Annotated in this window: 119 protein-coding genes and 2 other annotated features (2 of these 121 cut by a window edge); of the genes, 95 read left to right on the top strand and 24 right to left on the bottom strand. The window is 44.8% G+C overall.

All coding sequences use genetic code 11. The annotated features are described in order from the left end of the window. The 5 genes in view from NFU07_RS03520 to NFU07_RS03500 are tightly spaced (at most 17 nt apart) and all read right to left on the bottom strand, a layout consistent with a single transcriptional unit that may run on beyond the window. Positions 1-898: the 5' portion of an ABC transporter substrate-binding protein gene (locus NFU07_RS03520; RefSeq protein WP_251474754.1), read on the bottom strand. Its footprint begins 179 nt before the window's first position; 898 of the gene's 1,077 nt are visible here — the first part of the coding sequence; its start codon is at positions 896-898; its stop codon lies off the left edge, out of view. Position 899: 1 nt separating this feature from the next. After that, the gene (locus NFU07_RS03515; protein WP_235196684.1) at positions 900-1,700 is read right to left on the bottom strand and encodes an ABC transporter permease; all 801 of its coding nucleotides are present in this window, start codon (positions 1,698-1,700) and stop codon (positions 900-902) included. Continuing rightward, the gene (locus tag NFU07_RS03510) at positions 1,684-2,508 is read right to left on the bottom strand and encodes an ABC transporter permease (protein WP_235196683.1); all 825 of its coding nucleotides are present in this window, start codon (positions 2,506-2,508) and stop codon (positions 1,684-1,686) included. The genes NFU07_RS03515 and NFU07_RS03510 overlap by 17 nt, the downstream gene beginning before the upstream one ends. Further along, on the bottom strand, positions 2,501-3,601 hold the full coding sequence (locus NFU07_RS03505) for an ABC transporter ATP-binding protein (protein WP_251474736.1): 1,101 nt from the start codon (positions 3,599-3,601) through the stop codon (positions 2,501-2,503). The genes NFU07_RS03510 and NFU07_RS03505 overlap by 8 nt, the downstream gene beginning before the upstream one ends. Positions 3,602-3,618: 17 nt before the next feature. Then, a complete protein-coding gene (locus NFU07_RS03500; RefSeq protein WP_251474713.1) occupies positions 3,619-4,161 on the bottom strand; it encodes a helix-turn-helix domain-containing protein in 543 nt (180 codons plus the stop codon). A 287-nt stretch (positions 4,162-4,448) separates the two neighbouring features. Between NFU07_RS03500 and NFU07_RS03495 the strand changes: the two genes are divergently transcribed. Both NFU07_RS03495 and NFU07_RS03490 read left to right on the top strand, forming a co-directional pair. After that, positions 4,449-4,751 (top strand): hypothetical protein, encoded by a 303-nt coding sequence (locus NFU07_RS03495; RefSeq protein ID WP_251474700.1) that lies wholly within the window; start codon positions 4,449-4,451, stop codon positions 4,749-4,751. An 89-nt stretch (positions 4,752-4,840) separates the two neighbouring features. Continuing rightward, entirely contained in the window at positions 4,841-5,500 is a 660-nt protein-coding gene (locus tag NFU07_RS03490) for a potassium channel family protein (protein ID WP_235196678.1), read from the top strand. Positions 5,501-5,709: 209 nt separating this feature from the next. Here NFU07_RS03490 and rnjA read toward each other — a convergent pair whose 3' ends face one another. Both rnjA and NFU07_RS03480 read right to left on the bottom strand, forming a co-directional pair. Next, on the bottom strand, positions 5,710-7,377 hold the full coding sequence (gene rnjA, locus NFU07_RS03485; RefSeq protein WP_251474697.1) for a ribonuclease J1: 1,668 nt from the start codon (positions 7,375-7,377) through the stop codon (positions 5,710-5,712). Positions 7,378-7,379: 2 nt separating this feature from the next. Then, on the bottom strand, positions 7,380-7,592 hold the full coding sequence (locus NFU07_RS03480) for a DNA-dependent RNA polymerase subunit epsilon (RefSeq protein WP_235196677.1): 213 nt from the start codon (positions 7,590-7,592) through the stop codon (positions 7,380-7,382). Between the two features lie 284 nt (positions 7,593-7,876). Between NFU07_RS03480 and NFU07_RS03475 the strand changes: the two genes are divergently transcribed. Next, the gene (locus tag NFU07_RS03475; protein ID WP_251474694.1) at positions 7,877-8,647 is read left to right on the top strand and encodes a Cof-type HAD-IIB family hydrolase; all 771 of its coding nucleotides are present in this window, start codon (positions 7,877-7,879) and stop codon (positions 8,645-8,647) included. Between the two features lie 33 nt (positions 8,648-8,680). Here NFU07_RS03475 and def (NFU07_RS03470) read toward each other — a convergent pair whose 3' ends face one another. Continuing rightward, the gene (def, locus tag NFU07_RS03470) at positions 8,681-9,247 is read right to left on the bottom strand and encodes a peptide deformylase (protein ID WP_251474692.1); all 567 of its coding nucleotides are present in this window, start codon (positions 9,245-9,247) and stop codon (positions 8,681-8,683) included. Positions 9,248-9,527: 280 nt separating this feature from the next. Between def (NFU07_RS03470) and NFU07_RS03465 the strand changes: the two genes are divergently transcribed. The 6 genes from NFU07_RS03465 to NFU07_RS03440 all read left to right on the top strand — a co-directional run bounded on the left by NFU07_RS03465 (position 9,528) and on the right by NFU07_RS03440 (position 16,293). Further along, positions 9,528-10,172 (top strand): YkyA family protein, encoded by a 645-nt coding sequence (locus NFU07_RS03465; RefSeq protein ID WP_251474691.1) that lies wholly within the window; start codon positions 9,528-9,530, stop codon positions 10,170-10,172. A gap of 302 nt (positions 10,173-10,474) precedes the next feature. Beyond that, positions 10,475-11,587: a pyruvate dehydrogenase (acetyl-transferring) E1 component subunit alpha gene (pdhA, locus tag NFU07_RS03460; protein ID WP_251474690.1), complete on the top strand. Its 1,113-nt coding sequence runs from the start codon at positions 10,475-10,477 to the stop codon at positions 11,585-11,587. Positions 11,588-11,590: 3 nt separating this feature from the next. Next, positions 11,591-12,568, top strand: a complete 978-nt coding sequence (locus NFU07_RS03455; RefSeq protein WP_251474688.1) for an alpha-ketoacid dehydrogenase subunit beta — start codon at positions 11,591-11,593, stop codon at positions 12,566-12,568. Between the two features lie 28 nt (positions 12,569-12,596). Beyond that, entirely contained in the window at positions 12,597-13,967 is a 1,371-nt protein-coding gene (locus tag NFU07_RS03450) for a dihydrolipoamide acetyltransferase family protein (RefSeq protein ID WP_251474687.1), read from the top strand. A gap of 5 nt (positions 13,968-13,972) precedes the next feature. Then, complete coding sequence (lpdA, locus tag NFU07_RS03445; RefSeq protein WP_251474685.1) at positions 13,973-15,382, top strand: dihydrolipoyl dehydrogenase; 1,410 nt, start codon at positions 13,973-13,975, stop codon at positions 15,380-15,382. A gap of 86 nt (positions 15,383-15,468) precedes the next feature. Then, entirely contained in the window at positions 15,469-16,293 is an 825-nt protein-coding gene (locus NFU07_RS03440) for a polysaccharide deacetylase family protein (protein ID WP_251474683.1), read from the top strand. A 79-nt stretch (positions 16,294-16,372) separates the two neighbouring features. On the opposite strand, the gene NFU07_RS03435 is transcribed toward NFU07_RS03440, so the two are convergent. Beyond that, on the bottom strand, positions 16,373-17,842 hold the full coding sequence (locus NFU07_RS03435) for an aminotransferase class I/II-fold pyridoxal phosphate-dependent enzyme (protein WP_251474681.1): 1,470 nt from the start codon (positions 17,840-17,842) through the stop codon (positions 16,373-16,375). Between the two features lie 132 nt (positions 17,843-17,974). Here NFU07_RS03435 and NFU07_RS03430 point away from each other — a divergent pair, with 132 nt between their 5' ends. Then, positions 17,975-18,940 (top strand): NAD(P)H-dependent flavin oxidoreductase, encoded by a 966-nt coding sequence (locus NFU07_RS03430; RefSeq protein ID WP_251474679.1) that lies wholly within the window; start codon positions 17,975-17,977, stop codon positions 18,938-18,940. Between the two features lie 20 nt (positions 18,941-18,960). After that, on the top strand, positions 18,961-19,236 hold the full coding sequence (locus tag NFU07_RS03425) for a UPF0223 family protein (RefSeq protein ID WP_251474676.1): 276 nt from the start codon (positions 18,961-18,963) through the stop codon (positions 19,234-19,236). 15 nt (positions 19,237-19,251) lie between these two features. On the opposite strand, the gene NFU07_RS03420 is transcribed toward NFU07_RS03425, so the two are convergent. Then, entirely contained in the window at positions 19,252-19,890 is a 639-nt protein-coding gene (locus NFU07_RS03420) for a YktB family protein (RefSeq protein ID WP_251474674.1), read from the bottom strand. A gap of 160 nt (positions 19,891-20,050) precedes the next feature. Here NFU07_RS03420 and NFU07_RS03415 point away from each other — a divergent pair, with 160 nt between their 5' ends. Both NFU07_RS03415 and NFU07_RS03410 read left to right on the top strand, forming a co-directional pair. Next, complete coding sequence (locus NFU07_RS03415) at positions 20,051-20,245, top strand: hypothetical protein (protein ID WP_235196665.1); 195 nt, start codon at positions 20,051-20,053, stop codon at positions 20,243-20,245. Between the two features lie 85 nt (positions 20,246-20,330). Further along, positions 20,331-21,122, top strand: coding sequence for an inositol monophosphatase family protein (locus NFU07_RS03410; protein WP_285835931.1), 792 nt, complete (start codon positions 20,331-20,333; stop codon positions 21,120-21,122). Positions 21,123-21,240: 118 nt separating this feature from the next. On the opposite strand, the gene NFU07_RS03405 is transcribed toward NFU07_RS03410, so the two are convergent. Next, on the bottom strand, positions 21,241-21,426 hold the full coding sequence (locus NFU07_RS03405; protein WP_251474672.1) for a YlaF family protein: 186 nt from the start codon (positions 21,424-21,426) through the stop codon (positions 21,241-21,243). A gap of 110 nt (positions 21,427-21,536) precedes the next feature. On the opposite strand from NFU07_RS03405, the gene typA reads away from it, so the two are divergent. Next, positions 21,537-23,384: a translational GTPase TypA gene (typA, locus tag NFU07_RS03400; RefSeq protein WP_251474669.1), complete on the top strand. Its 1,848-nt coding sequence runs from the start codon at positions 21,537-21,539 to the stop codon at positions 23,382-23,384. Between the two features lie 27 nt (positions 23,385-23,411). Further along, complete coding sequence (locus NFU07_RS03395) at positions 23,412-23,741, top strand: YlaH-like family protein (RefSeq protein ID WP_251474666.1); 330 nt, start codon at positions 23,412-23,414, stop codon at positions 23,739-23,741. On the opposite strand, the gene NFU07_RS03390 is transcribed toward NFU07_RS03395, so the two are convergent. From NFU07_RS03390 to NFU07_RS03380, 3 genes are read right to left on the bottom strand one after another with little or no spacing between them, the layout of a single operon-like run. Then, complete coding sequence (locus NFU07_RS03390) at positions 23,735-24,184, bottom strand: hypothetical protein (protein ID WP_251474663.1); 450 nt, start codon at positions 24,182-24,184, stop codon at positions 23,735-23,737. The two genes, NFU07_RS03395 and NFU07_RS03390, sit on opposite strands and share 7 nt — an antisense overlap. Continuing rightward, the gene (locus NFU07_RS03385) at positions 24,184-24,387 is read right to left on the bottom strand and encodes a YlaI family protein (RefSeq protein WP_251474662.1); all 204 of its coding nucleotides are present in this window, start codon (positions 24,385-24,387) and stop codon (positions 24,184-24,186) included. Before NFU07_RS03385 ends, NFU07_RS03390 begins: the two co-directional genes overlap by 1 nt. A gap of 11 nt (positions 24,388-24,398) precedes the next feature. Beyond that, positions 24,399-24,905 carry a peptidyl-prolyl cis-trans isomerase gene (locus NFU07_RS03380; protein ID WP_251474660.1) on the bottom strand — a complete coding sequence of 169 codons (507 nt, stop codon included), beginning with the start codon at positions 24,903-24,905 and terminating at the stop codon, positions 24,399-24,401. A gap of 166 nt (positions 24,906-25,071) precedes the next feature. Here NFU07_RS03380 and NFU07_RS03375 point away from each other — a divergent pair, with 166 nt between their 5' ends. The 3 genes from NFU07_RS03375 (at position 25,072) to pyc (ending at position 30,042) form a co-directional block, all read left to right on the top strand. Beyond that, positions 25,072-25,353, top strand: coding sequence for an Fpa/YlaN family protein (locus NFU07_RS03375; RefSeq protein ID WP_235196659.1), 282 nt, complete (start codon positions 25,072-25,074; stop codon positions 25,351-25,353). 65 nt (positions 25,354-25,418) lie between these two features. Next, entirely contained in the window at positions 25,419-26,585 is a 1,167-nt protein-coding gene (locus tag NFU07_RS03370; protein WP_251474658.1) for an FtsW/RodA/SpoVE family cell cycle protein, read from the top strand. Positions 26,586-26,601: 16 nt separating this feature from the next. Beyond that, positions 26,602-30,042, top strand: a complete 3,441-nt coding sequence (gene pyc, locus NFU07_RS03365; protein WP_251474656.1) for a pyruvate carboxylase — start codon at positions 26,602-26,604, stop codon at positions 30,040-30,042. 41 nt (positions 30,043-30,083) lie between these two features. Here the strand turns inward: pyc and NFU07_RS03360 are convergent, their stop codons facing one another. After that, positions 30,084-30,944 (bottom strand): COX15/CtaA family protein, encoded by an 861-nt coding sequence (locus tag NFU07_RS03360; RefSeq protein WP_251477076.1) that lies wholly within the window; start codon positions 30,942-30,944, stop codon positions 30,084-30,086. Between the two features lie 396 nt (positions 30,945-31,340). On the opposite strand from NFU07_RS03360, the gene cyoE reads away from it, so the two are divergent. The 7 genes from cyoE to NFU07_RS03325 all read left to right on the top strand — a co-directional run bounded on the left by cyoE (position 31,341) and on the right by NFU07_RS03325 (position 37,935). Then, on the top strand, positions 31,341-32,258 hold the full coding sequence (gene cyoE, locus NFU07_RS03355) for a heme o synthase (RefSeq protein WP_251474654.1): 918 nt from the start codon (positions 31,341-31,343) through the stop codon (positions 32,256-32,258). 54 nt (positions 32,259-32,312) lie between these two features. After that, positions 32,313-33,407 carry a cytochrome c oxidase subunit II gene (gene coxB, locus NFU07_RS03350; protein ID WP_251474646.1) on the top strand — a complete coding sequence of 365 codons (1,095 nt, stop codon included), beginning with the start codon at positions 32,313-32,315 and terminating at the stop codon, positions 33,405-33,407. A 34-nt stretch (positions 33,408-33,441) separates the two neighbouring features. Then, the gene (locus NFU07_RS03345; protein ID WP_251474643.1) at positions 33,442-35,328 is read left to right on the top strand and encodes a cytochrome c oxidase subunit I; all 1,887 of its coding nucleotides are present in this window, start codon (positions 33,442-33,444) and stop codon (positions 35,326-35,328) included. Beyond that, positions 35,315-35,941, top strand: a complete 627-nt coding sequence (locus NFU07_RS03340) for a cytochrome (ubi)quinol oxidase subunit III (RefSeq protein ID WP_251474640.1) — start codon at positions 35,315-35,317, stop codon at positions 35,939-35,941. Before NFU07_RS03345 ends, NFU07_RS03340 begins: the two co-directional genes overlap by 14 nt. A 1-nt stretch (position 35,942) precedes the next feature. After that, on the top strand, positions 35,943-36,275 hold the full coding sequence (ctaF, locus tag NFU07_RS03335) for a cytochrome c oxidase subunit IVB (RefSeq protein ID WP_052651070.1): 333 nt from the start codon (positions 35,943-35,945) through the stop codon (positions 36,273-36,275). Positions 36,276-36,524: 249 nt separating this feature from the next. Beyond that, positions 36,525-37,448 (top strand): cytochrome c oxidase assembly factor CtaG, encoded by a 924-nt coding sequence (gene ctaG / locus NFU07_RS03330; RefSeq protein WP_235196654.1) that lies wholly within the window; start codon positions 36,525-36,527, stop codon positions 37,446-37,448. Positions 37,449-37,473: 25 nt separating this feature from the next. Next, the gene (locus NFU07_RS03325; RefSeq protein WP_251474637.1) at positions 37,474-37,935 is read left to right on the top strand and encodes a DUF420 domain-containing protein; all 462 of its coding nucleotides are present in this window, start codon (positions 37,474-37,476) and stop codon (positions 37,933-37,935) included. A 110-nt stretch (positions 37,936-38,045) separates the two neighbouring features. Here the strand turns inward: NFU07_RS03325 and ytvI are convergent, their stop codons facing one another. Both ytvI and NFU07_RS03315 read right to left on the bottom strand, forming a co-directional pair. Then, positions 38,046-39,104, bottom strand: a complete 1,059-nt coding sequence (gene ytvI, locus NFU07_RS03320; protein WP_251474634.1) for a sporulation integral membrane protein YtvI — start codon at positions 39,102-39,104, stop codon at positions 38,046-38,048. A gap of 104 nt (positions 39,105-39,208) precedes the next feature. Then, the gene (locus NFU07_RS03315) at positions 39,209-39,574 is read right to left on the bottom strand and encodes a YugN family protein (protein WP_251474630.1); all 366 of its coding nucleotides are present in this window, start codon (positions 39,572-39,574) and stop codon (positions 39,209-39,211) included. Positions 39,575-39,716: 142 nt separating this feature from the next. On the opposite strand from NFU07_RS03315, the gene NFU07_RS03310 reads away from it, so the two are divergent. Beyond that, on the top strand, positions 39,717-40,781 hold the full coding sequence (locus tag NFU07_RS03310) for a CAP domain-containing protein (protein WP_251474628.1): 1,065 nt from the start codon (positions 39,717-39,719) through the stop codon (positions 40,779-40,781). Positions 40,782-40,880: 99 nt separating this feature from the next. Further along, complete coding sequence (locus tag NFU07_RS03305; protein WP_251474625.1) at positions 40,881-41,327, top strand: YlbF/YmcA family competence regulator; 447 nt, start codon at positions 40,881-40,883, stop codon at positions 41,325-41,327. A gap of 61 nt (positions 41,328-41,388) precedes the next feature. Here NFU07_RS03305 and NFU07_RS03300 read toward each other — a convergent pair whose 3' ends face one another. Further along, positions 41,389-42,303 (bottom strand): glycerophosphodiester phosphodiesterase family protein, encoded by a 915-nt coding sequence (locus NFU07_RS03300; RefSeq protein WP_251474622.1) that lies wholly within the window; start codon positions 42,301-42,303, stop codon positions 41,389-41,391. 372 nt (positions 42,304-42,675) lie between these two features. Between NFU07_RS03300 and NFU07_RS03295 the strand changes: the two genes are divergently transcribed. Further along, positions 42,676-42,948, top strand: a complete 273-nt coding sequence (locus tag NFU07_RS03295) for a YlbG family protein (protein ID WP_251474619.1) — start codon at positions 42,676-42,678, stop codon at positions 42,946-42,948. Here the strand turns inward: NFU07_RS03295 and NFU07_RS03290 are convergent, their stop codons facing one another. Continuing rightward, positions 42,949-43,329, bottom strand: a complete 381-nt coding sequence (locus NFU07_RS03290; RefSeq protein ID WP_251474617.1) for a DUF7147 family protein — start codon at positions 43,327-43,329, stop codon at positions 42,949-42,951. Positions 43,330-43,411: 82 nt separating this feature from the next. Here NFU07_RS03290 and rsmD point away from each other — a divergent pair, with 82 nt between their 5' ends. Genes rsmD through NFU07_RS03275 form a run of 3 tightly spaced genes read left to right on the top strand, consistent with a single transcriptional unit; the run spans position 43,412 to position 45,539 of the window. Beyond that, on the top strand, positions 43,412-43,987 hold the full coding sequence (gene rsmD / locus NFU07_RS03285; protein WP_251474614.1) for a 16S rRNA (guanine(966)-N(2))-methyltransferase RsmD: 576 nt from the start codon (positions 43,412-43,414) through the stop codon (positions 43,985-43,987). Further along, positions 43,980-44,459 (top strand): pantetheine-phosphate adenylyltransferase, encoded by a 480-nt coding sequence (gene coaD / locus NFU07_RS03280; RefSeq protein WP_235196644.1) that lies wholly within the window; start codon positions 43,980-43,982, stop codon positions 44,457-44,459. The genes rsmD and coaD overlap by 8 nt, the downstream gene beginning before the upstream one ends. Positions 44,460-44,513: 54 nt before the next feature. Continuing rightward, positions 44,514-45,539 (top strand): SepM family pheromone-processing serine protease, encoded by a 1,026-nt coding sequence (locus NFU07_RS03275; RefSeq protein ID WP_251474611.1) that lies wholly within the window; start codon positions 44,514-44,516, stop codon positions 45,537-45,539. On the opposite strand, the gene NFU07_RS03270 is transcribed toward NFU07_RS03275, so the two are convergent. Then, positions 45,512-46,726, bottom strand: coding sequence for a nucleotidyltransferase (locus tag NFU07_RS03270; RefSeq protein WP_251474608.1), 1,215 nt, complete (start codon positions 46,724-46,726; stop codon positions 45,512-45,514). The two genes, NFU07_RS03275 and NFU07_RS03270, sit on opposite strands and share 28 nt — an antisense overlap. Before the next feature lie 127 nt (positions 46,727-46,853). Between NFU07_RS03270 and NFU07_RS03265 the strand changes: the two genes are divergently transcribed. The 44 genes from NFU07_RS03265 (at position 46,854) to NFU07_RS03050 (ending at position 92,021) form a co-directional block, all read left to right on the top strand. Next, positions 46,854-47,387 (top strand): YceD family protein, encoded by a 534-nt coding sequence (locus NFU07_RS03265; RefSeq protein ID WP_251474601.1) that lies wholly within the window; start codon positions 46,854-46,856, stop codon positions 47,385-47,387. 24 nt (positions 47,388-47,411) lie between these two features. Further along, positions 47,412-47,588 carry a 50S ribosomal protein L32 gene (gene rpmF / locus NFU07_RS03260; protein ID WP_033541041.1) on the top strand — a complete coding sequence of 59 codons (177 nt, stop codon included), beginning with the start codon at positions 47,412-47,414 and terminating at the stop codon, positions 47,586-47,588. Between the two features lie 87 nt (positions 47,589-47,675). Then, a complete protein-coding gene (locus NFU07_RS03255) occupies positions 47,676-48,425 on the top strand; it encodes an enoyl-CoA hydratase/isomerase family protein (RefSeq protein WP_251474599.1) in 750 nt (249 codons plus the stop codon). Positions 48,426-48,583: 158 nt separating this feature from the next. Further along, positions 48,584-50,158, top strand: coding sequence for an S-layer homology domain-containing protein (locus tag NFU07_RS03250; protein ID WP_251474597.1), 1,575 nt, complete (start codon positions 48,584-48,586; stop codon positions 50,156-50,158). Positions 50,159-50,349: 191 nt separating this feature from the next. Then, a complete protein-coding gene (locus tag NFU07_RS03245; RefSeq protein WP_251474595.1) occupies positions 50,350-51,699 on the top strand; it encodes an acetyl-CoA carboxylase biotin carboxylase subunit in 1,350 nt (449 codons plus the stop codon). After that, entirely contained in the window at positions 51,696-51,911 is a 216-nt protein-coding gene (locus tag NFU07_RS03240; protein WP_235196636.1) for an acyl-CoA carboxylase biotin carboxyl carrier protein subunit, read from the top strand. Before NFU07_RS03245 ends, NFU07_RS03240 begins: the two co-directional genes overlap by 4 nt. A 31-nt stretch (positions 51,912-51,942) precedes the next feature. Continuing rightward, a complete protein-coding gene (locus NFU07_RS03235) occupies positions 51,943-53,493 on the top strand; it encodes an acyl-CoA carboxylase subunit beta (RefSeq protein ID WP_251474592.1) in 1,551 nt (516 codons plus the stop codon). A gap of 82 nt (positions 53,494-53,575) precedes the next feature. Next, positions 53,576-54,433 carry a ketopantoate reductase family protein gene (locus NFU07_RS03230; RefSeq protein WP_251474590.1) on the top strand — a complete coding sequence of 286 codons (858 nt, stop codon included), beginning with the start codon at positions 53,576-53,578 and terminating at the stop codon, positions 54,431-54,433. 3 nt (positions 54,434-54,436) lie between these two features. After that, complete coding sequence (locus NFU07_RS03225; protein WP_251474588.1) at positions 54,437-54,820, top strand: DUF3397 family protein; 384 nt, start codon at positions 54,437-54,439, stop codon at positions 54,818-54,820. Between the two features lie 75 nt (positions 54,821-54,895). Next, positions 54,896-56,515, top strand: coding sequence for a bacillithiol biosynthesis cysteine-adding enzyme BshC (gene bshC, locus NFU07_RS03220; RefSeq protein WP_251474586.1), 1,620 nt, complete (start codon positions 54,896-54,898; stop codon positions 56,513-56,515). A 147-nt stretch (positions 56,516-56,662) separates the two neighbouring features. Beyond that, complete coding sequence (mraZ, locus tag NFU07_RS03215) at positions 56,663-57,094, top strand: division/cell wall cluster transcriptional repressor MraZ (RefSeq protein ID WP_052651091.1); 432 nt, start codon at positions 56,663-56,665, stop codon at positions 57,092-57,094. A gap of 22 nt (positions 57,095-57,116) precedes the next feature. Then, complete coding sequence (gene rsmH, locus NFU07_RS03210) at positions 57,117-58,055, top strand: 16S rRNA (cytosine(1402)-N(4))-methyltransferase RsmH (RefSeq protein WP_251474583.1); 939 nt, start codon at positions 57,117-57,119, stop codon at positions 58,053-58,055. A 12-nt stretch (positions 58,056-58,067) separates the two neighbouring features. Beyond that, positions 58,068-58,427, top strand: coding sequence for a cell division protein FtsL (gene ftsL, locus NFU07_RS03205; RefSeq protein WP_251474581.1), 360 nt, complete (start codon positions 58,068-58,070; stop codon positions 58,425-58,427). Further along, positions 58,424-60,787 carry a penicillin-binding protein gene (locus NFU07_RS03200; protein WP_251474578.1) on the top strand — a complete coding sequence of 788 codons (2,364 nt, stop codon included), beginning with the start codon at positions 58,424-58,426 and terminating at the stop codon, positions 60,785-60,787. The genes ftsL and NFU07_RS03200 overlap by 4 nt, the downstream gene beginning before the upstream one ends. Positions 60,788-60,811: 24 nt before the next feature. Next, on the top strand, positions 60,812-61,780 hold the full coding sequence (mraY, locus tag NFU07_RS03195) for a phospho-N-acetylmuramoyl-pentapeptide-transferase (RefSeq protein ID WP_251474575.1): 969 nt from the start codon (positions 60,812-60,814) through the stop codon (positions 61,778-61,780). Then, positions 61,781-63,145, top strand: coding sequence for a UDP-N-acetylmuramoyl-L-alanine--D-glutamate ligase (gene murD, locus NFU07_RS03190; RefSeq protein ID WP_251474571.1), 1,365 nt, complete (start codon positions 61,781-61,783; stop codon positions 63,143-63,145). Between the two features lie 19 nt (positions 63,146-63,164). Then, entirely contained in the window at positions 63,165-63,974 is an 810-nt protein-coding gene (locus NFU07_RS03185) for a cell division protein FtsQ/DivIB (protein WP_251474569.1), read from the top strand. Next, the gene (locus NFU07_RS03180; protein WP_251474566.1) at positions 63,928-64,677 is read left to right on the top strand and encodes a DUF881 domain-containing protein; all 750 of its coding nucleotides are present in this window, start codon (positions 63,928-63,930) and stop codon (positions 64,675-64,677) included. The genes NFU07_RS03185 and NFU07_RS03180 overlap by 47 nt, the downstream gene beginning before the upstream one ends. 16 nt (positions 64,678-64,693) lie before the next feature. Beyond that, positions 64,694-65,410: a DUF881 domain-containing protein gene (locus NFU07_RS03175; RefSeq protein WP_251474564.1), complete on the top strand. Its 717-nt coding sequence runs from the start codon at positions 64,694-64,696 to the stop codon at positions 65,408-65,410. Between the two features lie 2 nt (positions 65,411-65,412). Next, entirely contained in the window at positions 65,413-65,778 is a 366-nt protein-coding gene (locus NFU07_RS03170; RefSeq protein WP_251474561.1) for a small basic family protein, read from the top strand. Between the two features lie 101 nt (positions 65,779-65,879). Next, positions 65,880-67,160, top strand: a complete 1,281-nt coding sequence (gene ftsA / locus NFU07_RS03165) for a cell division protein FtsA (RefSeq protein WP_235196622.1) — start codon at positions 65,880-65,882, stop codon at positions 67,158-67,160. A 57-nt stretch (positions 67,161-67,217) separates the two neighbouring features. Next, entirely contained in the window at positions 67,218-68,402 is a 1,185-nt protein-coding gene (ftsZ, locus tag NFU07_RS03160) for a cell division protein FtsZ (protein ID WP_235196621.1), read from the top strand. 118 nt (positions 68,403-68,520) lie between these two features. Next, a complete protein-coding gene (locus tag NFU07_RS03155) occupies positions 68,521-69,192 on the top strand; it encodes a YggS family pyridoxal phosphate-dependent enzyme (RefSeq protein WP_251474558.1) in 672 nt (223 codons plus the stop codon). After that, a complete protein-coding gene (locus NFU07_RS03150; protein ID WP_251474555.1) occupies positions 69,189-69,674 on the top strand; it encodes a cell division protein SepF in 486 nt (161 codons plus the stop codon). Before NFU07_RS03155 ends, NFU07_RS03150 begins: the two co-directional genes overlap by 4 nt. 20 nt (positions 69,675-69,694) lie before the next feature. Further along, entirely contained in the window at positions 69,695-69,958 is a 264-nt protein-coding gene (locus NFU07_RS03145) for a YggT family protein (protein WP_052651118.1), read from the top strand. Between the two features lie 63 nt (positions 69,959-70,021). Then, on the top strand, positions 70,022-70,807 hold the full coding sequence (locus NFU07_RS03140) for a YlmH family RNA-binding protein (RefSeq protein ID WP_251477073.1): 786 nt from the start codon (positions 70,022-70,024) through the stop codon (positions 70,805-70,807). Between the two features lie 93 nt (positions 70,808-70,900). Further along, a complete protein-coding gene (locus tag NFU07_RS03135; protein ID WP_052651120.1) occupies positions 70,901-71,416 on the top strand; it encodes a DivIVA domain-containing protein in 516 nt (171 codons plus the stop codon). 61 nt (positions 71,417-71,477) lie between these two features. Next, positions 71,478-71,695 (top strand) — a binding site (T-box leader). 43 nt (positions 71,696-71,738) lie between these two features. After that, on the top strand, positions 71,739-74,495 hold the full coding sequence (gene ileS / locus NFU07_RS03130) for an isoleucine--tRNA ligase (protein ID WP_251474552.1): 2,757 nt from the start codon (positions 71,739-71,741) through the stop codon (positions 74,493-74,495). A gap of 230 nt (positions 74,496-74,725) precedes the next feature. Further along, positions 74,726-75,202 carry a signal peptidase II gene (gene lspA, locus NFU07_RS03125; protein ID WP_235196618.1) on the top strand — a complete coding sequence of 159 codons (477 nt, stop codon included), beginning with the start codon at positions 74,726-74,728 and terminating at the stop codon, positions 75,200-75,202. Next, positions 75,202-76,113: an RluA family pseudouridine synthase gene (locus NFU07_RS03120; RefSeq protein WP_235196617.1), complete on the top strand. Its 912-nt coding sequence runs from the start codon at positions 75,202-75,204 to the stop codon at positions 76,111-76,113. Before lspA ends, NFU07_RS03120 begins: the two co-directional genes overlap by 1 nt. A gap of 260 nt (positions 76,114-76,373) precedes the next feature. After that, positions 76,374-76,913, top strand: coding sequence for a bifunctional pyr operon transcriptional regulator/uracil phosphoribosyltransferase PyrR (gene pyrR, locus NFU07_RS03115; protein WP_235196616.1), 540 nt, complete (start codon positions 76,374-76,376; stop codon positions 76,911-76,913). A gap of 19 nt (positions 76,914-76,932) precedes the next feature. Next, complete coding sequence (locus NFU07_RS03110; protein WP_251474550.1) at positions 76,933-78,219, top strand: solute carrier family 23 protein; 1,287 nt, start codon at positions 76,933-76,935, stop codon at positions 78,217-78,219. 134 nt (positions 78,220-78,353) lie between these two features. Then, positions 78,354-79,223 carry an aspartate carbamoyltransferase catalytic subunit gene (locus NFU07_RS03105; RefSeq protein ID WP_251474548.1) on the top strand — a complete coding sequence of 290 codons (870 nt, stop codon included), beginning with the start codon at positions 78,354-78,356 and terminating at the stop codon, positions 79,221-79,223. A gap of 2 nt (positions 79,224-79,225) precedes the next feature. After that, complete coding sequence (locus tag NFU07_RS03100) at positions 79,226-80,503, top strand: dihydroorotase (RefSeq protein WP_251474545.1); 1,278 nt, start codon at positions 79,226-79,228, stop codon at positions 80,501-80,503. Then, positions 80,500-81,597: a carbamoyl phosphate synthase small subunit gene (locus NFU07_RS03095; RefSeq protein ID WP_251477070.1), complete on the top strand. Its 1,098-nt coding sequence runs from the start codon at positions 80,500-80,502 to the stop codon at positions 81,595-81,597. The genes NFU07_RS03100 and NFU07_RS03095 overlap by 4 nt, the downstream gene beginning before the upstream one ends. Then, positions 81,590-84,778: a carbamoyl-phosphate synthase large subunit gene (gene carB, locus NFU07_RS03090; RefSeq protein ID WP_251474544.1), complete on the top strand. Its 3,189-nt coding sequence runs from the start codon at positions 81,590-81,592 to the stop codon at positions 84,776-84,778. The genes NFU07_RS03095 and carB overlap by 8 nt, the downstream gene beginning before the upstream one ends. Next, positions 84,775-85,542, top strand: coding sequence for a dihydroorotate dehydrogenase electron transfer subunit (locus tag NFU07_RS03085; RefSeq protein ID WP_251474542.1), 768 nt, complete (start codon positions 84,775-84,777; stop codon positions 85,540-85,542). The genes carB and NFU07_RS03085 overlap by 4 nt, the downstream gene beginning before the upstream one ends. Next, positions 85,539-86,453, top strand: coding sequence for a dihydroorotate dehydrogenase (locus NFU07_RS03080; RefSeq protein WP_251474540.1), 915 nt, complete (start codon positions 85,539-85,541; stop codon positions 86,451-86,453). The genes NFU07_RS03085 and NFU07_RS03080 overlap by 4 nt, the downstream gene beginning before the upstream one ends. Further along, a complete protein-coding gene (gene pyrF / locus NFU07_RS03075) occupies positions 86,450-87,136 on the top strand; it encodes an orotidine-5'-phosphate decarboxylase (RefSeq protein ID WP_251474538.1) in 687 nt (228 codons plus the stop codon). The genes NFU07_RS03080 and pyrF overlap by 4 nt, the downstream gene beginning before the upstream one ends. Beyond that, positions 87,136-87,762, top strand: coding sequence for an orotate phosphoribosyltransferase (gene pyrE / locus NFU07_RS03070; RefSeq protein WP_251474536.1), 627 nt, complete (start codon positions 87,136-87,138; stop codon positions 87,760-87,762). Before pyrF ends, pyrE begins: the two co-directional genes overlap by 1 nt. A gap of 147 nt (positions 87,763-87,909) precedes the next feature. Beyond that, entirely contained in the window at positions 87,910-89,232 is a 1,323-nt protein-coding gene (locus NFU07_RS03065) for a D-serine ammonia-lyase (RefSeq protein ID WP_251474534.1), read from the top strand. Positions 89,233-89,265: 33 nt separating this feature from the next. Continuing rightward, entirely contained in the window at positions 89,266-89,544 is a 279-nt protein-coding gene (locus tag NFU07_RS03060; protein WP_251474533.1) for a hypothetical protein, read from the top strand. 64 nt (positions 89,545-89,608) lie between these two features. After that, positions 89,609-89,814: a binding site (T-box leader), on the top strand. A 49-nt stretch (positions 89,815-89,863) separates the two neighbouring features. Next, a complete protein-coding gene (gene argS / locus NFU07_RS03055) occupies positions 89,864-91,549 on the top strand; it encodes an arginine--tRNA ligase (protein ID WP_251474530.1) in 1,686 nt (561 codons plus the stop codon). 70 nt (positions 91,550-91,619) lie between these two features. Continuing rightward, positions 91,620-92,021, top strand: coding sequence for a VOC family protein (locus NFU07_RS03050; RefSeq protein WP_251477066.1), 402 nt, complete (start codon positions 91,620-91,622; stop codon positions 92,019-92,021). Positions 92,022-92,093: 72 nt separating this feature from the next. Here NFU07_RS03050 and NFU07_RS03045 read toward each other — a convergent pair whose 3' ends face one another. The 3 genes from NFU07_RS03045 to NFU07_RS03035 form a co-directional block, all read right to left on the bottom strand. Then, entirely contained in the window at positions 92,094-92,771 is a 678-nt protein-coding gene (locus NFU07_RS03045; RefSeq protein WP_251474528.1) for an amino acid ABC transporter permease, read from the bottom strand. Positions 92,772-92,791: 20 nt separating this feature from the next. Beyond that, positions 92,792-93,640 carry a transporter substrate-binding domain-containing protein gene (locus tag NFU07_RS03040; protein WP_251474525.1) on the bottom strand — a complete coding sequence of 283 codons (849 nt, stop codon included), beginning with the start codon at positions 93,638-93,640 and terminating at the stop codon, positions 92,792-92,794. Positions 93,641-93,789: 149 nt separating this feature from the next. After that, positions 93,790-95,454, bottom strand: a complete 1,665-nt coding sequence (locus tag NFU07_RS03035; protein ID WP_251474521.1) for an Rqc2 family fibronectin-binding protein — start codon at positions 95,452-95,454, stop codon at positions 93,790-93,792. A gap of 130 nt (positions 95,455-95,584) precedes the next feature. On the opposite strand from NFU07_RS03035, the gene NFU07_RS03030 reads away from it, so the two are divergent. The 13 genes from NFU07_RS03030 (at position 95,585) to NFU07_RS02970 (ending at position 108,223) form a co-directional block, all read left to right on the top strand. Beyond that, entirely contained in the window at positions 95,585-95,845 is a 261-nt protein-coding gene (locus tag NFU07_RS03030) for an extracellular matrix/biofilm biosynthesis regulator RemA family protein (RefSeq protein WP_251477063.1), read from the top strand. Position 95,846: 1 nt separating this feature from the next. Continuing rightward, positions 95,847-96,467: a guanylate kinase gene (gmk, locus tag NFU07_RS03025; RefSeq protein ID WP_251474518.1), complete on the top strand. Its 621-nt coding sequence runs from the start codon at positions 95,847-95,849 to the stop codon at positions 96,465-96,467. Continuing rightward, a complete protein-coding gene (gene rpoZ / locus NFU07_RS03020) occupies positions 96,467-96,691 on the top strand; it encodes a DNA-directed RNA polymerase subunit omega (protein WP_235196604.1) in 225 nt (74 codons plus the stop codon). Before gmk ends, rpoZ begins: the two co-directional genes overlap by 1 nt. 74 nt (positions 96,692-96,765) lie before the next feature. Continuing rightward, the gene (coaBC, locus tag NFU07_RS03015; RefSeq protein WP_251474515.1) at positions 96,766-97,971 is read left to right on the top strand and encodes a bifunctional phosphopantothenoylcysteine decarboxylase/phosphopantothenate--cysteine ligase CoaBC; all 1,206 of its coding nucleotides are present in this window, start codon (positions 96,766-96,768) and stop codon (positions 97,969-97,971) included. After that, a complete protein-coding gene (priA, locus tag NFU07_RS03010; protein WP_251474512.1) occupies positions 97,961-100,357 on the top strand; it encodes a primosomal protein N' in 2,397 nt (798 codons plus the stop codon). Before coaBC ends, priA begins: the two co-directional genes overlap by 11 nt. An 18-nt stretch (positions 100,358-100,375) precedes the next feature. Beyond that, complete coding sequence (def, locus tag NFU07_RS03005) at positions 100,376-100,888, top strand: peptide deformylase (RefSeq protein ID WP_251474509.1); 513 nt, start codon at positions 100,376-100,378, stop codon at positions 100,886-100,888. Then, on the top strand, positions 100,885-101,817 hold the full coding sequence (fmt, locus tag NFU07_RS03000; RefSeq protein WP_251474506.1) for a methionyl-tRNA formyltransferase: 933 nt from the start codon (positions 100,885-100,887) through the stop codon (positions 101,815-101,817). Before def (NFU07_RS03005) ends, fmt begins: the two co-directional genes overlap by 4 nt. Continuing rightward, the gene (gene rsmB, locus NFU07_RS02995; protein ID WP_251474503.1) at positions 101,814-103,157 is read left to right on the top strand and encodes a 16S rRNA (cytosine(967)-C(5))-methyltransferase RsmB; all 1,344 of its coding nucleotides are present in this window, start codon (positions 101,814-101,816) and stop codon (positions 103,155-103,157) included. The genes fmt and rsmB overlap by 4 nt, the downstream gene beginning before the upstream one ends. Before the next feature lie 47 nt (positions 103,158-103,204). Then, entirely contained in the window at positions 103,205-103,954 is a 750-nt protein-coding gene (locus tag NFU07_RS02990; protein ID WP_251474500.1) for a Stp1/IreP family PP2C-type Ser/Thr phosphatase, read from the top strand. Between the two features lie 2 nt (positions 103,955-103,956). Further along, positions 103,957-105,936: a Stk1 family PASTA domain-containing Ser/Thr kinase gene (gene pknB / locus NFU07_RS02985; protein WP_251474497.1), complete on the top strand. Its 1,980-nt coding sequence runs from the start codon at positions 103,957-103,959 to the stop codon at positions 105,934-105,936. 70 nt (positions 105,937-106,006) lie between these two features. Beyond that, positions 106,007-106,903 carry a ribosome small subunit-dependent GTPase A gene (rsgA, locus tag NFU07_RS02980; RefSeq protein ID WP_251474494.1) on the top strand — a complete coding sequence of 299 codons (897 nt, stop codon included), beginning with the start codon at positions 106,007-106,009 and terminating at the stop codon, positions 106,901-106,903. Next, on the top strand, positions 106,896-107,561 hold the full coding sequence (rpe, locus tag NFU07_RS02975) for a ribulose-phosphate 3-epimerase (protein ID WP_251474491.1): 666 nt from the start codon (positions 106,896-106,898) through the stop codon (positions 107,559-107,561). The genes rsgA and rpe overlap by 8 nt, the downstream gene beginning before the upstream one ends. Beyond that, positions 107,558-108,223 carry a thiamine diphosphokinase gene (locus tag NFU07_RS02970; protein WP_251474482.1) on the top strand — a complete coding sequence of 222 codons (666 nt, stop codon included), beginning with the start codon at positions 107,558-107,560 and terminating at the stop codon, positions 108,221-108,223. The genes rpe and NFU07_RS02970 overlap by 4 nt, the downstream gene beginning before the upstream one ends. Positions 108,224-108,282: 59 nt before the next feature. On the opposite strand, the gene rpmB is transcribed toward NFU07_RS02970, so the two are convergent. Continuing rightward, complete coding sequence (gene rpmB, locus NFU07_RS02965; RefSeq protein ID WP_235196596.1) at positions 108,283-108,471, bottom strand: 50S ribosomal protein L28; 189 nt, start codon at positions 108,469-108,471, stop codon at positions 108,283-108,285. Between the two features lie 219 nt (positions 108,472-108,690). Between rpmB and NFU07_RS02960 the strand changes: the two genes are divergently transcribed. The 7 genes from NFU07_RS02960 to plsX all read left to right on the top strand — a co-directional run. Then, positions 108,691-109,053, top strand: coding sequence for an Asp23/Gls24 family envelope stress response protein (locus NFU07_RS02960; RefSeq protein ID WP_235196595.1), 363 nt, complete (start codon positions 108,691-108,693; stop codon positions 109,051-109,053). Between the two features lie 18 nt (positions 109,054-109,071). Beyond that, a complete protein-coding gene (locus NFU07_RS02955) occupies positions 109,072-110,724 on the top strand; it encodes a DAK2 domain-containing protein (RefSeq protein WP_251474479.1) in 1,653 nt (550 codons plus the stop codon). A gap of 224 nt (positions 110,725-110,948) precedes the next feature. Further along, entirely contained in the window at positions 110,949-111,611 is a 663-nt protein-coding gene (gene sdaAB, locus NFU07_RS02950; RefSeq protein WP_251474477.1) for an L-serine ammonia-lyase, iron-sulfur-dependent subunit beta, read from the top strand. A 16-nt stretch (positions 111,612-111,627) separates the two neighbouring features. After that, entirely contained in the window at positions 111,628-112,527 is a 900-nt protein-coding gene (sdaAA, locus tag NFU07_RS02945) for an L-serine ammonia-lyase, iron-sulfur-dependent, subunit alpha (RefSeq protein WP_251474454.1), read from the top strand. Continuing rightward, the gene (recG, locus tag NFU07_RS02940) at positions 112,517-114,559 is read left to right on the top strand and encodes an ATP-dependent DNA helicase RecG (RefSeq protein WP_251474422.1); all 2,043 of its coding nucleotides are present in this window, start codon (positions 112,517-112,519) and stop codon (positions 114,557-114,559) included. Before sdaAA ends, recG begins: the two co-directional genes overlap by 11 nt. Positions 114,560-114,649: 90 nt before the next feature. After that, positions 114,650-115,234, top strand: coding sequence for a transcription factor FapR (gene fapR, locus NFU07_RS02935; protein WP_251474419.1), 585 nt, complete (start codon positions 114,650-114,652; stop codon positions 115,232-115,234). Further along, positions 115,231-115,343, top strand: the 5' portion of a protein-coding gene (gene plsX / locus NFU07_RS02930) for a phosphate acyltransferase PlsX (RefSeq protein WP_251474416.1). It continues 883 nt past the right edge of the window; 113 of the gene's 996 nt are visible here — the first part of the coding sequence; its start codon is at positions 115,231-115,233; its stop codon lies beyond the right edge, outside the window. The genes fapR and plsX overlap by 4 nt, the downstream gene beginning before the upstream one ends.

Here is a 115,343-nt window from a genome sequence, read left to right as displayed (position 1 = left end):
AACCGACATAATCTGCATTTTGCGCAGCAACTTCTGCATCAAGCATAAAGTTGATAAACGCATGTGCACCTTCTACATTGCTCGATGTTTTTGGAATGATCATATTGTCAAACCATAAGTTCGAACCTTCCTCAGGCACCGAATAATCGATGTTTTCATTGATCCACATCATATCTGCAGCTTGACCGGACCAAGTCAAAGCAACAGCCGCTTCTTCGCGGCGCATCATTTCGACGATTTCATCCCCGATAATGGCTTTAGTATTCGGGCCAAGCGTCTTCAATTTGTCCGTAGCTTCCCGGAGCTCTGATATATCTGTAGAGTTCAATGAATAGCCGAGGCTGTTTAATCCCATTCCGATGACTTCACGTGCGCTGTCCACCAAAATGACTTCCTGTTTTAATGTGGGATCCCATAAGTCGTCCCAACTTTCAAACGTTTGCCCTTCCAGCAGCGTAGGGTTGAAAGCGATCCCCACTGTTCCCCAGAAGTAAGGGATGGAATATTCATTGCCCGGATCGAAAGGGAGGTCTAAGAAGTAAGGATCGATATTAGTAAGGTTCGGAATTTTTTCCAAATCGATCGGGATCAATAAATCGTTTTCCTTCATTTTTTCGATGGCGTATTCTGAAGGCATCGCAACATCATAAGACGTACCGCCTTGTTCGATTTTCGTCATCATCGCTTCGTTTGAATCGAAGGTTTCATATATAACATTGATATTGGTTTCGTCTTCAAATTGCTGGACCAATTCCGGGTCGATGTATTCGCCCCAGTTGTAGACGGTGATCGATCCACCGCCAGTGGTCGCAGAACTTTTTTCGAGGACGGATACGCCGTAAAGAAGCAAGGCAGAAGCGACCAGAATCGCGACAGTTGCTTGAATAATGCTTTTCATCTTAATGGCCTCCTGTTCCGATGCTATTCCGTGCCCGTTGGTTAAAGAAATAATAGCCGACGACAAGGCCGAGCGTGACGATGAATATTAAAGCGGAAAGTGCATTGATCGTCAAGGTAATTCCGGCACGCGCCATCGAGTAGATTTCAACGGAAAGCGTTGAGAATCCGTTACCTGTGACAAAGAAGGTAACCGCAAAGTCATCCAATGAATAAGTTAACGCTAAAAAGAAGCCTGCGAAAATCCCCGGTTTGATGTAAGGGATGATTACCCGCGTCAAAATATCGCGTTTAGATGCACCCAGATCCGCGGCAGCGTCAATTAACGTGCTGCTCATTTCCTGCAGTTTAGGCAAGACCATGATGACGACGATTGGAATACTGAATGCGATATGGGAAATCAGTACGGAAGCGAAACCGAGCTTAACTCCGATCATCGTAAATAAGATCAAAAACGAGGCGCCGATAATGACATCCGGGCTGACAATTAAAATATTGTTCAGTGAAAGCACCGCATTGCGCATTTTCCGGTTTCGCAAAAAAACGATCCCAATTGCGCCAAGAACACCGATTGCTGTTGAAATAAGAGACGACAGCAAGGCGACAATGACTGTATTCATCAAAATGATGAGCAGCCGCGTATCATTGAATACTGCTGCATAATGTTCCAGCGTAAACCCGTCAAAGCTCGACATCGTGCCGCCGCTATTGAATGAGTAAAATATCAAGTAAAAAATTGGTGCATATAAGATAAAGAAGACAACTGCCAAATAGACTTTTGCTTTTTTACTTAGTTTTCCCATTTGCAGAGCCTCCTTTTTCCCGCTGTCCGGTCAGCATCATAATGATGATCATGAAGAGTATCAAGAACACAGCGATCGTTGAACCCATGCCCCAGTTCTGCGTTACGAGGAATTGCTGTTCAATGGCTGTACCGAGTGTAATGACTTTATTTCCGGCGATTAAACGCGTAATGACGAATAGCGACAGGGCAGGGATGAAGACGGCTTGGACACCGGATTTAACCCCATTGATCGTCAATGGGAAAATCACTTTTCTGAACGTCATCCATGAAGATGCACCGAGGTCGCGCGAAGCATCCATCAAAGCCGGATTCAATTTATCCAAGGAATTGAAAATCGGCAAAATCATGAACGGAATAAAAATATAAACCGATACGAAAATAAAACTGAAATCCGTGAAGAGGATCTGCTGTTCCCCTAGGCCGATGGCAGCCAAAAATTTATTGGCTGGACCGTATAAGCCGAATATCCCGATAAAGGCATAAGTTTTCAACAGCAAATTGATCCAAGAAGGGATGATGATCAACAATAGCCACAATTGCTTATGCTTCGTTTTCGTTAGCCAATAGGCTGTCGGGTAAGCGATCAGGATTGAAAAGAAGGTGACCAGGAAGGCATACCAGAACGAACTCAGCGTCAAACGCAAGTACACAGATGAAAAGAAGTTTTGATAGTTCTCGAGCGTCAAATTCCCTTGCAGGTCAAAGAAGGAATAATAGACGACTAATGCAATCGGCGCAATAACAAACAGCGCAATCCAAATATAATACGGGATTAGATAAAAACTGCGTGCTCCTTTACTATTCATCGGCTTCAACTCCGTACGATTCGAGACGTGCATCAAAAGCTTCTTCGGACTCGTTCAAACGCATAACGTGGATTGCTTCTGGATCAAAATCCAGGCCGATCAGTGAACCGACTTCCGCTTTTTTCGTGGAATGAACGAGCCATTCGTTGCCGACTTCATCAATTGTGGAGATTTCGAAGTGGACGCCACGGAATAATTGGGTATCGACGGTAACAGCCATTTTTCCGTTTTCTACAGATGTGATTTCAAGATCTTCCGGACGGATGACAATTTCTACTTGTTCGTTCGGATTCAAGCCCTGGTCGACGCATTCGAATTCTTTATTGGCAAAGCGAACTCGGTAATCTTCGATCATTTCACCGGCTACAATATTGGATTCACCGATAAAGTCTGCAACAAAGCGGTTGATGGGCTCGTCGTAAATATCCATCGGCGTGCCGCTTTGCTGAATTTCGCCTGCTTTCATAACGAAAATTTCATCGGACATAGCCAGTGCTTCTTCTTGGTCATGAGTGACAAAAATAAACGTTTTGCCAAGGCGCTGTTGAAGTTCGCGCAGTTCATACTGCATTTCAGTACGTAATTTCAAATCGAGTGCAGATAGCGGTTCATCCAGCAAGATTACTTCGGGGTCATTGACAATCGCTCGCGCAATTGCGACGCGTTGGCGCTGCCCGCCAGACATTTCACTGATTTCCCGGTTCTCATATCCTTTTAAGTTTACGAATTCCAAGGCTTCTTTCACACGGCGTTCAACTTCTGCTTTTTTTAGTTTCTTAATGCGCAGCCCAAAAGCCACATTCTCAAATACATTGAGGTGAGGGAAGAGGGCATAGTCTTGGAAAACCGTATTCACTTGGCGTTCGTTGGCAGGAATATTATTAACTTTCTTTCCTTCAATATACACATCGCCTTTAGTCGGTGTAATGAATCCTGCGATTAAACGCAGAATTGTCGTTTTTCCGCAGCCGGAAGGGCCGAGAAGTGTGTAGAATTTCCCTTTTTCGAGTTCAAAGCTGACATCGTTCAAAACGGGGCCGGCCCCGTCATATATTTGCGAAACATTTTCAAAACGAATAATTGATGTATCCAATAGATATCCCTCCAAATTTACAAGTATGATTGTGTGGCAACAATGATCATTTCTGATTTTCCAGAATGAGCGTTAATAAGCTGATGATGGTCAGAAGCTTCATAATAAAGGGAATCTCCAGCGCTTGCAAGATACTCATTGTCTCCAAGGACCAGGCGTACACGCCCTTCAAGCACGTAGATGAACGTCTCGGCCAAAGATGGTTCAAAATGTTTGAATTCACCTTTTTCTTCAAGTGTAAGATAGACAGGTTCCATTTCTTTTTCATTCGAAGTGGTGATGAGCCAATCGATCTCATAGCCTGCTTCCGTGTCTGTGTGGATCGTATGGTCACTTGGCGTAAACACGACTTTCACTTCTTTATCGGAGTCATCAAAAAATTCCTTCGGTGTCGTGCCGAGAACTTCTAATAGCGAAAATAAGGTTTCAATAGAAGGTGAATTCATATCACGTTCCAATTGAGAGATAAATCCTTTGCTCAAATCTGTCCGTTCACCGAGTTCTTCCTGCGTCAATCCATTTTTAAGCCGCAGCCGTTTTATCTTCATTCCGATTTGCACGCAGCTTCACCTCGTTTTATATAGTAATAGTAAACTTTGAATAAATTATGTTTAGTAAAAATATACTTTAAGTTTACTAACAGCAATTATCATTATACAAAAACCAGTTCGTTTTTCAAGTATAATAAATACTTTAAAGAAATTTTTCTTAAACATTGCTTTTTACCGCAAAACTTTATTATCATTAAGGAATGGAGTAAAACTTGAAAACCTAAAAAACACTTTTAACTCTGAAAAATGATGATATGATAGTTAAAAGATAACCATGTTTAACCTATCTTTCGGGAGTGATCAATTTGAACGGCAAAATGAATTTTTTCTTGGACCCTAAAAACCGCATTGTCCAAAAATCTTCAATCATGAATTATAAACAGGACCAGCAAGGTCTTTACTTAGTAGCCAATAAACAATTTATCAATTGGATGGATGTCCATACGTATTGCCATACGTGTTTGTCTGCTTTAACTTTCGATGATGAATTTGATGCAAGCTATTGCTCAAGCTGCAACGAATGGCGTGAAGAAAAATGCAGCGATGTCCACTGTGAATACTGTGAAAAACGGCCAAAACGGCCATTAGATCCCCGCTGATAAGGCGGGGTTTTTTTATTTTTTTTATACGCTATTTTTATGTGGGAATATGCTAAACTAATGGCTATAAAAGAATTTGGGGGATGTATATGAAGAAGGAATTTGTAGTCATCGGCCTTGGACGATTCGGTGGAAGCATCGTACGTGAGCTGATTGAACAAGATGCAGACGTAATGGCAATTGATAAAGATACTGAACGTGTCGATGAATTTGCGACTATCGCTACACAAGCGGTCGTCGCAGATACAACAGATGAAGCGGTTTTGAAATCCCTGGGCATCCGCAATTTTGAACATGTCATTGTGGCCATTGGTGAGAATATTCAAGCGAGTATCCTGACGACTTTGATGCTAAAAGAGATCGGGGTCAAAAAAATCACTGTTAAAGCCCAAAATGATTATCACGCTAAAGTATTGAGCAAAATTGGGGCGGACCATGTCGTTCACCCGGAACGGGATATGGGGATTCGAATAGCCCATAATATGTTATCCAATAATGTGTTGGATTACTTAGAGTTATCGGATGAGCATTCCATTGCCGAAATCCAAGCCAATGAAAAGCTGGCAGGGCGGACATTAATCGGTTTGGACATACGCGCAAAATACGGCATTAATATCGTAGCCATTAAAAGAGAAGGCCAGATCTTAGTATCGCCGCAGGCAGATATGGAAATCGAATTGGCTGACGTATTGATCATCATCGGATCTGATGCGGATATTAACCGGTTCGAGAAAAAAGTCTTAAACTAAAAAACTAAAGATAGTGAAAAAAACCGTTCGTGTCAGAAATTCCTGATACGAACGGTTTTTTAGTTGATGATAGTTGAATTTTTTTCTGATGTCCAGTCTGCATCAACCTAGCCCCTCGAGACGCTTCGGTCTTGCCGGTAATGGCAAAGAACGCCATTACCTTCAAAACCTCCAGCGCTTGTCTGGGCTGAACAGGTGCTTCCGCTTTTCTAGACTTCCATGATGATCGGCAAGATCATTGGACGGCGTTTTGTTTTTTCGTATAGGTATGGCCCTAACACGTCAGAGATATCGCTTTTCAGTTCAGCCCATTCTGTGTTCTTGCCATGGATCTTTTTGTTCAAATGTCGGTTCAGCATTTGCTGAGCCTCATAAATCATCGTACCGGATTCACGCATGTAGACAAATCCACGTGAAATGATGTCCGGACCGGAAACCATTTTGTTTTTCTTCATATCAACGCTGACTACGACGATGACCAATCCTTCTTCAGACAGCACACGGCGGTCACGAAGAACGATATTGCCGATGTCGCCAATGCCGCTGCCGTCGATGTAGACATCTCCAGATGGGATGCGTCCTGCAACAGAAGCCTCGTTTTGGCTAAGCGCTAAGACATCGCCATTTTCCATAATAAACGTGTTTTCTTCCGGTACATCGCAATCCACTGCTAATTGGGCATGGATTTTCTGCATCCGGTATTCACCGTGGATCGGCATAAAGAATTTCGGCTTGATCAAACGAAGCATCAATTTGTTTTCTGGTTGAGAACCATGTCCAGAAGTGTGGACGTTATTCAATGAACCGTGGATAACATCTGCTCCAGCACGGAACAGTAAATTGATTGTACGGTTTACACTGCTCGTATTGCCCGGAATCGGGGAAGACGAGAAGACGACCGTATCATTCGGTTGGATTTGAATCTGGCGGTGTGTGCCGTTTGCAATTCTCGAAAGAGCTGCCATGGGCTCGCCTTGAGATCCTGTACAAAGAATAAGGACTTCATTGGCAGGCAGGCGGTTCAATGTTTGAGTATCTACGAAAGCGTCCTCAGGGGCATTGATATAGCCAAGTTCCCGGCCAATCGTCATTGCATTGTCCATACTGCGTCCAAATACTGCGATTTTACGGCCTTGGGCCACAGCTTCATCCGTCACTTGCTGAAGACGGTAAATATTAGATGCGAATGTTGCGAAAATTAGGCGGCCATCCACTTTTCTCATAATGTCCTTGATGGATTCGCCGACTTTGCGCTCTGACATCGTAAAGTCAGGGACTTCAGCATTCGTACTATCAGAAAGCAGGCAAAGAACGCCTTCGCTTCCGATTTGAGCCATTTTCAATAAGTTGGCGGGTTCGCCTACTGGAGTAAAGTCGAATTTGAAATCCCCAGTATGGACGATGTTGCCGGGAGGTGTTTTGACCACTACTCCGAAAGCATCTGGTATACTGTGGGTCGTACGGAAGAAACTTACCGAAGTTTTACGGAATTTGATGACATCTTCCTCTTCGATTTCAATCATTTTAGTTTGGCGAAGCAAACCGTGTTCTTCTAACTTCTTGCGCAGCAAGCCTAAAGCAAGTTTGCCGCCGTAGACGGGAATGTTAATCTTTTTCAAGAGGTAAGGGATTCCGCCGATATGGTCTTCGTGTCCGTGAGTTACGAACAAGCCTTTGATTTTATCTGCGTTTTTAACGAGATAAGTATAATCCGGAATTACATAATCGATTCCGAGCAAATCGTCTTCCGGAAATTTGATGCCTGCGTCGATCAGGATGATTTCATCCTGGAACTGGACACCATACGTATTTTTGCCGATTTCGCCTAGTCCGCCGAGTGCGAATACAGCTGTTTGATCATTCTTAACAAATTTCATAATTAGTCCAAACTCTCAACTTCGAAATTTTCGCCGGCTTGTTCGTATTCCAAATGGCTTCCTTCAAGCAGCTGAATATATTCAATGTTATAGTTGCGGTCTTTCAGGTGGAATCTTACTTCTCGCTCGGATGATGCTTCTACATAGAGGCTCTTAGTGTTTTCGCGAACTGGTACCTCTGCACGGTTTTCTTGATATAATACTTTAAAAATCATAATTTGCTCTCCTTTTGCACGTTCAATTAAATTCACTTTCTTTATATTATCATGACCGTGTTTTAAAATAAAGAATAGCCCTCCTTATTTATTAAGAAGGGCTAAACCGATTATGCAATTTTCTTTTTGTTCATAATGCCGTTTAGCTGTCTGAGAAGTCTTCTTTTCATACGTTTCAGTTTCAGCATGGCTATCTCACTCCTTAGGTGCATTATACTGTATTTTCAGACAAATGTAAAGAATGAGAGCTGTTTTACGATAAAAATTTGATAGGAGAATGATGTATGGGTAAATTATTATTATTAGATATCGATGGGACCTTGATGAATTCGAAAAAAGAAATTCCGGAAAGTGCAAAAGCAGCGCTTCTTCAGGCGAAGGAAAATGGCCATGATCTAGCCATCGCTACCGGACGCGCACCTTTTATGATTAAAAAAGTTTTACAGGAAACAGGGATTCGTACATATATTACTTTCAACGGGCAATACATCGTCCATGAAGATGAGTGCATCCACCGCGAGGCATTGGACACAGACATTTTGTCTTCGATTGTCGAATTTGCAGAAAAGCGGGCGCATCCGATTGTTTTCATGAATGAAAAGAAAATGGTTTCATCGATTGATTACCATCCGGATATCGATGAAAGCATCAAAACCTTAAAATTTCCTCATCCTGAAATGGTGGAAGATTTTCATAAAGACAATGAAATTTATCAGGCATTGGTGTTTTGCGAGCAAGATGAAGAGCAGCAATACCATGATTCATTCAAAGAAATGCAATTTGTCCGTTGGCACCGGGTTTCCTGCGACATTTTGCCAAAAGGCGGAACAAAAGCGAGCGGCATTGAACATTTAATCCGCGCAACCGGCCATACGATTGAAGACACGATTGCTTTTGGCGATGGATTGAATGATTTGCAGATGATGGAGAAGGCTGGTGTCAGCGTGGCGATGGCTAATGGCCATGAAGAAACAAAAAAACGCGCGACTTATGTAACGGACCATGTGGATGAAGACGGCCTTGCCAATGCATTTAAACATTTGAAGCTGATTTAAATAGAATAGCGGCAAAATAAAAAGAGGCTCGGATTATTCATCCGAGTCTCTTCCTATTGGCATGGCATTTTCAATTTCGGCAAATGGATTTTTAGGATTGATGTGGTCAAAGAACATAACGCCGTTTAAATGATCAAGCTCATGCTGGAATGCGATGGCCGGCAAACCTTTTAAACGCATTTTGTATTCTTCGCCTTCTACATTAAAAGCTTTGATGGTTATGCGTGCATAGCGAGGAACGTATCCAGGAATGGCGCGATCTACCGATAAACAACCTTCACCAGCAGTTAAATAGGCTTTTTCCACAGAATGGCTGACGATTTTCGGATTGATGGCAATCAAACTCAGGTTTTCGCCGCTTGTTTCGTCAAAGTGAAGCGCGAAAATCCGTTTAGCTTTATTGACTTGAGGAGCCGCAATTCCGACACCGGGGCGCAAATCGTATTTTTCGATCATTTCATCATCTTGGCTGTTAATTACATATTGCAAAAGGTCCTCAGCAAGTTTGCGGTCCTCTTCTGTAAGAGGGAAGCTTACTTCCTCTGAACGTTGGCGGAGTGTAGGATGCCCTTCGCGAATTATATCTTTCATGAGTATCAAGTGTATTCATCCTTTCGTACTGACACATTACACTTTAGTATAACGCACGATAGGGAACACCGGAAAGAAAAATGCAATTCTAACAGTTCGATTAATTGCAAGGCTTTATAAAATGGGAAGCGAATTTTTAAAAAAGAGCATTCGCATGTGCTTCCTTCGTGAAGATTCTTTTGCAGGCATTCAACAGCTCCGATTAATTTGTGTTTAGAGGAGCAGGTGGGCGCTTGCGCTTTTGTGCGGTGAATATTATAGTTAATTTATGTAATAAGGAGGTTTTTTTGTGAAAAAAGTTTTTATGGCTACGATTTTCTCGAGTGCTTTATTGCTAAGTGCTTGTTCAGGGCAAAATGCCAGTGAAGAATTGGATAATGTCTTACAGGAAACATTTTCTGCTGAAAAAGAGTACCGGGATACTCAAAGTGAAATGGAAAAACTGGAAAAAAACGAACAGCAATTATTTGAGTCCATTATGGGCTTGACTCAAGAACAGCAAGAAGAAGTGAGTGGCCAAGCTGAAGAGGCAATGGAATCGGCTGACCAGCGCTTAGAACTTTTGAAAACAGAAAACGAATCAATCAAAAATGCCCAAGAAGAATTTAAAGCGATCGATGCTGTGATTGAAGAAACAGATGAAGAATCACTGAAGACCGATTTAACTGAACTGAAAACGAAGATGCAGGAACGTTTTGAAGCGCACTCGGATTTTGCCGGAGCGTATGAAGAACTGACCGGCCTTCAAAAGGAATTGTACGATATGCTCCTAAACGAAGAAACGGAACTTCAATCGCTGCAGGAAAAAGCGATGGAAGTGAATGAAAAAAATACAGATGTCCAGGACACGGTTAAGGTTTTCAACGAGCGGACAGAACAGTTTAATGAGATGAAAGACAAAGTCATTGAAGAACTGGAAAAAGAAGAACAATAAAGCAAAGTCTTTATCCAAACAAAAAAGAAGTATGAAAAAGGGCAGCCCGATAGACTGGGGCAGCCCTTTTTCTGTGCTATAAAAGAGGGGTATATCTCTTTCTGTAATATAATACAGTTCTTTGGGAAACAGTAGTACAGTTTTTGGCGAAGATTCGTTTGCTACTATAAAATAGGCTTGATAACTAACGGTTCTCAATGATTGACCATGCAAATCAAGTAACGTATACTGAAGAGGAATGTGCAATTGTATTACTATATCAATAAAGAAATCTTAATACAGATAAAAGGAGAGTTGCTTTTATGGCTGCGAAAAAATCACAGCAATTTGATCCAGTGGAAACACTGCACGCAATCGAAGAAAAGTTTGAAATGGTCCAGGTTCTGAACGAAGAAGGCGAAATCGTCAATGAAGAGGCAGACCCGAAATTATCCGATGAAGAATTACAGGAATTAATGAGCCGTATGGTTTATACGCGTATTTTGGATCAGCGTTCAATTTCATTGAACCGCCAAGGACGTTTAGGTTTCTATGCGCCGACTGCTGGACAGGAAGCGTCTCAATTAGCGTCTCATTTTGCGCTTAAAAAAGAAGACTTCATTTTGCCGGGCTATCGTGATGTTCCGCAACTAATCTGGCATGGCTGGCCGCTGCACCAAGCATTCTTGTTCTCGCGTGGACACTTCATGGGGAACCAAATGCCTGAGGGCTTGAACATCTTGCCGCCGCAAATCATTATCGGCGCACAATATATCCAAGCAGCAGGTGTGGCACTAGGTATGCAAAAACGCAAAAAAGAAGCAGTTGCTGTTACTTACACAGGCGACGGCGGTTCTTCACAAGGTGACTTCTATGAAGGCATTAACTTTGCCGGTTCATTCCGTGCACCTGCTATTTTCTTTGTACAGAATAACCAATACGCGATTTCTACACCGCGTGAATTGCAGACTTCTGCGAAGACAATTGCACAAAAAGCTGTAGCTGCCGGAATCCCAGGAGTTTTAGTTGACGGCATGGATCCATTAGCGGTTTATTCAGTAACGCGCGATGCACGTGAACGCGCAATTCGTGGCGAAGGCCCGACATTGATCGAAACACTTTGCTACCGTTATGGCCCGCATACAATGGCTGGCGATGACCCGACTCGCTACCGTACTTCTGACACAGACAGCGAGTGGGAAAAGAAAGATCCGCTTATCCGCTTCCGTAAATATCTAGAAGCGAAAGGCATTTGGAACGAAGAAAAAGAAAACGAAGTAATTGAAAAAGCTAAAGAAGAAATTAAAGCGGCTGTCAAAAAAGCCGATAGTGCTCCGAAACAAACGGTTACTAACCTATTGGAAATCATGTACGAAGAGGTTCCATTCAACGTTCAAGAGCAACTTGATATCTACAAAGCAAAGGAGTCGAAGTAAGCGATGGCACAAATGACTATGGTTCAAGCAATTACCGACGCTCTGAAAACAGAGATGCAAAACGATGAAAATGTACTAGTTTTCGGGGAAGACGTAGGAAATAACGGCGGTGTTTTCCGTGCGACAGAAGGATTGCAAAAAGAATTCGGTGAAGACCGTGTATTCGATACGCCTTTGGCTGAGTCAGGAATCGGCGGCCTTGCAATCGGCCTTGCGCTGCAAGGGTTCCGTCCAGTTCCGGAAATCCAGTTTTTCGGATTTGTTTATGAAGTAATGGATTCAATCAGCGGTCAAATGGCTCGCATGCGTTTCCGCAGCGGCGGCAGCTTAAATGCACCAATCACACTGCGCTCACCTTTCGGCGGCGGTGTTCATACACCTGAAATGCACGCAGACTCCCTAGAGTTGTTGATGACTTCACAACCAGGTTTAAAAGTGGTTGTACCATCAACTCCTTATGATGCAAAAGGTTTGTTGATTTCTTCAATCCGCGACAATGACCCGGTTATTTTCCTTGAGCATTTGAAATTATACCGCTCAGGCCGTCAGGAAGTTCCGGAAGAAGCTTACACAATTCCATTAGGGAAAGCGGATATCAAACGCGAAGGCAAGGATTTGACGATTATTGCTTACGGCGCGATGGTGCAAGAAAGTTTGAAAGCGGCCGAAGAACTTGAAAAAGAAGGCTACTCTGCAGAAGTGATCGACCTTCGTACAATCCAACCTTTGGATATCGAAGCGATTGTCGCTTCAGTAGAAAAAACTGGACGCGCAATGGTTGTCCAAGAAGCACAAAAACAAGCGGGTATTGCTGCAAACGTTGTAGCTGAAATCATGGATCGTGCAATTTTGAGTCTAGAAGCTCCTGTATTGCGTGTAACGGCTCCAGATTCTATTTTCCCATTCTCACAAGCTGAACAAGTTTGGCTTCCAAATTCGAAGGATATACTAGAAACAGCTAAGAAAGTGTTAACGTTCTAATTCGTTTAGAAAAGAAAGGGTGAAACTAATGGCTTTTGAATTTCGTTTACCGGATATCGGAGAAGGTATCCACGAAGGTGAAATCGTAAAATGGTTCGTAAAAGCAGGAGATCGAATCGAAGAAGATGACATCATGTTTGAAGTGCAGAACGACAAAGCAGTTGTTGAAATGCCTTCACCAGTATCAGGAACAGTCAAAGAGATCATCGTTGAAGAAGGAACGGTAGCAGTTGTTGGTGACGTGCTGGTCCGGATCGAAAGCGACGATGCTTCAGATAACGAAGGAAGCGGAGATGCAGCCCCTTCTGAAAGCAAAGAAGAAACAGAAGAGCAAGTTCAAGCTGGAACAGCTGAATCTGCTCAGAATGTTGAAAAAGAACCCGTAAAAGAAGAAGTACCTAAAAATGCGGAAACGGGAGCCGGCGAACAGCCTCAAGCTAAAGCGCCAGCTGACCCGAATGCACGCGTAATCGCGATGCCTTCAGTCCGCAAGTTTGCAAGAGAAAAAGACGTTGATATCACACAAGTTTCAGGTTCAGGCAATAACGGCCGTATCTTGAAAGAAGATATCGAAGCGTTCTTGAGCGGCGGACAAGAGCAAGCAGTTGTTGAAAGTGCTCCTGAAACGGAAGCGGTTGAAAAAGAATCTGCTAAAGAACCAGCAGCTCCAAAAGCGCCAGCTGTTCCTGAAGGCGATTTCCCGGAAACACGCGAGAAGATGTCAGGCATCCGCAAAGCGATTGCGAAAGCGATGGTGCATTCAAAACATACAGCTCCTCACGTTACGTTAATGGACGAAGTGGACGTTACAGAACTCGTCGCACACCGCAAAAAATTCAAAGATATTGCAGCTGAAAAAGAAATCAAGCTGACTTACTTGCCATACGTAGTAAAAGCTTTGGTAAGCACATTGCGTGAATTCCCAGCATTGAATACGTCTTTCGATGATGAAACAAGCGAAATCATCCAAAAACACTATTTCAATATCGGAATTGCAGCAGATACTGAGAAAGGCCTTATGGTTCCTGTTATTAAAAATGCAGACCGTAAATCCGTGTTCTCGATTTCTGATGAAATTAATGGACTTGCAACAAAAGCGCGTGAAGGTAAATTGACTGCTGCTGAGATGAAAGGCGCTTCGTGCTCAATCACGAATATCGGTTCTGCCGGCGGCCAATGGTTCACTCCAGTCATCAACCACCCTGAAGTAGCAATTCTTGGAATTGGCCGCATCGCTGAGAAGCCAGTAATTAAAAATGGTGAAATTGTTGCTGCACCTGTGTTAGCATTATCATTGAGCTTTGATCATCGCATGATTGACGGAGCAACAGCGCAACACGCATTAAATCACATCAAACGCTTATTAAGCGAACCTGAATTATTATTAATGGAGGCGTAAAAATTATGGTAGTAGGAGATTTTCCAATCGAAACAGATACGCTCGTCATCGGCTCAGGCCCTGGCGGATATGTAGCAGCAATCCGTGCAGCGCAAACTGGCCAAAAAGTAACAATCGTTGAGAAAGAATATATCGGAGGCGTATGCTTGAACGTCGGCTGTATCCCTTCGAAAGCACTTATCTCAGTAGGCCACCGTTTTGAAGAAGCTCAACATTCAGATGATATGGGTATTGTCGCTAAAGAAGTATCCATTAACTTTGAAAAAGCGCAAGCATTCAAAAACGGCGTTGTGAAAAAATTGACTGGCGGTGTTGAATCGCTTCTAAAAGGAAATAAAGTTGAAATCGTTCGCGGTGAAGCTTATTTCGTAGATGAAAATTCAGTACGCGTTATGGACGAAAAATCGTCGCAAACTTATACATTCAAAAATGTAATCATTGCGACAGGATCTCGCCCGGTGGAAATTCCAACTTTCAAATTCTCTAAACGCGTCATCAATTCTACAGGTGCTTTAGCACTTCAAGAAGTCCCTAAAAAACTTGTCGTTATCGGCGGCGGTTATATCGGAACTGAACTTGGAACTGCTTATGCAAATCTTGGATCAGAAGTTACTATCCTTGAAGGTGCACCTGATATTCTTGCTGGATTCGAAAAGCAAATGACGGCTATCGTCAAAAAAGGCTTGAAGAAAAAAGGCGTTGAAGTCATCACTAAAGCATCTGCTAAAGGTGTAGAAGAAACTGAAAACGGCGTTACTGTAAAATATGAAGTGGGCGGGGAAGAAAAAACCGTTGAAGCGGATTATGTATTGGTAACAGTTGGACGTCGTCCAAATACGGATGAAATGGGACTTGAAGAAGTCGGTGTAAAAATGTCTGAACGCGGTTTGATCGAAGTTGACAAACAATGCCGTACGAACATTCCTAACTTCTATGCAATCGGGGATGTAGTACCTGGACTTCAACTTGCTCACAAGGCATCTTACGAAGGTAAAGTTGCTGCAGAAGCAATTGCTGGAGAAAAATCAGAAGTGGATTACTTGGCAATCCCTGCTGTCTGCTTCACAGATCCTGAACTTGCAAGCGTCGGTTTAACTGAAGAGCAAGCAAAAGAACAAGGATTTGAAGCGGCTGCTGCTAAATTCCCATTCGGAGCTAACGGCCGTGCACTTGCATTGAACGCATCTGAAGGTTTCGTGAAACTTGTTTCACGCAAATCAGATGGTTTGTTGCTTGGTGCTCACATCGTTGGTGCTGGTGCGTCTGATATGATCGCTGAGTTAGGCCTTGCTATTGAAGCGGGTATGACGGTTGAAGATATCGCAATGACGATCCACGCTCACCCAACATTGGCTGAAATCACAATGGAAGCTGCAGAAGTGGCGCTTGGAACTCCAATCCATATCATTAAATAATGAAAGAAGAAATCCGCATTTTCATGCGGGTTTCTTTTTTTATGCCTTTATTCATGATAGAATGGCACCGAAAGGGTGATAGTGACATGGTACATATGAAATGGTTAATATTGGCAGTTGGAATTTCGTTGCTTGCAGCTTGCGGCGATGAACAGGCTGAAACTGCTGATCAAAAAGAAACGGCACCTACGGAAGAGAAGGCAAAAGAAACGCCTGCAGAAACTGAGAATGCAAATGAAGCAGATAGCGCACAAGCCGAAGAAGTGGCAGAAGCGGAACCTCAATATCGCTTGAATCCGGCTACTTGGGGAGTAGAGCCGATTGCAGATGCTCCGGCAGAAGCAGTATTGCTGACCATTGATGATGCCCCAGACAAGCATGCAGTGGAAATGGCGACTACATTGAAAGAGTTAGATGTCCCGGCCATTTTCTTTGTCAATGGCCATTTTTTGGATAGCGACGAAGAAAAAGAGAACTTAAGAAAAATTCATGACTTGGGCTTTGCAATCGGCAACCACACGCAAACCCATCCGAATTTAACGACGATTTCTGATGAGCAGCAAAAAGAAGAGATTTTAGCTGTGAATGAGACAGTTGAACAAGTGATCGGCGAAAAGCCGAAATTCTTCCGGGCGCCACACGGAGCCAATACGGACTTCAGCCGTGCCCTGGTGCAACAAGAAGGCATGTTGCTGATGAATTGGTCCTATGGCTACGATTGGGAAAAACAGTATATGGATCCAGCGGCTTTAACGGATATCATGGTCAATACTGAGTTTTTGCGCAATGGGTCAAACTTATTAATGCATGACCGGGAATGGACGGCAGCGGCTCTTCCAGGGATCGTAGAGGGCCTCCAAGCAAAAGGCTATACGTTCGTCGATCCGCAAGAGATTGAACTTGAACAGTAAATGAAAAAAAGTCCGGGAAGCGAAAGCTCCGGACTTTTTTTATTAAGTGAATCAGATTCGATGAAAAGCAGAATATTTTTTAACGAATCGCCTGCTGTTCTTTAATGACACGCAGCATTTGCAGCGTATCGTCTTCTGGCCCTTGTACCGGCAAACCAGCTTTGATGTTCATATCGATGTATTCGATATTCTCCTGGGTGATGATTTCCCCAGGAATGAAAATCGGGATGCCTGGAGGATAGACCATGATAAACTCTGCTGAAATTCTTCCGACAGCTTCCTCGATCGAGATGACTTCAGTTGTTGCGTAAAAAGCGTCTCTCGGCGTCATCGCAAGGCGTGGGATATCTGGCAAGAGAACAACCGGTTCGATGATTGCGGCGTCGCTCTCGAAAGCCTCGCTCATCCGCTGAAGGGCATTTACTAACAGATTCAGCTCCTTGCGGCTGTCGCCGATGGTTACTAAGCAAAGGATATTGTAAAGGTCGGATAATTCGATTTCAATATTGGCGTTTTCCCGCAGCCATTCTTCAGCCTGATGGCCAGTGATGCCAAGATTTTTTACGCTGATCAATAATTTGGTCGGATCCATATCATAGGTAGCAGAGCTATTTAAAATCTCTTTTCCTACACAATGCAGATGGGCGATTTTATTGATTCGCTTGCGTGCATCTTGTGCTAAACGGATAGCATGATCGATCAAATCATAGCCGTGGATCGCCAGCTGTCTGCGTGCCGTGTCCAATGACGCAAGAATCGGATAGGACGTTGAAGTCGTTGTCAGCATGGAAAGTGTTGATTGAACGCGCTTAGCAGAAACCAAGCCCTCGCGGACATTCAGTACCGAACTTTGCGTCATAGAACCGCCAAGTTTATGGACGGATGTAGCCGCCATATCTGCACCTGCTTCCATCGCGGAAATCGGCAAAGATTTATGGAAGTGGATGTGGACACCGTGTGCTTCGTCTACTAAAACCGGAACTTGGCGGTCATGGGCAATGTCGACAATCCGTTTCAAGTCAGCTGCGACGCCAAAATAGGTCGGATTGATGACAAGAACCGCTTTTGCATCAGGGTATTCGATCAATGCTTTTTCAACCGCTTCTGCAGAAATGCCATGGGAGATCCCGAGTTCTGGATCCACTTCAGGATGGATGAAAATTGGAATGGCGCCAGCGAATACGATAGCGGACATAATGGATTTATGGACATTGCGCGGAACTAGGATTTTATCGTTCGGACCTACGACGCTTAAAATCATGGTCATAATTGCACCGCTCGTACCTTGGACAGAGAAGAACGTATAATCTGCGCCAAATGCTTTGGCGGCTAATTCCTGCGCTTCTTTAATCGCACCTTTTGGTGAATGCAAATCATCTAAAGGAGCGATATTGATCAAGTCTATCGATAAAATATTATCGCCGACAAATTCCCGGAAAGCCGGGTCGACGCCTTGGCCTTTTTTATGGCCAGGAATATGAAATTGAATGGGGTGCCGGTTTCGATGTTTCAGGAGTGCATCGAATAACGGAGTTTCTAATTGAGACATTTAGGGCCACCTCGCTTTATAAAAATGAAAACAAAAAGAATTATAGCATGTTGATTAACGCTATACTATAAAAATAAAAGGAAATTGTTTTTGCCTGCCGAATAAAATAAAGACAGAGGAGGGAATGATTTCATGCAGTTTCAGACAAGAATAACAGATCTTCTAGGTATACGCTTGCCTATCATCCAAGGAGGGCTTGCTTATCTTGCTTATGCTGAGCTTGCTGCAGCCGTATCAAATGCCGGAGGCCTAGGGCAAATCACCGCTATGAGCCTTTCTACACCGGAGCAATTAAGGGGAGAAATCCGCAAAGTCCGTGAATTGACAGATCAGCCATTTGGCGTTAATTTTGCAATCGGTGACCATGGACGCGAATTTTCACATATGCTTCAAGTAGCGATTGACGAAAACGTTCCGGTCATTTCGATGACTGGCGGAAATCCGACGCCGATCTTCAAACAGCTGGAAGGAACGCCGATTAAAAAGCTCGTGTTGGTAGCGGCCAGAAGACAAGCAGTAAAGGCGGAGGAACTCGGAGCCGATGCCGTGATGGTGGTAGGGCATGAAGGCGGCGGGCATTTAGGAAGAGATGATATTGGAACGATGGTGCTTATTCCGCAAGTGGTGGATGCGGTCACAATCCCTGTTATTGCATCAGGAGGCATTGGGGATGGCCGTGGTTGGATGGCAGCCCACGCACTTGGGGCAGAAGGCATTGAAATGGGAACGCGCTTTATCGCGACAAAAGAATGCGTCCATGCTTCAGAGGCTTACAAGAATGCTTTAATTGCCAGTTCAGAACAAGACACCGTCATCATCAAAAAAAGCATTGGCAGCCCAGCAAGAACGCTTAGGAACGGTTGGACCGATAAGATTCTGGAAATTGAAGCGGAACATCCAAGCTATGAAGCGATAAAAGATTATGTCAGTGGAGAAGCCAACAAAAAGTATATATATGAAGGAAAGCAGGAAGAAGGGTTCGGCTGGGCCGGACAGGTCACCGGTCTGATTAAAGATGTTCCATCAGTGCAGGAATTGATCGAACGGATGGAAGTGCAAGCTGAAGAAATTCGGCGGAAATGGTCAATAACATCATGATGCGAAAGTGAGGAAATAAAATGGATTATTCATACCCTTTTTCAATTGACTGGACAACGGAGGAAATTGTTGACGTGGTCACCTTTTTTGAAGCAATCGAACTTGCTTACGAAAAAGGAGTGAAACGGCAAAGTTTGATGGCGAAATATCGTCGATTCAAAGAAATTGTGCCGTCTATGGCAGAAGAAAAAACTTATTTCCGGGAATTCGAAGAAGAAAGCGGCTATGCCAGTTTTCCGGTCATAAGAGAAATGAAATCGCGAAGCGATGAAGAAATCATCAAAATGAAAAAATAAAAAAAATTCCGCAGCTCAGCGCTGCGGAATTTTTACTTTTTGGAGCATGGTGTCATAGACCGGCAATAATTCAGTGAACGTTCTTTCGGCAAAGGCATGAAAATCTTCTGGAGACATAGCGGAGGCTTCATCTCTTGAGATATGTCGGCCGATAACCAATTCGCCTTTTTTAACATCACGAAGCCTAGTCACTAACTTTTCAATGCCTGCCTCTTCCAAATCTGCAAGCGATTCAGCTTCCGGTTTCATGTGGTCGCCAGAAAGCATGAAGTCTTTTGGAAGCGAAGCGAGAATATCGGATTTCAATAATTCTTCTGCCATCACCTTTTTATTGGGTGCTTCATAAATCACGGCAAGGATGACGAAGATGTGGCTTTCCCATAAGCCGATTTGAAAATGAGGCACGGCCTTGTAGCCTCTTTTATGCGGAGCGAACGCCACCCAGCTATCATTGGGCGGATTCACTGTACGGCGCATATGCTTTGCGACATGCGGGAAAAATTCCTCGCCGGATTTTCCGGAAAAGAAAGCTGAATAAGTAGTGCCGAGCTGTTCGAATTTCGGGCGAACTCTATTGATCAGCAACTCCATCCGCTGTTCCAAGCCTGGAGTTTCAAATACTTCAAAGTCTTGTTGGGTCCAAAAAGTTTCCAATTATTTTTCCTCCTTAAATAACAATCATAGGTTTCATTTTAACGAACTTTGGGAAGAAATAATATAAATAAGTTTTCCTAAGCTGCTAAAGGGGTATTGGTCTAATAATCTTATTATTAAACTGAATTATCGAAAAGTGGAGAGAAAGGGGTGCTTAATTATGAAACAGATGATTCAAATCATTCGCAAAGCCGAGGTAGAGAAAGAATACATCCATGTTTTAAAATTAGAACTTGATTACGAACTTGCTTCTTTGTTTGATGCTATGAAGCAAAAAGATGAACATCAAAAAGATAAAAGCAAAAAGCGTCTTCATGAAATACATGTAGAGTTGGAGGCACTTCATGCGCTTTGATAAACTGATCATATAAAGGCATTTACTGAGATAAGACAGTAAGTGCCTTTTTCGTTATAATGAAGGAAAAAGAGGGGGCAACCACTTGGATTTACATAGTATGGACACTTATATAAAATCGCTTATTAAAGAAGCGGGGCATCGCATCAGAAATTCATTTTTAGTAGACATCACCATTGAAACGAAATCAGACGCAAATGACCTCGTAACAAACATTGATAAAGAAATCGAGCAATTTTTCATCAGTCGGATTCGGCGTGATTTTCCCGGCCACCGCATTTTGGGAGAAGAAGGGTTTGGAGACACGTTCGAAGATCTAGACGGCGTTGTTTGGATGCTCGACCCGATTGATGGCACAATGAATTTCGTCCATCAAAAAAGAAATTTCGCCATTTCATTAGGGATTTATGAAAATGGAATCGGTAAATTGGGATACATATACGATGTGGTAAATGATGATTTATACCATGGGATTCAAGGAGGCGGTGCTTATTACAACGATGAACGGCTGCGGCCATTGTTCGACACTTCCATCGAAGAATCGATTGTCGGCATCAACGCCACATGGATAACGCCTAACCGCTATATCGACCATGAAGCCACAATCCGTTTAGTCCAGCAGGTCAGAGGAACAAGATCTTACGGTTCAGCAGCTCTTGAACTTGCTTACGTGGCGAGCGGGCGCATGGATGCTTATATTTCGATGCGCTTATCGCCTTGGGATATAGCAGGCGGAAAAGTGATTGCCGAAGAAGTCGGAGCCATCACTTCCAATTTCACAGGCGACCCGGCCAATTTAATGAAGCAAGATACATTTATCGTAGCTAACCCTTCGATCCATCATCGTATATTGTCGGAATATATCCGCCTCAAGTAAAGTTATGCGGAATTCCGGATAGACGCCACCTAGCCTAAGGAAATAAAAATAGGAGTTGCTTTGGATTTTCTCCAGAGCCAACTCCTTTATTGCGCAATGATGTTCAATGGGAGGGGATTTATAGCAATCCGGTTTCCCGCATCTCTTTTTTCTTTTTAAAGCCCATTCCCATGACTGCACAAAGCAATATGATAGCAAAAAGGATTCCGGGAATGCTGCGGAAGCCCACGGCGACACCGATTGAAGCCATGCATACGAGTGCTGCAAACGAATAGAATACGAAAATCCATTTTATGTTTTTCAAACTTTTTTCCTCCTGCCGCATATAGTTGAAATAAAATCTTAGGGTTTTTTCCCTACATGTGCTATACTAACACAGTTATAGACATGAAAAAAGAATATTGGAGTGAAAGTATGACTAACTTACGTAACGATTTAAGAAACATTGCTATTATTGCCCACGTTGACCATGGTAAAACGACATTAGTGGATCAGCTGCTGCAACAATCCGGAACTTTCCGTTCAAACGAGCACGTCGATGAACGCGCTATGGACTCAAACGATATCGAGAGAGAACGCGGAATTACGATTCTTGCGAAGAACACGGCGATTCAATATAAAGATGCAAAAATCAATATCCTAGATACACCGGGACATGCTGACTTCGGCGGCGAAGTTGAGCGTATCATGAAAATGGTTGATGGTGTTTTACTAGTAGTAGACGCATATGAAGGCTGTATGCCACAAACACGTTTTGTTTTGAAGAAAGCTCTTGAGCAGAACTTGAAACCAATCGTCGTTGTTAACAAAATTGACCGCGATTTCGCTCGTCCGGAAGAAGTGGTTGACGAAGTCATCGAATTGTTCATCGAACTTGAAGCTAATGACGAACAATTGGAATTCCCAGTAGTTTTCGCCTCAGGTATGAACGGTACTGCAAGTCTTTCATCAGATCCTGCAGATCAGGAAGAAAACATGCAGGTTATTTACGATGCAATCTTGGACCATGTACCAGCGCCAATCGATAACAGAGATGAGCCACTTCAATTCCAGGTAGCGCTTCTTGACTACAACGACTACGTTGGGCGTATCGGAATTGGCCGCGTTTTCCGCGGAACAATCGAAGTTGGACAATCTGTTGCTTTGATGAAACTTGATGGTTCAGTTAAAAACTTCCGAGTAACAAAAATCCATGGTTTCATGGGTCTGAAACGAGTTGAAATCGAAAAAGCGGAAGCTGGCGATTTGATTGCCATTTCTGGTATGGAAGATATCAACGTCGGTGAGACGGTTTGTCCGGCTGACCACCAGGAAGCATTGCCGGTCCTTCGCATTGACGAACCGACTTTGCAAATGACTTTCCTAGTAAACAACAGTCCGTTTGCCGGTAAAGAAGGCAAATGGATCACTTCAAGAAAAATTCAAGAGCGCTTGGATGCACAACTGCAGACAGACGTATCTCTACGTGTAGACCCGACAGATTCACCGGATGCATGGGTTGTTTCAGGACGCGGCGAGCTTCATTTGTCTATCCTGATTGAAAACATGCGCCGTGAAGGTTTTGAGCTTCAAGTATCAAAACCTGAAGTTATCGTGAAAATGGTAGACGGTGTTCGCTGTGAGCCAGTTGAGCGAGTTCAAGTTGACGTACCGGAAGAATATACTGGAGCAATCATCGAATCACTTGGTGAACGCAAAGGTGAAATGCTTGATATGGTCAACAACGGAAGCGGCCAAGTCCGTTTGGTATTCAACGTACCAGCACGCGGCTTGATCGGCTACACAACTGAATTCTTGACTCAAACTCGCGGATACGGAATCATTAACCATACTTTCGACAGCTATCAGCCAGTGGCTTCAGGCCGCGTCGGCGGACGCCGTCAAGGTGTATTGGTTTCCATGGAACGCGGAAAAGTTTCAACATACGGCCTAACAGGAATTGAAGACCGCGGAACTGCTTTTGTTGAAGTCGGTGCTGAAATCTACGAGGGCATGATTGTCGGCGAACATAACCGCGACAGCGATTTGACAGTGAACATTGTCAAAATTAAAGCTGCAACTAACATTCGTTCAGCAAACAAAGACCAGACAACTACTTTGAAAAAAGCACGTTTGATGAGTCTTGAAGAAGCACTTGAATATTTGGCAGATGATGAGTATTGCGAAATTACTCCACAAAACATCCGTCTGCGCAAAAAAATTCTTGATAAAAACGAACGTGAGCGCATGGCTAAGAAAAAGAAAGTTGCAATCGAAGAATAATTGATCAATAGGAAGGATGTATAATCTGTGGACGAGCAAGCTTTTGTCTATGACAGAATGTATCCCGTAGCCCGAGTTTTATATGAAAATATGCCGAATTTTACAGTTGCGGGATATGCACTTTTTGCAGTCATCTTCTTGCTGTCGGCTTTCGTTTATAAGCTAGGATTTGCGAAAAAACTATCTATCGGAAAAAATGTGGTCATTGGTATATTTCTTCTTCTTGGGGGATTAGGCTTAACGTTCTTAGCCTTTTTCCTTCCAGTAGTAGAAGGATTAGTCATTGCGGCATTGATTCTGATTCTCTACAAAATCCGCCTATGGCGCGAAAAACGCGAAAACGCTGCATCTCATTGAGATGCAGCGTTTTTGCGTTCAAATGTTTTATAGAGAATCGGCAGCGCAAGTGCATAAGTTAAATGCGCCAGTATCCAGTAAAGGTAGGCACCCACATCTGTCAGCGCTGGCACATCGGTTCGAATGGCCAAGGACGATAAAGGGAAAAAGAGGATAAATGTCGGTATGCACAAGAGCAGGCTAAGCAAGGTCAATTGACCGAAAGAGTAGCTGCGGCGTTTTGCCAAATAGACGTAGGCAATGGAAATCAATAGTGAAATGGCGAGGTGGAAAGCGAATTCCACCGGTTCAGACCAATCGATCTTTCCGATCACTGGAATAAAATCCACATTCAATAATAAAGTGTATACTTGTTCGCCTGTTACCCTTTGAATCCACTTTAGGAGCAGCCCAAGCAACAGGCCGCTCCAAAAGCCGATCCATATGCCTTTTAATACCTTCATCAGAAGTCATCCTCAATTTGTCGAGAACTCCGATAAAAATGGAATGTCCCTGTTGCGAGGCGTTCTTTCGTTCTCTCGGATATCCGGTCATGGCATTCTTTGCACATATGGGTATGGATCGGCCGGTTGCGCAGGCGTTTTGCCTCGAGCGTATCATCGACCAATTTTTCAATTTTATCGCAGATTACACATTGGACACGCATATCCCATCCTCCTATTCAACCCGGATCGCTAACACATCCGTAATCGGATTCTCTTGGTTCGAGCCATCAGGCAGCAAAATGTGGACTGGCCCATTTTCTGTCAGCGGTTTTCCTTTTTCACTAAACTTGAAAATCAGTTCTTTGGAACTTTCAAGATCAAAACTGTATTCGCCGGAAGCTGTTTCAAAGATGACTTTAGAAGCGTCTTTTTCAGGTTCTGTCGTTTCAAGGAATGGCTTAAAGACCATGCCGAATGTTCCTGTCATCATTTCCTGCTTTTCCTGTCTCTTGTATTTCTTCTCGGAATTTAAAGTAGGGGGCACAGTCGCGCCTTCCATAATTTCACGCGACCAATGTTCACCCATTCCGCGCTTGTATTCTTCCAGTTCATCTTTTATGATTCGCTCTTCACTGAAATACGTAGTGAGGTCAAGTTTCCGGTCATCAAAAATCCAGACAGTTGGATCCAATGTAATCTTAAATTTCACTTTACCTTTAAACGGTACGATAGTTTCCATTATAAAACCCTCCATCAAATAATCGATCTCCATTAAGTATACCTTTTCCTGTCAAAATCCTAAAGGGATTAATTCTATGCCCGATAGACGCTTGCATTTTCACCTATTAAAAGATACACTTTAAACAGGTTATTAGGCATAAATATCATTTAATGGGGGAGTCCTCATGGAACATACAGAAGAACAAACATATCAGGCAAAGGCTTTGGAACTCCTCAAAGCGGATGCGGAAAAAATCGAGCAATTGATCAAAGTCCAAATGGACCATTTGACTTTGCCTTCATGCCCCTTATACGAAGAAGTGCTCGACACTCAGATGTTCGGCCTCTCGCGCGAAATCGACTTTGCAGTAAAGCTTGGTCTTATTGAACGTGAAACCGGCAAAAATCTAATGGATACGCTGGAGAAGAAACTATCAATCCTCCATGATGCGTACACAAATAAATGACTTAAAACTCAAACGAATCCTGTTTGAGTTTTTTTACTAATCCAACAAATCGAGGTATAGAAATTATGAAACAATACATCAAGAGATATGCGAAGAACTTTGATTATCCATTATTTTTTGTCTACATAGCTTTAACCCTTTTCGGTCTCGTCATGATTTACAGTTCGAGCATGGCTTGGTCGGTGAATCGTTACGGCAGCGCACCAGATCGTTTTTACATACAGCAAATCCAGAACTTAGCAGTCGCTTTTCCAGTCTTCGCAATAGCCGCGTTTTTTCCTTATAAGCATTTCAACAAAAAATGGATGATGATGACGGTGCTAGGAGTTGTCTTTCTCGGCTTGATCCTCGTTCATTTCATTGGTTCGGCAGCTGGTGGGGCGGTAAGTTGGATCAACTTAGGCTTCGGGAATATCCAGCCTTCGGAAGTGGCAAAAGTCGGCATCATCTTCTATTTGGCAGGCGTATTTTCGAATAAATACAAGAACGGCACCATAAATGAATTGGGCAATTCCATTATTCCGCCCGTCAGCATTTTGACCTTTGTATTGATCTTAGTGTTTTTCGAGCCGGATTTAGGTTCCATGATGATCATTGGTGCAGTGGGATTATCGGTAATGGCTGCAAGCGGAATCCGTTTTAAATCGTTTGCAAAGCTAGCATCTATCGTAATTGGAGCAGCGGCCATCTTTATCGTTCCGATCATGATTTTTGCATCAGATGCGATTTTTACCGAAAAGCGCCTCGGGCGTCTTGATGCTTTCTTTAATCCGTTTACAGATGAGCTGGGCTTTGGCCTGCAGATCGTCAATGGCTACTTAGCCATCGGTTCTGGTGGATTACAAGGGCTTGGACTTGGACAATCGATCCAGAAACTCGGTTATGTCCCGGAGCCACATACCGATTTCATCATGTCGATCATTGCAGAAGAACTCGGCATATTCGGCGTATTATTTGTTTTAGGCGGCTTGGCTTTTATTATCCTGCGGGGGCTTTCCATTGCGATGACGACGAAAGATCCGTTGGCGCGTATGCTTGCTGCCGGCATTGCAAGCATGATCGGCATCCAGTCATTTGTTAACTTGGGCGGCTTGACGGGCCTTATTCCACTAACTGGTGTTACGCTTCCTTTTATCAGCTATGGCGGAACTTCCGTAATTTTGTTATCTTTAGCTATGGGAGTATTAATGAATGTTTCCATGTTCCACAAAGTTGAAAAATCGAAAAAATAAAAGGGGTTGCTGCGGTGTGAGAGAAATCAACAAAATCTTGGTAGCAAACCGCGGAGAAATCGCTATACGGGTTTTCCGCGCTTGTACAGAACTGAAAATTCCAACAGTTGCGATTTATTCGCAAGAAGATAGTGGTTCTTATCACCGCTATAAGGCTGACGAATCCTATTTGGTCGGCAAAGGGAAAAAACCGATTGACGCTTATCTGGACATTGAAGACATCATTCGTATTGCCAAAGATTCAGGAGCAGATGCGGTCCATCCAGGCTATGGCTTCTTATCCGAGAATGTCCACTTTGCGCGTCGCTGTGAAGAAGAAGGGATTGTCTTTATTGGCCCTACTTCTCGGCACCTTGATATGTTCGGGGATAAAGTAAAAGCGCGCGAACAAGCGATTCAAGCTGGCATTCCGGTTATTCCAGGAACAGACGGGCCTGTGGAATCGTTGGATGAAGTGATTGAATTCAGTAAAACGGCAGGATTCCCGTTGATGATCAAAGCTTCACTCGGTGGAGGCGGACGCGGCATGCGCATCGTCAAAACGGAGGAAGAATTGGCATCTGCATACGAACGGGCAAAATCAGAAGCAAAAGCGGCTTTTGGATCCGACGAAATGTATGTAGAAAAATTTGTCGACAAACCAAAGCACATCGAAGTTCAAATTTTGGGCGACACAGCCGGTAACATCGTCCACTTATATGAGCGGGATTGTTCGATTCAACGCCGCCACCAAAAAGTTGTTGAAATTGCTCCTTCCAATTCATTAAGCGATGAATTGCGCAACCTAATTTGCGATGCGGCAGTAAAACTTATGAAAAATATCGATTACATAAATGCGGGGACCGTTGAATTCTTGGTAGCGAACGATGAATTTTATTTCATTGAAGTAAACCCAAGAATTCAAGTGGAACATACGATTACTGAAATGGTGACAGGCATTGATATCGTCCATGCTCAAATCAATATCGCCCGTGGACACGAATTGCACAGCGAAGTGATTGGCATACCGAAGCAGCAAGATATCCCGCTTTTCGGTTTTGCAATTCAATCCCGCGTGACAACAGAAGATCCATTGAACGATTTCATGCCGGACGCTGGCAAGCTGATGGTTTATCGTTCCGGTGGCGGTTTCGGTGTTCGTTTAGATGCAGGGAATGGTTTCCAAGGAGCCGTCATTTCGCCTTATTATGATTCTCTCTTGGTTAAATTGTCTACATGGGCAGTGACGTTCAAAGAAGCAGCAGCGAAAATGGACCGTAATCTCCAGGAATTCCGAATTCGCGGGATCAAAACGAACATTCCGTTCCTTGAAAATGTGGTAAAACACGAAAACTTCATTAAAGGGGAGTTTGATACGAGTTTCATCGATTCCACGCCTGAACTGTTCCTATTCCCAGTTCGCTTAGACCGTGGAACGAAATTATTGAGTTATATCGGCAATGTGACGATAAACGGATTCCCGGGAATCGAGAAAAAAGCGAAACCGATCCATACGGCTCCTAGAAAGCCACAGATCATTTTATCGGATGCACCGCCATCAGGCACAAAACAGATTTTGGATGAACAAGGTGCAGAAGGACTGACAAAGTGGATTCATGAGCAAAAAGATGTGCTCTTAACCGATACGACATTCCGTGATGCACATCAATCGTTATTGGCTACACGCTTGCGTTCTCACGATATGTTCAATATCGCTAACGAAACAGCGCGCTTGCAGCACGATTTGTTCTCAATGGAGATGTGGGGAGGCGCCACTTTTGACGTTTCTTACCGATTCTTGAAAGAAGATCCATGGCTGCGTCTCGAGAAGCTTCGGAAACAGGTTCCAAACGTCCTGTTCCAAATGCTCTTCCGAGGTGCCAATGCAGTTGGCTACAAAAACTATCCCGATAATGTCATCCGTGAATTTGCCCGCAGTTCAGCAGAAGCCGGCATTGATGTCTTCCGGATTTTCGACAGCTTAAACTGGATTAAAGGCATGGAAGTGGCAATCGATGAAGTCCGTTTATCCGGCAAAGTGGCAGAAGCTGCTATTTGCTACACGGGGGATATATTGGATCCGAGCAGAGACAAGTATACAGTCGATTATTACAAGAAAATGGCAAAAGAATTAGAAGCGGCAGGAGCTCATATCCTGGCTATCAAAGATATGGCAGGCCTCTTAAAGCCTGAAGCCGCTTACCGACTAATTTCGGAACTGAAAGACACCATTTCGTTGCCGATCCATCTTCATACACATGATACGAGCGGAAACGGCATTTACATGTACGCGAAAGCGATTGAAGCTGGAGTGGATATTGTCGATACTGCGCTTGGGACAATGGCCGGCTTGACTTCACAGCCGAGTGCGAATTCCTTGTATTATGCAATGAAAGGCACTGGGCGGGAAGTGAAAACGGAAATTGAATCAATCGAAAAATTGTCTCATTATTGGGAAGATGTCCGCAAATACTACAGCGATTTCGAAAGCGGCATGAACAGTCCGCATTCTGAAATCTATGTGCACGAAATGCCAGGCGGCCAGTACAGCAATCTGCAGCAGCAAGCAAAAGCTGTTGGACTGGGCATGCGCTGGGAAGAAGTGAAGTCGATGTACTCCAGAGTCAATATGTTATTTGGCGACGTCGTGAAAGTAACGCCTTCATCTAAAGTCGTTGGAGATATGGCGCTATTCATGGTCCAAAATGATTTGGATGAACAAACGGTCTTATCGCGAGGCGAGACCATCGATTTCCCAGAGTCCGTGATTGAATTCTTCGAAGGGTATATCGGCCAGCCTCACGGCGGATTCCCGAAAGAATTGCAGAAAGTCGTCTTGAAAGAACGCAAGCCGATCACAGTCCGTCCAGGGGAATTGCTGGAACCTGCAGATTTTGATGAAATCAAAAAAGTTCTTTTCGAAAAACTGGAGCGTCCAGTGACAAAGCAGGAAGTATTGGCTTATGCATTGTATCCAAAAGTGATCGAAGAATACTTGGCAACGAACAAACAATTCGGCAATGTTTCGGTCCTTGATACGCTTACTTTCCTATACGGCATGCGATTGGGCGAAGAAATCGAAGTGGAGATCGAAAAAGGGAAGACCTTGATGATCAAATTGGTTTCAATCGGTGAGCCTCAAAAAGATGGCCACCGGACAATCTACTTTGAATTGAACGGCCAGCCGCGGGAAGTGAATATCCAAGATATTTCCGTAGAAACCGATAGCAAAGCCAAACCTAAAGCGGATATGACCAACGAATCCCATTTAGCGGCTACAATGCCAGGAACCGTATTGAAAGTCGTGGCTGAAACTGGAGCTAAAGTAAACCGTGGAGATCATTTGCTGGTTACTGAAGCGATGAAAATGGAGACGACGGTCCAAGCGCCTTATGATGGCACGATTAAAGCCATTCATGTAGTTGCAGGAGACGGAATCTCGACAGGCGATCTGCTAATTGAAATGGAAAGAAAATAAGAAAAAGGCAGTCCGCGCATTTTGCGCGGGCTGCCTTTTTCTTATTTTTTGAGTCTGCTTCTTGATACCAGCAAAATCATATAGCAAAGCAATCCGAATAATAAAGAAATCAATAATGAATGAAGCAAAGCTACCGCTAAATTCAATTTAGTCAAAACAACGAGCATGCCGGTTGTCGCTTGCAAAAGAACAATGATGAAAGCGATGATCCAACCCCAGTAGATAACGCGCTGCTGCTTGTAATTCTTAATCGCGTGCCAAGCGATATAACCGAGCCAAATGATGATCAAGCCTGCTGCAAAGCGATGGCCCATCTGAACCCATTCGTACATATTATTCGGCATAGAGAAATCGCCGTTACGGCACATCGGCCAATCTGCACAGATGAGACTCGATTCGGTGTGGCGGACTAGCGCTCCGGTATACACCACAATATACGAATACAAAGTCACGCCGATCGTATGGATTTTTAATTTCTTGCCGATGACTAAACGGTCTGCATCAAATTTCCGGTCGACTTCAAAAACCAGGAGAGTCAGTAAAAGAACCGATGCGAAGGATAGAAGGGAGATCCCGAAATGAAGCGCTAAGATAAAATCACCTTGGCCCCATAAAACTTGGGCAGCTCCGATCAATGCTTGAAGAACTAAAAAGAAGACAGCCATCACAGCTAGGAATTTAGTTTCGCGGATATGGCCGTATTTTCTCCAAGCCCATACAGAAAGAATGACAATTAGAATGCCGACTGTACCTGTGACGAGGCGGTGAGAAAATTCGATCAGAACTTCAGCTGTGATCTCATCTGGAATCAATTTTCCGTTGCAATCTGGCCAATTGCGGCCACAGCCCATTCCACTGTCAGTTTTTGTGACGAGTGCACCACCGAGAAGGATCAAGAGCATCCCGATAGTGGCTGCTACTGCAAACCATTTTATATATTTGCCTTGTTGCAATTATGCCACCTACTTTTTTTGGATAAAACTTTTATACGTCCGTTACATACATACTCGATAATAGCGAAAGTTCTAGGAAAACACAATGGAAAATGGGACTGTAAGGAAACTTTCAAGATTTGGACATATTAAGCCATGCTTCACAAACTGTTCAAAAACAATTATTATTCTATCTTAAAATAATTAAGAGACTCATGTATGATAGGAAGAGCGTATTTCTGAGTCGAATTACATGAAAACCATGCTTTTATCAGGAAATTTCAGTTAGATGTAGAAAAAGAACTGGAATTTAGATATAGTTATGGTTAGCGGAATATGCTTACAACTTTGAAAGGAGGGGGTAATATGTCAAACGGCCGGTCTTTGTCTGCGGAAACGCATCAGGCGCCGGAAACGACCACATTCGCCCAGGATTTTCTGGCGCTGATAAAAATCGGAATTGTGAATTCGAATTTGATCACTGTGTTTACAGGTTTGTGGTTGGCTTTCCAATTTTCCGACAGGCACTTCCTGCAAGAGTTGGACATCCTCGTCTACACCTTGGTCGGATCAGCATTGATCATAGCAGGTTCTGCAGCAATGAATAACTATATCGATACAGATATCGATCCGTTAATGGCCAGTAAAAAGTCGCGTCCAACTGTAACAGGAAGATTTAAGCCGTCCGCTGTACTGGCACTTGCTTTGTCTTTCATCGTTATAGGCGAAATATTTTTATTTTCTGCTTCAGTTTCTGCTGGTATTTTCGGAATTGCGGGTATACTAGCGTATGTCGTCCTCTATTCGATGTGGTCTAAAAGAAGACATGTCAGCAATACTATAGTAGGAAGCATATCTGGAGCGATTCCGCCGCTAATCGGTTGGGCTGCAGTAGAACCAGCGCTTGGAATGGGCGCTTGGGCATTGTTCTTGATCATGTTCGTCTGGCAGCCTCCACACTTTTACGCATTGGCAATGAAGCGCACGGAAGAATACCGGGCTGCTGGAATTCCGATGCTGCCTGTAGTGAAAGGCTTCCACCGTACGAAAAAGTCGATGCTCGCTTGGGTCTTGCTGCTGTTTCCTCTGCCATTCCTGTTAATGGATCTCGGAATAGGCTTCATCATCTTAGCCACACTTTTGAACGTGGGGTGGCTGGCATTAGCCATTAAAGGCTTCAAAGTGGAAGATGATTTGAAATGGGCGAAGACAATGTTCATCTATTCGTTGAATTATATGACCATCTTATTTGTTTCGATGATCATTTTTGCCGTCTTCGTCTAGTTCCAGCATTTCAGTAAAATTTTAACCAAATGAGAGAGAGGGGTATGAAAAGCTATGATTAAAGGGCTTAAGAAATGGCGCCTTTTCGCATTGATGACTGCATTGCTGGTCTTTCTTGCGGGATGTGGACGAGAAGAAATCTCCACATTATTGCCGGCAGGTGAAGTTGCGCAAGATCAATTCAACTTATTGATTTTGTCTTCATTAGTTATGGCATTCGTAATTATTGTCGTAACGATTATTTATGTTTTGGCAATCGTGAAATTCCGCCGTTCAAAAATCGGGGAAGATGTAATCCCGGAACAAGTGGAAGGAAGCGCGAAGCTTGAGTTCTTATGGACAGCGATTCCGATTGTCCTGATTTTGATCCTTGCTGTACCAACAGTTTATTCCACTTTTGATTTAGCTGACGTCTCTACAATGGATGTTCAAGCGGAAGACAGTGATTCAATGACCAACTTAACAGTTAACGTTACGGCGAAACTGTACTGGTGGGAATTCGAATATCCTGAACAAGGCATCGTAACTGCTCAAGAATTGGTTGTACCAACTAATGAACGAGTTTACTTCAATTTAATTTCTGCTGATGTTAAGCACTCATTCTGGATTCCATCAATTGGTGGTAAGTTGGATGCGAACCCTGAAAACGTAAACACTTTCTACTTAACGTTCGACCAAGAGTCTGCTGAATTGGAAGACGGCGTTTTCTACGGAAAATGTGCTGAGCTTTGCGGACCTTCACATGCATTGATGGATTTTAAAGTGAAATCAATGGATCGTGAAAGCTTCGACCAATGGGTAGCTGCAATGCAAGAAGAAGCAACTCCTGCTGAAGGTGCACTAGCACAAGAAGGGGAACAGATTTTCGGAGCTGACGGAGCTGGCTGTATCGCTTGCCACGCTGTTTCTGGATCTGGAGCGTCTGGCGGCGTTGGACCGAACGTAGCAACATTTGGCGACCGCAACCGTGTAGCGGGTTACTTAGAACATAACGAAGAAAATATTAAAAAATGGATTGCTGATCCACAAGAATACAAACCAGGCAACTTGATGCCGGATCCAGAATCTTTGAACGACGGAGAACCATTCACTGAGCAAGAGCTTGATGCGCTTGCTGCTTACTTGATGTCTTTATCCGTTGAAGAGTAGAAGAATCGGAGCTTAAAAAAGGGAGGTTTACATTGTGAGTTCTATTGCTCAGAAAAAGGGCTTCGGTGCTGCCATGTGGGACTACTTGACAACAGTAGACCATAAGAAAATCGCACATCTATATCTTGCTTCCGGAGGAATTTTCTTCCTAATCGGCGGGATAGAAGCGATGTTAATCCGAATCCAGTTAATGAAAGCCGGAAACGATTTCCTTAGTGCTGGAACGTATAACGAAGTATTGACAATGCACGGAACGACCATGATTTTCTTGGCAGCCATGCCAATATTGCTAGCGTTTATGAATGCGATCATGCCTTTGCAGATCGGCGCACGTGACGTAGCATTCCCATTCCTGAACTCTTTAGGATTTTGGCTATTCTTCTTTGGTGGAGTTTTCCTAAACCTTTCATGGTTTTTAGGCGGCGCACCGGATGCCGGATGGACGAACTACGCATCACTCGCCATTGCATCTGAAGGGCACGGGATTGATTTCTATGCACTTGGATTAACGATTTCCGGTTTCGGTACGTTGATTTCGGGTATCAACTTCTTAGTTACAATCATTAATATGAGAGCGCCAGGGATGACGTACATGAGAATGCCGTTGTTCACTTGGACGACTTTCGTAGCTTCTGCTTTAATCTTATTAGCGTTCCCTCCACTTACTGTTGGAGTATTCTTTATGGTATTCGACCGTATGTTCGGAGCTAATTTCTTCGATGTAACAATGGGAGGAAATACGATTATCTGGGAGCATTTGTTCTGGATCTTCGGTCACCCGGAAGTTTACATCTTGATCTTGCCGGCATTCGGTATCTTCTCTGAAATCTTTGCGATTTTCTCTCGCAAGCGTTTGTTCGGATACACTGCTTTAGTATTCGCAACAATTCTGATTGGTTTCTACGGATTCATGGTTTGGGCTCACCACATGTTTACAGTAGGTTTAGGGCCAACTGCTAACGCGGTCTTCGCATTAGCGACAATGATCATCGCAGTTCCAACTGGTGTTAAAATCTTCAACTGGCTATTAACCATTTGGGGAGGAAGCATTTCGTTCACCACTCCTATGATGTATGCGATTGGATTTATTCCTTCATTCGTTGCAGGTGGGGTAACAGGTGTTATGCAAGCCATCGCACCACTAGATTACCAGCTTCACGATTCTTACTTTATCGTTGCCCATTTCCACTACGTAATTGTTGGTGGGGTAGTGCTCGCGATTTTAGCTGCTACTCATTTATATTGGCCGAAAATGTTCGGTACAATGCTTAGCGAAAAATTAGGGAAATGGACTTTCTGGTTGTTCTTTATCGGATTCCATTTAACATTCTTTATCCAGCATTTCCTTGGTCTTATGGGAATGCCGCGCCGCGTTTATACGTTTGGCGCAGACCAGGGCTGGGACTTGTTCAACGCAATCAGTTCTTTAGGTGCCTTGTTCATGGCACTTGGAGTAATCATTCTATTGGTTAACATTGTTATGACAAGCATCAAAAACGAACGTGTCGGCAATGACCCATGGGGCGATGGCCGTACACTTGAATGGGCAATTGCTTCACCGCCGCCATTCTATAACTTTGCTCAAACTCCATTAGTTCGCGGTCTTGATACATTCTGGATCGAGAAGATGGAAGGCAACAAAGAAGGAATGGTGTACGCTGAACCATTAGAAGAAATTCATATGCCTAACGGTTCATTTGTTCCTGTCGTAATGTCATTTGGTTTATTTGTTGCTTCATTTGGTGCTCTTTACAATATGGACGGAGACAAAGGATGGACGATCCCAGTCATTATTATTGGACTAGCGATCACTTTCGGTTCGATGTTGTTCCGTTCACTTAAAGATGACCTAGGATTCCATATCTCAAAAGAAGAATTGATGAGAGATGTTAAAGGGGGTAAATCGGATGGACTTAAATAAAAAATATACCCCTCAATCGTGGCCGGATCATCCTGAAACGGCAACTATGGAAGGTAAAAATAAATTCGTCGGTTTCTGGCTGCTTCTAGCGGCAGAAACTGTAACTTTTGCTTCTTTGTTTGCAACTTACCTTGCATTGAAAGACAAAGGCCCAAGCGGCATGGAATTTGCAGCTTCTAATTTGTTTGAACTTCCGCTCGTATTTGCAATGACAATGATTCTTTTGACTTCATCATTAACAAGTGTTTATGCGATGTACCATATGAAAAACCATAATTTCAAAGCGATGCAAGCATGGCTTGGAATTACCGTATTGCTTGGTGCAACTTTCCTTGGATTGGAAATCTATGAGTTCAACCATTATGTCCATTTAGGATTCGGTTATACGCATAGTGCGTTCAGTGCCGCTTTCTATACACTAGTTGGTACTCACGGAGCCCACGTATTATTCGGTTTATGTTGGTTTATCGCCTTGATGGTCCGCAACTCAAAACGTGGATTGAATATGTATAATGCGCCTAAATTCTATTTAGTTTCACTATACTGGCATTTTATCGACGTAGTTTGGGTATTTATCTTTACAGTAGTATATTTGATGGGAGTGATCGGTTAATATGGCACACGAAACCCATACACACGTAAGATCACAAACTGAATATGAATATATCCGCCGTCAAAGATCAAAAGAAATGCGCGGTCAGCTAACTTCTTTTGCAATCATGATTTTCTTGACATTGATTGCTTTTACAGCGGTAGCTGCTGACTTTTCTCCATACTTGATTACGCCAATCATTCTGTTATTGGCTGCAGTTCAAGTCGTGCTTCAACTTTATGGTTTCATGCATATGAGCAATAAAGGGCATGGCATGGTTGCATTCTTTATGTTCAGCGGAATGTTCGTAGCATTTATCACGATTCTTGCGCTAGTTACAATTGTTTGGTGGTAAGAAAGAGAAAGCCCTCTGTCGACTGACAGAGGGCTTTTTTTGGCTTTGTTTAATCGTGGAGTGTAAATATCTTCTAAAAGAGCAGCGGACGCGACAGATGCTTTAAAAGCACGAATCGTCCATGAACCCATAAGGACGAAAAGAACTTTCAAGAGGGTTTCCTTTCATGAATTGTCATAGTTCGTTCATTGATATAGTTCACACCACACTATATAATGAGGGTACTTATGATAAAGGAGGTATGCAAGCATGCCGATTAGTATTTTCGGATTTCCTGCGTTATGGAGTCCGTATTACTTAGCAGTTCTCGTTCTTATTACAATTTTGTATTTTATGCTTACGATAAAATGGAAAGACAAATTTAAAGATAGCGAGCCTCTAAAAACGAAAGAAGCGATTCTTTTCGTTTCAGGTATGGTGTTGCTTTATATCATTAAAGGGTCTCCGACCGATCTTCTTGGCCATATCATCTTCTCGATGCACATGGTTCAGATGGCATTTCTATTGCTTTTGGTTCCGCCGCTTCTTATTATGGGGGTTCCTTCGTGGGTATGGAGAAAGTTTATCAACTTCCCAGTAGTTAAACCGCTCTTTCATTTCTTCACAAAGCCGATGCTAGCGTTGATCTTATTCGGCCTGGTATTTTCTTTTTACCACATTCCGCTCGTTTTTGATTTTGTTAAAACGAGTACATCCATCCATGCAGCGGTAAACGGCATCTTGTTTATCTCAGCAATTTTTTATTGGTGGCCGGTTGTGAATAATTTGGAAGGCTCTTACAAGTTCCACGGTTTGAAAAAGCTGGGTTATTTATTTGGCTTGAGTGTCTTGATGACACCAGCTTGTGCGCTGATTATTTTCAGCAGCAGCCCATTCTATGCCACTTATTCAGATGGAGAAGCGTGGCTTCAAGCGATGGCTCTATGCGTACCTGCTGGAACATTGTCGCAGCTGAACTTATCTGGTCCGGAATTATTTACAAACATGTCTACTGTGGAAGACCAACGAACTGGCGGCATAGTCATGAAAGTCTTGCAGGAATTAGTGTTTACTGTTTTCCTATGGTTGGTATTCTATGAATGGTTGAGAAATGAGAATGATAATGCTGATGAAATTACGGCAAAATCTATTCAAGATAGAAAAAATATGGCTTATCACAGGCACAATGCTTAATGAGTTAAAAAGGGGATAAATCTAGATGAATTTGCCGGTATTACCGACCATCAGTACATTTTTTATTGTATTAAGCGCAATTTTGGTAGCGATTGGCTGGTATTTAGTCGTCAACCGCAAAATTGAAGCGCATAAAAAAGTCATGTGGGCGGCTGGAGCCTCCGCATTGACGTTCTTTATCATATACATGTCCCGCACGATTTTCATCGGCAATACAGCCTTTGGAGGACCTGATGAATACAAATTGATCTATACGATCTTTTTGATTTTCCATATCACTTTGGCAACGACAGGTGGAGTTATGGGGCTGATCACGATTTGGCTTGGCTGGAAAAACCGCTTGGACAAACACCGGAAATTGGGTCCTATCACAAGCATAATTTGGTTCTTTACAGCAATTACAGGAGTCGTCGTATACTTACTGCTTTATGTTATCTATGAAGGCGGACATACGACTTCAGTCTTTAAAGCGATATTAGGCGGATAAAAAAGGAGTCGTCCCGAGAAGTCATGCGGGACGACTTTTTTGCTGTGTATCGATCATGAAAAGGAAGAGGCTTTGGGCTAAGTGAAATACTACTTAGCCCAAAGCCTTTTTTATACTTTAAAATCAATTTTGATCATTCCTGCTTCACGTGCAGAAGTGAATAGGATGACGATGAGGGGTCCGATAAAGAAACCAAGCACCCCGAAAAGCTGGAGGCCGATATACATGGCAATCAGCGTTGCAAGAGGAGAGAGTCCGATTTGTGTCCCCATCACTTTTGGTTCGACGGTTCTGCGGATGATCAACAGAACCAAAGCCAATATCGCGAGCTGGGTTCCTTGATAAACGTCTCCAATGATGAATTGGTAGATAAACCAAGGCGTCAGGACGATGATAGATCCGAGAATCGGGATGAAATCGATGATCCAAATTACTAAGGACATCAAAAGTGCATATTCTGGCGCGATGAATAATAAAGCAATCAAAGACACGATGAAAATAATGACGGACACTAAAAATTGCGCTTTTAGAAATCCGAAAATGACATTGTTCAAGCGGGAAGCCATAAAGCGTACTTTTTCAGCAGTGGATTCTTTCAAACGCTTGAAAAGCATTTCTCTTAAATTCAGCAGTTCGAGCATGAACAGGAACAATGCAATCAAAAAGACGATAAAGCTGACTAAAAATGAAGGAATGCCTGTCAGTAAATTGGTGACCGTGTCGTAATTGACGATGGTGAGCACCCATTCCCGGATGCCGTCTAAAAATTGGGCGAGCTCCGTCTCAAATGAGGAAATCACTTCTACTGGCATTTCTTCCGTAGAACGTAAAAAGAACGATTGAATTTCTTCCCACATGTCGGATAATGAATTGATGTAATCTGGAACCATTTTTGAGAACTGGATGATCCTTCCGATCAATTGGGTGACTGTCCAGTAAAGTATGGCTGAAACGATGAGAAGAAATAAGACAAAAACCGTTAATACGGCATTTTTTCGTCGCCATTTAAAGCGTTTTTGGACAAATCCGACAAACGGTTCCAAAAAAATAGCGGTCAATAGGCCGATAATCAAAGGGATTGAAATCGGCAATATGTATATCGATATCAAAATTAACGCCAGGAGCACAAGCGCTATTGTAAGCACTCTTTTATTTAGCCATTTCCGCACGATGAACCTCCTAATAATTGATTAATAATAGTATACCAATAACTAGATAAAACGAACGCTGAAAAATAAAAAAAACCGCAGTTCAATGAACTGCGGCCTTTTTATTATGCTTTGATTTTGAACGATTCAACATCAGCTTGAATCGATTTCAATACTTCTGTGCATGATTTGATCAAGTGTTCCGGGAAGTGTTCATCTTCGCCGTATTCAACGCCGTGCGGGTAGTAGTGTTTGCCTAGAACTGGCTTTAACACGTGGACTACTGCGTCTCCAGCATCTATGTCTCCATCAATTGCGTATGCAAATACGCGCAGATAAAAAGTGCCTTCGTGAACTTTGAATTTGCGGTCGAAGGTTACGCGTTCGTAATCCCATTGACCTTCTTTAGTTAAACCGTGTTTTCTCATAATGTCATCAAGCAATGTGAAATCTACTCGAATGCCTTCAAGTCCTGTATTCTCAAAATACATAGGATCTCCTCCTCTAAATCAAAACTGACTAAATGCTTCTTTAATAATAGATCATATTCGAACTTGTTGCAATGGCTAGATTGTGTCAGAATACAGACGACTGTTATAATTATGAAACTAGTGGAGTTAAGGAGCTGATCGATTGAAAGACTTATTGAAGATCATGATTTTTCTCTCGATTATTCTAATCGTGTTCTTTTATTTTGATTCACCGACAGAAGAAAATGAGGTTTTGGAAGCACCGCCAACAATGGATCCATTGCCAGCGAAAGATATTGTTGAAAAAAATATGGATGTGGAACGCCCGACAGAAGGGATCTCCACTTATATTGGCCAGGATACAGATGAATGGCTGAGCGACTACGGCATGCCAGACCGCATAGAGCCTTCCGCTTTCGGCTACGAATGGTGGATTTACAATAGCTCTTTCTCTAACTATATGATGGTGGGCGTAAAGAATAGTAAGACCGTTCAAGTATATACAGCAGGAACCGCTACAAATGCAGCGCCTTATGAAATTGGCCAAACACTTGATGAACTGTACCGTTTTACTATTGTTGAAAATGAAATAACCGTAAAATATGGAACTAATATCTACACCTTCAATTTAGGTGCAGAAGATATAAACAGACGATTGTTAGTGAGTTTTGATGAAGTTTACGCACAGCTCTATATTGATGTAGAAGACGATAAGTTGGAAGCTGTACGTTTTATGGATGCTGAAACGCTTATCAGGCATCAACCATACGATATGATGTTTGTCGGGGATCTGCTGCCGCCGATTACGCCTTCATCCAGTTTGCAGCAATCCATTGATGATGCGAATGCAAAACAGATTGTTGATTTGACAAATGTATATCGTTTGCATCATCAACGCAATCCTTTATACGAAAATCCTTCCATTAATTTATTGGCAAGGGAACATAGCGAAAATACAGCGAAAAAAGATTTTTCTTCCCAAGAAATCGAGTTGGAAAATTTAAATGACCGATTAACCGCAGCGAATATTCTTTTTAATGAGGCTGGAGAGAACACGGCGACGCAATATTTTGATGCAGCTGAAGCCGTCCATGGCTGGATTAATTCATCTGATCACCGGGAAACTTTGCTTTCCGATAAATTTAATCAAATTGGTGTAGGGGTGTTTGGGAAATACTACACGCAAGACTTTATTTACCAAGAGCCAACCAGTGCAGAAAAACAGTAAGAAGCGTTCATGTTGTATTAAACTTCCAATCAGGTGTTTCTGAATATAGGAAAATGCCCGATTTTCTGCTATGATGATAGCGTAGAGGAGGAGATCACTATGTTTATGACCTATGAATGGGTTGAAATAACTGACTCTGCAGAAGAGTTGAGCGAAATGATATTGCAGTCGGAACAAGCAGAGATTTACCGGGATGCTTATAATTCCGTCTATAACGATAAAGATCTTGCAGCGGAGATCCAAGCTTTTGCAAGATTGAAAGAGCAGTATGAAGAAGTACAGCGGTTTGGCAAATACCACCCCGATTATCAGCGGGTGATGAAGCAAATCCGTGTCGATAAACGCCGGCTGGATCTGAATGAGCAGATAGCGGCATTACGGCTTGCGGAAAACGATCTTCAGGACTTGATGGACCAAGTGAGCTTCATCATCGGAAGATCCGTTTCAGAAGCGGTTAAGATCCCTTCAAGCAATCCCTTTTTCTCATCCGGGTCTTCTTGCGGTGGAAGCTGCGGGACTGGCGGCGGCTGTTCTTGCTCCGCTTAATCAGCGGCAAGGAAATAAGTCCATAAAAAAACTGTGCAACGATTTCGTTGCACAGTTTTTTTTATTGTTTGTTTTGAAGTTCCTCAATTAAAGGGACTGCGATGTCTGGGCGGCGGGTTATAATGCCTTGCGCTCCAGCAGCGATCAAAGTCTTCATTTCTTGAGCGTCATCGATTGTCCAATAATGCACCGGAATGTTCAAGTTTCTTAAGAACGAGATAAACCGGGGTGAATCGAGCCTGAACATGGAAGAGCGCACCGGAATTTGGAACACATCAGCTCTTGGTTGATAAAGATGGCCAAACTGGCTATTGAAGGCCGTATAAGCTTTACGCACTTCGTTTTCACCGGCACCGATCGCTACGCGGTTTTGTGCGTATAGATTAAACCGGTCAATCTGTTCGTCAAAGAAACTGGTGACGACAACGCGGTCCTGGACATCCAATGATTCGATCAAACGCCATAATTTAGAAGGAATTAAGCTGCCTTCATATGTTTCTGGCGAATCTTTAATATCAATATTGATGAGCATATGCGGGAATTTCTCGAACAATTCTTTCAGCAATACTACTTTCTCGCCTTTTCCTCGATAGGAATGTCTTCCGTCTATATCGATAAAGTGATAGCCTAGATCGAATTCGCGCAGCTCTTGTAAAGACATATCCGCGATGCGGCCGGCTCCATCCGAGGTGCGGTCTACGTATTCGTCATGGAAAACAAGGATTTCTTCATCTTTGGTCAACCGTATATCAATTTCAAATCCTTGTACGCCTAATTCCGCAGATTTACTAAATGCGGCCATTGAATTCTCAGGGGCAATTCCACAGCCGCCGCGATGAGCTAATACGATAGGCTGTTGATAATCCAAAGCTTCCTTATGCGGCCGCTTTTGTGGATTAGCTATTGCTTTAGTCCCTGCCCATGCCGCTGCTCCAACCGCTACTGCAGCAAGGCTGATTTTCGTTTTCTTCCCCATCTTATGTAATACCCCCTCAAAAATATAACTATAGATATTATAGCGAACTATCCGATTTAGTGTTAGTTTAATCCGATAGTGTTTTGTTCACTATACCCCAAAAATCCCGTTTCATTCGCCTCACGAAAAAAAGATCGGATAAGCCCCCGGATTTCCCGTAGGAAATGAGAACTGGCGTGCCCGAATTGTTGTGGTTGCGGCATTTTTCTTACCTATGGTATTCTAAACTAAATACATTGAACCTACACACGAGCAAATTCATCTTCGCTTAAGTAAGAACTGAAGAGCCTAGGATTTAGGATCAATAGGCGCCCAGGCTTTAAGGCATTCGGGATTGATATGCCGTTGAATCGGTAGAAAAGAGGGGAATTTATGCGAGATCGTCAAGGCCTCATTGTCTACGTACATCATTTGAAGCAAGCTAAATCATTGCGCAAATTCGGACATGTTCACTTTATCTCGAGAAAGCTGAAGTATGTCGTACTCTATATGGACCAAGAAGCAATTGAAAACACGAAAGCAAAATTATCGAAGCTTCCTTATGTCAAACAAGTGCTTGAATCTTACCGGCCATTCGTTAAAACCGAGTATGAAAATGCAAAACCGGATAAAGCGAAAGAATACGACTATAAGATCGGCCTCTGATTATTGCATTGGCGGAATATAGTGGTTTAGCCGCAATATCGCAATCAAGTGGCTGAAGTACATGGTTTTTTCCACATAGACAGAAGAATGCTTAACTTCCATTTTTATTGGCGTATGCCCTTGTTCTGTTACAGCCTGCTCGAAAATAGCCAAGCGCTTGGAGTCCTCTGGAATCCCTTCGCGGCAAAGGTAGATAGGCATAAAATTACCTTCTTCTGCAGGTTTAAAAGCAGCTGCAATCGATAGAACAGGTTTACCGTCCTTATCCTTGGAAGCAAATACGAATCCATGAAGAAAACGGTGTGAATTTGTGGCGATCAGTTCCCGGAGCTCGTATATATCTCCGTAACCTTCTCCAAGTTCGATAAAACGTTGGATCATGATAGCACGTCCTTTCCAAAATCCATTTTACCATTACCAAACAACTTATCCAGAAGAAATTTAGCAAATAAGAGGCGATAGTATGCGTGTTGTAGCAGGAACAGCAAAAGGGCTGCCGTTAAAAGCGGTGCCTGGGACTTCCACAAGGCCCACTACAGATAAAGTGAAAGAATCCATCTTCAATATGATCGGCCCGTTTTTTGACGGCGGCACCGCTGTTGATTTATTTGCAGGAAGCGGCGGGCTTGGCATTGAAGCATTGAGCCGCGGGATTGATCGAGTTATTTTTACGGATAAAGACCGGAAATCGATTGAGACAATCCGAGCGAATCTTGAAAAGACAAAGTTGCAAGAGCGGGCGGAAGTCTATAAAGTGGAAGCGGAACGGGCCATCAAAGCAATGAAAAAAAACGGGGTCCGAGCAAGATTGATGTTTTTGGATCCGCCGTATCATTTGGAAAAATCCTATGAATTAATGGACAAAGCTGCAGAGATCGGGATTATGACAGAAGATTCCATTGTGATCTGCGAACACGCCAAAGAAGTGGAACTCGGTGCAGAGACAAAGTATTTTGAGCGGTTCAAGCATGAGCCTTACGGCAGCACCATCATTTCAATTTACCGTTTTAAAGGGGAAGAGGGAGAAGAGATTGAGTAAAATTGCAGTTGTGCCAGGAAGTTTCGATCCGATTACAATGGGGCATTTAGACATTATCAAACGAGCTTCTACCATATTTGATGAAGTCAAAGTAGTGGTTATGAACAATTCATCGAAGAACCCGCTTTTTAATGTCGATGAAAGAATGGACTTGATTGCGGAAGTCACCCGTTCGATTCCGAATGTTCAAGTCGATTCATTTGCGGGGCTGTTAATCGATTATTCCATTGAAGTGAAAGCGAATGCTATCGTCCGAGGGCTGCGCGCCGTATCGGATTTCGAATACGAAATGCAAATCACTTCCATGAACCGTTTCTTAAATGAAAACATTGAAACTTTGTTTATGATTTCGAACAATCAATATTCATTCCTAAGTTCGAGCATTGTTAAAGAAGTAGCGAAATACGGCGGCAATATCAGCGGGTTAGTGCCAGCAGCAGTAGAAGATGCATTAAAGCAGAAATTCATTTAAGTCACGTTTTGCGTGGCTTTTTGTAATTGAGCTGCAAAAAGAAAGGAGCAGCGTATGAAGAACAAAAAACTGATTATCGTGGTACTTGTAGCCGCATTGGCTATTTTCGTTTCGACGTACCGCTTAGACCTTTATATTACCCGACCAGGCGGCGCTTACGAATTGAGCCCTCTAGTGAAAGTTGAAGGGGGAGATGAAGACGACGAAGGGACATTGAGCCTTATGACTGTTTCGATGTTGAATGCGACGCCTTCCCTTTACCTATATGCCAAAGTGAAAGACGGCTACAAGGTTTTAAAGCCGGAACAAGTCCGAAGTCCGCATGAAAGCGATGAAGAATACAACGTCCGCCAACTAAAGCTGATGTCGGATTCCCAGATCAACGCTTTGCAGGTGGCTTTCGAACAAGCAGAATTGCCTTATGAAGTGACCAATAACGGAGTGTTCGTTTTAAATGTGCTAGAAGGCGGCGCGGCAGATGGAACGCTGCAGGCAGGGGATCAGGTGCTGTCACTGGATGGCAATGAATTTTCTGCCCAACAGGAATTTGTCGATTACATTTCGAGCAAAAAAGAAGGGGAATCAGTAGAAGTTGTCTATGAACGCGACGATCGGGAAATCACCAATGAGATCGAACTGGCTCCATTGCCAAGTGAAAGGGAGCGTATCGGCCTCGGAATATCGTTTGTAGAAAATAAGGATATTATGACAACTCCAAAAGTGGAGATTGATTCCGATTCGATTGGCGGACCTTCTGCAGGCTTGATGTTCACGCTGGAAATCATCAATCAGTTGCTGGATGAAGATATTACAAAAGGCTATAATGTAGCAGGCACTGGCACAATGGCCAGTGATGGAAGTGTAGGAAGAATTGGCGGCATCGACCAGAAAATCATCGCTGCCGACAATGAAGGAATCGAAATTTTCTTTGCTCCAGATGATGAAGCCGAAGGCGTAGATGAAACCAATTACGACGTTGCGGTGGAAACGGCTGAAAAAATCAATTCAGACATGGAAATTGTTCCGGTTCAAAATGTCACAGATGCACTTGATTATTTAGCGGATTTAGAAGCCAAATAATAGGGCGGTGTGGAATATTCCTTTTGAAGATTGGCAATGCCCATACCGGATAAATACATGTAGCTTGCATGAATATCGAGTCCTCCCATCCCGTCGCTGAGGTCAGCGGCGCGGCTGATAAGGGGGAGTTCGATATTCTTTTTTTGTGTATTGAGGTATTGCCGGCCGGCTTCTGTCATTCCTAGCAAACGTAGATAGGAAGGCTTTTCAAAAGAACGCAATTGTTCCCATGTGAATCCGGTATAAATATGGGTGAGCATGCGCTGGACTCGGGTTCTTGTAAAACGTTTGGATTTGATTCGCGCAATGAATTCTTCAAAATAGGGTTCTTTTTTTGCCGCTTCGTAGATGAGGTTTTCGATTCCTTCTGTCACTTCAGCAAATCGTTTTAGATTTTCTGGCCGCTCTCGCAAGATAATGGTACGAAGTACTGGGTAAAATAATTCCCAGCTGCCAAACACACCGTGAACGTCGTGAAATGAAACAAGGGAATCGATAGAAGCGGCAGGCATAAAACGTGAAAGCTCTTCAAGCGATCCTTCTTCAAAAAAAGCTTTGCGAATGCCTGTTGCGCTGGCAATCGTCAAATCTTTATTGACCGGATCGTGGTAATTGGCGGCAATTCGCTGTATGGTCAAAGGCTGAATAGCAAACCGGGAATTTTTTGCCGCTTCTATGTAATGGTAGCCAAGGATGTTATTGGGTTGGGATAAATCTGCGAACCCCGCATCCGAGCCTGTAAGCGCTTTGTAAGCATTGTTTAAGGCTTTTGGATAGCTAATGCCGGTTTGGATAGCTTCATGGATCAAACGGTCGTATTCAGCGCGGTGAGCGGATAATAAGGCATAGGAATTTAAAAATGGCTCGATAGCACCTTGCTCGCTGCCAAAACAGAAAGATTCGCTGCCGATGGCTTCTAAAAGATGTATGGCGCCTTTTGCAAAATCGGAAGCCTGTCCTGTGGCGTAGACATAAGGAAGTTCGATTACAAGGTCGACGCCGTTCTGAAGGGCCATTTCGCAACGCGTCCATTTATCGACAAAAGCCGGTTCGCCGCGCTGAAGAAATTGCCCGCTCATGACAGCAATGACGACATCCGCACCGGATTTCTTTTTTGCTTGCTCGGCATGGTAAAGATGTCCGTTATGAAATGGATTGTATTCAACAATAATACCTGTAGCTTTCATTTGGCTCTCCCCTTTGGTAAACTTAATCTACAGTATACCGATGTTTAGAAACCCCTGACAAGATTTTATCTTGACATCTTTTTCTGTGCATTATATAATCAACTTTGTTGTCTTAGAGGTGATACTTATGAAAATGGCGATTCAACAGCTTCAAAAGTTTCGCAAAGACGGAATGCCAATCGACGAAACGATCCGGTTAGATGCAGTGAAAGATCGCAATAGTGATATTCGTGATGTTTCTCCTATGCATGTCACCGGACATTGTACAGTTGGTTCGCAACAAATAACGTGCCAGCTCCATCTCGAAGGCAAGTTGATCTTGCCTTGTGCACGAACTTGGGAAGACGTTGAATTCCCGATTGACGTAGAATCGGTTGAAATTTTTTCTTGGTCTGAAAAAGACCGGGAAAGCAGGGAAGATAATGTTCATTTTGTAGATGCTGAAACAATTGATCTTCAGCCGATACTGGAAGAACTTGTTTTGCTTGAGATACCGATACAAGTCTTTAAGGAAGACGCCGACGAAGCCGTTATAACAGGCGGCAACGATTGGTCGTATTCAACGGATGAGCAAGTGGAAGCCGAGAAAGCAGAAGCACCACCAAAACCGGATCCAAGACTTGCTGATTTAGCAAAGTATTTTGATCAGTCAGATGAATAGAATCATTGTAAGGAGGTGTCACCAATGGCTGTACCGTTCAGAAGAACGTCCAAAACCGTTAAAAGAAAACGCCGTACTCATTTCAAATTGTCAGTGCCGGGCATGGTAACTTGCCCTAGCTGTGGCGAATCGAAATTGGCTCACCACGTCTGCAAAGCATGTGGATCATACAAAGGGAAAGAAGTTGTAGCAAGCAAATAAACCAGTATTTGCTGCTAAAAGGCTATTGAGAGGCCATGGCTCTCGATAGCCTTTTTCTCTATCTAAATTTAAGCAAGGAGTGGTTTGATGTCTTATAAAATAGATTTGTCCGATGGCATATTGACTTTTACAATCGATCGTCCCCATATCCGAAACGCAATCAATGATGAAGTGATCCAAGGCCTTGAAGAATTAGTAGTACAAGTACATAGCGATAAGCCGCAATTTGTCATCATCACGGCTTCAGGGGAACAAGCTTTTTGTTCTGGAGGCGATTTGTCGGTTTATCAGAATTTACGAACGCGGAATGAAGCTTATCCGATGTTGAAAAAAATGGGCGATGTCCTTTACCAAGTGAAAACGTTGCCGGTCCCGGTGGTCGCGCTGATCAATGGCATGGCTGTCGGCGGCGGCTGTGAAATCGCGACTGCCTGCGATTACCGGTTAGTCCGCAGCCATGCAAAATGCGGCTTTATCCAAGGGACGCTCGCCATTACAAGCGGCTGGGGCGGGGGAACGTACGCAATGGAGACCTTGCCGCATGCCGAGGCGCTTAAAATGCTGAGCGAAGCTAAAGTCTATACAGCCAATGAATTGCTTGAAAACGGTTGGGCCACTAAAGTAGTGGATTCGGATACCGACGTGGACGAATTTTTCCATTCCATGAAAAAAATACTTCCGGAAGTCCACCGTGCCTATAAAGAGATTGCCATACGCAAATGGCAAAGTTCAAACTTAAAAGACCGGGTAAATGAAGAAATCCGAATTTGTGCAGAACTGTGGGAAGCGGATGCCCATCACGAGGCGGTTGAAAGATTCCTGAATAAGAAGAAATAAAGAAATGAAACAGCTTTTTTTTAAGGCTGTTTTTTTATTTTATTGCCATTTAATAGAAGTTCTAGAAATACAAGATAAAATGAATACATTTGACTAGAGTAGCCACCAGGACCTTCGAATATAATAAATAAGCACGAAATAGAGAAAGGGAGTTAGATGTGTTTAAGATTATTGCAAAAGGGTTCATGGTCTTCTTACTATTAGGCTTTATTTTACCGTCACATTCATTGGCAGCAACACCGTCTTTTAAAGACGTATCCAGTTTCAAAGCGGAAATCGAGTATTTGACCGGCAAAGAAATCATCTTTGGTTTCCAAGATGGGACATTCCGTCCAAACGAGCCGATACTGCGTATCCAAGCAGTCCAAATGTTAATGAGAGAAATTCAACCAGAGATGGAAGCTATTCCAAACCCTGGATTCAAAGATATAAAACCTGGAGAAAGAGGATATGAAGATGTAGCGAAAGCAGTTGCGCTCGGCATCATTTCCGGAAAAGGCAACCAAACTTTTGATCCTCGAGGAAAATTGACGCGAGCTGAGATGGCTATCATTCTTTCAAGAGCATATGAACTTGGCGGCATCTATCCGAAAGGATTCAAAGACGTATCCCAGTCCTCTAAAGCATATTGGCATATTTCGGCAATGGCAGCGAATAATATCACTGTGGGCTATCCAGACGGTACGTTCCGTCCGTCCCAGACAATTGACCGTGCCCAATTTGCAGCGTTCATGACACGCGTAATTGAGCCTTCATTCCAACCGGATAATCCATCTGTTGCGGACACGCTATTAGAAGCGTTGGTGGAAATTACCGTTCTTGATTATGTCGCAGATCCTGTAGAACCGATCCTCTATTTGCTCGATGGGAATACAAATGAAGTGGTTTCGTTCAATTACGATACGTATGAAATGGATTCTGTAAAATTATCGCTTCCGATTGAACGTTTAGCTATGGCAGGCGGCAAACTGTATTTGACGCAGTCGAAGGGCAAGCACAGCCCGTATTGGTTTGAAAAAGAGCAGCAAGGTGCTTATGCTATAGTCGATGCAGATTCTATGGTTTTAGAAAAGACGATCAATATTGATATTGATCCGTATGATATTGAAGCCGATAGCAACGGATTCGTTTACATTACACCTGGGTCTGGCCAATTTGCACCGATGGTCGGGTATAATGGAGCGACAGGTGAAGTCATCAGTTTACAACAGGTTCGGGCTGCTTCTTTTATGGATATGCATCCAGCTGAAAACAAAATTTATACCATTACAACTGACACTTCCCCGCGGAATATTTCGGCATTCGCTATTGCGGATGGTGAGATAAAAGGTGAGGTCTATTCTCCTTACCATGGTACTTATCCGATGGAAAAAGATATCCTCCTTTCACCGGATGGAAAATTCATTTTCAACAGTACGGGACATGTATTCCGTTCTTCTGCAACCGACAGTGCAGATATGGTATACCATGGGAAATTGGACCGCCCTTACAATTCGATTGCTTTTGATATGGAATTTGGAGAGGTCTATACGTCCAATAAGAAAAATTACATCCAGGCCTATGACTATAAAACTTTAAAATCACTTGGCCAGCTTGAATCGTATGGTGCCATTGACCATCTGATTTACAATGAGCAGGAAAAAGTGCTGGTGATTTTATCTAAAGTGAAATTGGGAGATTCGACAGTAAATTTTACAGGCATTGAAAAAGTTTATTTTGAAGCTGAAGAATAATAATTTTTATTGCTAAATACGGCGCCTTTGAAGACATACTGGAATATCAGTATGCCTTCAGAGGTGCTTTTTAATTTCCGGCAAACTTACGGCAAAAGCCTAAAATGATAATTTTTATAAGAATAGTTGAAATCGCTTACAAATTTCGTATATGCTAGAGAAGGGAGAAAAACACAGGGGGTATTTCTTATATGAATAAAATCCTGATTGCCAACCGCGGTGAAATTGCACGCCGAATTATACGTACGTGCAACAAGCTGGGGATTGAAACAGTTGCCATCCACTCCGAGGCTGATGGGGATCTGCCTTATGTAAGTGAAGCAACTGAACATGTATTGATTGGGCCGAATCCAGTTGTCCAATCTTATTTACAAGGGGACAAAATTATTGAAACAGCGAAAGCGCACGGCGCATCGGCTATCCATCCCGGATACGGCCTGTTGTCTGAAAATGCGGATTTCGCGCGCAAAGTCGAAAAAGCAGGATTGACATTTATCGGTCCAGCAGCTGATATAATCGAAAAAATGGGCGATAAGATCGAATCGCGCAGAACGATGATCGAGGCAAATGTTCCGGTTGTACCAGGAACAGAAAACGGTGTGGCTACTCTTGAAGATGCGATAAAAGAAGCGGCAGCAATCGGCTATCCGATTATGTTAAAGGCAAGTGCCGGAGGCGGCGGCATTGGAATGGTGCGCTGTGATAGTGAGCAAGCGCTCAGTCAACAGTTTCTATCGGTAAAAAATCGTGCTAAAGCATACTTCGGCGATGATATCGTTTTCTTAGAGAAATTCTTGCCGAATGCCCGCCACATCGAAGTTCAAATTTTTGGGGATCAGCATGGTAACATCGTCCATCTTTTTGAACGGAATTGTTCCGTTCAGCGCCGCAACCAGAAAGTGATCGAAGAATCGCCTTCGCCGAACTTGCCGCAAGATGTAAGGCAAAAGCTTTGCGAAGCAGCTGTACAGGCAGCAAAAGCGGTTGCCTATACCAATGCAGGCACAGTGGAATTTATTGTTGATGAAAATAACGAATTCTACTTTTTGGAAATGAACACTCGTCTCCAAGTAGAGCATCCTGTAACAGAACAAGTAACAGGGCTTGATTTGGTTGAATGGCAGTTGAAAGTATCCAACGGAGAAGTTTTGCCTGCGCAAAATGAAATCGAATCGACTGGCCATGCCATCGAATACCGAATTTATGCAGAAGATCCAAAAACCTTTTTCCCTTCACCCGGAACACTTGAGAAAATCATTTGGGGGCAGGATGCCCGCATTGAATCCGGCTATGAACAAGGCAATGCGGTAACGCCGTTCTATGACCCGATGATTTCAAAAATCATTGTTACAGGGGAAGACCGGATTGATGCGCTTCGCAAATCACAGAATTTTTTCAATCATGCTACAATAACAGGAGTGAAAACCAACATCCCGTTATTCCATGAATTTATCGAATCCCAGGAATTCGTTTCGGGAGAATATGCAACATCGACATTATCGAAGTGGATGGAAAAATCAAAGGAGGAATCAGGATTATGAAAGAAGTAAAAGCATCAATGGCAGGTACAGTATTGAATATTTTGGTGGCAGAAGGGGAAACGGTCTCTGCTGGCCAAGCAATTTTAACTTTGGAATCCATGAAAATGGAAATTCCTGTAGAAGCGGAAGCAGGCGGCAAAGTGGAAAAAATCCACGTTGAAATCGGCGGCTTTGTCAACGAAGAAGATACGTTAATCACATTCGGCGAATAACAACGGATTTCCGTGCAAAGGGGATGCAAAAATGACGAAAACCACCGAAACAACGGGTTATAACGAACGTTTAGAACAGAAGTTGGCTACGATTTTTGCTGGGGGGCAGCAGAAATACCACGAAAAAATGAAGGAAAGCAATAAATTATTTGTACGCGATCGGCTTAAATTATTATTTGATGATGAAAACTATGTTGAGGATGGACGCTTTGCAAATGTTGAAGCGGGAGACCTGCCGGCCGATGGCGTGGTGACAGCAATTGGTAAAGTAAACGGCGAAACAGTTTGCGTTATGGCCAATGATTCAACTGTAAAAGCCGGTTCATGGGGCTTCAGAACCGTGGAAAAAATCATCCGCATCCAAGAAACCGCAGAGAAGATGCAAGTGCCGATGCTGTATTTAGTTGATTCGGCAGGCGCTCGCATTACCGACCAACTCGCGATGTTCCCGAACCGCAGAGGTGCAGGGCGGATTTTCCATAATCAGGTGAGAATGTCCGGAATGGTTCCGCAAATTTGCCTATTGTTTGGTCCATCTGCAGCAGGTGGCGCTTACATACCCGCTTTTTGTGACATTGTCATCATGGTGGAAGGCAATGCTTCCATGTATTTGGGCTCGCCGCGTATGGCTGAAAAAGTAATTGGCGAAAAAGTGACGCTCGAAGAAATGGGCGGGGCCCGCATGCATTGCACCGTCAGTGGAGTCGGCGATGTATTGGTTTCGACGGAAGAAGAAGCGATTTCAGAAGCTCGCCGCTACCTGCAATTCTTCCCTGCGAATTTCGCTGTGAAGCCGGAAAGAATCGAATCGAAAGCGCAAAAGGCTGGCCGTTCATTAGAAGCGATCATTCCGGAAAATCAGAATGCACCGTTTGATATGTACGAATTGATCGATCAATTGGTGGATGAAGGCAGTTTCTTCGATATCAAAAAGCTATTTGCCGGTGAATTGATCACGGGGCTTGCCCGCATCGATGGACAAGCAGTTGGAATTTTAGCGAACCAGCCGAAAGTTAAAGGCGGGGTCTTGTTCGGCGATTCAGCAGATAAAGGCGCGAAATTCATTAATCTTTGCGACGCATTCTCCATTCCGTTATTGTTCCTTGCAGATGTTCCTGGATTTATGATCGGGACGAAAGTCGAGCGGGCAGGCATTATCCGCCACGGCGCCAAATTTATCGCAGCGATGAGTTCGGCGACGGTGCCTAAAATTTCAGTCATTGTCCGTAAAGCCTACGGTGCTGGACTTTATGCGATGGCTGGTCCTGCTTTTGAGCCGGATGTCTGCATTGCGCTCCCGACTGCCCAAATTGCAGTAATGGGACCAGAAGCAGCAGTCAATGCTGTTTACTCGAACAAAATCGAAGCGATCGAAGATCCGAAAGAACGTTTGAAATTTGTTCAGGAGAAGCATCAGGAATATAAAGAAGAAATCGATATTTATAAACTGGCTTCAGAAATGATCATCGATGAAATTATCGCGCCTAGCCAATTGCGCGAAGTTCTATCGCAGCGCCTTTCTTTCTACGAAACAAAAGATTTGCCGTTGCCATATCGAAAACATGCGATTAATCCTGTATAATAAGAAATAACCTGGAGTCTGCCTTTATAAGGCAGGCTTCTTTTTTGAGAGTATAATCGTTTTGGACATGGGAGGGAATCAGATGAAATTTGCAGTGGTCGGCGCTGGAGCGATTGGCATGCTGATAGCCTGTCTGTTGAAAGATGCAGGAGAAGATGTTCAGTTGATGCCAAAGACTGAAAAGCAAGCGAAGGAAATCGAAGAAATAGGGATTTTAAAAGACCATAAGCTGTATCAGATACCTGCTATTACAGAGTTTCAACTGATTTCACCGGACACCTATATTATAGTGGCAGTGAAGTATGATGCGCTTCAAGACTTGTTGCCTGTACTCAGCCGTGAATGTCCGGACAACCCGCTGATTTTCCTTCAAAACGGCATGCTGCACATTGAAATGATCGGAGAGCTGCCGCAGCAGCAAATCGCATTAGGCAGCGTTGAACACGGAGCACTCAAAGTGGGCGCGACAGAAATAAGGCACACAGGGCTCGGAACGGTGAAGTTTGCGCTAGCAAGAGGAGAAGCTTCCACTTTCAAGCCGTTGGCCGGCATCCAAGGCTTTACGAGCGGTTGGGTGGAAGATGCCGATCAGCTCTTATTCCGTAAAGTGTTATTGAATTGCTTGATCAATCCCTTAACCGCTTTAATGGAAATTAAAAATGGCGAGTTGTTGACGAATTATCATGCCTATGAATTATTGAAAAATCTTTACACGGAACTGTATCTCGCATTTCCTGAAATTGAAAAACTCCTTCCTTTCGAGGAAGTCACGGCTTTATGCGCTTCAACATCGGCGAACACATCTTCCATGCTGGCTGATAAATTAGCCAAAAGGAAAATGGAGCTCGATACGATTTTGCTGTATACATTGCGGCGGTCAAAAGTTGAACTGCCCTTATTGAAGACCTTATATAATCTATTAAAAGCGACTGAGGTATAAGCGATGGATATTCTATATACGATTGGGGCAGTTTTCATCTTTGCGCCATTTCTTGCCTTTCTTTTAGTTGTGCTGATTGCACGCAAAAAAATGAAATACCAATCAATCGGCCTTGCTGCTGATTTGACCACATTTCTGCTGTTCCTTTCAGTGCCCGTTTCGATTAAAGCGATTTGGCATATTGAAATATCTGCACTCATTTATTTAATTGCGATATTGATTGCGATCGTTTTGCTTGTCATTGAATGGAAGCAGACAAAAGAAATAGAAATAATGAGGTATATCCGCCAAACTTGGCGCATGTATTTCGTGCTTCTTGCCCTTGCCTATGCTTCGATCTGGGCAATTGGGATTGTTCTTTCATTTTTGCATTTTTTAGGGGTATGAAGCTGATTTTTTTTATTTCTCACTGCCTTTTGATATAGTAAGTTTGAATGTATAGGGAAAAGGGGACTTTTTTTCATGAGGCTAGAAGAACAATATGCCGCACCGGCAAATAAATTAATGAATGATTACATAAATGGCGAGAACGGAATTTATAACTATTTTTCCTATGAACCAGCCTTAGAAAAGTTCGCTGAAAGAATGGAAGTTCTTAAGCAGCATCCGGTAGACCGGCTGCGGCTCAGTTCGATTTTAAGGAACTATATGGGCCGCCAGGGCATCTCAGACAAAGCATCGGAGCATTTGCAGGCATTTGAAGACGGTGCGCCGGTCGTTGTGACCGGCCAGCAAGCCGGCCTTTTGACTGGGCCGCTCTACACAGTGCATAAAGCGATTTCTGTTATCGTCTTGGCGAAAGAAGCAAGTGACCGGCTAAACCGAAAAGTGGTCCCGGTATTCTGGATTGCCGGGGAAGACCATGATTTAGCAGAAATCAGCCATCTGTACCGTGAAGTCAGCGGGCGGGTGGACAAATTGAACTTTCCACACGTGGAGTACGGAAAAAGCTCAGCTTCTGCTGCGAAATTAAACAAAAAGAAAATCACGGAGTTTTTGGAAGAGTATTTCCGGAGCTTGCCAGAGACTGCACATTCCAAAGAATTGCATCAAACGGCTTTCCGCTTTTTAGAAGCGTCAGATTCGTTCACGGATTTCTTTGCTGCCTTTATCAATTATTTTTTCCAAGAAGAGGGCTTATTATTCATAGATGCAGCGTTTCCGGAATTGCGTCAATATGAATCTTCTTATTTCCTGGAAATGATCGAAAAGTCGACAGCTATTGCGGAAGCGGTCTATCGTACAGAGCAATCGTTGGTTAAACAAGGCTATCCGGCTGCAATCGAAGCTGAGGCTGATGCGGCAAATCTATTCATCACAGTCCAAGGCGAACGCATTCTGCTGCAAAGAAGCGAAGGCCGTTTTATCGGTAACGGCGGAGCTGTTTCCTTTTCGGCAGAAGAGCTCAAAGAAATTGCCGCAAAAAATCCAGAACGCTTAAGCAATAATGTGGTGACGAGACCGTTAATGCAAGAAATGGTGTTCCCGGTATTGGCTTTTGTAGGGGGACCCGGTGAAATTTCCTACTGGGCTGCTCTGAAAGAGGCATTTAAGCTAATGGGCATGGAAATGCCGATCATTTTACCGCGTCTTGGCATGACGCTTGTGAACCGCCAAGTGCAGAGTTTAATGGAGAAATACGGACTGGATTTCAATGAAATCGTCAATGGCAAAAAAGTGGCCCAACTGAAGATCCAGTTGATGGACTCGGTTCGCGAAAAAGATGCCGAAGCGATGGTTGAAGAATTGAAAACAAATCTTCAAGCAGAATATGAAGCTATTCAAGAAAAGTTTTCTGCAATCAGCAAAGGCTTGACCCCGATTGTCGAAAAGAATCTTAAAATCCATTTAAAGCAATTGGATTTTTTGAAAAACAAATTAGAAGATGAAGTGATGCTTCAAAACAGCACCCAATTTAATCATTTTGAAATGATAGAGAATGAGTTAATTCCAAATAATAGTCTGCAAGAGCGAGTATATAGTCCTTTTCCTTATATGAATGAATACGGAATGACACTCGTGCAGGACATGATGAAGCTGAATTTCAAATATGACAAAAATCACAAAATCATCTATATGTAAGTCCAAAAAGTCTGCCTCGGCAGACTTTTTTTGTCTCAAGAAGTAGAACTGAGATTTATTTTCGTAACATACATGAAATATTTCAAAAACAAGTGGTGAGAAGTGGGGGATTGTGGTACATTAAAATCAATAAGTGGGGTGACGGGCATGTTCATGGGAGAATATCAACATAGCGTTGATGCAAAGGGACGTTTAATCGTGCCTGCAAAATTTCGCGAGCAGCTTGGCGAAAGTTTTGTGATTACCCGTGGCCTGGATCAATGCTTATTTGGTTACACAATGGATGAATGGCAAAAGATCGAAGAAAAGCTGAAAGAGCTTCCGGTCACTAAAAAAGACGCACGTGCTTTTACACGATTCTTTTTCTCGGGTGCATCTGAAGTCGAACTCGATAAACAAGGGCGCGTCAATATCCCTTCAACGTTGCTAACATACGCAAAACTGGACAAAGAATGCATAATCCTCGGAGTGTCGAACCGCTTTGAAATATGGGCGAAAGATGCATGGGAAGAATACTTTACAGCATCAGAAGATTCATTCAATGATATTGCAGAGAATTTAGCGGACTTTGATTTTTGAAAAATTGAACGGGGGGAATGGATTGTTCAACCACACCACGGTTTTACTCCAAGAGACTGTCGATGGACTGAACATTCGTCCTGATGGCATCTATGTGGACTGCACGCTAGGCGGGGCAGGGCACAGTGAATATTTAGTACAGCAATTATCAGATGAAGGACATTTGTTTTGTTTTGACCAAGACGCGACAGCGATTGAGCATGCGAAAGAAAAGTTGGCAGATTATCTGCACCGAATCACCTTCATCCATGCGAATTTTAAATTGATAAAAGAAGAACTTGAAATGCGCGGGATCGACAAAGTCGATGGCATCCTTTATGACTTAGGGGTATCATCCCCACAACTGGATACGCCTGAAAGGGGATTCAGTTATCACAATGATGCACCACTCGATATGCGAATGGACCAATCAGCTCCCTTAAGCGCCTACCATGTAGTAAATGAATGGCCATTTGAAGAGTTGGTCCGGATTTTCTATCGGTACGGAGAAGAGAAGTTCTCCAAGCAAATCGCCCGTAAAATTGAAGCGGCCAGAGAAATTGAGCCGATTGAAACGACGGGGCAGCTAGTGGAATGCATCAAAGACGGCATTCCGGCATTTGCGAGGCGAAAAGGCGGCCATCCGGCAAAACGCGTATTCCAAGCAATCCGCATTGCCGTAAATGATGAATTGGGAGCAGCTGAAATATCCTTGCAGCATGCGTTAGAGTTGTTAGCAGTAGGCGGCCGGATTAGTGTAATCACTTTCCATTCATTAGAAGACCGGTTATGCAAGACGATTTTTAAAGAAGCTTCCTCTCTTCCAGAACTGCCGCCGAATTTACCGGTCATCCCGGAAGGCATGGAACCGATGCTGAAGCTGATTACGAGAAAGCCGATCTTGCCTTCAGAAGAAGAATTAGAGCAAAATAACCGTTCGCGATCAGCGAAATTGCGGATAGCAGAAAAAATCAGAGAATAAGGGCGTGTTCAAATGGCGTTGAATGCAAGAAAAGAAGCATACATACAACAGCCGGCCGTTCCTCAAAACCCGAGTCGGCAGCCGGTCAAGAAAAAAAGTTTAATCACAAAAGGTGAGAAAGTCCTTTATTTGTCTTTCTTGGCGGCTTTTGTCTTTTGTGCATTGATGATTTTACAAAATCAATCGGAAATTCAGGCATCTACTCAAGAAATTCAAACAATTGAACAATCAATCGATGAAAAAGTGAAACAAAATACAGATTTGTCTGTACAAGTCAGTGAACTTTCTACATATGAGCGCATTTGGTCAAAAGCAAAAGAATCTGGCCTTAAATTAAATGAGCAAAATGTAAAGGTAGTGCCTGGGCAATGAAAAAAAAGTTTCGATTTCAATGGGGAGCCTTTCTGCTGTTTTTGACTTTTGCAGGGCTCTTTTTCATTTTGGCGCTGAGAATTGTTACTATTCAGGCAACGGGATCTGTTGAAGGCCAGGAATTGGCAGCGAAAGCGGCAGCCAAATACAGCCAAGAAGAAGTACTTTCCGCAGAACGCGGAAAAATACTTGACCGCAACGGAGAAGTTATAGCGGAAGATACATTGTCATACAAATTAGTGGCAGTGGTCGAAGAATCCGCAACTCAGAACCCTAAAGACCCGAATCATGTGGTCGACCCTGAAATGACAGCACAGGTTCTCTCGGAACATCTGGATATGGAAGAAAATGAGATACTGAAAATTTTAGAGACGGGGATTGAAAAAGACCGGTATCAGGTTGAATTCGGTTCTGCCGGACGGGAAATCAGCCATACGAAAATGCTGGAAATGAAAGAAGAAGACCTTCCGGGAATCTTATTTGTAAGAGATTTGAAACGGCTTTATCCAAATGGAAGTTTCGCCTCTCATTTGATCGGTTTTGCTTTAAAGGAAGAATTGGAAGATGGGCAAATCGTAACAAAAGGGAAAATGGGGCTTGAAGCCATTCATGATGAGGTGTTAACTGGAAAGAACGGTAAAATGGAATTTGACACGGATAAATGGGGATATTTGTTGCCGAATAGCGACTCGATCGTAACTCCAGCCGTGGATGGTTCGAATTTGCAGTTGACCTTGGACAAAACATTGCAGAACTTTTTGGAAGATGCGATGAATAATGTTCAGCAAGAATATTCGCCTACAAGGATGATTGCGGTTATTGCGGATCCGAAAACAGGAGAAATCTTAGCCATGACGCAACGTCCAACTTTTAACCCGAATACGCGGGATGGCTTATCCGATAATTGGCTGAATGAAAGCATTGAATTGACGATTGAGCCAGGTTCGCCGATGAAAATGTTTACACTGGCATCGGCAATCCAAGAAGGAAAATGGGATCCGAACGCTTATTACAATTCAGGATCTTATACATTGCTTGGAACGACGATCGGTGACCATAACGGTAGGAGAGGGTGGGGGAGCATAACGTTCTTGGAAGGTTTCCAACGCTCCTCTAACGTTTCAATGGCATATTTGCTTGAACGGATCGGACCGGAAAACTTCATGAAATACGTGGATGCATTCGGCTTTGGCAAAAAAACCGGAATCGATCTGCCGAATGAAGCTTCAGGTACTGTCTTGAACAATTATCCGATGGAACGTTTGACTACTGCCTTTGGGCAAGGATCTACGGTGACGCCGATTCAAATGATCCAGGCTGCTTCAGCCATCGCGAACGATGGAACGATGATGAAGCCTTACGTTATTGATCAGATTAAAAACCCGGATACGGGAGAAGTTTCCGTTAAAAGCGAGCCGGAAAAAGCCGGAAATCCGATTTCTGCGGAGACTGCCCAAAAAGTACGGGAAGTTCTAGCTTCTACTGTGACTTCGGAACATGGTTCAGGACGGCCGTTCGCTTTGCAAGATTATACAGTAGCCGGCAAGACTGGGACAGCGCAAATTCCTGGAGAAGATGGCCGCTATATGGTTGGAAGAAATAATTACTTGTATTCCTTCCTTGGAATGGCGCCAGCCGAAAATCCGGAGTTGCTGATTTATATTGGTGTTCAGCAGCCGCAGCTGCCTTTAGATGAATATGGTTCAATTCCAGTTTCCAAGATTTTCACTTCAGTGATGGAAAATGGATTGAAGTATATGAATATTGAACCGGAAAATTCCGAAACGGCTAAAACGTTCGAAGTGGACGATTATACCGGGAAATCCGTGAAAGACCTTACTTCTCAGCTTGCTGAACAAGGCATCAAAGCAGTGTCTGCCGGCAAAGGCGACAAGGTAATCGCCCAATACCCAGCTAAAGGGGAAACAGTGGCAGAAGGCGCGAAAGTGATCCTGAAAACTGAAGGGGTGCCGTTGCTTCCTGATTTTACCGGATGGTCAAAGCGTGATTTGCTTGCTTTCCAATCATTGAGCGGGTTGTCATTGGAAATTGCCGGACAAGGATTCGCAGTCAGCCAGAGCTTGTCGCAAGGTGCAGAAGTTGCTCCGAGAGAACCGATTGTCATCCAGTTGCTGACTCCTGAAGAATCATTCAATCAGCTAATGGCAGACGGGCCTGAAGGAATACCGGAGACAGACGCGGAAAACACTTCCGAAGAAGAACTTGAGCAAGACGGTCTGGAAGTGGAAATGGATGAGAATGCCGTTGATGAAGAATCGGTTGAAGAACCGGTAATCGAAGAAGGCAGCATTGTCGAAGAAAACTTAGAAGAACCAATCACCGAAGAAACCGGGGAATAATTTACTATTTAAAGGAGCTCTATAATGGATATTTACATGTTGCTGGGCCTTGGATTAGCGTTGCTCTTAACTGTGGTGTTAATGCCGATCTTTATCCCGCTTTTAAAACGTATGAAGTTTGGGCAAAGCATCCGCGAAGAAGGACCTGAATCCCATATGAAGAAAACGGGGACACCTACCATGGGTGGCCTCGTATATTTGATTGCCATTATTGCAACTGTACTGATTGTGGCAATGATTGCTGATGTCTTGACCGCTAAAGTATTTGTCTTACTGTTAGTGTTATTTGGATTCGGTTTGATCGGATTCCTGGATGATTTCATCAAAGTGGTTTTGAAAAGAAACTTGGGACTGACTTCCCTCCAGAAATTAATCGCTCAAATCGTTATCGCAGCCATCTCCTTTTTCTTGCTGAACGGAGTAGGGTTTGATACGGCTGTATCAATTCCGTTTACTTCCATTTCGCTTGAATTGTCGATGGTATATGTATTATTTATGATTTTCTGGCTTGTCGGCTTCTCGAACGCAGTCAACTTGACGGACGGCTTGGATGGTTTAGTTGCTGGTACGGCATCGATTGCATTTGCAGCTTATGGAGTTCTTGCCATTGTGCAAGACGAAGCAGGAATTGCCATATTCACTTTTTCTGTAACTGGAGCATTGTTAGGATTCCTTGTATTCAATAAATATCCCGCAAAAGTATTTATGGGCGATACCGGATCATTGGCACTTGGCGGGGCTTTGGCGATGGTTTCGATTCTATTGAAACAGGAATTGCTGTTATTGCTGATCGGCCTTGTGTTTGTAATTGAAACCTTGTCTGTTATTTTGCAGGTGGGAAGCTTTAAATTAAGAAAGAAACGCATTTTCAAAATGAGTCCGATTCATCATCATTTTGAATTGAGCGGATGGTCGGAATGGAAAGTAGTCACGGTCTTTTGGTTAGTAGGGCTTATCGCAGCAGTTATTGCAATTGCTTTGGAGGTATTGTAAATGAAACAGATTCCGGAACTTTATCATAAAAAAGTATTGGTGCTCGGACTGGCTAAGAGCGGATTTACTGCCGCCCGCATCCTACACGGATTGGGCGCTTTCGTAACGGTCAATGACTCTAAACGCTTTGAAGAAAATCCTGAGGCTCAAGATTTGCTGAATTTAGGCGTAACAGTCATCTGCGGCCGCCATCCAGAAGATTTGCTGGATGAAGGATTTGAATTAGTTGTTAAGAACCCGGGAATACCTTATTCAAACGTGTTGATTCGTTCAGCTATGGAAAAAGGCATTCCGGTGTGGACTGAAATTGAGTTGGCCTATTTGATCAGTGAAGCGCCGTTTATCGGCATTACCGGATCAAACGGCAAAACGACTACAACGACACTGCTCTTCCACATGTTGAACCAAGATGAGAAGAAGCCGTTGATTGCAGGGAATATTGGAACAGTAGCAAGCGGTGTCGCTGAAAAAGCGGAAGAAAAGAATGTCATCGTTACAGAACTTTCTTCCTTCCAACTAAAAGGGACAGTAGACTTCCGGCCGCGCATTGCCATTATTACCAATCTGTATGAAGCGCATTTGGATTATCACGGTTCAATTGAAGACTATAATGCTTCAAAAATGAAAATTACCCAAAATCAGACAGCGGACGATTATTTCATTTATAATGCGGACCAGCCTGTATTGTCTGCCTATGCCGCAAAGAGTAAAGCGCAGCTCGTGCCCTTCACTTTAAAGGGCAGAACGGAAAAAAGCATCAGTGCTGACAGCGAATTCATTTACTGGCAAGGCGAAAAAATAATGGAACGTTCGAAAATCATGCTTGGCGGACAACATAATCTTGAAAATATCTTGGCGGCAACAGCTGCTACATTGCTTTGGGGCGGCACGAAGGAAACCATTATACGGGTCCTGTCGTCCTTTACAGGTGTTAAACACCGCTCCCAATTCATCGTTTCGTGGAAAGGCCGCAAATTCTACAACGATTCCAAGGCAACAAATGCATTGGCAACAAAAAGTGCATTAGAAGCTTTTCCAGGGCAAGTGATTTTGCTTGCTGGCGGACTTGAGCGCCAACATTCTCTTGAAGAATTGCGCCCTTATATGAGCCGGGTAAAAGCGTTGATAACTTTCGGCGAAACAGCTGACCGTTTTGCCGAGTTTGCAGAAGACTGCGGAGTGCCGGCAGTTAAAAAGGTAACGGGTATGGATGAAGCGGTAGGGCAAGCAGTCGATCATTCAACAGACGGGGATACGATTCTTCTATCGCCTGCTTGTGCGAGCTGGGATCAATATGAAAGTTTTGAAATTCGCGGAGACGCGTTCATTGATGCTGTCCGTAAAGTGACGGAAGCAAACGACTAAAGAGAAAGGAGCAGCAATTATGGACAAAGTGATTGATATCGAAGAACGCATCCCGACGCTTCGTGAGCGGCGGAAAAAGAGAACCAATCGCAAGTTCGTTGCCTTGCTGTTACTTTTTCTTCTATTGCTTGCCATTCTCATTTACAGCCAAACGAAATACAGTGAGATTCAAACAATCACGGTCGCAGGCGCGGAACTATACGGCGAAAAAGATTACCAGGAAATCAGTGAACTTTCGATAGGCGATTCAATGTGGTCGTTTACGGAGAAGGAAGCTGAAGAGAAATTGAAAGAACTTGAATGGGTAGAGCAGGCCGAGGTTCAGAAAAAATGGCTGACCGGCGTTGCCATCCGAATTAAGGAATACGAGAAAATTGGTTACTTGGATCAAGGCAATAGCTACCAAATGCTGCTTTCCAACGGTTTTGCTTTAGATAAAGCCATATCGGTGGTTGACGGGCCCATTTTTTCGAATTTCGAAAGCCAAGAAACGAAAGAAGAATTAGTTTCTCAGCTGACTGAAGTCGATTCGGAAGTTTTTAACTTGATCTCCCAAGTGATTTTAGATCCGAGCGATAAAGATGCAGCCTTTGTTACCTTATATATGTCTGATGGCAATGAAGTAAGAGGAATCTTGCAAGGCCTTACCGATAAGTTGAATTATTATCCATCGGTCATTGCACAACTGGAAGATGGGCAAAAAGGAGTCATCGATATGGAAGTCGGAATATTTTTCCGGTCCTATGATGATGTCTATGGCCCTCCGAAGGAAGGTGACGATATTGAAGAAGCAGAACAACCAGAAGAACCAGAAGAACCGACAGAATAAGCGCTATCGTTTCAGCAAATCGATTGTTTTTTCACTCGTCTTTCTTGTACTTGGATTTATCATGGCTTACTCCTACAGTCTCTCCCAGGCGAAACAAGAAGCCTCGGAATTTACAGGAGGCGCATTTTCGCAAGAGGAAGAACGGGTTAGAGAAGAGTTGATCGAACAGCAGGAACGGAATAAAGAGCTTCGTTCAGAAATTGAAGAAAAACAAAAAAACGTTCAGCAATTCGAACAGTCTTTTGCAGATGGTGAAGAACATTTTGCTGATTATGCGGAAGAAGCGGAAGCGCTGCGTTTGTATTTAGGGGTATTGCCAGTCGAAGGAAATGGATTGAAAGTGACTTTGCAAGACGGTGAATACAATTCAGATTCGGTCAATCCGAATGATTATATCGTCCATGAAAGCCATGTATTCCAAGTCATCAACGAGCTTTACATTTCAGGTGCCGAAGCGATAGCAATTAACGGGCAGCGCATCCATGCGAATTCCTATATTGTTTGCACAGGGCCGGTGATCACTGTAGACGGCATTCAATATCCAGCGCCCTTCACAATTGAAGCCATCGGGGAGCCGGATGCTTTAGAATCATCGATGAAACTGGCAGGTGGTGTCATGGACCAATTGGTCAACGACAATATTATCGTAACGATGGATGCCGGCCAAAAAATCACGATGCCTGCATTATTAACAGAATCATAATTGAGGGGGGAGTTGCATGAAAAGGAAAATCTTTTCCCGGTTTTCAATCATATTGTTTGTCATAGGATTAATGACAGCTATTCAATATAATACGATAAACGAACCTGATGCCAGGGATACCCGCGATGTCTGGGAAATCAGGCAAGAGCTTTCAAGGGAAAAGCAACTCCACTCTGAATTATTATCAGAAGTCGGCTTACTTGATGCGACGCTATCGAAATACGAAGAGATATCATCTGAGAGTCCGGAGCAAGCCTTGAAAGACACGGTTGAAGAGCTTAGGGGGTTAGCGGGGCTTACCGAAATGACCGCTACAGGAATCGAAGTGACGATTGAACCTTCTGCTGAAGCGGTGGCATTCGGAGAAGAAATCGAATATATTGCACCCGATCTGTTAATTCGATTGGTAAATGAAATAAATCGCAATAATGGATTGTATGTCTCAGTCGATGGAAACCGGATAGTCAATACTACTGCCATCCGTGATATTAATGGCCTAACGACAGTCAATGCAATTCCGATACAAACGCCCCCTTTTAAAATTAAGATCGCTTCCAACTCGATGGAAGACACCGAAAAGTTGTATAATCATTTATTGTCATCGAGGATCCTTGACGATTTCTACATCGATAATTTATCGGTTGAAATTTCAGCGCCTCAAGAACAAGTGACGATTGAGCCTTACGAAAAGGAACTCAATTATCGGCATTTACAAATAGCGGAGGAGGAATAGCAATGTGGTTATCCATTTTAGGTTTGATCTTAGGCATTTCGCTTGGCCTATTGACTGATATCCAAATTCCTCCGGAGTATGCGAACTATTTGTCGATAGCTGTTTTAGCTTCATTGGACACTTTGTTCGGAGGGATCCGGGCGCATTTGCAGCAAGTCTACGATGATAAGGTTTTTGTTTCCGGCTTTTTCTTCAATATCATTCTTGCAGCCGGCCTCGCGTTCTTAGGCGTCCATTTAGGGGTCGATTTGTATTTGGCAGCTATATTCGCTTTTGGGGTCCGACTATTCCAGAATATCGCGGTCATTCGCCGAATCATCTTGGCAAAATGGGCTGAAAAAAAGCAAGTGAGCGAAACACACAGTTAAATTGAAGGAAAATTTACAAAGTTGCTCTATTTTACTTAGACAAGGCGTACAATTTACAATAGAATGTAGGTAACAGCAGTTTACTAAGGAGGTGCCACGAATTGAGTCAATCAGAATTATATGTAAGCTTAGATATCGGTTCGTCATCCGTGAAAGTTTTAATCGGAGAAATGGCCAATAAGTCGTTGCATGTCATCGGCGTCGGAAATGTAAAATCCAGTGGTATTAAAAAAGGTGCGATTGTTGATATAGATGCTACAGTCCAATCGATAAAAAAAGCAGTTGATCAAGCGGAGCGCATGATCGGCAAATCCATTCATGAAGTCGTACTCGGGATTCCTGCAAATAAGGCGATGCTTCAACCTGTAAAAGGCGTAGTAGCGGTCAATAGTGAAAACCGGGAAATTTCAGATGACGATTTGGATCGAGTGCTGGATGCTGCACAAGTGATTTCAATTCCGCCAGAGCGCGAACTTGTCAACATCATTCCAAAACAATACATCGTCGATCATCTGGATGAAATTAAAGATCCAAGAGGCATGATCGGGATTCGTCTTGAAATGGATGGTACAATGGTAACAACCTCCAAGACGATTCTGCATAATGTCTTGAGATGCGTCGAACGCGCAGGTCTGCAGATCAGAGACATTTATGTCCAGCCTTTAGTGGCCGGGTACTATGCTTTGACTGAGGATGAAAAAAATCATGGCACCGCTTGCATTGATATCGGCGGAGGTTCAACTTCAATCGCCATTTTCCAAGACGGTCATTTGACAGCTTCATCGGTCATTCCTGTCGGAGGCGACCATGTCACAAAAGACTTATCTATCGTGTTGAAAACACCAACAGAACAAGCAGAGAAAATCAAACTGGAATACGGCCATGCATTCTATGATGATGCATCGGAAGATGAACTTTTTGAAGTTCCTGTTATCGGATCGGATACAAAAGAGCAATACAGCCAAAAATACATATCTGAAATAATCGGAGTTCGCCTGGAAGAACTTTTCGAACTGATTTTAGATGAGCTTTACCGGCTTGGCGTACAGGACCTTCCAGGAGGCATCGTCTTAACCGGCGGAATGGCGAAGTTAGAGGGATTATCTGAACTCGCTCGCCATATTCTTCAAACTCGTGTGCGTTTGTTTGTTCCTGAATTTATCGGGGTGCGCGAACCGCAATACACGACTGCTGTAGGATTGATCCAATACGCTTACATGGAAGATATGTTCTATGGACGCGTAGGCAGTGGAGCCGCGTTATCCGAGTCCGTTAAAATCGAACAAGAGCAGCATCAGCCTAAAAAGCAAAAACCGGCTAAACCGGAAAGTGAAGGCGTAGTCACAAAAGCCAAAAAGATATTCGATCGATTTTTTGAATAAAATGAATATTGTTCATGCCTCTTTTCAAAAGGCAGAGCAATTTTAGGAGGAAAAAGAATGTTGGAATTTGATACATCAGTTGATGCATTGGCAGTAATTAAAGTAATCGGCGTCGGCGGCGGCGGAAACAACGCGGTTAACCGCATGATCGAACACGGTGTTCAAGGTGTTGATTTCATTGCCGTGAATACGGATGCTCAGGCATTGAATCTTTCCCAAGCTGAAGTTCGCCTTCAAATTGGCGGAAAATTGACTCGTGGACTGGGTGCAGGAGCTAATCCTGAAGTCGGGAAAAAAGCTGCAGAAGAAAGCAAAGAGCAGATTGAAGAAGCATTGCGCGGAGCGGATATGGTCTTCGTAACAGCAGGAATGGGCGGCGGTACCGGAACTGGTGCAGCCCCGGTAATTGCTGGAATCGCTAAAGAACTTGGCGCTTTGACTGTAGGCGTGGTTACACGTCCATTCACTTTTGAAGGCCGTAAACGTTCTACTCAAGCAATCAGCGGAATTAGCACGATGAAAGAATCTGTAGATACGCTAATCGTTATTCCTAACGACCGTTTGCTTGAAATCGTTGATAAGAGCACACCGATGCTTGAAGCTTTCCGCGAAGCGGATAATGTCCTTCGCCAAGGTGTCCAAGGTATTTCGGATTTGATCGCAGTACCAGGTCTAATCAACCTTGACTTTGCGGACGTTAAAACAATTATGTCGAACAAAGGCTCCGCTCTAATGGGAATCGGTGTTTCTTCAGGAGAGAACCGTGCATCTGAAGCAGCGAAAAAAGCGGTTTCCAGCCCATTGCTTGAAGTATCAGTTGATGGCGCTAAAGGAGTCTTGATGAATATTACGGGCGGCTCTAATCTGAGCCTTTACGAAGTGCAGGAAGCTGCAGACATCGTAGCCTCTGCATCTGATGAAGACGTTAATATGATTTTCGGATCTGTCATCAATGACAATTTGAAAGATGAAATTGTTGTTACGGTTATCGCGACAGGATTCAACGAAGAACAATTGCAGCCGAGAACGCCAAGAGGATCTGGATTGAATTCGAGCAGAGTCCAATCGATCCAACAGCAGACTCCACCGCCATCTCTTCGTGAACAGCGCCGTGAAGAACAGCGCCGCGAAGAACAGGCTCCAGCATATCAGCAAGAGCCGCAGCCGCAGCGCCAGGAAAAGCAGCACGATGATGCGCTAGATATTCCAACGTTCCTGCGCAATCGCCAAAAGAGACGTTAATCATTAAAACCTAAACAGCCGCCTTCTGGGCGGCTGTTTTTTTCAAATAGGGCTTAATTGATAAATATGCCTGTCCTTGGTACAATAAGTTGAACATCTATAGAAAAGTTGTGAAATGATGAAATCGATAAAACCAGTATTTGAAGAGATAAAAAACAAACTGAATAGCATCCGGCCTGGCATTGAAATTGTTGCCGTCACAAAACAAGTGAGCGTTCAGCGCACGCTTGAAGCAATTGAAGCGGGTATCCGACATTTAGGGGAAAACCGGCCGGAAGGATTGAAAACAAAGCAAGAGTCTATAACTTCAGATGCAGCTTGGCATTTTATCGGAAATTTGCAGACGCGAAAAGTTCGCGATGTGATCGACCAGATCGATTACCTGCATTCACTGGACCGAATGAGCCTAGCAAAGGAAATTGAAAAACGTGCAAGCAAGCGGGTCAAATGTTTTGTACAAGTGAACGTTTCCCAAGAAGAGACGAAAAGCGGCCTGCTTCCTGAAGAAACTTTAGCATTCATTGAATCCTTGCAGTCTTTTGAGAAAATTGAAGTAGTGGGCCTAATGACGATGGCACCGAACACAGAAGATGAATCCGTGATCCGCGATGTGTTTAAGGGCTTGAAATCACTTCAGCTTGAAGTCGCATCGAAAGGATGGGCGCATGCACCTTGTACAGAATGTTCAATGGGCATGTCCAATGACTATTTGATCGCTGCTGAAGAAGGAGCAACTTTTGTCCGTATTGGAACTGCATTAGTAGGATCTGAAAGTGAGGCAACGGGATGAGCATTAAAAACAAATTCAAGAACTTCTTTTATTTAGAAGAATATGAAGATGATGAGCCGATTCAGCAAGAACCGAAGCCACAACCGGCTCCACGGTATGAGAAGGCGGCTGCAACCCAACAGGAAATCAGAAAACCTTCTAAAGAACGGAGACAAAAAGCAGTGGAGAATGCAACCGCAACGCCTAATCTAGTCAGTTTGCAAAGTGCTGTGAAATCCTCCAAAGTGATTTTAGCAGAACCGAGAGTTTATGCCGAAGCCCAGGACATAGCAGAGAATTTGAAAAACAAAAGAGCAGTTGTAGTCAATCTACAGCGCATTGAGAAAGATCAAGGCCTGCGCATCATCGATTTCCTAAGTGGTACGGTTTACGCGCTAGGCGGCGACATCCAACGTATAGGGACCGACATCTTCCTATGTGTGCCGGACACTGTTGAAGTCGACGGTGCCATTTCGGATTATTACTACGATGATCAACAATAAAAGAGGTGCATGAAGAACCAATGATAGCTATCGTAAATTTATTATTAGTTGCTATAAACATCTATTCGTTCATTTTGATCGCCAGTATCTTAATGAGCTGGCTGCCGAATGCGAAAGAATCTGGTTTCGGAAGAATGCTTTCAAGTATAACAGATCCTTATCTGGATATTTTCAGAAGGTTTATTCCGCCGCTAGGCATGATTGACTTTTCACCGATTGTTGCGATTTTCGCATTGAATTTGGCAAGCCGTGGAATCGTCGTTTTATTTAATTACTTTTATTAATTACCTCACAGCTGTGGGGTTTTTTAGTTGGTAGACCATTCGAAAGCGAAAGGGGCAATTGGCATGGATTCTCTATTCCAGCATTTCCGTAAAGATGAACAACAATTTATCGAACAAGTATCCGGTTGGATGATTGATGTAGAAGACCGCTATACGCCCAAGTTGACGGATTTTCTCGACCCGCGCCAGCGCTTTATCGTAAAGGCTGTGCTTGGTTCAAGTGATATTCAAATGGCCGCTTCTGGTTTGTTTGAAGACGCTGAGCGGCAGCGTGTGCTCTTGTACCCGTCTTATTATGAAGTCCAGCAAGAAGATTTCCGAATTACGGTCTATGAACTGAAGTATCCGACAAAATTTGTAACGCTGCAGCATCCGGAAGTGCTGGGCTCTATGATGGCTATCGGGTTAGATCGCAGCAAATTTGGCGATATCCGGATTGACGGGCAAACTATACAGTTAGCAGTCGCTGATGAAGTCAGCGCGTATTTGCATGCGAATTTCACTTCTGCTTCAAAAGTGAAGGTTCATTTGGAGGAAGTAACAAACGAAGAAGAGTTCATCACCGTAAAAGAAGAATGGTCTGAGGAAAGCCATACGGTCAGCTCGATGAGACTGGATACCGTGATGAGCTCTGTCTACAATATCTCGCGCCAAAAAGCGTCTTCATTGATCACAGGCGGCAAGGTGAAAGTGAATTGGACGGTTCAGGAACAGCCTTCATTTGAATTGCACGAATCCGATATGCTGTCATCGAGAGGGCTTGGCCGCGTGAAAGTGCTGATGGTGGAAGGGCGTACCAAAAAAGATAAAATCCGCCTTCAAATTGGCCGTTTGGAAAGCAGCAAATAGGCGGTTCTGAAAAATTACGAAATATTACTGATATTTATGCCAATGGACTGTATAATGTAAATTACGACGAGATGTTAAGGAGAGGTGCACGAAATGCCATTATCCCCGCTGGATATACATAATAAAGAATTTAGCCGAGGATTCAGAGGATATCAGGAAGACGAAGTCAATGAATTCCTGGATCAGATCATCAAAGACTATGAACTTTTGCTGAAAGAGAAAAAAGAATTGGAAGAGCGGTTGAAACAGACGGATGAACGCGTCGGCCATTTCACGACCATCGAATCCACTTTGCAGAAATCGATTGTGGTCGCTCAAGAAGCGGCAGAAGAAGTACGCCGCAATTCACAGAAAGAAGCGAAGTTGATTGTACGCGAAGCGGAGAAAAATGCTGACCGCATCGTCAATGAGTCTCTGACGAAAGCCCGCCGCATCGCAATGGAAATCGATGAGTTGAAAAAGCAATCCAAAGTATTCCGCAATCGTTTCAGAATGCTTGTTGAAGCGCAGCTGGATCTGATTGATACAGATGACTGGGAAACTTTGATGGAATACGATATCGATACAACCAATCTGGATAAGCTTGAAGCGAAAAAAGAAGAATACTGAACTTGACGCTTTCACAGCTTGCTTTTATAATTACATGAAATGGTTTTTATAATGACTATATACAAACGCATTGATAGAGACAGTATTCAGTTCAATTCGACAAAGCGATCCAGGGATAGTGGGAGCCTGGTGAAGGATGTACTGATGAAATCACTCTTGAGCCGTTTTGGTGAACTGGAGTAGCCAAAACCGTCTACGCCACGTTACGGCGATCGAGTGGCAGCTTAATTGGAGCTGCAACAAGGGTGGTACCGCGAGTTTAAGCTCCTCGTCCCTTTCCAGGGATGGGGGGCTTTTTATTATGTCTACAGGAGGAATTTTGATGGAATACAAAGATACGTTATTGATGCCGAAAACCGATTTTCCGATGCGCGGTAATTTGCCGAACCGGGAACCGGAAATGCAGAAAAAATGGGATGATATGAACATTTACCAGAAATCATTGGAGCGCACAAAAGGGCGTCCGTTCTTCATCCTTCATGATGGACCGCCGTATGCTAATGGCGATCTTCATATGGGGCACGCGTTGAACAAAGTATTAAAAGATATGATCGTCCGTTCCCGTTCTATGATGGGCTTCCATGCGCCGTATGTTCCGGGCTGGGATACGCACGGTTTGCCGATCGAACAGGCATTGACCAATAAAGGCGTTAACCGCAAAGAAATGTCGCTTGCTGAATTCCGCAAACTTTGTGAAGAGTATGCGTATGAACAAATCGACAACCAGCGTTCTCAGTTCAAGCGCATCGGTGTCCGCGGCGATTGGGAAAATCCATACGTCACGCTAAAGCCTGCTTATGAAGCCCGCCAAATCGAAGTATTCGGTAAAATGGCGAGCAAAGGCTATATCTATAAAGGCTTGAAGCCGGTTTACTGGTCTCCATCAAGTGAATCTTCTTTAGCGGAAGCTGAAATCGAATATCAGGATAAAAAATCTCCATCAATTTATGTTTCATTCCCAGTGACGGACGGTAAAGGCGTATTGGCAGAAGGCACGAAATTAGTCATCTGGACAACAACTCCTTGGACGATTCCGGCGAACTTGGGAATTACGGTTCATGCGGATCTTGACTATGTGGAAGTTTCAGTGAACGGCTCTCTTTACGTCATCGCCCGTGCTCTTTTAGAAGACGTTGCTCAGGAACTGAGCTGGACTGATTATGAAGTGGTTCGCGAAATGAAAGGCGAAAAACTGGAGCATATTTTGGCGAAACACCCATTGTATGACCGCACTTCGCTTGTGATGCTCGGCGACCACGTTACGACAGATTCCGGTACAGGGTGCGTTCATACAGCGCCTGGACACGGGGAAGACGATTTCCTAGTCGGTAAAAAATACGGCTTGGATGTTCTGTGCCCGGTGGATGAGCGCGGAGTCATGACGGCTGAAGCTCCTGGATTCGAAGGCGAATTCTATGACAAAGCCAATAAATCAATCACAGAAGCTTTGGATGCAGCAGGAGCGCTGGAAAAACTATCGTTCATCACGCACTCGTATCCGCATGACTGGCGAACGAAAAAGCCGGTTATCTACCGCGCGACGGCTCAATGGTTCGTTTCAATCGAAGCTTTCCGTGACCAGATTTTAAAAGCGATCAATGAAACAACGTTTACTCCCGCATGGGGCGAAACAAGATTATTCAATATGCTGCGTGACCGCGGCGATTGGAATATTTCACGCCAGCGTGTATGGGGTGTACCGATTCCTGTATTTTACGCTGAAAATGGCGACCCGATCATCACAGATGAAACGATTGCCCACATTTCCGGTTTATTCCGTGAACACGGGTCGAACGTATGGTTCGAACGTTCAGTAGCAGAACTTCTGCCAGCTGGATTTACGCATCCAAGCAGCCCGAACGGCATTTTCACAAAAGAAACGGACATCATGGATGTTTGGTTCGATTCTGGATCATCTCACCAAGGCGTATTGGATGAGCGCGAAGATCTTCAATATCCGGCTGATTTGTATCTAGAAGGATCTGACCAATACCGGGGCTGGTTCAACTCATCTCTATCAACGAGTGTCGCGATCAACGGAATTGCACCTTATAAAGGCGTATTGAGCCACGGCTTCACGTTGGATGGCAACGGCCGCAAGATGAGTAAATCACTAGGGAACGTCATCGTACCTGCGAAAGTGATGAACCAAATGGGTGCCGATATCTTGCGCCTATGGGTTGCATCTGTCGACTACACAGCGGACGTGCGCGTTTCGGATGAAAACTTCAAGCAAGTATCGGAAGTTTACCGCAAAATCCGCAATACGCTTAAATTCCTTCACGGGAACTTGGCGGATTTCAATGAAAAAGAGCATCGCGTAGCATTTGAAGATATGCGCGAAATGGATCAATACATGGTCATGAAATTAAACAAAATGATTGATGCGGTGAAGAAAGGCTATGAAACTTACGAGTTCTCGTCCATCTACCACGCATTGAACGGCTATTGCCAAAACGATTTGAGTTCATTCTATCTGGATGTTGCAAAAGACGTCGTATATATCGAAGCAGCTGACCATCCGCATCGCCGTGCGATGCAAACGGTCATGTTCGATTCGTTGATGGCGATCTTGAAATTGGCAACGCCGATCATTCCGCATACAACAGATGAAATGTGGGGCTATCTAGGCTTCGTGGAAGAAGAAAGCGTTCAGCTTACGGACTTCCCAGAAAGCCAGGAAAATCCAGCATTCGCTGATTTGGAAGCAAAATGGTCCCAGTTCATGGACGTCCGCGATGCAGTCTTGAAAGCGTTGGAAGAAGCCCGTGCTGCGAAAGTCATCGGTAAGTCGTTGGAAGCGAAAGTTACCGTTTTCGGCAATGAAGAATTGAAAAACTTGTTATCTTCCGTAGACGACAATGTAGCTCAATTGTTCATCGTTTCCCAGTATGAATTTGGCGGTGCAGAAGCACCGGAAAACGCATTGAAATTAAACGACGCGGCAGTTGTTGTTGAAAAAGCGGAAGGCGAAAAATGTGAACGCTGCTGGACGGTTTCAAAAGAAATCGGCCAAAGTGAAGCGCATCCGACGCTTTGCCCACGCTGCGCAAGCGTTGTAGAAACACAATATGCTTAATAGTTAGAGAGCAGGAAGAACCGAATCAGGTTCTTCCTGTTTTTTTTCTAAATTATTGAGTGGAATGTATTTCGACCTTCAAGGGAAGTAAATGAAAATATTGAGATACAAATGAAGAATCATCCAAACCGGCCATCTTGCAAGAAAAATGGCGCATGCTTTCGCCTGCATACTTTTTTAACGGGGGATGTGTTAAAATAAAATGACTGATGAATTGACGGGGGAAACACATGTTTATTTATTATGGAATTGCATTGCTGATCGTTGCAGCCGATCAGTGGACAAAATGGCTAGTATTGAAACATATGGAGTTAGGCGAGCGCATCCCGGTAATTGAACCTTATTTAGCGTGGCTATCTCACCGGAACCGAGGGGCAGCCTGGGGCATGCTGGAAGGCAAAATGTGGCTTTTCGCCATTATTACGATAGCGGTTATTATCGGCATTCTCTATTATTTCCATAAACACGCAAAAGGGCAGCCATTATTCCAATTGAGTTTAATGATTATCCTTGGCGGAGCGGTTGGAAATTTCATCGACCGGATGCTCCGGGGAGAAGTTGTCGATTTTGTAGATGTATTAATCCCGATCATCAATTATGATTTTCCGATATTCAATGTAGCGGATGCCGCATTGACCGTCGGCGTAGTGTTGATGATTATATTTGTCATTTATGACGAAAAACAAGAAAAGAAAAAGGTGTCTTAATGGAAGATTTAACGTTAGAAATTACAGAAGAAATGGCTGGAGAACGCATCGATAAAGTGGTTTCAGCTATGGATGAAGACTGGTCGCGTTCGCAGATTGCGAACTGGGTCAAAGACGGTGCCATCAAAGTCAACGGCGAAATCGTCAAACCAAATTACAAAGTGCGGCTAGAAGATATCATTATCGCGACTCCGCCGATTCTAGAAGAACTGGACGTTGTCCCGGAAGATTTGAATCTGGAGATTGTCTATGAAGACGCAGACGTTTTAGTAGTGAATAAACCAAAAGGAATGGTGGTCCATCCGGCTCCAGGCCATTCCCAAGGAACTCTAGTTAACGGATTGATGCATCATTGCAACGATTTGTCAGGCATTAATGGTGTCGTGCGCCCTGGAATCGTCCACCGCATCGACAAAGATACATCGGGCTTATTGATGGTCGCTAAAAATGATGCATCCCATCACTCGTTGGTGGATCAATTGGTGAAAAAGACCGTGACGCGCAAATATGTGGCGCTTGTCCATGGCCATATTCCGCATGATAAAGGCACGATTGACGCACCGATTGCGCGTGACCCGAAAGAACGCCAGAACATGTCGGTTGTCGATAAAGGCAAGCATGCTGTCACGCATTTCCGCGTGCTTGAACGCTTCGGCAATTTCACGCTTGTTGAATGCCGTCTGGAAACAGGCCGTACCCATCAAATCCGCGTCCATATGAAGTATATCGGCTTCCCGCTTGTCGGAGATCCGAAGTATGGACCACGGAAAACGATGGACATCGGAGGCCAGGCGCTTCATGCAGAAGTGATCGGATTCAATCATCCGAAGACTGGCGAATACATGGAATTCTCGGCGGAACCGCCGGCAGAATTTGCGGAGCTTTTGGAATCTCTTCGAGAGAAGGATTGACAAACCGCCACGTTGTTCTTTATACTTGAAAAAACCAATCGAATACGCAACACCTTTAATAACAGTCCAGAGAGGCTGAGAAGGTACATACGCTAAGCCGGAAGACTGTCTTCCGTGCTGAATTTTTCTGCGCATCTATCCTCTTGCCTTTCTGGCAAGAGGATTTTTTAGTTGAATAAGAAAGTATAGAAATTAGAATTGCGCTTCCGGTGTCTAGACGGGCGCTTGCGCTTTTCTTATTTGGAAAAGGAGAGAAAACCATGGTTGAAAAAGCAGAAATTTTAGATGAGAAAGCCATTGCCCGAGCGATTACCCGCATTGCGCATGAAATAATCGAACGCAATAAAGGAATCGACGAATGCATATTGGTCGGCATCAAAACACGGGGAACATTCCTCGCCCAGCGGCTCGCAGAAAAAATTGAACAGATTGAAGGCAAGCCGATTTTAAAAGGGGAACTCGACATCACGCTTTACCGCGATGATTTAAGCCTGAAGCATAAGAACCAGGAACCGCTCGTCCAGCAAGTCGACATCGAACACAATATTTCGAGTAAGAAAGTCGTGCTGGTGGACGATGTGCTCTACACGGGAAGAACGGTGAGAGCGGCCATGGATGCCGTAATGGATCTTGGCCGCCCTTCGCAGATTCAACTCGCGGTCTTGATTGACCGGGGGCACCGGGAACTGCCGATCCGGGCAGACTTTGTCGGCAAGAACATTCCGACTTCAAGTGAAGAACGGATAGTCGTCCAAATGATGGAAAGCGACGGCAATGACCGCGTCGCGATACACGTTTAAGAATAGGGGAGAACAGATTGTGACTGACGCGATTTTAGATGTAAAAGACAAACCAAAAGCAGGCCAATGGATTTCCTTGAGCTTGCAGCATATGTTCGCCATGTTCGGAGCAACCATCCTGGTACCGCAATTAGTCGGCTTGAGCCCGGCGATCGCTCTTTTGACAAGTGGAATTGCGACCATCATCTTCATTATCATCACACAATTTAAAGTACCCGCTTATCTGGGATCTTCCTTTGCATTTATTGGCCCGATAACGATTGCGACTGAAACTGGCGGTATCGGATCGGCGATGATCGGCGCCATGTTTGTGTCACTCGTCTACGCGATTGTCGCCTTAGTCATCTGGAAAACCGGCTACCACTGGCTCATGCAACTCCTTCCGCCGATTGTTGTCGGACCGGTCATTATCGTGATCGGACTGGCCTTGTCTGGAACAGCAGTCGACATGGCGATGAACATCACGGTCAACGAAGTCAGTCAGTATAGCTTCAAGCATTTCTCAGCAGCGCTCGTAACCCTGATTACTGCCATCATTTGCAACATCTATTTCAAGAACATCATCAGCTTGATGCCGATTTTAATCGGAATTATCGTCGGCTATATTTACTCAGCGATTATCGGAATTATTGACTACACGGCAATCACCGAAGCCAACTGGTTTGCAGTGCCGGACTTCCTGATTCCAGGAGCGGATTATTCCTTCACAGTGACACCGACTTTGCTGTTTGTCATGGTGCCGATTGCGATTGTCACCATATCAGAACATATCGGGCATCAGCTTGTGCTCGGAAAAATCGTGAAACGAAATTACATAAAAGATCCGGGATTGCATCGCTCGATTCTGGGTGACGGCATTGGAACTTTTATCTCTTCACTGGTCGGCGGACCTCCGAAGACCACTTACGGCGAGAACATCGGCGTACTCGCCATCACACGCGTCTACAGCGTCTACGTGATTTTAGGAGCTGCTGTCTTCGCCATCATCTTTTCCTTCCTCGGGAAAGTAATGGCGGTGATCGACACTATTCCGACAGCGGTGCTTGGCGGCATTTCCATCTTGCTGTTCGGGATCATCGCTTCTTCCGGCCTTCGCATGCTGGTCGATAACGGCATCGATTTCGGGGACAAACGAAATCTCGTGATTTCATCGGTCATCCTGGTCATTGGGATCGGCGGCGCGAAAATTGAATTTAGCGAAGCGTTCTCAGTTGAAGGAATGGCATTGGCTGCCATCATCGGGGTCTTGCTGAACTTGATCTTGCCGGGACGAAATAAAGAAGAAATTGACGACGGAACTGAATAATCACCTTTTAATGAATGTCCAGAGAGGCATGGAAAGGTTTGGATCACGGGCTCGCTATGCCCTTATTTCCTCACACCTTCCTTGCCTCAGGAAGGTGTTTTTTTATAGCTGAAATGAAGAGAGGATGGATGGACATGCCGGACGTACTGACAATGAACACCTTAGACAATGAAACCATCATGCATTTATTAGAGCGGGCAGGCGAATTCAAAAGCGGCAAAAGCCAGCCGATGACCGGCACGGTCGTGAACTTGTTTTTCGAACCGAGCACCCGGACCAAAATGAGCTTTGAAATGGCGGAGCATAAAATGGGTTTGACGGTCCTGCCATTTGAAACAGCTTTCTCGAGCGTGTTGAAGGGAGAAACGCTTTACGATACAGTCAAAACTTTTGAAGCGATCGGAGTCGATGGAGTCATAATCCGCCACGAAGAAGAAGCGTATTACGAACAGCTCGCCGGATGCAAGATTCCAGTCATCAACGGCGGAGACGGCTCCGGCCAGCACCCGACGCAGTCTTTGCTCGACCTCTTCACGATCTACCAGGAGTTCGGCAAAATCGCGGGCATCCACGTGACGATTGTCGGGGATATCGCCCACAGCCGAGTGGCCAAATCAAATGCAGCAGCTTTAGAAAAATTAGGTGCAAGAGTTTCCTTTGTCTGTCCGGACGAATGGAGCGGCGGATACAAAACATCTGAACAGCTGGATGACTTTATTGAAACGACGGATGTGGTGATGATGCTCCGCGTCCAGCACGAACGCCACGCCGTATCGGCCTTATTTTCGAAAGAGCATTACCACGAGCAATACGGGCTAACCTTAGAGCGTGAGCGGAAAATGAAAGACGGGGCGATCATTATGCACCCAGCTCCAATTAATAGAGGAGTTGAAATCTCGGATTGTCTTGTTGAATGCAGCCGTTCACGGATCTTCAAACAAATGGAAAACGGCGTCTTTATCCGGATGGCGGTACTTGAATACGCAATGAAAGGGAGAGTGTAACAATGAACTTATTCATTAAAAACGTAAACATGCTAAAAGATGGAGAATTGACACCTGCAGCTATCCGCATTAAGAATGGACGGATTGAAGAAATTGGAGCTGAACTAGCGGCGCAAGGAGAACCCGAAATCGACGGCAATGGCCGATTGATCGCTCCGGGATTTGTGGATGTACATGTGCATTTACGGGAGCCGGGCGGCGAGCAGAAAGAGACAATCGCAAGCGGCACGCAATCAGCGGCAAAAGGCGGCTATACGACAATCAGTGCGATGCCGAATACACGCCCAGTGCCGGATACGAAAGAAAATCTGCAGCATGTGAATGGGTTGATTGAAAAGAACGCGTTGATCCGGGTATTGCCTTATGCTTCGATTACGATCCGGGAAGCGGGCAAAGAGCGCACGAATCTCGCAGAATTGAAAGAACACGGTGCTTTTGCTTTCACGGATGACGGAGTAGGAATCCAGGAAGCGGGCATGATGTACGAAACGATGCGGGATGCAGCAAAGATTGACATGGCGGTTGTCGCGCATTGCGAAGACAATAGCCTCATATACGACGGGGTGATGCATGAAGGGAAGCGCAGCAAAGAGCTAGGGCTAAAAGGCATTCCTTCAATCGCAGAATCTGTACATATTGCACGGGACGTGCTGCTCGCTGAAGCAGCCGGCGCCCATTACCATGTTTGCCATGTTTCGACGAAAGAATCGGTGAGAGTGATCCGTGATGCAAAGCGGGCAGGCATCCGAGTGACGGCTGAAGTGACGCCGCACCATTTGTTGATGACCGAAGATGATATTCCAGGAAATGATGCGAATTACAAAATGAATCCGCCGCTTCGCGCGAAAGAAGATTTAGAAGCCCTCCATGAAGGCTTGCTTGACGGAACGATTGATTTTATTGCGACGGACCACGCACCGCATACGGTCCAAGAAAAATCGAACGGCATGGAGAAAGCGCCATTCGGCATTGTGGGATTTGAAACAGCGTTCCCGCTTCTTTACACACAGTTTGTTGAAACCGGAAAATGGACACTTGCGCAATTGATCGATTGGCTGACAGTGAAGCCAAGCAAAACTTTCAACTTGCCTTATGGAACGATGGAAGAAGGCGGAATTGCAGACCTGGTGCTGCTCGACCTCGACAAAGAACAGAAAATCGATGCGGAGGCATTTCTATCGAAAGGCAAAAACACACCATTTAACGGATGGGCCTGTAAAGGATGGCCGGCACTGACCATTTTCGGAGGACAAATCGTTTGGCAGGAGGGGGAAAAATAATGAAACGCTATTTAATCTTGGAAGACGGAACGGTATTTGAAGGAACAGCATTCGGCAGTGAAGGGGCATCGGTCGGCGAAGTGGTGTTCAATACGAGCATGACCGGTTATCAGGAAATCCTCTCAGACCCATCTTACTGCGGGCAAATCGTCACAATGACGTATCCGTTGATCGGCAATTACGGCATCAACAGCGATGATTTCGAATCGATCGAACCGGCTGTAAAAGGAATGGTCGTCCGGGAAGCGGCTGAATTCCCGTCGAACTTCCGCTGCAATACGACATTGGATGACTTATTCCGGATAAAAGGCATTCCGGGAATCGCGGAAATCGATACGCGAAAATTGACGCGCTTGATCCGTTCAAAAGGCTCCATCAAAGGGATTTTGACAGCAGCAGGCGAGACGGTGGACGCAGCAAAAATCGCTGCCAAACTGCAAGAGACCGAATTGCCGACTGATCAAGTGGCCAAGGTTTCAACAGCGCGGCCGTATCCAAGCCCGGGTCGCGGAAAAAGGGTTGTTCTGATCGACTACGGCATGAAACACGGCATATTGCGGGAGCTCAATAAACGCGATTGCGACGTGATCGTGGTTCCTTATAATACAACATCTCAGGAAATTCTCGCTTGGGGCCCGGACGGCGTCATGCTGTCAAACGGACCGGGAGACCCGAAAAACGTAGAAGAATGTGTGGAAGTTGTCCGCGAATTGCTTGGTGAAGTACCGATTTTCGGAATCTGCCTAGGGCATCAATTATTTGCCCGCGCTTGTGGGGCTGAAACCTTCAAATTGAAATTCGGCCACCGGGGAGGCAACCACCCGGTGAAAGATTTAACTACTGGACGGATCGAAATCACTTCCCAGAACCATGGCTACGCAGTAGATGAAAATACGCTGCAAGGAACACGTCTGAAAGTGACGCACCAAGCCATTAACGATGGCACGAATGAAGGGCTTTGCCATATGGACTACCCGGCTTTCACAGTGCAATACCACCCGGAATCGTCGCCTGGACCGGAAGATTCCAATTACTTGTTCGACCGTTTCATCGACATCATGAACGCAACTCGAAAGGAGCAGCAATATGCCTAAAAGACAAGATATCCAAAGTATACTCGTCATCGGATCGGGTCCGATCGTCATCGGCCAAGCAGCAGAATTTGACTACGCAGGGACACAAGCCTGCCTTGCGCTGAAAGAAGAAGGATACCGGGTGATTTTGATCAACTCCAATCCTGCAACCATCATGACCGATACGGAAATCGCGGATAAAGTTTATATCGAACCGATCACATTGGATTTTGTCAGCCGGATTCTTCGGAAAGAGCGGCCGGATGCCTTGCTGCCGACATTGGGCGGCCAAACGGGATTGAATATGGCGATTGAACTTGATGAGTCGGGCATTCTCGATGAGCTTGGAATTGAAATTTTAGGCACGAAGCTGGAAGCGATCCATAAAGCGGAAGACCGTGATTTGTTCCGCACTTTGATGAATGAACTCGGCGAACCGGTTCCGGATTCCGATATTATCCACAACTTGGAAGAGGCAAAAACGTTTGTCGAACGCATCGGCTATCCAGTCATTGTCCGCCCGGCGTTTACACTTGGCGGAACAGGCGGCGGAATTTGCCACAACGATGAAGACCTTCAGGAAATCGTGACGAGCGGTTTGAAATACAGCCCGGTTACACAGTGCCTATTGGAAAAATCGATTGCGGGCTTCAAAGAAATCGAATACGAAGTGATGCGCGACGCAAATGATACAGCGATCGTTGTCTGCAACATGGAAAATATCGACCCGGTCGGTATCCATACAGGCGATTCAATTGTGGTGGCACCGAGCCAGACCTTGTCTGACCGGGAATACCAGATGCTTCGGAATGTATCGCTGAAAATTATCCGTGCCTTGAAAATCGAAGGCGGCTGCAATGTCCAGTTAGCGCTTGACCCGTATAGCTTCAAGTACTACATCATTGAAGTCAATCCGCGTGTCAGCCGTTCATCGGCGCTTGCATCAAAAGCGACCGGCTACCCGATTGCAAAACTTGCTGCAAAAATCGCTGTCGGACTGACACTCGATGAAATGATGAACCCCGTAACAGGCCGCACCTATGCAGCGTTTGAACCGGCGCTTGACTATGTGGTGGCAAAAATTCCACGCTGGCCATTTGATAAATTTGAGTCGGCAAAACGCAATCTAGGGACTCAGATGAAAGCGACAGGGGAAGTCATGGCGATGGGCCGCTCGTTTGAAGAAGCGATCTTAAAAGCGGTTCGCTCACTGGAAACCGGCCAATTTCACTTGGACTTGAAAAAAGCGGAAGCGATGAGCGACGAATGGATCGAGAAGCGCATCCGCCGTGCAGGTGATGAGCGTTTGTTCTTTATCGGCGAAGCGCTGCGCCGCGGCGTTTCAATCGAAACAATCCACCACTGGAGCCAGATTGATTTATTCTTCCTGAAGAAGTTCTCGAATATCGTGCAGTACGAATATGTGCTTCAAGCGAATCGTTTTGATTTCGACATAGCGAAGAAAGCGAAGCGCATGGGCTTTGCGGATAAGACGATTGCGCAGCTGTGGGAAGTGCCGGAGCAACAAGTCTACAACTGGCGAAAAGAACAAAAATTGATGCCCGTCTATAAAATGGTGGACACGTGCGCAGCTGAATTTGAATCGGAAACGCCGTATTTCTACGGAACATACGAAGATGAAAATGAGTCCATCCGTACGGAAAAAGAAAGCATCATCGTCCTTGGATCCGGACCGATCCGCATCGGCCAAGGAGTTGAATTCGACTACGCCACTGTGCACTCGGTATGGGCGATCAAAGAAGCAGGCTATGAAGCAATCATCATCAATAACAACCCAGAGACGGTTTCGACGGATTTCTCCATCTCAGACAAATTATACTTTGAACCGTTAACGGTTGAAGATGTCATGCATATCATTGAAATCGAACAGCCAAAAGGCGTCGTGGTCCAATTTGGCGGGCAGACGGCAATTAACCTTGCTGAAAAGCTGGAGCAAAACGGAGTGAAGATTCTGGGTACTTCGCTAGAAGATCTTGACCGTGCAGAAAACCGCAATAAGTTCGAAGCGGCTCTTCACGAAATCGGCATTCCGCAGCCGCTTGGAAAAACGGCGATTTCTGCTGAAGAAGCGATTGTGATTGCCAATGAAATCGGCTACCCGGTCTTAGTTCGGCCATCTTATGTGCTCGGCGGACGGGCGATGGAAATTGTCTACAACGAAAATGACTTGAGCCATTATATGGAACATGCAGTCGAAGCAAGCCCGGAACACCCTGTACTAGTTGACCGCTACTTGACGGGAATCGAAATCGAAGTAGATGCCATTTCCGACGGAGAAGACGTGCTGATCCCAGGCATTATGGAACATATCGAACGCGCAGGCGTCCATTCGGGCGATTCGATTGCCGTCTACCCGACGCAGAATATTTCTCAGGAATTGCTGGATACCTTGGTGGATTATACGACCCGCTTAGCGAAAGGCTTGAATATTGTAGGCTTGCTGAATATCCAATACGTCATCTCGAAAGGCGAAGTATTTGTCATTGAAGTCAATCCGCGTTCAAGCCGGACTGTGCCTTTCATGAGTAAAATTACAGCCATTCCGATGGCCAATATTGCAATGAAAGCGATCCTCGGCCATGGCATCAAAGAACAAGGATTCACGCCAGGACTTGCACCGCTGTCAAAAGGCGTCTACGTGAAGGTGCCGGTGTTCTCTTTTGCAAAACTGCGCCGCGTCGACATCACACTCGGGCCAGAGATGAAATCGACCGGGGAAGTCATGGGCAAAGATTCCACGTTGGAAAAAGCGCTTTATAAAGGCCTAGTGGCAGCTGGTATGGAAATAAAAGACCACGGGACGGTGCTGATGACCATTTCCGATAAAGATAAAGAGGAAGCAATTGGCTTAGCGAAGCGTTTTACAGCAATCGGCTACCACATCATGGCGACCGAAGGTACAGCAAGCACGCTGGAAAGCGCAGGAATCAATGTGTCGACAGTCGGAAAAATCGGTTCTGATGGCCAAACTTTGATCGATGTTATTCAAAATGGCCGTGCCCAGCTCGTCATCAATACATTGACGAAAGGCAAGCAGCCGGAACGCGACGGCTTCCGGATTCGCCGGGAATCGGTGGAAAACGGCATTCCGTGCCTGACTTCACTGGATACAGCGGAAGCGATGCTCCGCGTTATCGAATCGATGACCTTCTCTGCGGAGGAAATGGGGGCAGGCGTATGATTCGGCAACAGCACATGAGGATCGTCAGCCAACAGGAAATCGCCAAGCGCATTTTTGAACTGACGGTCGAAGGAGATCTCGTAAACGATATGAAGGCTCCGGGACAGTTTGTCCATGTACGGGTAGCGGATAGCTATGAACCGCTGCTCCGCCGACCGATTTCTGTCGCATCCTACGACAAGGAAAAGCAGCAATTCACGATGGTCTACCGGGCGGAAGGAAGAGGCACGAATTTATTGGCTGAAAAAAAGCCCGGCGATGGCCTCGATGTATTGGGTCCGCTTGGCAACGGCTTTCCGGTCGAAGAAGCTGCGAAAAAAGCTTATTTGATCGGTGGGGGAATCGGCGTGCCGCCTTTATACGAATTGGCGAAAGCGCTCAATAAACGCGGCATTGAAACGGTCCATATTCTAGGTTTTGAAAGCAAAGACGCTGTTTTTTATGAAGCGGAATTTAAAAGTCTCGGCGACACCCATATTGCGACGGTCGACGGCTCGCACGGAACCCAAGGCTTTGTGACGCATATTTTGAACGAACTGCCGAAAGATTTCGATGCCTATTTCAGCTGCGGACCGACTGCGATGCTTGAAGCGTTGCAATGGGCATATCCGGAGAAAAAAGGGTTCTTGTCTTATGAACAGCGGATGGGCTGCGGCATCGGCGCTTGCTTCGCCTGTGTCTGCCGAACGACGAAAAGCGAAACGGATTACATCAAGGTTTGTTCAGATGGACCGGTATTTCAGGCGGGGGTAGTGATTTCATGACGAATTTAGCGATAAAGCTTCCAGGACTCGAGTTAAAGAATCCAATCATGCCGGCATCCGGCTGTTTCGGCTTCGGGAAAGAATATGCGCAGCTCTACGATTTGTCCCAACTTGGCGCCATCATGATCAAAGCGACGACAGTTGAAACACGGCTTGGCAATCCGACGCCCCGCGTTGCAGAAACTGCGTCTGGCATGCTGAATGCCATCGGGCTGCAAAATCCCGGACTCGAAGGAGTCGTCGGTTCAGAACTTCCGTGGCTTGAACAATTCAATGTGCCGATCATTGCCAACGTTGCCGGAACAACGACGGAAGACTATGTAGAAGTGGCAAAGGAAATTTCGAAGGCGCCGAATGTCCACGCGCTCGAAATCAACATTTCCTGTCCAAACGTCAAACAAGGCGGCATTACATTCGGCACAGATCCGGACGTGGCGCGCGAACTTACACAGGCGGTAAAAGCTGTCTCTTCTGTGCCGGTATACATTAAACTGTCTCCGAATGTCACGAATATCGTATCAATCGCCAAAGCGGTCGAAGCAGGCGGAGCGGATGGCATCACGATGATCAATACTTTGCTTGGCATGCGCATGGATACGAAAACCGGCCGGCCGGTCATTGCGAATATCACAGGGGGATTGTCCGGCCCTGCCATCAAGCCGGTGGCTCTTCGCATGGTCTATGAAGTGAGCCAGCATACGGATCTGCCGATTATCGGCATGGGCGGTATAACAAATGTCGACGATGCCATCGACTTCCTGTCAGCAGGCGCAAGCGCAGTAGCTGTGGGCACGGCTAATTTCGTCAATCCGTTCGTTTGTCCGGAAATTATCGCAAAGCTGCCCGAAAGGCTGCATGAACTCGGATGTGATTCGGCAGAAGAATTAATCGGAAGGAGCCATCGCTTGTGAATAAACCCATTATTGCGTTAGATTTTTCTTCAAAAGAGCAAGTCGAAAAATTCTTGGCTCAATTTAATGAGCCGCTTTTTGTGAAAGTCGGCATGGAACTTTTCTATCAGGAAGGACCTGAACTTGTTAAAATGATTAAATCGATGGGCCATCAGATCTTCCTCGATTTGAAACTGCATGATATTCCAAATACGGTAGAAGCCGCAATGCGCGGACTCGCAAAACTTGGCGTCGATTTGACCAATGTCCATGCAGCAGGCGGTTTAGAAATGATGAAAGCGGCGAAACGGGGATTAGCCGGTTCAGCCACTAAATTGATCGCTGTGACCCAACTGACGTCAACGGATGAAACGCAGATGCACGAAGACCAGCTGATTTATGTCAGCCTGGAAGAATCGGTCCTGCATTATGCAAAACAGGCGAAGCGCGCAGGATTAGACGGTGTCGTCTGTTCCGTGCTTGAGTCAACGGCCATTGCAAGGGACTGCGGAGATGCGTTTTTGAAAGTGACGCCAGGGATCCGCTTGGCCGGCTCGGCTGCAGATGACCAAAAACGGGTAGCGACCCCGACCGCAGCGAAAGAACAAGGATCAACGCATATCGTTGTTGGTAGAGCGATCACAAAAGCGGAAAATCCCGCTGCAGCTTACAGCCAGATTAAAAAAGAATGGAGCGGTGAATGATGAAACAGCATATTGCACGGCAATTACTTACTATCGGTGCCGTTGAATTGCGTCCGGAAAATCCGTTCACTTGGGCATCCGGAGTCCAATCGCCGATATACTGCGACAACCGCCTCACCATGTCTTATCCGGAAGTGCGAAAAGAAATCGCCAAAGGTTTAACCGAATTGATCGAGGAATTCTATCCGGAGTGTGAAGTGGTAGCGGGAACAGCGACAGCGGGGATTCCGCATGCTGCGTGGGTCAGCGACAGGCTCAATTTGCCGATGGTCTATGTCCGCTCCAAACCAAAAGAGCACGGCCAAGGCAATATGGTCGAAGGGAAAATCGAGACAGGCAAAAAAGTCGTCGTTGTCGAAGATTTAATTTCCAAAGGGGGCTCGGTTCTTCAAGCAGCTGAAGGATTAAAAGCGGCTGGTTTTGAAGTGCTAGGGATTGCCGCTATTTTTACATACGATTTGCCGCATTCAATTGAAGCCATCACGGCAGCTGGATTTACGTTCCATACATTGACGGATTTTCCGGCACTCGTTGAGGAAGCGAGAGCAAGCGGCGCCATTCAGGAAAAGGATTTGCCGATGCTTGCCGATTGGCATGAACGATTAAAGGCAGGCACCTTAAAGTAAAAGCAGGAAATACTAAAAGCTGGCCCATGCGGCCGGCTTTTTTTAGGCAAAGGGCAAAACCGGCAAGTATTTGCGAGGAATTCTTGAAAGTCCATGATTTTTCAGCCGTTTTTTGTTATGGTCTAAACAATAAGGAGGGATGAAACCATGCCTTTTACCCCCAAGCAACTCAAAGAGTGGCAGCGGCGCTTTCCTGTATTGGACCAAGCGATGTCTTTGGAGCCGCTCTTCTGGCAAAATCCGAAACTAAAAAAAATGGAGGAGCTCCCTCCACTCGCTGTAACCAAGGAAAACATGGAGCAAGCTGCTCAACTATGGGTGCGGTTTGCACCATTTCTTGCAAAAGCTTTTCCTGAAACAGGAGATGGCATTATCGAATCGCCGCTCCGCGAAATAACTGAAATGAAAAATGCCTTAAATGGACGGAGTCCTGCACAAGTACAAGGCGCTTTATATTTGAAATGCGACAGTGAACTGCCGATCGCAGGATCGGTGAAAGCGCGCGGCGGCATTTTTGAAGTTTTGCAGCATGCAGAAAATTTAGCAATGGATGCGGGGCTTTTAGCTGAAAATGATTCGTATGAAAAATTCCTGAGTGACGCATTTACTCATTTTTTTAGCCGGTACTCGATCGGCGTGGGTTCAACAGGGAATTTGGGATTGAGCATCGGCATCATCGGGGCAAAGCTTGGGTTCCAGACTTCTGTGTATATGTCGGCAGATGCGAAGCCTTGGAAAAAAGAATTGCTTCGGCAAAAAGGCGCAATCGTCCATGAATTTTTAGGTGATTTTAGTGAAGCCATTACGGAAGGCCGGGAACAGACGCGAAAAAATCCCCATGCTTATTTTGTGGACGATGAAAAGTCAAAGCCTTTATTCCTCGGATACAGTGTTGCGGCTTTTCGGTTAAAAGATCAATTGGAACAAGCGAATGTACAAGTTGACGAAGAGCATCCTTTAATCGTCTATTTGCCTTGCGGCGTAGGCGGAGCACCAGGAGGCATCACGTTCGGCCTGAAACAGGTTTTTGGAGATGCGGTCCACTGCTTTTTCGTTGAACCGACGCATTCGCCGGCTGTTTTGATCGGCTTGGCCACCGGTGAAAAAGAAAAGGTCAGCGTTCAGGATTTCGGCATCGATAACCGGACGGAAGGGGATGGTTTAGCAGTAGGGCGCCCATCCAGTTTCGCTTCTTCCATTAGCGAGCATCTTGTCAGTGGCGTCTACACGATTGAAGATAATGATCTCTTCAAATGGCTGGCTCTTTTGGCTGACAGCGAAGAGATTTTCATCGAACCTTCAGCAGCTGCAGGATTAAAGGGACCAATGGAATTGGTGAAAACCGATTATTTGCAGAAGCACGGGATAGACGAATCGAAAGCTGTGCATATCGTCTGGGCAACAGGAGGCGCACTTGTGCCGGAAAATGAACGGATGGAATTTTATGAAAAAGGCAAAAAACTATTGTGAAAATGCTTTTAGAGAATGGAAAGGGGATTGGAAATGAACTTACTGATTATAGGAGTTGTGTTGGCAGCTATGCTTTTACTTTATTCATCCGTGAATGAACGGTTTAAGGCGATGGAAAAGCGAATGGCAGCAATGCAAAAAACCATCGATGCTTTACGCAAAGGCGAGCCTGTTGAAGATCCGAAATTCGATTCAGAACTTCGCGAGCTGTTGGCTCAAGGAAAAGACATCGAAGCCATTAAAATGGCGCGAGAGTCCCATGGTTTGTCTTTGTTGGATGCTAAAAACTACGTAGATTCTTTAAAGGCATAAATCAAAAAAATTCAAAATAGCTTTGACTCTTTTCCGGTTTTCGCTTAGAATAACAAAAATAACCAAAAATTCTGTGATGAAGAGAGTAGTTTTGAAGAAAGCTTTAGCGAGTCAGGGATGGTGGAAGCCTGATAGCCGAATTCAAAATGAAGCGCACTTCTGAGAAACTCCCTGAAATGAAAGTAGGGTGCAGTCGGAGGAATCCGTTATCTTTTTCAAGCTGGCCTGTTAGGGCAATCAGAGTGGTACCGCGGGAATCCCGTCTCTAAATATATTTAGAGGCGGGATTTTTCTATTGTTTTTAAAAAGGAGAGAGAAAATGAAAAATTTAGCAGAGTTTGCAGAGGCCATTGAAGAAAAAATCGAAGGGAAATTGAATTTAAACGAAATCCAGCAGCTAATCGAAAAGCCGAAATTCGAAGAGCAGGGCGATTTGGCATTTCCTTGTTTTGCTTTAGCAAAAATGATGAGAAAAGCACCTCCCAAAATCGCACAAGAGCTAGCACAGCGTATCAGCCATTCAGCCTTTGAAAAAATCGTAGCAGACGGTGCCTACATAAATGCGTTTTTCCACAAGAAAGTGGAAAGTAAAGCCGTGATCGAAGAAATTAAGATGAAAGGAAACGCCTACGGACAGCATGAGTTCGGCAAAAAGAAAAATATCGTCATCGATTTTTCATCCCCAAATATTGCGAAACCCTTTTCGATGGGGCATTTACGGTCAACCGTCATCGGGAATTCGCTGGCAAAAATTGCTGAAAAATGCGGTTATCAAACGGTGAAAATCAACCATCTGGGAGACTGGGGCACACAATTCGGCAAATTGATCGTGGCTTATAAGCATTGGGGCGACGAAGATGCTGTGCAAAAACAGCCCATCAAGGAATTATTGGGACTTTATGTGAAATTTCATCAGGAAGCAGAAAAGCATCCCACGTTAAACGATGAAGCAAGAAGCTGGTTTAAGAAATTAGAAGACGGCGACGATGAGGCAAACCAGCTCTGGATGTGGTTCAAAGACGAATCACTTCAGGAATTCAATAAGATTTATCAACTGCTTGGCGTTTCATTTGATTCATTGAACGGCGAAGCTTTTTACAACGATAAAATGCAGCATACCATTGCGCTATTGGCCGAAAAGAATTTATTGAGTGCTTCCGAAGGGGCTGAAGTGGTGGATTTGTCGGAAGAAGGCATGCCTCCGCTGTTAATCAGAAAATCAGACGGCGCCACATTATATGCCACGCGGGATTTGACAGCCGCATTATATCGCCAAGAGAATTATCAATTCGCTAAAGCCTTATATGTGGTGGGCCAAGAACAGACTTTGCATTTCAAACAAGTTTTTTACACCTTGAAAAAGATGGGCTTCTCCTTTGCAGAAGAAATGGAGCATATTCCGTTCGGCTTTATCTTGAAAAACGGCAAAAAGATGTCGACCAGAAAAGGCGGCCTCGTGCTTCTGGAAAAAGTTCTGCAAGAAGCCATTCAACTGGCTGAGCAAAATATTGAAGAGAAGAATCCCCAGCTGAAAGACAAGCAGCAAGTCGCTGAAATGGTTGGCGTCGGAGCGGTGATTTTCCATGATCTCCGCAACGAACGGATGACGAATGTGGAATTTTCGCTTCAAGATATGCTTCGTTTTGAAGGCGCAACAGGACCGTATGTCCAGTATACGCACGCACGCGCCTGTTCGATCCTGCGAAAAGCGGGAGGCCATCATGGAGAGGTTGAAGGCCTGGACGATCCGTTTAGCTGGCAAGTGGTGAAACGGCTGCTCGAATTCCCGGATATCATTGAAAAAAGCTTCCATTACAACGAACCTTCAGCAATCGCTAAATACTTGATTGAATTGGCTCAGGATTTCAATAAATATTATAGCCAAGTGAAAATTCTCCAAGAAGATGCGGAATTGAACAGCAGATTGGCTTTGGTTTCTTCAACAGCCATCGTGTTGAAAGAAGGGTTAAGGCTGCTTGGCATCGGTGCGCCTGAACAGATGTGAAAATAAAGGAATCGAATGGTTTTCGGCGAATAAAAGGAGTGAATTGATGAAATGGGAAAGGAGGGATAAAGTGGCCAGAAAAGCGAAAGAGATTTATGTCAATTTGCCGGTGACGGATTTGCAGAAATCAATCGACTTTTTTACTGCACTCGGTTTTGGCTTTAATGATGAAATGACCGATGAAAATGCGACGTGTATGATTGTTGGAGACCATATATATGTCATGTTATTGGTGGAACCGTTTTTTCAGAAATTCACGAAAAAGCAGTTAGCGGATTCTCAAGCTGCTACAGAAGTGATCGTAGCCATTTCTGCAGACAGCAAAGCGGAAGTGGATGAAATGGTTCAACTGGCAATTGAAGCAGGCGGCAAAGCTTCAAATGACAAGATGGACGATGAGTATATGTACGGCTGGAGTTTCCAGGATGTCGACGGCCATCTTTGGGAAGTGATGTGTATGCCGGAAAACTGAAAACGAAAATGCCTGAAACGCTGTGTTGGTCAACAGGCGTTTCAGGCATTTTTTGTCCTTCACTTAAATTTCTTACAAATAGTCTGCATAGCGCTTTTCCATATAGTTCTGGAAAATGGTCATCACTGAACAGATGGCCCAGTAGATTAACGCCACTAAGATTAAAAGAGTCAGGAGATCGTATTCACGTGCTCCGACAATTCGTGCTTTCTGGAAAACTTCAGGCACTGTAATCATTGCAGCAAGAGAAGATGCTTTGATGAGGTCGAGAAACACATTGGAAAGCGGCGGAACCGCGATGCGGACCGATTGAGGCAAAATGATGCGCCTCATCGTTTGCCAATAGCTCAAGCCGAGTGCTGTGGAAGATTCCCATTGCCCTTTGTCCACTGAAGCGAGGGAAGAGCGGAAAACTTCTGCGATATAAGCAGCGCAATTGATCGTAAAACCGATAAGCGCCGCTTGCAATGCTGAAAATTCAATGCCGATGACCGGCAAAGCAAAATAGAGCAAAAATAAAATAACCAAAATCGGAACACCGCGCATAAAGGAAATATAAAGGCGGGCTGGCCATTCAAGAATCTTGAATTTCGAAGTTCTTGCAAGCGCCAGGAAAAATCCGATGATGAGGGCGAGTCCCATACTTACCAGTGAAATCAAAAGCGTGTACCAGATTCCTTCCAAAACATAAGGAAGAGACTCGATTGCAAGCTGCGGGTCAAACAGCAAGCCCCATTCGATGTCAGCCATTCAAAATCCTCCTCGCGTGCCTATTCAATATCGGGTTCAACGGAGACATCTGCACCGCCGAAAAATTCAGCGGAGATTTCGGAAATGGTGCCGTCTTCAAGCATTTCTTCCAGAACCTGATTGACATTGTCCGCCAACTCTTCGTTATCTTTATTCATCACCAGTCCAACTTCTGATGGGCTGTATTTAATATCCGGGTGAATGGTGATATTCAGTTCCGGGAATGCAGCAACTCCGAAAGTGGAAAGGTAATAATCGTTAAGGATGACATCTGTCCGTCCGATTGACACGTCGCGCAAATAAACTTCATTTGTTGCATTGTCGTAAGTCACTTCTTCCGCTCCGTAATCACGAGCAATTTCCATATAAATTGAAGTGGAAGCACCCGCAGCTTTCTTTCCTTTTAAATCTTCCAAGGTTTTGATGCCTGAAAGATCATCTTTCCGGACTACAGCCGTGCCGTAAGAATATTTAATCGGTGTGGAGAAAATGAAATTATCCAAGCGGTCTTCGGTGATTTCAATATCATTGGCTGCGATATCGATTTGCCCGGTGTTGACGCTCGTCAACATTTCATCAAATCCAAGCTCTGTAAATTCAATCTCCAAATCGAGCCGTTCGCCAAGTTCACGTACGACTTCCACTTCAAATCCGGTCAGTTCATCGGATTCTGCATCTCTAAAAGAAGTGGCAAGCAACGTGCCGGAAGTGGCCACTTTGAGCGAACCTTTCTCCTGAATTTCATCCCAAGCACTTTTCGTCTCCGAAGTTTCTTCCTCTTGGTCCCCGTTGCCGCAGCCTGCGAGTAATCCAAGAGAGAGGATGCCTACAGCGGCAATCCCGTTCTTCATCGTTAACGCTTTCAACATTATGTATACCTCCTAATTTTCATTCCTATAAAAGATAGCATGTTAAAGGGGTTTGGGCAATTTGTCTGTTTGACCAATTATTAACGGAGCCAAAGGGAGCTGCATACCGAAAAAAACCCGCAAACATGAATGTCTGCGGGAAAGTTAGCTTATTTTTTCAGTTTAATGACCAGATCCTCGTCCGGAGTGACAAAAACGGTTTTTTGTTCAAAATAAATAACAAATCCAGGTTTTGCCCCGTTCGGTTTTTTCACTTGGCGCACTTCGGTATAGTCCACCGGTACGGAAGAAGATTCACGGGCTTTGCTGAAATAGGCGGCAATGGCTGCCGCTTCCAGAATCGTTGTTTCATCCGGGTCGTTGCTGTGGAGAATGACATGCGAACCTGGGATGTCTTTCGTATGGAGCCACGTATCGGATTTTGACGCCACTTTGAATGTCACGTAATCATTCTGTTTATTATTTTTACCGACAGAAATCGGTACGCCTGTACTTGACACATAAGATTCGACGGAAGGCTTGGTCGGTTTTTTCTTTTTCTTCGATTTCTGGGCCTTCATGAATCCTTGCTCCGCCAATTCTTCCCGTATTTCTTCAATGTCTGAAATGCCTGCTTGCTGGACTTGCTGCATCAGCGTTTCAAAGTAATTGATATCGTCCACCGTTTTTTCAATCTGCTCTTGCGTCTTGACGAGCGCCGTCTTCGCTTTTTGATAGCGCGAATAATACTTCTGGGAATTTTCAATCGGCGTTTTTCGCGGATCTAGAGCGACCATTACTTTTTCATCTGTATAGTAATTATCCACTTCAATTTCTTTCATGCCTTTCGTGATCCGGTGAAGATTCGCCATGATCAACTCTCCATTTAATTGAAGCAAATCCCGCTTTTCCGCTTGGTCTTGTTCTTTTTTCAATTTCTTCAATTTCAATTTCAATTTGGCGATTTCGTTTTGAAGCCAGCGTTCCAGATCCCCAGCTTGCTGTTTGACCCGGTCGCGTTCCGCTTTGGCAAAATACATCCGGTCCAATAGTTCACCCAAATTATTAAATTGAAGCTCAGTACCGTTAATATGCGTAAGCGAAGCAGCGGAGAAATAACTTTTCCCTTCATGTTCCACGTAATAGCCCTGAGGATCAGCAGCGGAGAAAGCCGCCAAAAACGCTTCAGCCGCTTTTTGTTTATCGTCTGCTTGCGCCATCCGATAATGCAGTTCACGTGCATTTAATGGAGAAAAACCGGCGTACTGGCTGACGATTTCTTTTTCGTCAAGCGCGGCCAATTGCGCAGCTGCTCCAAATGGATCCTTTTTTTCCTGGGACGGCGGAAAGACGTAGGGCTGTCCCGGTAAGATGGTTCGGAATGAATTGACGCTCGGCGGCAAATGCTTCAAACTGTCGAGAATCATCATGCGCTCGGCATCGACTAAAATGACATTCGAATGGCGTCCCATCATTTCAACATGAAGTTCCCGTTCAATGTCATCACCGATTTCGTTTTTCGCTTTGATCTTTAAAATGATCAGCCGGTCCATTTCGTGCTGGACCACTTCCGTAATCACGCCGCCTTCAATATGTTTCCGCAGCAGCATGCAAAACATCGGAGGCTCCGACGGATTAACATTCGCCATGCCCGTCATATGTATGCGCGAATAGGAAGGGTGGATGGAAATTAATAATTTATGGTTTTGCCGTTGAGAACGGATCTGCAATAATAGTTCTAGCTGATTAGGCTGATGAACTTTTGAAATCCTGCCCGACACCAGTTGCTGAAGCTCTGTTGTCATCGCTTTTGTAAATAATCCATCAAATGCCATGAAAAATCCCTCTTTCAAATCGTTTTGTTCTATCTTATCATTTTCAAGGTATATTATGATATAATAAGACAGTTAGATAGAAAACGAAGAAGAATGATCAGCTGCAAATGGCGGTGATGGAGTGAAGAAAATGGTGAAGTTCATTTCTTTAGGCGGCGGCAGCGCCGTTTCGGCAAGTCGCATAATCTCTATTGTCACGCCGGATTCTGCACCGTCGAAGCGGCTAATCCAAGAAGCGCGCAGCAAAGGGTTGCTGGTCGATGCCACTGGCGGAAAAAAGACTAAGTCTGTATTGATTATGGACAGTGATCATGTGGTGATTTCCGCCGTCTCTGCAGAAACCGTAATGCAGCGCGCAGAACAAAACGATGACGAGATGAATGAGGGATAAAATGAGAAAACAACGCGGACTTCTGATTGTATTATCAGGGCCTTCGGGTGTCGGCAAAGGCACCGTCAGAAAAGAGCTGTTCTCACAGCCGGATACAAATTACGAATACTCCATCTCGATGACGACGAGAGCGCCGCGCGAAGGCGAAGTGGATGAAGTCGATTATTTCTTCAAGACCCGCAGTGAGTTTGAAGAATTGATTGAACAGGATCAGCTGCTCGAATGGGCTGAGTTCGTCGGCAATTACTACGGCACGCCGCTTGAATACGTCAATAAAATGCGGGATGCCGGCCGGGATGTATTTCTTGAAATTGAAGTGCAGGGTGCGGCGCAAGTGCGTTCGAAAGTGCCGGATGGCCTCTTCATTTTCTTGGCGCCTCCAAGTTTGTCCGAATTGGAAGAACGGTTAATCGGCCGGGGCACAGAAACAGACGAAGTGATTGCTTCACGTCTCGGAGCTGCCCGCCAAGAGCTTGAAATGATGAACTTATACGATTATGTCGTGGAAAATGACGAAGTTGAAAATGCTTGTGACCGCATCAATGCCATCATCATCGCAGAACATTGCAAACGTGAACGTGTAGAAAAAAGATATTTTGATATGCTAAAGGAGAATGCCTGATGTTATACCCATCCGTTGATAAACTTAAAACTCAAATCGATTCAAAATATTCACTGGTTGCGCTTGCTTCTAAGCGGGCACGCCAATTGCACGAACACGGCGACGAAAAGCTCGATAAATACGTTTCCCATAAGTCTGTCGGCAAAGCGCTTGAAGAAGTCGCTGCCGGAGCATTAAAACCGGAACACCAAGATGAATTTGCAATTTATGAAGATGAAATTTAACGATTAATCGTAACCGACGACTCCCAGAGCAACTTTGTTCTTTGGGAGTTTGTTGTTTAGAAAGGGTGTTTATATTGTTGGCAAATCGTAAAATTCTATTATGTGTAAGCGGAGGGATCGCCGTTTATAAAGCGGTTGCGCTTGTCAGCAAGCTATCCCAAGCGGGTGCTTCAGTGAAAGTGATCATGACGGAATCAGCCCGCCAATTTGTCCAGCCTTTGTCTTTCCAAGTGATGTCGAGAAATGATGTCTATTTTGATACGTTCGATGAGAAAGATTCATCAGTAATCGCCCATATCGATTTAGCGGATTGGGCAGATTTGATTCTTGTGGCTCCCGCTACAGCGAATGTCATTGGCAAATTGGCCAATGGAATCGGTGATGATATGGTGACGACAACTTTGCTTGCAGCTACTGCGCCGATCTGGATGGCTCCGGCAATGAATGTCCATATGTACGACCATCCGGCAGTCAAACGCAATATCCAACAGCTTCATGAAGACGGTGTGCGATTCATCGAGCCTTCTGAAGGCTTTTTAGCATGCGGCTATGTTGGAAAAGGGCGTCTTGAGGAACCTGAAAAAATTACAGCGCTAGTGTCAGATTTTTTTGCTGCTCCAAAACCATTAGCAGGCAAAAAAGTGGTCGTGACAGCAGGGCCGACAAGAGAACGGATTGACCCTGTACGCTTCTTAACCAATTTCTCCAGCGGCAAAATGGGCTATGCCATGGCGCAGGCAGCAGCGGAAATGGGAGCTGAGACGGTTTTGATCAGTGGTCCGGTGTCGCTGCCGGTACCACGCGGTGTAACCCGTATTTCCGTGGAAAGTGCAGAAGAGATGCTGGAATCTGTGAAGCTGCACTTCGGCGATTCGGATATAGTCATTAAAACGGCAGCGGTCGCTGACTATCGCCCGATGACCGTACATCAACAAAAGATGAAGAAACAGGAAGGCGGCTCAACGATTGAACTTGAGCGCACGGTCGATATCCTGCATTATTTAGGCGAACAAAAAACACATCAATTATTGATCGGTTTTGCGGCTGAAACGAACGATGTGGCAAAATATGCAAAAGAAAAACTGCAGCGAAAGAATGCGGATTACATCATTGCGAACGATGTCAGTGAAGCGCAAGCGGGCTTTGAATCCGATACCAACCGGGTGACCCTTTACGGCAAAGATGGATTTGAACAATCCTTTGAAATGATGCCGAAAGCAGAACTGGCACGCAAACTTTTAGCAATGATTCATGAACAGGAAGAGCGCCATGATCGCTGAAGTCATTGTCGACGTAGCCGCACATCCCATTGACCGGCCATTCGATTATGCAATTCCTGAACATCTGCAAGTTTTGATTGAACCAGGCATGCGGGTCAAAGTGCCTTTTGGCAACCGCAAAGTCCTAGGATTCATCACTGCCATAAAAAACACGACCGAATTCGATCCGACGCGGCTAAAGCCGATCCATGAATTGATGGACGTTGTGCCGGTATTGAACGAGGAATTATTGGAAATGGCAAAATGGATGAAAAAGCAAACCGTTTGCTTTGAAATCGATGCCCTCCAAGTGATGATTCCGTCAGCTCTCCGGGCCAAATATGAAAAGCGCTTTGTCTTGAACGCGCCTATCGAAGAAATTGCCGAGCCGCTTCGTGTCTATTTTGGCAAACGGCCTTTTGTGCGTGCCCAAGACGCCGTCGAGGTCTATGGTTTATTGAAAAAAGAATTGGAAAAAGGCACAGTGGTTGCGGATACCGATATTTCGCAGCAAACCGCTGTCAAAAAAGTCCGGATGATTCACATCACCGATTCACTGGATGTGTTAGAAGCGATTGAAGTGCGTCCCAATGCAAGGCAGCAGCTGAAGCTGATGGAATACATGAAGCAGAATCTTGGGAAATCCATCGAGTCCTCCCAGATGCAAAAGGAAGCGGGGACAACCTTGCCGACAATTTACAGCCTGGTCGAAAAAGGGGCTGCCTTCATCAATAACGAAGAGCTTTACCGGGATCCGAAATTGCAGTCGGAAATTGAACGGAAACATTCTTTGCAGTTGACGGAAGCGCAGCAGATCGCATTTGATGCAATCGACGGGGCGCTGAATACTTCTAAAACGTTCTTGCTTCATGGCATTACCGGAAGCGGAAAAACGGAGATTTATCTTCAGACGATTGATCAAGTGCTGAAAGATGGAAAAGAAGCGATTATGCTGGTGCCGGAAATTTCGTTGACGCCGCAAATGACGCTGCGCTTTAAAGAACGTTTCGGAAACCTGGTCGCCGTGCTGCACAGCGGTTTGTCAGCTGGCGAAAAATACGATGAATGGCGAAAAATCCAACGCGGAGAAGTGAAAGTGGTCGTCGGGGCAAGATCGGCTATCTTTGCGCCTTTCCGCAACCTTGGCTTAATTATTCTGGATGAAGAGCATGAATCCAGCTATAAGCAGGATGATTCGCCGCGTTACCATGCGCGCGATATGGCGATTTGGCGGAGCCAATACCATAATTGTCCGGTGATTCTCGGAAGTGCGACGCCGTCCTTGGAATCCTATGCACGGGCGCAAAAAGGGGTTTATGAACTTTTGGTGCTCGAGCAGCGAGCCAAAAACCAGCCTCTACCCGAAGTCCAAATTGTCGATATGCGTGAAGAGCTTCGAAGCGGCAACCGTTCAATGTTTTCTATACCGCTCGCAGAAGCGATTCGGGAGCGGCTGGAAAGGAAAGAGCAGATTGTCCTATTCTTGAACAAAAGAGGCTATTCTTCATTTGTTCTTTGCCGCGACTGCGGAACGGTCATGCAATGTCCGAATTGCGATATTTCCTTGACTTACCACCGCTCGACTGAAATGATGAAATGCCATTATTGCGGCTACGACGAGCCTGTGCCGCACACCTGCCCGGAATGTGAAAGCGAGCATATCCGCTTTTTCGGAACAGGAACCCAAAAAGTGGAGGAAGAACTTGCCCGTTTAGTGCCGGAAGCCCGGGTGCTCCGGATGGACGTCGATACGACACGGAATAAAGGCGCACATGAAAAAATTCTTTCCGCGTTCGGTGAAGGGAAAGCGGATATTCTGCTCGGCACGCAAATGATTGCAAAAGGGCTGGATTTCCCGAATATCACGCTAGTCGGCGTGTTGTCCGCTGATACTACGCTACATTTGCCTGATTTCCGGGCCGCCGAGAAGACCTATCAGCTTTTGACGCAAGTGAGCGGGAGAGCGGGGCGGGATGTGCTGCCGGGAACGGTCATTGTGCAATCCTATACTCCGGAGCATTATGCGATCACGTTGGCTAAAGACCAATTGTATGAACCGTTTTATGACCGCGAAATGGCGATGCGCAGAGCAAGCGGCTATCCGCCCTATTACTATGTCGTGAATATCCAATTCACTCATGAAGACTTGATGACGGCTGCTGCTTATGCGGAGCAATCTGTCCGTTATTTAAAAGAGCAGCTCTCTTCGAATACTTTGATCATCGGCCCTTCAGCTTCGCTGATCGCCCGTGTCAACAATAGATATCGCTATCAATGTTTGATAAAATACAAAAAAGAACCGAAGTTGGCTGAAGTCATGCAGCAATTGATTAAAATCTATCGCTCAGAATGGATTAAAAAAGGTGCTACCTTAGCAATCGATATGAATCCGACTTCCGTCATGTAAAGAAATGGAGAGAACAGAATGGCAATCCTAGATATAGTGAAGCACCCAAATGAAATCCTTGAACAGAAATGTTTGCCGGTGACTAAATTTGATAAGAAGTTAGCGGTTTTATTGGACAATATGCATGAAACGATGGTTGAAAACGATGGTGTGGGCATTGCAGCACCACAAGTCGGCGTTAACTTGCGCGTCGCAATCGTTGATTTTGCAGAAGGACAAGAACCGATTGAAATGATCAATCCGAAACTTGTCTTGTTTGAAGGGGAAGATACCGACGTCGAAGGATGCCTCAGTTTCCCGGGGATTTTCGGCGAAGTATCGCGTCCGGACCATATTAAGATTAAAGCACAGGAACGTGATGGTTCATGGTATGAATTGGAAGCGGAAGGCTATGAAGCACGAGCTATCCAGCATGAAATTGACCATTTGGACGGCATCTTGTTTACGTCGAAAATTACCAAATATGTCACTCAAGAAGAATTGGACGCCATGATCGCAGAAGCGGCAGCTGAAGAGGAGGAGCAGATTTGACGAAAATCGTCTTTATGGGAACCCCGGCATTCTCTGCCCCGATCCTGCGCATGCTCGTAGAAGAAGGTTATGAAGTCATTTCAGTCGTGACACAGCCTGACCGTCCAGTCGGGCGCAAAAAAGTATTGACGCCGACGCCGGTCAAAGAAGAGGCGTTGCGCTTAGGTTTACCCGTTTATCAGCCTGAAAAATTGAAAAATCCGGATGAATTGCAAGTGGTATTGGATTTGAAACCGGATTTGATCGTCACAGCGGCTTTTGGCCAAATTTTGCCGACGGCGATTTTGGAAGCCCCGAAACTTGGAGCGATCAATGTGCATGCTTCTTTGCTTCCAGCATACCGCGGCGGTGCACCGATCCACCAGGCAATCATTGATGGCCAGACGCAAACGGGCGTAACAATCATGTATATGGTCGATCGTCTGGATGCAGGCGATATCATTTCCCAAACGGCTGTAGAGATTGGAAAAACGGACCATACCGGTTCGATGTTCGAAAAACTCAGTGCAGCCGGCACCCAATTATTGAAAGAAACTTTGCCTTCTATTGTAGAAGGAACGAATAAGCGAATTCCGCAAGATGAAGAAAAAGTGACCTTTGCACGCAATATTTCAAGAGAACAGGAACGCATCGACTGGTCAAAATCGGCTCAGGCCATTTACAACCAAGTCCGCGGACTGCATCCTTGGCCGGTCGCTTATACGACATTCAAAGATGCGAACATGAAAATTTGGTGGACGGAAGAAGCCGATTCTTCGAAAACAGGTAAACCCGGCGAAGTGGTTGAACTGACCGATGAAGCGATTTTGGTGCAGACAGGCGAAGGGATTCTTGCCCTTACGGAACTCCAGCCAGCTGGCAAAAAGCGGATGTCTGCGCAAGATTATTTAAAAGGACCAAAAATCCAGGTAGGAGATTTATTCGAATGAAAAACAAAAAACTTCACGGCAATGTTCGGGATGCTGCCTTTTCGATTCTTTGGGCGGTCGAGAATAAACAGGCATACAGCAACCTGCTTTTGCATCAAACCCTTGAAAATTACGGGATTTCAGCAAAAAATCGGGGCTTGTTGACGGAAATCACCTACGGTACATTGCAGCATCAAATGACTTTGGATTATTATTTGGAGCCGTTTATGAAAGGGAAAATCGAACCTTGGGTGAAAATCCTGTTAAGGCTATCCCTTTACCAAATCGTTTATCTGGACCGGATCCCGTCCCATGCAGTCGTCCATGAAGCCGTGGAAATTGCAAAGCGCCGCGGCCATGGTGGAGTCGCCTCATTAGTGAATGGCGTTCTCCGTTCTGTTCAGCGGGGCGGCGTCCGTTCGTTTAATGCCATCAGTGATCCGGTTAAGAAGATTTCCATTGAAACAAGCCATCCTGAGTGGATGATCAAACGCTGGGCTGAGCAGTTCGGTCTTGAAAAAACGCGTGAAATGGCATTGGAGAACAATAAAATACCGCCGCAGACCGTAAGAGTCAATACTGTAAAAGCGACTCCCGAAGAAGTGATTGAAATGCTCGTTTCGGAAGGATTGGAAGCTGTACAGAGCCCGCTCGTTCCGGAATGCCTCGTCGTATCAAACGGACAGCCGGCGAAAACTTTGACTTTTGAAAAAGGTTTTATCACGATTCAAGACGAAAGTTCCATGCTGCCGGCATACGCCTTGCAAGCAGGCCCTAATATGAAAATCCTGGATATGTGCGCCGCACCAGGCGGAAAAACGACGCATATTGCTGAAAAGATGGGCAATCAAGGACAACTTTTTGCCATGGACCTTCATCCGCATAAAGTGAAGTTGATTGATGAAACGGCAAAACGCCTCGGCCATTCCATTATTGAAACGGCTGCCGGAGACGGCAAAAAGAGTGTGGAGCGTTTTGGTACAGAGCAATTTGACCGGATATTGGTAGATGCTCCTTGCAGTGGGCTAGGTGTCATCAAACGCAAACCGGATATTAAATATTCCAAAACTGCTGATGATTTTTCACGGCTTCAGGAAATTCAAGTCGATTTATTGGACCAAGCTGCACAGCTGTTGAAGAAAGACGGCATTCTCGTCTACAGCACGTGTACAGTCGATTCGACTGAAAACCGGGGGACGGCTGAACGTTTCTTGAAAGAACATCCCTACATGGAAAAAATCGAAGTTTCCTTGCCGGAAACACTCGGTTTAAAGAATTCGGGATTTGTCCAAGTGTTTCCGCAAGATTTTGGAGGAGATGGATTTTTCATTTCCGCTTTCCGCAAAACGCAAACAAGTTAATTCAAGCAGGAAAAGATTTGATTTGATGAGAAATGGGGTGTCGGGATTTGTATCAATACGTCATGGAAAGCGATACTGGAAAGAAAAGAAAAGTGAATGAGGACCGGGTAGCGGTCTTGAAAAGGCCTGAAGGGCTCATGCTGGCACTTGTGGCGGACGGTATGGGCGGCCATAATGCCGGGGATATAGCAAGCGAATTGACCGTCAGCACATTAAGCCGTTTGTTCAATGAAGAACAGCCGGAAGCGTTTATGTCGATTGAAAAACGGAAATCCTGGCTGTCTGTGAATGTCCAATCGGTAAACCGGCTTGTCTATGAGTATGCAGAAACGCATCCGGACTGCAAAGGGATGGGAACCACGTTGATCGCAGCTATTTTGGATAAAGAAGAATGCGTGATGTGCCATATCGGCGATAGCCGCGCATATGTGATCGATGGGTCGGTAGAGCAAGTTACCCGAGACCATTCCTATGTAAACGTATTGATCGACAACGGAGAAATCAGTGAAGAAGAAGCAGAAGACCATCCAAAGAAAAACTGGATCGTTAAAGCTCTAGGGACGGAACCGGATATTGATGGGGAAATTCTTCATTTCACGTTGGAAAATTATTCTTATTTACTTATTTGTTCAGATGGCTTGAGCAATAAAATAACAAAAGATGAAATCGCGTCAATTGTCCGTTCATCCATGCCGCTTTCACGTAAAGGGCAGGAAATGGTGAAGCTCGCCAATGATTTAGGAGGAGAAGACAATATCTCATTTGTTCTTCTGTCCTCAAAGGTTGAGGAGGTGTAGCCATGTTAATCGGCAGAAGCATAAATGGCCGCTATAAAATTTTAGAATTGATTGGCGGAGGCGGGATGTCCAACGTATATTTGGCCCACGACATGATCTTAGACCGCGATATTGCCATTAAAATTCTGCGCTACGATTTTTCAAATGAAGAAGAGCTGCGCCGGCGTTTCCAGCGGGAAGCTTTGTCTACGACCAGTTTGGCGCATCCGCATATCGTCAATATTTTCGATGTCGGCGAAGAAGGTTCATTGCATTACTTAGTGATGGAATATGTTCCAGGAAAAACCTTGAAAGAATACATAATCGATAATTCCCCCGTCGCGCCGGAACAGGCGGTCAAGATTATGAAACAACTGGCATCTGCTTTGGCACATGCCCATCAAAACCAAATTGTGCATCGGGACATCAAGCCTCAGAACATATTGATGGACGCGGAAGGCAATGTGAAAATTTCGGATTTCGGAATCGCGATGGCATTGAGCGCCACATCCTATACACAGACCAATTCAGTGCTTGGGACGGTTCATTACTTGTCGCCTGAACAAGCGCGAGGCGGAACCGCCAATAAAAAATCGGATATCTATTCTTTAGGGATTGTGATGTTCGAATTATTGACAGGAAAATTGCCGTTCTCGGGAGAATCAGCCGTTTCGATTGCGTTAAAGCATCTTCAGACAGAAACGCCCTCTTTGCGTGAAATTGTTCCAAGCATGCCTCAAAGTTTGGAAAACGTTGTTTTAAAGGCAACGGCTAAAAATCCGCAGCACCGATATCAATCTGCCAACGAAATGGAAGAAGATTTATCGACGGTATTGATGCCTGAACGCTTGAATGAACCAAAGTTTTCAGCTCCTATTGATGAAGATGCAACACGGGCAATGCCAGCGATCAAAGATCCTGCTGTATATGGCAGCGTCGAAGAAACAAAAACATTGGCACCTGTCAGCAAAAAAGAACCGGTAAACAAACCGGCAGCACCGCCGGCGAAGAAAAAGAAGAAGAAATGGCCCTGGATTGTGGGCATAGCTGTATTTTTAGTAGTGGCAGGACTCATCGCCGCGGTTGCATTCCCGGACTTGTTTGGACCGCGCCAAGTGGCAGTGCCGGATGTCAAAGACATGGAACGCGACGAAGCGATTGAAGAATTGCGTTCGCTTGGATTTGTTATAGGTGAAGAAAAAGAGCAGACCTCTGAAGATGTGGCAGAAGGCAATGTGGTGAGGACTATACCGGAAGCTGGGAAAATGCGCAACCGTGAATCTGAAATCCAATTGTTTATCAGCACGGGGAAAGAAAAAGCGGAACTTGCTGATTATGTCGGGCGCAATATTGACCAAGCCATAGAATTGCTGCAGCAGCAGAATTACAAATCGGTGGACCAGAAAGAGGAATTCTCGGATGAACCGGTTGGAACCATTTTAAGCCAAGATCCTGAAGCTGGAACAGAAGTCATCATTTCAGAAACGGATATTGAATTTACGGTCAGCAAAGGCAAAGATATGCGAGAAGTCCAAAATCTATCGGGCTACACGGAAGCCGATCTTAATGAATACGCCCGCTCTTCCGGATTCAATATCCGGATCGTCGATGAAGCATCTTCCGATTCAGTGGCTGCAGGAGTCGTTTTATCGCAAACGCCTGCTGCTGGAGAAGAACTCGAGGCAGGCAGTAATATTTTGGTCACTGTTTCATCAGGACCGGCAGCATTGCCGATGAAGACTTATATCCATACGATTCAGGTTCCATATGAGCCGGCTGAACCTGCAGTAGAAGGAGAACCGGCCGCCGAACAAAAGGTCGCTATCTATATTCAAGATGAGAATACGACCATGGCGGAACCTGCCGAGGAATTTACCATTACAGAAGACACTTCGCGCCGCATCGAATTGCAGATCGCCGAAGGGAAAAGTGCAGTCTATCGAATCGTGCGCGACGACCGCGTCATTGAAGAAGAAACGATTGCCTATAATTCAGTAGAATAATCAATTAAAGAAAAGCCCTCTTTCTTAAGAAGAGGGAATTTCTTTACCTCAATTAAAAAGGAGTGAAAGCATGCCGAAAGGTCAAATCAGAAAAGCGTTAAGCGGATTTTATTATGTTTTGGACGAAGATGGAGAACGATACATCCAGTGCCGAGGCCGCGGAGTATTCCGCAACCGCCAAATTTCACCGCTTGTCGGAGACTACGTCGATTACAAAGCGGACAACGATTTGGAAGGGACGATCTTGCACGTTTATGAACGCAAAAATGAACTTATCCGTCCGCCTATTTCAAACGTGGATCAAGCACTTCTCGTTTTTTCAGCCAAACAACCGGATTTTCATCCACTCCTATTGGATCGGTTTTTGACGGCAATTGAATACCATTCCATCGAGCCGATCATTTGCTTAACGAAAATGGACTTGCTGAAAGAAGATGAAAAAGAAAAAATCAGCGAATTTATTGCGGATTATGAGAAGATCGGATATGAAGTCATCCCGACATATAAAGGTGATTTGGAGCTGCAGGAACGTCTCATGCCTACTTTAGAAGGAAAAGTCAGCGTTTTGGCTGGCCAGTCGGGTGTAGGGAAATCTACGCTTTTGAATACGATTTTGCCTTCACTGGAACTGAAGACCGACGATATTTCAAAAGCCTTGAACCGCGGGAAGCACACGACCCGCCATGTGGAATTGATCGAAGTGAATAAGGGCTTGCTAGCAGATACGCCGGGATTCAGTTCATTTGAATTCGATACGATGGAAAAAGAAGAGCTTTCTGCGTGTTTCCCTGAAATGGCGGAAAAGTCGAATGACTGCAAATTCCGGGAATGCCTTCACCTGAATGAACCCAAATGCGCCATAAAAGCGGCAGTGGAAACAGGAGAAATCAAGGATTACCGCTACAAGCATTATTTGAAGTTTTTAGAAGAGATTATGAGCCGAAAGCCGAGGTATTCAAATGATTAAAATTGCACCTTCTATATTAGCAGCAGATTTTTCTAAATTGGGCGAGGAAGTCCGCGAAGTTGAGGCAGCAGGAGCTGACTGGATCCACATTGATGTGATGGACGGCCATTTTGTGCCGAATATTTCATTTGGTGCAGTTGTAATGGATGCGATCCGGCCATTGACGAAACTGCCGTTCGACGTCCATTTGATGATCGAGAACGCAGACCGCTACATCGAGGATTTTGCAAAAGCTGGAGCTGACTACATTACGGTCCATGTGGAAGCGAGCCCTCATTTGCATCGCACGATTCAATTGATCCGTTCTTTTGGCGTCAAACCGGGAGTAGTATTAAATCCGCATACGCCGGTTGAAGCGATTTTGCCGATTCTGGAAGACATCGATTTGGTGTTGTTCATGACGGTCAATCCGGGCTTCGGCGGCCAGAAATTCATCGAATCGGTCGTACCGAAAGTGGAACAGCTGTCGCAGATTATCCGTGACAAAGGATTGTCTATCGATATCGAAATTGATGGCGGCATCAATGAAGAAACCATTATTCCATGTGCGAAAGCCGGAGCGAATGTGTTTGTGGCTGGATCTGCGATTTACAGCAAATCGGACCGTGCTAGCGCATTGCAGAAAATTAAGAAGGCTGGAGAAGAGGCGATTTCGTGATTGTCGTCGTGACAGCAGGAGGGCCAGCGTCTGAGTTGCCGGATTTCTCGGAATGGGCAGGGGCAGCGTTTATTGGAGTGGATGCGGGGACGATTGTGCTATTGGATCACGGCATACACCCGGTTGCTGCAGTCGGCGATTTTGATTCGGTGACAGATTCTGAGATGAAACGGATTGAAGCGCTTTTCCCGTCTCTTGACCGAGCAGCGTCTGAGAAAGACGAAACGGATACAGAACTTGCACTGGTGAAAGCGATGGAGTTTTCGCCCGTGCAAGTGATTGTTACGGGAGTGACGGGCGGAAGGCTAGATCATTATATGAGTTCGCTTCACGCCATCTACCAGATCCAACAGAAATTTCCCGATACCGAATTTATGCTGGTCAATCGGCAGAACCGTATCCGTTTTCTGTCACCCGGTTTACACCGGATCCAGCCAAATGAAAAATACCGTTTTATTTCCTTTTATCCGTTTGCGGAAACCGTTGAAGAATTTTCATTGACCCATTTCAAATACGAAGTTGACAATGAAACAATTCCTTTCGGATCCACCCGCTTTATCAGCAATGAACTGGATAGGGAAGGCATCATAGAATTTTCAAAAGGCAGCTGTGCCATGATTGAAAGTTCTGATGCAGAGAATGCTTTGAAACAAAGCAATTAAATGAACGCATGAAAAAATGCCAGGCTGACAAAAGTCAACCTGGCATTATTCATGAGCGATTATACGCGCTCAACTTTTCCTGATTTCAATGCTCTCGCAGAAACCCATACACGTTTCGGTTTACCGTCTACAAGGATACGAACTTTTTGAAGGTTTGCTCCCCATGTACGTTTTGTCGAATTCAACGCGTGTGAACGGGCATTTCCGGCGCGGGCTTTGCGTCCACTAACTGCACATACTTTAGGCATGTAAGTCCCTCCTCACAAGTGAAGCTGAAAATTATAATAGAATTTCAGTTCGTTTTTCGTTTCACATACTTTAATAATTTACCACACACATTATTGCTTTGCAACTAATTTTGAAGGTCTTTCAAGAAAAAAACCTTTACACCCTAAACGACGGCTTTTCTTGTATAATGGTTTCATGTAGAATGGAAGAAGTGAAATAGGACTCAAGGAGGAATTCTCATGTCGATTGAATTAAAGAATGAATACGGACAAATCGATATTTCCAATGATGTGATTGCACAAATCGCTGGCGGAGCAGCTATTGAATGCTACGGAATTGTAGGGATGGCGACAAAACATCAGATCCGCGATGGATTAACCGATATTCTGCGAAAAGAAAATTTTGCAAAAGGAGTCATTGTCCGCCAAGAAGATGGAGATCTCTTAATTGATATGTATGTCATCATCAGCTACGGAACAAAGATTTCCGAAGTAGCATATCAAGTGCAGTCCAAAGTCAAATATACGATAACAAAAACGCTTGGCATGCCAGTCAAGGCAGTTAATATTTATGTTCAAGGGGTTCGCGTCACGAATCCGTAAGAGGAGGAAAAAACGGCTATGAAGTCATTAAATGGAATTCAATTCGCAGAAATGGTACAGATGGGTTCTCACCATCTGTTCCAGAATGCGGACTATGTAGATGCATTAAATGTATTCCCGGTGCCGGACGGCGATACCGGAACAAATATGAACTTGTCGATGACATCCGGCGCGAAAGAAACAAAAGCGAACGCTGAGGAACATATCGGTAAAACGGCAGGAGCTTTGTCCAAAGGCCTGTTGATGGGCGCACGTGGGAACTCGGGCGTTATCCTTTCGCAATTATTCCGTGGATTCGGTAAATATATTGCAAATGAATCTGAACTTTCTGCTGCAAAATTGGCAGAAGCGCTTCAACATGGAGTAGAAACAGCTTATAAGGCAGTGATGAAACCGGTTGAGGGGACAATTTTAACCGTCGCAAAAGATGCGGCTGCTAAAGGAATGGAACTGGCGAACAAAGAAGAAGATATCGTCGTTTTGTTTGAGGCAGTAGTAACAGAAGCGAAAGCTTCGCTAGAACGTACACCCGACTTGCTTCCTGTATTAAAAGAAGTAGGAGTTGTCGACAGCGGCGGCCAAGGGCTTGTTTATGTATATGAAGGATTTTTGGCGTGCCTAAAAGGCGAACAGCTGCCAGAAAAGCATGCCCATAATACGATGGATGATTTAGTGAGCGCGGAGCACCATAAAAACATTGCAGGCTTTATGGATACGGCCGATATCAAATTCGGCTATTGCACAGAATTCATGGTGAAATTTGAAGAAGGCAAAAAAGAATTCAACGAAGCTGCTTTCCGTACAGATTTAAGTGAATACGGAGATTCGCTTCTTGTCATTTCGGATGATGAAATCGCGAAAATCCATATCCATTCGGAAGAGCCCGGAAAAGTTCTTACATATGGACAAAACTACGGCAGCTTGATCAGCATGAAAATCGAAAATATGCGCCAGCAGCATATCGATATAGTCGGGGAAGGCTTCCAAAAAGCCCAGCCGGCCGCCTCTAGCTCGCACCCATATGCGGTAGTCACAGTAGCGATGGGCGAAGGGATTGCGGAACTTCTCCGCAGCATCGGTGCTTCGTATGTGATTGAAGGTGGACAGACGATGAATCCTTCTACAGAAGACATCGTTAATGCCGTCCGCTCGATCAATGCTGAACGCGTACTGATCTTGCCAAACAATAAAAATATCATCATGGCAGCGGAGCAAGCTGCAGAATTGCTTGATATCGAAGCGGCAGTCGTACCGACAAAAGATGTGCCGCAAGGAATGTCTGCGCTTCTGGCTTTCAATCCAGAAGCATCGGTCCAAGAAAACCTTCAATTGATGGAAAATGCATCGAAACAAGTGAAATCAGGGTCTGTGACTTTCGCAGTCCGCGATACGTCAATTGACGGCATCGAAATCAAAAAAGATGACTTCATGGGCATATCAGAAGGCAAAATCGTCATTTCGGATTCAAGCCTCGAACAAGTTGCTGAAGAATTGGTGAAAAAGCTGATTGATGAAGATGCTGAAATCGTCACGATTCTTTACGGGGACGATACGACAGAAGAGGCAGCTGAAGCTTTGGGCGCCTTTATCGAATCGCTTAACGAGGACGTCGAAGTGGAAATCCATAATGGCAAACAGCCGTTATATCCCTATATTATTTCTGTTGAATAGATACTGAGAAGGGCTGTCCAATAAGTCGAGTAATCACTTATTGAACAGCCCTTCATTTCTACTAAAGCGATGCAGGATGCTATTGCTCCTGCATCGCTGCGCTAGATTTGCCGTAAAAGGAATTGTCCCATATTACTTTTGGGACAATTCCTTTTATTTTTGTTAAATAGCGCAAAATCATGTAAACTGAAGCTATAAGTAACCGATAGGAAGGGGTTTGGGCAATGAAGTTCAAATCTGTTTTTGATATTATAGGACCGGTCATGATCGGTCCTTCTTCTTCGCATACAGCGGGAGCTGCGCGAATTGGAAGAGTGGCGAGAGATTTATTCGGCCGGCAGCCGAAATGGGCTAAAATCCATTTATACGGTTCATTTGCTGAAACCTATAAAGGCCATAGTACGGATGTGGCAATTGTAGGGGGATTATTGGATTATGATACATTTGATGAACGCATCAAAACTTCTTTTGAAGAAGCGGAAAAGCTGGGGATGAGTTTTGAATTCATACCGGAGACAGGCCATGTGGACCATCCGAACACCGCGCGCATCGTCATTGGCGACGAGCTGTCGGAAATGTCTTTGATGGGAATTTCCATTGGCGGCGGCAAAATTGAAATTACGGAATTGAATGGGTTTCCTTTGCGCTTGTCCGGCAACCATCCGGCCATCCTGGTGGTTCATGAAGACCGCTCAGGCTGTATTGCAAACGTAGCGAATTGTTTATATAAATACGATATCAACATCGGGCATATGGAAGTTTCAAGGAAAGAAAAAGGGCATATGGCATTAATGGTCATCGAAATCGACCAGAATGTCGACCGGGAGATCCTTACTGAACTTTCGGAATTGCCAAATATCACGCAAGTGACGAGAATTGCCGATTGAGAAGGGGGTTTCAATTGTGGAAGCATTATTTCGCAATGTAAGAGAATTAGTGGAACGGGCGGAACAGGAAAATAAATTGATTTCAGAAATCATGATTGAACAAGAGATGCTGCTTATGGATCGGTCACGTGAAGAAATCATGAAGCAGATGGACCGAAACTTGACTGTCATGGAAGAAGCAATCGAAAAAGGTTTGAACGGCGTTCATTCAGTTTCAGGATTAACCGGCGGAGATGCCGTCTTATTGCAGGATTACATGAAAAAAGGAAATGCGCTTTCCGGCGACTTGTTGCTAGATGCCGTCAGTAAAGCAGTGGCGACAAATGAAGTGAACGCGGCGATGGGTACCATCTGTGCGACTCCGACTGCAGGTTCAGCGGGCGTTGTTCCGGGCACATTGTTTTCAGTGAAGAACAAATTAAATCCAACGCGTGAACAAATGATCCGGTATCTATTCACGGCAGGCGCATTCGGTTTTGTCGTAGCAAACAATGCTTCAATTTCTGGTGCAGCGGGAGGCTGCCAGGCAGAAGTTGGTTCGGCTGCAGCGATGGCTGCGGCAGCAATTGTGGAAATGGCTGGCGGAACACCTCAGCAATCTTCCGAAGCTTTTGCCATTACGATGAAGAACATGCTTGGCCTTGTCTGCGATCCAGTGGCGGGATTAGTGGAAGTGCCATGTGTGAAGCGAAATGCGATGGGAGCGGCAAACTCTGTCGTAGCGGCCGATATGGCGCTAGCTGGAGTGACGAGCCGCATTCCTTGCGACGAAGTAATCGGCGCGATGTTTGAAATTGGCCACTCGATGCCAAGCGCTTTGCGGGAAACTGCTAAAGGCGGTTTAGCTGCAACGCCTACTGGCAAATGGCTGGAGTCGAAAATTTTCGGTGGAGCAGTGGTAGGCAGTGGGCAGTAAAGATTCTGTCGCCACGTTAAAAGGGGTCGGCAAACAAGCTGCCGAAACACTTCAGGAAATGAAAATTGAAACGATCCATGATCTCATCATGACGTTTCCTTACCGCCATGAAGATTTTCAGCTGAAAGATTTGGCTGATACGCCTCATAATGAACGGGTAACAGTGGAGGGAAGGGTCGAAAGTGAACCTTCCGTCCTTTTTTTAGGGAAGAACAAATCCCGGACGCAAGTGCAAGTCATGGTCGGCAGGCATCTGATCAAGGCGATTTTCTTTAACCAGCCATACGTCAAAGCAAAATTGCATATTGGGGAAATTGTCACGTTAACCGGCAAATGGGACCGCGGCCGCCAAGTGATCACGGTGTCCAGCCATACCATCGGACCGCGTACGGACGGAGTGGATTTTGAACCGGTCTATAGCTTGAAAGGCAGCATCTATCAAAAAACGTTCCGGAAATTGATGCGGCAAGCATTGGATATTGCGAAAACTGATTTAGAAGATTGTTTGCCTGAAAGCCTGCGGCATACTTATCACCTCATGTCCGTCGGCGAAGCGTTGGAATGTATCCATTTTCCGGTTGACGGTGAAGCGTTAAAGCAAGCTAGGCGGCGCTTTGTCTACGAGGAATTATTAATGTTCCAATTGAAAATGCAAGCACTTCGAAAAAAGAACCGGGAAGAAGAAGGCGGCTCGTTTATCGATTACGATTTAAATCGCCTCAAGCAGTTTATTGAAACGTTGCCGTTCGACTTGACAGACGCTCAAAAGCGGGTAGTCAATGAAATCTGCAAAGATATGAAAGAACCTTTCCGCATGAACCGGCTGCTGCAAGGAGATGTAGGATCCGGGAAGACGGTTGTTGCTGCCATCACTTTATATGCGGCTGTAACGGCGGGACTTCAAGGCGCCTTGATGGCGCCGACTGAAATTCTTGCAGAGCAGCACGCCAACACGCTTGCCCAGTGGTTCGAACCGTTTGGATTGAATATTGCGTTGTTGACAGGATCGGTGAAAGGGAAGAAGCGCCAATTGATCTTGGAAAGCCTGGCTGCTGGAGAGATCAACATTTTGATCGGCACGCACGCTTTGATTCAACCGGATGTGCGTTTTAAAAAGTTAGGTCTTGTCATCACGGATGAACAGCATCGCTTTGGCGTTGACCAACGGAGAGTCTTGAAAGATAAAGGCTATAATCCGGATGTGCTATTTATGACTGCTACTCCGATTCCGAGAACGTTAGCAATTTCTGCGTTCGGGGAAATGGATGTGTCGGTGATTGACGAAATGCCGGTCGGGCGAAAAGAAATCCAAACCTTCTGGATGAAAAAGGACATGTTCGGCAAAATTGTCGGCCGGATGGAAAAAGAGCTGGCTGCCGGACGGCAAGCTTACGTCATCTGTCCGTTGATCGAAGAATCCGATAAACTGGATTTCCAAAATGCGGTCGATTTGTTCCAGCAGCTCTCAAGTTATTTCCATGGCAAGCATACGGTCGGGTTGATGCACGGACGTTTGCCTGCTGATGAAAAAGAAGAGACGATGCGCTCTTTTACAGAAGGCGAAATTGCGGTCCTTGTTTCTACCACGGTCGTCGAAGTTGGGGTCAACGTCCCGAATGCTACGTTCATGCTAATATACGATGCAGAGCGTTTTGGCTTGTCCCAGCTCCACCAATTGCGTGGGCGGGTTGGACGGGGCAGCGACCAGTCGTTCTGTGTGTTGTTGGCAGATCCGAAGACAGAAGTCGGGAAAGAGCGGATGACTTCCATGACGGAAACGAATGATGGTTTCGTGCTCGCTGAAAAAGATTTGCAGCTTAGGGGTCCTGGAGATTTCTTCGGCCGTAAGCAAAGCGGGTTGCCGGAATTTAAAATGGCCGATTTAATCCATGATTACCGGGCTCTTGAAACAGCTCGGAAAGATGCGGAAACGATGATCAACAGCGAAGAGTTCTGGGTAAGCGAAGAAACCCGGTGCCTTCGTGAACAATTGGAAGAATCGGGAGCGTTGGCTCTTGGGAGGCTCGATTGAGAATGCAGGGTTCAAGATAATCCTTGCATTCTTTTTTTGTTGTTTATATACTCATATTAGTACCAAGTGCTAATAGCGGGCGGTGACAATGTGAAAAGACCTAAAAAAATGCGGCAAGAAGCGCTGATCCAGTCAATCAAAGAAAACCCGTTTGTTACAGATGAGGAATTGGCGATGGAGTTTGGAGTCAGCGTGCAAACGATCCGGCTTGACCGGCTGGAATTATCAATTCCTGAACTTCGGGAGCGGATTAAGCATGTGGCCGTAAAAACGTTTGATGACGAAGTGAAATCGTTGCCGATCGATGAAGTGATCGGTGAAATCATAGATATAGAATTGGACGAAAGAGCAATCTCGATATTTGATGTGAAGCCGGAACATGTTTTCCAGCGCAACCAGATTGCCCGCGGCCACCACCTGTTTGCCCAGGCGAATTCATTGGCAGTTGCAGTGATGAACGACGAATTGGCTTTGACGGTTAAGTCTGAGCTTCAATTTTTAAAACCGGTCAAGGCGGGGCAGCGCTTAGTTGCGAAAGCGCAAGTGGTGGACCGCAATCCGGAAAAGAATCGGGCTTATGTAAAAGTCGTTTCTTCAGTGGATCAAGTGACCGTTTTTATCGGTACATTTGAAATGTATCGAATGACAGAACAAAGCGAAGGTGACGAAGAGTGAAAATAGCAGTAGATGGAATGGGCGGGGACAACGCTCCGAAAGAAATTATAGAAGGGGTCTATAAGGCATTGGACAAGTTTCCTGACTTGGCGGTACAGCTATATGGCCA

Origin of the sequence: Planococcus sp. NCCP-2050 (assembly GCF_023708025.1) — a bacterium.
Lineage (GTDB): Bacteria > Bacillota > Bacilli > Bacillales_A > Planococcaceae > Planococcus.
The sequence above is the reverse complement of the archived record's forward strand: the minus strand, read 5'-3'. Positions and strand labels throughout refer to the sequence as shown.

Bases quoted from the DNA above. Each gene is read 5' to 3' on its own strand.
- NFU07_RS03515 (WP_235196684.1), bottom strand. From the start codon at position 1,700: ATGGGAAAACTAAGTAAAAAAGCAAAAGTCTATTTGGCAGTTGTCTTC.
- NFU07_RS03510 (WP_235196683.1), bottom strand. From the start codon at position 2,508: ATGAATAGTAAAGGAGCACGCAGTTTTTATCTAATCCCGTATTATATT.
- NFU07_RS03490 (WP_235196678.1), top strand. From the start codon at position 4,841: ATGAAGAAGGAATTTGTAGTCATCGGCCTTGGACGATTCGGTGGAAGC.
- rnjA (WP_251474697.1), bottom strand. From the start codon at position 7,377: ATGAAATTTGTTAAGAATGATCAAACAGCTGTATTCGCACTCGGCGGA.
- NFU07_RS03480 (WP_235196677.1), bottom strand. From the start codon at position 7,592: ATGATTTTTAAAGTATTATATCAAGAAAACCGTGCAGAGGTACCAGTT.
- NFU07_RS03475 (WP_251474694.1), top strand. From the start codon at position 7,877: ATGGGTAAATTATTATTATTAGATATCGATGGGACCTTGATGAATTCG.
- pdhA (WP_251474690.1), top strand. From the start codon at position 10,475: ATGGCTGCGAAAAAATCACAGCAATTTGATCCAGTGGAAACACTGCAC.
- NFU07_RS03455 (WP_251474688.1), top strand. From the start codon at position 11,591: ATGGCACAAATGACTATGGTTCAAGCAATTACCGACGCTCTGAAAACA.
- NFU07_RS03450 (WP_251474687.1), top strand. From the start codon at position 12,597: ATGGCTTTTGAATTTCGTTTACCGGATATCGGAGAAGGTATCCACGAA.
- lpdA (WP_251474685.1), top strand. From the start codon at position 13,973: ATGGTAGTAGGAGATTTTCCAATCGAAACAGATACGCTCGTCATCGGC.
- NFU07_RS03440 (WP_251474683.1), top strand. From the start codon at position 15,469: ATGGTACATATGAAATGGTTAATATTGGCAGTTGGAATTTCGTTGCTT.
- NFU07_RS03435 (WP_251474681.1), bottom strand. From the start codon at position 17,842: ATGTCTCAATTAGAAACTCCGTTATTCGATGCACTCCTGAAACATCGA.
- NFU07_RS03430 (WP_251474679.1), top strand. From the start codon at position 17,975: ATGCAGTTTCAGACAAGAATAACAGATCTTCTAGGTATACGCTTGCCT.
- NFU07_RS03425 (WP_251474676.1), top strand. From the start codon at position 18,961: ATGGATTATTCATACCCTTTTTCAATTGACTGGACAACGGAGGAAATT.
- NFU07_RS03415 (WP_235196665.1), top strand. From the start codon at position 20,051: ATGAAACAGATGATTCAAATCATTCGCAAAGCCGAGGTAGAGAAAGAA.
- typA (WP_251474669.1), top strand. From the start codon at position 21,537: ATGACTAACTTACGTAACGATTTAAGAAACATTGCTATTATTGCCCAC.
- NFU07_RS03390 (WP_251474663.1), bottom strand. From the start codon at position 24,184: ATGAAGGTATTAAAAGGCATATGGATCGGCTTTTGGAGCGGCCTGTTG.
- NFU07_RS03385 (WP_251474662.1), bottom strand. From the start codon at position 24,387: ATGCGTGTCCAATGTGTAATCTGCGATAAAATTGAAAAATTGGTCGAT.
- NFU07_RS03380 (WP_251474660.1), bottom strand. From the start codon at position 24,905: ATGGAAACTATCGTACCGTTTAAAGGTAAAGTGAAATTTAAGATTACA.
- NFU07_RS03375 (WP_235196659.1), top strand. From the start codon at position 25,072: ATGGAACATACAGAAGAACAAACATATCAGGCAAAGGCTTTGGAACTC.
- NFU07_RS03370 (WP_251474658.1), top strand. From the start codon at position 25,419: ATGAAACAATACATCAAGAGATATGCGAAGAACTTTGATTATCCATTA.
- NFU07_RS03360 (WP_251477076.1), bottom strand. From the start codon at position 30,944: ATGCTCTTGATCCTTCTCGGTGGTGCACTCGTCACAAAAACTGACAGT.
- cyoE (WP_251474654.1), top strand. From the start codon at position 31,341: ATGTCAAACGGCCGGTCTTTGTCTGCGGAAACGCATCAGGCGCCGGAA.
- coxB (WP_251474646.1), top strand. From the start codon at position 32,313: ATGATTAAAGGGCTTAAGAAATGGCGCCTTTTCGCATTGATGACTGCA.
- NFU07_RS03340 (WP_251474640.1), top strand. From the start codon at position 35,315: ATGGACTTAAATAAAAAATATACCCCTCAATCGTGGCCGGATCATCCT.
- ctaF (WP_052651070.1), top strand. From the start codon at position 35,943: ATGGCACACGAAACCCATACACACGTAAGATCACAAACTGAATATGAA.
- ctaG (WP_235196654.1), top strand. From the start codon at position 36,525: ATGCCGATTAGTATTTTCGGATTTCCTGCGTTATGGAGTCCGTATTAC.
- NFU07_RS03325 (WP_251474637.1), top strand. From the start codon at position 37,474: ATGAATTTGCCGGTATTACCGACCATCAGTACATTTTTTATTGTATTA.
- NFU07_RS03315 (WP_251474630.1), bottom strand. From the start codon at position 39,574: ATGTATTTTGAGAATACAGGACTTGAAGGCATTCGAGTAGATTTCACA.
- NFU07_RS03305 (WP_251474625.1), top strand. From the start codon at position 40,881: ATGTTTATGACCTATGAATGGGTTGAAATAACTGACTCTGCAGAAGAG.
- NFU07_RS03300 (WP_251474622.1), bottom strand. From the start codon at position 42,303: ATGGGGAAGAAAACGAAAATCAGCCTTGCTGCAGTAGCGGTTGGAGCA.
- NFU07_RS03295 (WP_251474619.1), top strand. From the start codon at position 42,676: ATGCGAGATCGTCAAGGCCTCATTGTCTACGTACATCATTTGAAGCAA.
- NFU07_RS03290 (WP_251474617.1), bottom strand. From the start codon at position 43,329: ATGATCCAACGTTTTATCGAACTTGGAGAAGGTTACGGAGATATATAC.
- rsmD (WP_251474614.1), top strand. From the start codon at position 43,412: ATGCGTGTTGTAGCAGGAACAGCAAAAGGGCTGCCGTTAAAAGCGGTG.
- NFU07_RS03275 (WP_251474611.1), top strand. From the start codon at position 44,514: ATGAAGAACAAAAAACTGATTATCGTGGTACTTGTAGCCGCATTGGCT.
- NFU07_RS03270 (WP_251474608.1), bottom strand. From the start codon at position 46,726: ATGAAAGCTACAGGTATTATTGTTGAATACAATCCATTTCATAACGGA.
- NFU07_RS03265 (WP_251474601.1), top strand. From the start codon at position 46,854: ATGAAAATGGCGATTCAACAGCTTCAAAAGTTTCGCAAAGACGGAATG.
- rpmF (WP_033541041.1), top strand. From the start codon at position 47,412: ATGGCTGTACCGTTCAGAAGAACGTCCAAAACCGTTAAAAGAAAACGC.
- NFU07_RS03255 (WP_251474599.1), top strand. From the start codon at position 47,676: ATGTCTTATAAAATAGATTTGTCCGATGGCATATTGACTTTTACAATC.
- NFU07_RS03245 (WP_251474595.1), top strand. From the start codon at position 50,350: ATGAATAAAATCCTGATTGCCAACCGCGGTGAAATTGCACGCCGAATT.
- NFU07_RS03240 (WP_235196636.1), top strand. From the start codon at position 51,696: ATGAAAGAAGTAAAAGCATCAATGGCAGGTACAGTATTGAATATTTTG.
- NFU07_RS03235 (WP_251474592.1), top strand. From the start codon at position 51,943: ATGACGAAAACCACCGAAACAACGGGTTATAACGAACGTTTAGAACAG.
- NFU07_RS03230 (WP_251474590.1), top strand. From the start codon at position 53,576: ATGAAATTTGCAGTGGTCGGCGCTGGAGCGATTGGCATGCTGATAGCC.
- NFU07_RS03225 (WP_251474588.1), top strand. From the start codon at position 54,437: ATGGATATTCTATATACGATTGGGGCAGTTTTCATCTTTGCGCCATTT.
- bshC (WP_251474586.1), top strand. From the start codon at position 54,896: ATGAGGCTAGAAGAACAATATGCCGCACCGGCAAATAAATTAATGAAT.
- mraZ (WP_052651091.1), top strand. From the start codon at position 56,663: ATGTTCATGGGAGAATATCAACATAGCGTTGATGCAAAGGGACGTTTA.
- ftsL (WP_251474581.1), top strand. From the start codon at position 58,068: ATGGCGTTGAATGCAAGAAAAGAAGCATACATACAACAGCCGGCCGTT.
- NFU07_RS03200 (WP_251474578.1), top strand. From the start codon at position 58,424: ATGAAAAAAAAGTTTCGATTTCAATGGGGAGCCTTTCTGCTGTTTTTG.
- mraY (WP_251474575.1), top strand. From the start codon at position 60,812: ATGGATATTTACATGTTGCTGGGCCTTGGATTAGCGTTGCTCTTAACT.
- murD (WP_251474571.1), top strand. From the start codon at position 61,781: ATGAAACAGATTCCGGAACTTTATCATAAAAAAGTATTGGTGCTCGGA.
- NFU07_RS03185 (WP_251474569.1), top strand. From the start codon at position 63,165: ATGGACAAAGTGATTGATATCGAAGAACGCATCCCGACGCTTCGTGAG.
- NFU07_RS03175 (WP_251474564.1), top strand. From the start codon at position 64,694: ATGAAAAGGAAAATCTTTTCCCGGTTTTCAATCATATTGTTTGTCATA.
- NFU07_RS03170 (WP_251474561.1), top strand. From the start codon at position 65,413: ATGTGGTTATCCATTTTAGGTTTGATCTTAGGCATTTCGCTTGGCCTA.
- ftsZ (WP_235196621.1), top strand. From the start codon at position 67,218: ATGTTGGAATTTGATACATCAGTTGATGCATTGGCAGTAATTAAAGTA.
- NFU07_RS03155 (WP_251474558.1), top strand. From the start codon at position 68,521: ATGAAATCGATAAAACCAGTATTTGAAGAGATAAAAAACAAACTGAAT.
- NFU07_RS03150 (WP_251474555.1), top strand. From the start codon at position 69,189: ATGAGCATTAAAAACAAATTCAAGAACTTCTTTTATTTAGAAGAATAT.
- NFU07_RS03145 (WP_052651118.1), top strand. From the start codon at position 69,695: ATGATAGCTATCGTAAATTTATTATTAGTTGCTATAAACATCTATTCG.
- NFU07_RS03140 (WP_251477073.1), top strand. From the start codon at position 70,022: ATGGATTCTCTATTCCAGCATTTCCGTAAAGATGAACAACAATTTATC.
- NFU07_RS03135 (WP_052651120.1), top strand. From the start codon at position 70,901: ATGCCATTATCCCCGCTGGATATACATAATAAAGAATTTAGCCGAGGA.
- ileS (WP_251474552.1), top strand. From the start codon at position 71,739: ATGGAATACAAAGATACGTTATTGATGCCGAAAACCGATTTTCCGATG.
- lspA (WP_235196618.1), top strand. From the start codon at position 74,726: ATGTTTATTTATTATGGAATTGCATTGCTGATCGTTGCAGCCGATCAG.
- NFU07_RS03120 (WP_235196617.1), top strand. From the start codon at position 75,202: ATGGAAGATTTAACGTTAGAAATTACAGAAGAAATGGCTGGAGAACGC.
- pyrR (WP_235196616.1), top strand. From the start codon at position 76,374: ATGGTTGAAAAAGCAGAAATTTTAGATGAGAAAGCCATTGCCCGAGCG.
- NFU07_RS03105 (WP_251474548.1), top strand. From the start codon at position 78,354: ATGCCGGACGTACTGACAATGAACACCTTAGACAATGAAACCATCATG.
- NFU07_RS03100 (WP_251474545.1), top strand. From the start codon at position 79,226: ATGAACTTATTCATTAAAAACGTAAACATGCTAAAAGATGGAGAATTG.
- carB (WP_251474544.1), top strand. From the start codon at position 81,590: ATGCCTAAAAGACAAGATATCCAAAGTATACTCGTCATCGGATCGGGT.
- NFU07_RS03085 (WP_251474542.1), top strand. From the start codon at position 84,775: ATGATTCGGCAACAGCACATGAGGATCGTCAGCCAACAGGAAATCGCC.
- NFU07_RS03080 (WP_251474540.1), top strand. From the start codon at position 85,539: ATGACGAATTTAGCGATAAAGCTTCCAGGACTCGAGTTAAAGAATCCA.
- pyrE (WP_251474536.1), top strand. From the start codon at position 87,136: ATGAAACAGCATATTGCACGGCAATTACTTACTATCGGTGCCGTTGAA.
- NFU07_RS03065 (WP_251474534.1), top strand. From the start codon at position 87,910: ATGCCTTTTACCCCCAAGCAACTCAAAGAGTGGCAGCGGCGCTTTCCT.
- NFU07_RS03060 (WP_251474533.1), top strand. From the start codon at position 89,266: ATGAACTTACTGATTATAGGAGTTGTGTTGGCAGCTATGCTTTTACTT.
- argS (WP_251474530.1), top strand. From the start codon at position 89,864: ATGAAAAATTTAGCAGAGTTTGCAGAGGCCATTGAAGAAAAAATCGAA.
- NFU07_RS03045 (WP_251474528.1), bottom strand. From the start codon at position 92,771: ATGGCTGACATCGAATGGGGCTTGCTGTTTGACCCGCAGCTTGCAATC.
- NFU07_RS03040 (WP_251474525.1), bottom strand. From the start codon at position 93,640: ATGTTGAAAGCGTTAACGATGAAGAACGGGATTGCCGCTGTAGGCATC.
- NFU07_RS03035 (WP_251474521.1), bottom strand. From the start codon at position 95,454: ATGGCATTTGATGGATTATTTACAAAAGCGATGACAACAGAGCTTCAG.
- NFU07_RS03030 (WP_251477063.1), top strand. From the start codon at position 95,585: ATGGTGAAGTTCATTTCTTTAGGCGGCGGCAGCGCCGTTTCGGCAAGT.
- gmk (WP_251474518.1), top strand. From the start codon at position 95,847: ATGAGAAAACAACGCGGACTTCTGATTGTATTATCAGGGCCTTCGGGT.
- rpoZ (WP_235196604.1), top strand. From the start codon at position 96,467: ATGTTATACCCATCCGTTGATAAACTTAAAACTCAAATCGATTCAAAA.
- priA (WP_251474512.1), top strand. From the start codon at position 97,961: ATGATCGCTGAAGTCATTGTCGACGTAGCCGCACATCCCATTGACCGG.
- def (WP_251474509.1), top strand. From the start codon at position 100,376: ATGGCAATCCTAGATATAGTGAAGCACCCAAATGAAATCCTTGAACAG.
- rsmB (WP_251474503.1), top strand. From the start codon at position 101,814: ATGAAAAACAAAAAACTTCACGGCAATGTTCGGGATGCTGCCTTTTCG.
- pknB (WP_251474497.1), top strand. From the start codon at position 103,957: ATGTTAATCGGCAGAAGCATAAATGGCCGCTATAAAATTTTAGAATTG.
- rsgA (WP_251474494.1), top strand. From the start codon at position 106,007: ATGCCGAAAGGTCAAATCAGAAAAGCGTTAAGCGGATTTTATTATGTT.
- rpe (WP_251474491.1), top strand. From the start codon at position 106,896: ATGATTAAAATTGCACCTTCTATATTAGCAGCAGATTTTTCTAAATTG.
- rpmB (WP_235196596.1), bottom strand. From the start codon at position 108,471: ATGCCTAAAGTATGTGCAGTTAGTGGACGCAAAGCCCGCGCCGGAAAT.
- NFU07_RS02960 (WP_235196595.1), top strand. From the start codon at position 108,691: ATGTCGATTGAATTAAAGAATGAATACGGACAAATCGATATTTCCAAT.
- NFU07_RS02955 (WP_251474479.1), top strand. From the start codon at position 109,072: ATGAAGTCATTAAATGGAATTCAATTCGCAGAAATGGTACAGATGGGT.
- sdaAB (WP_251474477.1), top strand. From the start codon at position 110,949: ATGAAGTTCAAATCTGTTTTTGATATTATAGGACCGGTCATGATCGGT.